Annotated in this window: 90 protein-coding genes, 4 tRNA genes, 1 rRNA gene, 5 pseudogenes and 1 riboswitch; of the genes and pseudogenes, 72 read left to right on the forward strand and 28 right to left on the reverse strand. The window is 63.7% G+C overall.

What is annotated here, in order from left to right; genetic code table 11:
* Positions 1-85 (forward strand): 5S ribosomal RNA (rrf, locus tag E3T47_RS00005); the annotation flags it as partial.
* Positions 86-204: 119 nt separating this feature from the next.
* Here the strand turns inward: rrf and E3T47_RS00010 are convergent.
* The 3 genes from E3T47_RS00010 to E3T47_RS00020 are packed head-to-tail and all read right to left on the reverse strand — an operon-like array spanning position 205 to position 2,626.
* Positions 205-804 carry a TetR/AcrR family transcriptional regulator gene (locus E3T47_RS00010; protein ID WP_134553625.1) on the reverse strand — a complete coding sequence of 200 codons (600 nt, stop codon included), beginning with the start codon at positions 802-804 and terminating at the stop codon, positions 205-207.
* Positions 805-845: 41 nt separating this feature from the next.
* Positions 846-2,165, reverse strand: a complete 1,320-nt coding sequence (gene paaK / locus E3T47_RS00015) for a phenylacetate--CoA ligase PaaK (RefSeq protein WP_134553626.1) — start codon at positions 2,163-2,165, stop codon at positions 846-848.
* A 17-nt stretch (positions 2,166-2,182) separates the two neighbouring features.
* On the reverse strand, positions 2,183-2,626 hold the full coding sequence (locus E3T47_RS00020) for a hotdog fold thioesterase (RefSeq protein ID WP_134553627.1): 444 nt from the start codon (positions 2,624-2,626) through the stop codon (positions 2,183-2,185).
* A gap of 193 nt (positions 2,627-2,819) precedes the next feature.
* Between E3T47_RS00020 and paaA the strand changes: the two genes are divergently transcribed.
* From paaA to E3T47_RS16175, 13 genes and pseudogenes are all read left to right on the forward strand, one after another.
* On the forward strand, positions 2,820-3,809 hold the full coding sequence (paaA, locus tag E3T47_RS00025) for a 1,2-phenylacetyl-CoA epoxidase subunit PaaA (protein ID WP_134553628.1): 990 nt from the start codon (positions 2,820-2,822) through the stop codon (positions 3,807-3,809).
* Positions 3,806-4,111: a 1,2-phenylacetyl-CoA epoxidase subunit PaaB gene (gene paaB, locus E3T47_RS00030; RefSeq protein WP_092106867.1), complete on the forward strand. Its 306-nt coding sequence runs from the start codon at positions 3,806-3,808 to the stop codon at positions 4,109-4,111. Before paaA ends, paaB begins: the two co-directional genes overlap by 4 nt.
* Complete coding sequence (gene paaC / locus E3T47_RS00035) at positions 4,108-4,962, forward strand: 1,2-phenylacetyl-CoA epoxidase subunit PaaC (protein ID WP_422386456.1); 855 nt, start codon at positions 4,108-4,110, stop codon at positions 4,960-4,962. The genes paaB and paaC overlap by 4 nt, the downstream gene beginning before the upstream one ends.
* Positions 4,963-4,982: 20 nt before the next feature.
* Positions 4,983-5,516 carry a 1,2-phenylacetyl-CoA epoxidase subunit PaaD gene (paaD, locus tag E3T47_RS00040; protein WP_134553699.1) on the forward strand — a complete coding sequence of 178 codons (534 nt, stop codon included), beginning with the start codon at positions 4,983-4,985 and terminating at the stop codon, positions 5,514-5,516.
* The gene (paaE, locus tag E3T47_RS00045; protein WP_134553629.1) at positions 5,516-6,661 is read left to right on the forward strand and encodes a 1,2-phenylacetyl-CoA epoxidase subunit PaaE; all 1,146 of its coding nucleotides are present in this window, start codon (positions 5,516-5,518) and stop codon (positions 6,659-6,661) included. The genes paaD and paaE overlap by 1 nt, the downstream gene beginning before the upstream one ends.
* Positions 6,662-6,696: 35 nt before the next feature.
* Positions 6,697-7,470, forward strand: coding sequence for an enoyl-CoA hydratase/isomerase family protein (locus tag E3T47_RS00050; protein ID WP_134553700.1), 774 nt, complete (start codon positions 6,697-6,699; stop codon positions 7,468-7,470).
* A 257-nt stretch (positions 7,471-7,727) separates the two neighbouring features.
* Positions 7,728-10,061 (forward strand): 5'-nucleotidase C-terminal domain-containing protein, encoded by a 2,334-nt coding sequence (locus tag E3T47_RS00055; RefSeq protein ID WP_134553630.1) that lies wholly within the window; start codon positions 7,728-7,730, stop codon positions 10,059-10,061.
* Positions 10,062-10,126: 65 nt separating this feature from the next.
* A complete protein-coding gene (locus tag E3T47_RS00060; RefSeq protein WP_134553631.1) occupies positions 10,127-10,753 on the forward strand; it encodes a hypothetical protein in 627 nt (208 codons plus the stop codon).
* A gap of 101 nt (positions 10,754-10,854) precedes the next feature.
* Positions 10,855-11,580, forward strand: coding sequence for a YcnI family copper-binding membrane protein (locus E3T47_RS00065; RefSeq protein WP_134553632.1), 726 nt, complete (start codon positions 10,855-10,857; stop codon positions 11,578-11,580).
* Between the two features lie 106 nt (positions 11,581-11,686).
* Complete coding sequence (locus E3T47_RS00070) at positions 11,687-12,301, forward strand: copper resistance CopC family protein (protein WP_166805557.1); 615 nt, start codon at positions 11,687-11,689, stop codon at positions 12,299-12,301.
* A gap of 160 nt (positions 12,302-12,461) precedes the next feature.
* On the forward strand, positions 12,462-14,483 hold the full coding sequence (gene recQ / locus E3T47_RS00075; protein WP_134553701.1) for a DNA helicase RecQ: 2,022 nt from the start codon (positions 12,462-12,464) through the stop codon (positions 14,481-14,483).
* A 186-nt stretch (positions 14,484-14,669) separates the two neighbouring features.
* Positions 14,670-16,790 carry an acyl-CoA dehydrogenase family protein gene (locus tag E3T47_RS00080; protein ID WP_134553634.1) on the forward strand — a complete coding sequence of 707 codons (2,121 nt, stop codon included), beginning with the start codon at positions 14,670-14,672 and terminating at the stop codon, positions 16,788-16,790.
* A gap of 165 nt (positions 16,791-16,955) precedes the next feature.
* A pseudogene (locus tag E3T47_RS16175) lies at positions 16,956-17,235 on the forward strand (ATP-binding cassette domain-containing protein); the annotation flags it as partial.
* A 109-nt stretch (positions 17,236-17,344) separates the two neighbouring features.
* On the opposite strand, the gene E3T47_RS00090 reads toward E3T47_RS16175, so the two are convergent.
* A complete protein-coding gene (locus tag E3T47_RS00090; protein ID WP_134553635.1) occupies positions 17,345-17,746 on the reverse strand; it encodes a TraR/DksA family transcriptional regulator in 402 nt (133 codons plus the stop codon).
* A 73-nt stretch (positions 17,747-17,819) separates the two neighbouring features.
* Between E3T47_RS00090 and pip the strand changes: the two genes are divergently transcribed.
* Together pip and E3T47_RS00100 are read left to right on the forward strand one after the other, a co-directional pair.
* Positions 17,820-18,776, forward strand: coding sequence for a prolyl aminopeptidase (gene pip / locus E3T47_RS00095; protein ID WP_134553636.1), 957 nt, complete (start codon positions 17,820-17,822; stop codon positions 18,774-18,776).
* A 50-nt stretch (positions 18,777-18,826) separates the two neighbouring features.
* On the forward strand, positions 18,827-19,780 hold the full coding sequence (locus E3T47_RS00100) for a glycosyltransferase family 2 protein (protein ID WP_134553637.1): 954 nt from the start codon (positions 18,827-18,829) through the stop codon (positions 19,778-19,780).
* Here E3T47_RS00100 and E3T47_RS00105 read toward each other — a convergent pair.
* Together E3T47_RS00105 and E3T47_RS00110 are read right to left on the reverse strand one after the other, a co-directional pair.
* The gene (locus E3T47_RS00105; protein WP_134553638.1) at positions 19,777-21,054 is read right to left on the reverse strand and encodes an oligosaccharide flippase family protein; all 1,278 of its coding nucleotides are present in this window, start codon (positions 21,052-21,054) and stop codon (positions 19,777-19,779) included. The two genes, E3T47_RS00100 and E3T47_RS00105, sit on opposite strands and share 4 nt — an antisense overlap.
* 98 nt (positions 21,055-21,152) lie before the next feature.
* Positions 21,153-22,106 carry a hypothetical protein gene (locus E3T47_RS00110; protein WP_134553639.1) on the reverse strand — a complete coding sequence of 318 codons (954 nt, stop codon included), beginning with the start codon at positions 22,104-22,106 and terminating at the stop codon, positions 21,153-21,155.
* Positions 22,107-22,337: 231 nt separating this feature from the next.
* On the opposite strand from E3T47_RS00110, the gene E3T47_RS15710 reads away from it, so the two are divergent.
* From E3T47_RS15710 to E3T47_RS00130, 5 genes are all read left to right on the forward strand, one after another.
* Positions 22,338-23,660 (forward strand): O-antigen ligase family protein, encoded by a 1,323-nt coding sequence (locus tag E3T47_RS15710; RefSeq protein WP_166805558.1) that lies wholly within the window; start codon positions 22,338-22,340, stop codon positions 23,658-23,660.
* On the forward strand, positions 23,657-24,727 hold the full coding sequence (locus E3T47_RS00115; RefSeq protein ID WP_166805559.1) for an acyltransferase family protein: 1,071 nt from the start codon (positions 23,657-23,659) through the stop codon (positions 24,725-24,727). The genes E3T47_RS15710 and E3T47_RS00115 overlap by 4 nt, the downstream gene beginning before the upstream one ends.
* Positions 24,724-25,785 carry an acyltransferase family protein gene (locus E3T47_RS00120; protein ID WP_134553641.1) on the forward strand — a complete coding sequence of 354 codons (1,062 nt, stop codon included), beginning with the start codon at positions 24,724-24,726 and terminating at the stop codon, positions 25,783-25,785. Before E3T47_RS00115 ends, E3T47_RS00120 begins: the two co-directional genes overlap by 4 nt.
* 92 nt (positions 25,786-25,877) lie before the next feature.
* A complete protein-coding gene (locus E3T47_RS00125) occupies positions 25,878-26,939 on the forward strand; it encodes a right-handed parallel beta-helix repeat-containing protein (RefSeq protein ID WP_134553642.1) in 1,062 nt (353 codons plus the stop codon).
* A 242-nt stretch (positions 26,940-27,181) separates the two neighbouring features.
* Positions 27,182-28,426: a right-handed parallel beta-helix repeat-containing protein gene (locus E3T47_RS00130; RefSeq protein WP_134553643.1), complete on the forward strand. Its 1,245-nt coding sequence runs from the start codon at positions 27,182-27,184 to the stop codon at positions 28,424-28,426.
* An 83-nt stretch (positions 28,427-28,509) separates the two neighbouring features.
* Here E3T47_RS00130 and E3T47_RS00135 read toward each other — a convergent pair whose 3' ends face one another.
* Positions 28,510-29,025, reverse strand: a complete 516-nt coding sequence (locus E3T47_RS00135; protein ID WP_134553644.1) for an FAD synthase family protein — start codon at positions 29,023-29,025, stop codon at positions 28,510-28,512.
* A 312-nt stretch (positions 29,026-29,337) separates the two neighbouring features.
* On the opposite strand from E3T47_RS00135, the gene E3T47_RS00140 reads away from it, so the two are divergent.
* Entirely contained in the window at positions 29,338-31,191 is a 1,854-nt protein-coding gene (locus E3T47_RS00140; protein ID WP_134553645.1) for a WD40 repeat domain-containing protein, read from the forward strand.
* An 89-nt stretch (positions 31,192-31,280) separates the two neighbouring features.
* On the opposite strand, the gene E3T47_RS00145 is transcribed toward E3T47_RS00140, so the two are convergent.
* Positions 31,281-32,360, reverse strand: a complete 1,080-nt coding sequence (locus tag E3T47_RS00145; protein ID WP_134553646.1) for a glycosyltransferase family 4 protein — start codon at positions 32,358-32,360, stop codon at positions 31,281-31,283.
* 222 nt (positions 32,361-32,582) lie between these two features.
* Here E3T47_RS00145 and E3T47_RS00150 point away from each other — a divergent pair, with 222 nt between their 5' ends.
* The 4 genes from E3T47_RS00150 (at position 32,583) to E3T47_RS00165 (ending at position 39,153) form a co-directional block, all read left to right on the forward strand.
* A complete protein-coding gene (locus E3T47_RS00150) occupies positions 32,583-33,296 on the forward strand; it encodes a hypothetical protein (protein ID WP_134553647.1) in 714 nt (237 codons plus the stop codon).
* A 144-nt stretch (positions 33,297-33,440) separates the two neighbouring features.
* Positions 33,441-37,028, forward strand: a complete 3,588-nt coding sequence (locus E3T47_RS00155) for a PKD domain-containing protein (RefSeq protein WP_134553648.1) — start codon at positions 33,441-33,443, stop codon at positions 37,026-37,028.
* A gap of 78 nt (positions 37,029-37,106) precedes the next feature.
* Positions 37,107-38,081 (forward strand): glycosyltransferase family 2 protein, encoded by a 975-nt coding sequence (locus E3T47_RS00160; protein ID WP_134553649.1) that lies wholly within the window; start codon positions 37,107-37,109, stop codon positions 38,079-38,081.
* Positions 38,074-39,153: a glycosyltransferase family 4 protein gene (locus tag E3T47_RS00165; RefSeq protein ID WP_134553650.1), complete on the forward strand. Its 1,080-nt coding sequence runs from the start codon at positions 38,074-38,076 to the stop codon at positions 39,151-39,153. The genes E3T47_RS00160 and E3T47_RS00165 overlap by 8 nt, the downstream gene beginning before the upstream one ends.
* Before the next feature lie 28 nt (positions 39,154-39,181).
* Here E3T47_RS00165 and E3T47_RS00170 read toward each other — a convergent pair whose 3' ends face one another.
* The 5 genes from E3T47_RS00170 to E3T47_RS00190 all read right to left on the reverse strand — a co-directional run bounded on the left by E3T47_RS00170 (position 39,182) and on the right by E3T47_RS00190 (position 45,345).
* Positions 39,182-40,180, reverse strand: coding sequence for a glycosyltransferase (locus tag E3T47_RS00170; RefSeq protein WP_134553651.1), 999 nt, complete (start codon positions 40,178-40,180; stop codon positions 39,182-39,184).
* Positions 40,180-41,646, reverse strand: a complete 1,467-nt coding sequence (locus E3T47_RS00175) for a tyrosine-protein kinase domain-containing protein (protein ID WP_134553652.1) — start codon at positions 41,644-41,646, stop codon at positions 40,180-40,182. The genes E3T47_RS00170 and E3T47_RS00175 overlap by 1 nt, the downstream gene beginning before the upstream one ends.
* Positions 41,647-41,772: 126 nt before the next feature.
* Complete coding sequence (locus E3T47_RS00180; RefSeq protein WP_134553653.1) at positions 41,773-42,546, reverse strand: CDP-alcohol phosphatidyltransferase family protein; 774 nt, start codon at positions 42,544-42,546, stop codon at positions 41,773-41,775.
* Entirely contained in the window at positions 42,543-43,796 is a 1,254-nt protein-coding gene (locus E3T47_RS00185) for a DUF1972 domain-containing protein (protein WP_134553654.1), read from the reverse strand. The genes E3T47_RS00180 and E3T47_RS00185 overlap by 4 nt, the downstream gene beginning before the upstream one ends.
* A 1-nt stretch (position 43,797) precedes the next feature.
* Entirely contained in the window at positions 43,798-45,345 is a 1,548-nt protein-coding gene (locus E3T47_RS00190) for a sugar transferase (RefSeq protein WP_134553655.1), read from the reverse strand.
* 459 nt (positions 45,346-45,804) lie between these two features.
* Here E3T47_RS00190 and E3T47_RS00195 point away from each other — a divergent pair, with 459 nt between their 5' ends.
* Both E3T47_RS00195 and E3T47_RS15715 read left to right on the forward strand, forming a co-directional pair.
* On the forward strand, positions 45,805-46,854 hold the full coding sequence (locus E3T47_RS00195) for a dipeptidase (protein ID WP_134553656.1): 1,050 nt from the start codon (positions 45,805-45,807) through the stop codon (positions 46,852-46,854).
* Between the two features lie 63 nt (positions 46,855-46,917).
* Positions 46,918-46,981, forward strand: a riboswitch (guanidine-III (ykkC-III) riboswitch).
* 30 nt (positions 46,982-47,011) lie between these two features.
* A complete protein-coding gene (locus E3T47_RS15715; protein ID WP_166805560.1) occupies positions 47,012-47,164 on the forward strand; it encodes a hypothetical protein in 153 nt (50 codons plus the stop codon).
* On the opposite strand, the gene E3T47_RS00200 is transcribed toward E3T47_RS15715, so the two are convergent.
* A complete protein-coding gene (locus tag E3T47_RS00200; protein ID WP_134553657.1) occupies positions 47,161-49,059 on the reverse strand; it encodes a Na+/H+ antiporter in 1,899 nt (632 codons plus the stop codon). The genes E3T47_RS15715 and E3T47_RS00200 overlap by 4 nt on opposite strands.
* A gap of 484 nt (positions 49,060-49,543) precedes the next feature.
* Between E3T47_RS00200 and E3T47_RS00205 the strand changes: the two genes are divergently transcribed.
* Positions 49,544-50,305: a haloacid dehalogenase type II gene (locus tag E3T47_RS00205; RefSeq protein WP_134553658.1), complete on the forward strand. Its 762-nt coding sequence runs from the start codon at positions 49,544-49,546 to the stop codon at positions 50,303-50,305.
* A gap of 24 nt (positions 50,306-50,329) precedes the next feature.
* On the opposite strand, the gene E3T47_RS00210 is transcribed toward E3T47_RS00205, so the two are convergent.
* Together E3T47_RS00210 and E3T47_RS00215 are read right to left on the reverse strand one after the other, a co-directional pair.
* Positions 50,330-51,217 (reverse strand): MBL fold metallo-hydrolase, encoded by an 888-nt coding sequence (locus tag E3T47_RS00210; protein ID WP_134553659.1) that lies wholly within the window; start codon positions 51,215-51,217, stop codon positions 50,330-50,332.
* 18 nt (positions 51,218-51,235) lie between these two features.
* Complete coding sequence (locus tag E3T47_RS00215; protein ID WP_134553660.1) at positions 51,236-51,487, reverse strand: recombinase family protein; 252 nt, start codon at positions 51,485-51,487, stop codon at positions 51,236-51,238.
* Between the two features lie 385 nt (positions 51,488-51,872).
* On the opposite strand from E3T47_RS00215, the gene E3T47_RS00220 reads away from it, so the two are divergent.
* From E3T47_RS00220 to E3T47_RS00240, 5 genes and pseudogenes are all read left to right on the forward strand, one after another.
* On the forward strand, positions 51,873-52,832 hold the full coding sequence (locus E3T47_RS00220; protein ID WP_134553661.1) for an alpha/beta hydrolase: 960 nt from the start codon (positions 51,873-51,875) through the stop codon (positions 52,830-52,832).
* Between the two features lie 232 nt (positions 52,833-53,064).
* Positions 53,065-53,688 (forward strand): Pr6Pr family membrane protein, encoded by a 624-nt coding sequence (locus E3T47_RS00225; RefSeq protein WP_198416557.1) that lies wholly within the window; start codon positions 53,065-53,067, stop codon positions 53,686-53,688.
* Between the two features lie 166 nt (positions 53,689-53,854).
* Positions 53,855-53,968 (forward strand): annotated as a pseudogene (locus E3T47_RS16690) (transposase); the annotation flags it as partial.
* 254 nt (positions 53,969-54,222) lie between these two features.
* Positions 54,223-55,275 carry a TerC family protein gene (locus E3T47_RS00230; RefSeq protein WP_134553662.1) on the forward strand — a complete coding sequence of 351 codons (1,053 nt, stop codon included), beginning with the start codon at positions 54,223-54,225 and terminating at the stop codon, positions 55,273-55,275.
* 358 nt (positions 55,276-55,633) lie between these two features.
* Positions 55,634-55,837: pseudogene (locus E3T47_RS00240) on the forward strand (hypothetical protein); the annotation flags it as partial.
* A gap of 259 nt (positions 55,838-56,096) precedes the next feature.
* On the opposite strand, the gene E3T47_RS00245 reads toward E3T47_RS00240, so the two are convergent.
* From E3T47_RS00245 to E3T47_RS00255, 3 genes are read right to left on the reverse strand one after another with little or no spacing between them, the layout of a single operon-like run.
* On the reverse strand, positions 56,097-56,999 hold the full coding sequence (locus E3T47_RS00245; protein ID WP_241981814.1) for a carbohydrate ABC transporter permease: 903 nt from the start codon (positions 56,997-56,999) through the stop codon (positions 56,097-56,099).
* Positions 57,000-57,009: 10 nt separating this feature from the next.
* Positions 57,010-57,969 (reverse strand): carbohydrate ABC transporter permease, encoded by a 960-nt coding sequence (locus E3T47_RS00250; RefSeq protein ID WP_241981815.1) that lies wholly within the window; start codon positions 57,967-57,969, stop codon positions 57,010-57,012.
* Positions 57,966-59,150 carry an ABC transporter substrate-binding protein gene (locus E3T47_RS00255; protein ID WP_241981816.1) on the reverse strand — a complete coding sequence of 395 codons (1,185 nt, stop codon included), beginning with the start codon at positions 59,148-59,150 and terminating at the stop codon, positions 57,966-57,968. Before E3T47_RS00255 ends, E3T47_RS00250 begins: the two co-directional genes overlap by 4 nt.
* Positions 59,151-59,717: 567 nt before the next feature.
* Between E3T47_RS00255 and E3T47_RS15720 the strand changes: the two genes are divergently transcribed.
* A complete protein-coding gene (locus E3T47_RS15720) occupies positions 59,718-60,032 on the forward strand; it encodes a transposase (protein ID WP_166805561.1) in 315 nt (104 codons plus the stop codon).
* Between the two features lie 131 nt (positions 60,033-60,163).
* Here E3T47_RS15720 and E3T47_RS00265 read toward each other — a convergent pair.
* Positions 60,164-61,563 (reverse strand): IS3 family transposase gene (locus tag E3T47_RS00265; RefSeq protein WP_134553704.1). Its coding sequence is split into 2 segments (ribosomal slippage): positions 60,164-61,239 and positions 61,239-61,563, totalling 1,401 coding nucleotides; the frame shifts between segments, so codons are not numbered across the junction.
* Between the two features lie 729 nt (positions 61,564-62,292).
* On the opposite strand from E3T47_RS00265, the pseudogene istA reads away from it, so the two are divergent.
* Positions 62,293-63,524, forward strand: a pseudogene (istA, locus tag E3T47_RS00270) (IS21 family transposase).
* Positions 63,524-64,306 carry an IS21-like element helper ATPase IstB gene (istB, locus tag E3T47_RS00275; protein ID WP_134553666.1) on the forward strand — a complete coding sequence of 261 codons (783 nt, stop codon included), beginning with the start codon at positions 63,524-63,526 and terminating at the stop codon, positions 64,304-64,306. The pseudogene istA and the gene istB overlap by 1 nt, the downstream one beginning before the upstream one ends.
* 668 nt (positions 64,307-64,974) lie before the next feature.
* On the opposite strand, the gene E3T47_RS00280 is transcribed toward istB, so the two are convergent.
* Positions 64,975-66,162, reverse strand: a complete 1,188-nt coding sequence (locus E3T47_RS00280) for an ROK family transcriptional regulator (protein WP_134553667.1) — start codon at positions 66,160-66,162, stop codon at positions 64,975-64,977.
* Positions 66,163-66,439: 277 nt separating this feature from the next.
* Between E3T47_RS00280 and E3T47_RS00285 the strand changes: the two genes are divergently transcribed.
* The 11 genes and pseudogenes from E3T47_RS00285 (at position 66,440) to E3T47_RS16700 (ending at position 78,099) form a co-directional block, all read left to right on the forward strand.
* Positions 66,440-67,594 (forward strand): substrate-binding domain-containing protein, encoded by a 1,155-nt coding sequence (locus E3T47_RS00285; RefSeq protein WP_134553668.1) that lies wholly within the window; start codon positions 66,440-66,442, stop codon positions 67,592-67,594.
* A gap of 91 nt (positions 67,595-67,685) precedes the next feature.
* Positions 67,686-68,570, forward strand: coding sequence for an alpha/beta fold hydrolase (locus tag E3T47_RS00290; protein ID WP_134553669.1), 885 nt, complete (start codon positions 67,686-67,688; stop codon positions 68,568-68,570).
* Between the two features lie 547 nt (positions 68,571-69,117).
* Entirely contained in the window at positions 69,118-70,275 is a 1,158-nt protein-coding gene (locus E3T47_RS00295) for a substrate-binding domain-containing protein (RefSeq protein WP_134553670.1), read from the forward strand.
* Between the two features lie 50 nt (positions 70,276-70,325).
* Positions 70,326-71,885 carry a sugar ABC transporter ATP-binding protein gene (locus E3T47_RS00300; protein ID WP_166805562.1) on the forward strand — a complete coding sequence of 520 codons (1,560 nt, stop codon included), beginning with the start codon at positions 70,326-70,328 and terminating at the stop codon, positions 71,883-71,885.
* A complete protein-coding gene (locus E3T47_RS00305; RefSeq protein WP_134553672.1) occupies positions 71,872-72,846 on the forward strand; it encodes an ABC transporter permease in 975 nt (324 codons plus the stop codon). Before E3T47_RS00300 ends, E3T47_RS00305 begins: the two co-directional genes overlap by 14 nt.
* 26 nt (positions 72,847-72,872) lie before the next feature.
* Positions 72,873-74,003 carry an agarase gene (locus E3T47_RS00310; protein WP_134553673.1) on the forward strand — a complete coding sequence of 377 codons (1,131 nt, stop codon included), beginning with the start codon at positions 72,873-72,875 and terminating at the stop codon, positions 74,001-74,003.
* A gap of 19 nt (positions 74,004-74,022) precedes the next feature.
* Positions 74,023-75,222, forward strand: coding sequence for a levoglucosan dehydrogenase (locus E3T47_RS00315; protein WP_134553674.1), 1,200 nt, complete (start codon positions 74,023-74,025; stop codon positions 75,220-75,222).
* 86 nt (positions 75,223-75,308) lie between these two features.
* The gene (locus tag E3T47_RS00320) at positions 75,309-76,460 is read left to right on the forward strand and encodes a Gfo/Idh/MocA family protein (RefSeq protein ID WP_241981817.1); all 1,152 of its coding nucleotides are present in this window, start codon (positions 75,309-75,311) and stop codon (positions 76,458-76,460) included.
* Between the two features lie 289 nt (positions 76,461-76,749).
* Complete coding sequence (locus E3T47_RS00325) at positions 76,750-77,187, forward strand: hypothetical protein (RefSeq protein ID WP_134553675.1); 438 nt, start codon at positions 76,750-76,752, stop codon at positions 77,185-77,187.
* A 223-nt stretch (positions 77,188-77,410) separates the two neighbouring features.
* Positions 77,411-77,554, forward strand: a pseudogene (locus tag E3T47_RS16695) (tyrosine-type recombinase/integrase); the annotation flags it as partial.
* A gap of 5 nt (positions 77,555-77,559) precedes the next feature.
* Positions 77,560-78,099, forward strand: coding sequence for a site-specific integrase (locus E3T47_RS16700; RefSeq protein ID WP_166805563.1), 540 nt, complete (start codon positions 77,560-77,562; stop codon positions 78,097-78,099).
* Positions 78,100-78,173: 74 nt separating this feature from the next.
* On the opposite strand, the gene E3T47_RS00340 is transcribed toward E3T47_RS16700, so the two are convergent.
* The 3 genes from E3T47_RS00340 to E3T47_RS00350 form a co-directional block, all read right to left on the reverse strand.
* Positions 78,174-78,249 (reverse strand) — tRNA-Phe (locus E3T47_RS00340).
* Positions 78,250-78,318: 69 nt separating this feature from the next.
* Positions 78,319-78,392: transfer RNA gene (locus tag E3T47_RS00345), tRNA-Asp, on the reverse strand.
* Positions 78,393-78,480: 88 nt separating this feature from the next.
* Positions 78,481-78,553, reverse strand: a tRNA-Glu gene (locus tag E3T47_RS00350).
* A 266-nt stretch (positions 78,554-78,819) separates the two neighbouring features.
* Here E3T47_RS00350 and E3T47_RS00355 point away from each other — a divergent pair.
* Both E3T47_RS00355 and E3T47_RS00360 read left to right on the forward strand, forming a co-directional pair.
* Positions 78,820-80,166 carry a M23 family metallopeptidase gene (locus E3T47_RS00355; protein WP_241981818.1) on the forward strand — a complete coding sequence of 449 codons (1,347 nt, stop codon included), beginning with the start codon at positions 78,820-78,822 and terminating at the stop codon, positions 80,164-80,166.
* Positions 80,159-81,625: a C40 family peptidase gene (locus tag E3T47_RS00360; protein ID WP_241981819.1), complete on the forward strand. Its 1,467-nt coding sequence runs from the start codon at positions 80,159-80,161 to the stop codon at positions 81,623-81,625. Before E3T47_RS00355 ends, E3T47_RS00360 begins: the two co-directional genes overlap by 8 nt.
* A 345-nt stretch (positions 81,626-81,970) precedes the next feature.
* Here E3T47_RS00360 and ppa read toward each other — a convergent pair whose 3' ends face one another.
* Positions 81,971-82,462, reverse strand: a complete 492-nt coding sequence (gene ppa / locus E3T47_RS00365; RefSeq protein WP_092106945.1) for an inorganic diphosphatase — start codon at positions 82,460-82,462, stop codon at positions 81,971-81,973.
* Between the two features lie 45 nt (positions 82,463-82,507).
* Between ppa and tilS the strand changes: the two genes are divergently transcribed.
* The 21 genes from tilS to E3T47_RS00465 all read left to right on the forward strand — a co-directional run bounded on the left by tilS (position 82,508) and on the right by E3T47_RS00465 (position 105,781).
* Complete coding sequence (gene tilS, locus E3T47_RS00370) at positions 82,508-83,488, forward strand: tRNA lysidine(34) synthetase TilS (protein WP_134553678.1); 981 nt, start codon at positions 82,508-82,510, stop codon at positions 83,486-83,488.
* 22 nt (positions 83,489-83,510) lie between these two features.
* On the forward strand, positions 83,511-84,083 hold the full coding sequence (gene hpt, locus E3T47_RS00375) for a hypoxanthine phosphoribosyltransferase (RefSeq protein ID WP_134553679.1): 573 nt from the start codon (positions 83,511-83,513) through the stop codon (positions 84,081-84,083).
* An 83-nt stretch (positions 84,084-84,166) separates the two neighbouring features.
* Positions 84,167-86,176: an ATP-dependent zinc metalloprotease FtsH gene (gene ftsH / locus E3T47_RS00380; RefSeq protein WP_134553680.1), complete on the forward strand. Its 2,010-nt coding sequence runs from the start codon at positions 84,167-84,169 to the stop codon at positions 86,174-86,176.
* A gap of 6 nt (positions 86,177-86,182) precedes the next feature.
* A complete protein-coding gene (gene folE, locus E3T47_RS00385; protein ID WP_134553681.1) occupies positions 86,183-86,752 on the forward strand; it encodes a GTP cyclohydrolase I FolE in 570 nt (189 codons plus the stop codon).
* Positions 86,749-87,606: a dihydropteroate synthase gene (gene folP, locus E3T47_RS00390; protein WP_134553682.1), complete on the forward strand. Its 858-nt coding sequence runs from the start codon at positions 86,749-86,751 to the stop codon at positions 87,604-87,606. Before folE ends, folP begins: the two co-directional genes overlap by 4 nt.
* A complete protein-coding gene (gene folB / locus E3T47_RS00395) occupies positions 87,599-87,961 on the forward strand; it encodes a dihydroneopterin aldolase (protein ID WP_134553683.1) in 363 nt (120 codons plus the stop codon). The genes folP and folB overlap by 8 nt, the downstream gene beginning before the upstream one ends.
* Positions 87,958-88,491, forward strand: coding sequence for a 2-amino-4-hydroxy-6-hydroxymethyldihydropteridine diphosphokinase (gene folK, locus E3T47_RS00400; RefSeq protein ID WP_134553684.1), 534 nt, complete (start codon positions 87,958-87,960; stop codon positions 88,489-88,491). The genes folB and folK overlap by 4 nt, the downstream gene beginning before the upstream one ends.
* Positions 88,488-88,970 (forward strand): DUF3180 domain-containing protein, encoded by a 483-nt coding sequence (locus tag E3T47_RS00405; protein WP_134553685.1) that lies wholly within the window; start codon positions 88,488-88,490, stop codon positions 88,968-88,970. Before folK ends, E3T47_RS00405 begins: the two co-directional genes overlap by 4 nt.
* Entirely contained in the window at positions 88,963-89,517 is a 555-nt protein-coding gene (locus tag E3T47_RS00410) for a PH domain-containing protein (RefSeq protein ID WP_422386457.1), read from the forward strand. The genes E3T47_RS00405 and E3T47_RS00410 overlap by 8 nt, the downstream gene beginning before the upstream one ends.
* Positions 89,514-91,160 carry a PH domain-containing protein gene (locus tag E3T47_RS00415; protein WP_134553686.1) on the forward strand — a complete coding sequence of 549 codons (1,647 nt, stop codon included), beginning with the start codon at positions 89,514-89,516 and terminating at the stop codon, positions 91,158-91,160. The genes E3T47_RS00410 and E3T47_RS00415 overlap by 4 nt, the downstream gene beginning before the upstream one ends.
* Positions 91,157-91,918: a Rossmann-like and DUF2520 domain-containing protein gene (locus E3T47_RS00420; protein WP_134553687.1), complete on the forward strand. Its 762-nt coding sequence runs from the start codon at positions 91,157-91,159 to the stop codon at positions 91,916-91,918. The genes E3T47_RS00415 and E3T47_RS00420 overlap by 4 nt, the downstream gene beginning before the upstream one ends.
* Positions 91,915-92,787, forward strand: coding sequence for a pantoate--beta-alanine ligase (panC, locus tag E3T47_RS00425; protein ID WP_134553688.1), 873 nt, complete (start codon positions 91,915-91,917; stop codon positions 92,785-92,787). The genes E3T47_RS00420 and panC overlap by 4 nt, the downstream gene beginning before the upstream one ends.
* A gap of 70 nt (positions 92,788-92,857) precedes the next feature.
* Complete coding sequence (lysS, locus tag E3T47_RS00430; protein WP_134553709.1) at positions 92,858-94,372, forward strand: lysine--tRNA ligase; 1,515 nt, start codon at positions 92,858-92,860, stop codon at positions 94,370-94,372.
* On the forward strand, positions 94,372-94,518 hold the full coding sequence (locus E3T47_RS15725) for a hypothetical protein (RefSeq protein ID WP_166805564.1): 147 nt from the start codon (positions 94,372-94,374) through the stop codon (positions 94,516-94,518). The genes lysS and E3T47_RS15725 overlap by 1 nt, the downstream gene beginning before the upstream one ends.
* A 34-nt stretch (positions 94,519-94,552) precedes the next feature.
* The gene (locus E3T47_RS00435) at positions 94,553-94,732 is read left to right on the forward strand and encodes a hypothetical protein (protein WP_134553689.1); all 180 of its coding nucleotides are present in this window, start codon (positions 94,553-94,555) and stop codon (positions 94,730-94,732) included.
* A gap of 6 nt (positions 94,733-94,738) precedes the next feature.
* Positions 94,739-96,202 carry a cardiolipin synthase gene (cls, locus tag E3T47_RS00440; RefSeq protein ID WP_134553690.1) on the forward strand — a complete coding sequence of 488 codons (1,464 nt, stop codon included), beginning with the start codon at positions 94,739-94,741 and terminating at the stop codon, positions 96,200-96,202.
* 194 nt (positions 96,203-96,396) lie between these two features.
* On the forward strand, positions 96,397-98,922 hold the full coding sequence (locus E3T47_RS00445) for an ATP-dependent Clp protease ATP-binding subunit (RefSeq protein WP_134553691.1): 2,526 nt from the start codon (positions 96,397-96,399) through the stop codon (positions 98,920-98,922).
* 105 nt (positions 98,923-99,027) lie between these two features.
* Positions 99,028-99,594, forward strand: coding sequence for an amino-acid N-acetyltransferase (locus tag E3T47_RS00450; protein ID WP_174844616.1), 567 nt, complete (start codon positions 99,028-99,030; stop codon positions 99,592-99,594).
* A gap of 173 nt (positions 99,595-99,767) precedes the next feature.
* Positions 99,768-104,498: an ExeM/NucH family extracellular endonuclease gene (locus tag E3T47_RS00455; protein ID WP_134553692.1), complete on the forward strand. Its 4,731-nt coding sequence runs from the start codon at positions 99,768-99,770 to the stop codon at positions 104,496-104,498.
* A gap of 161 nt (positions 104,499-104,659) precedes the next feature.
* Positions 104,660-105,298: a hypothetical protein gene (locus E3T47_RS00460; RefSeq protein WP_134553693.1), complete on the forward strand. Its 639-nt coding sequence runs from the start codon at positions 104,660-104,662 to the stop codon at positions 105,296-105,298.
* 75 nt (positions 105,299-105,373) lie between these two features.
* Positions 105,374-105,781 carry a dehydrogenase gene (locus E3T47_RS00465; RefSeq protein WP_241981820.1) on the forward strand — a complete coding sequence of 136 codons (408 nt, stop codon included), beginning with the start codon at positions 105,374-105,376 and terminating at the stop codon, positions 105,779-105,781.
* A gap of 54 nt (positions 105,782-105,835) precedes the next feature.
* On the opposite strand, the gene radA is transcribed toward E3T47_RS00465, so the two are convergent.
* Together radA and E3T47_RS00475 are read right to left on the reverse strand one after the other, a co-directional pair.
* Positions 105,836-107,200 carry a DNA repair protein RadA gene (gene radA / locus E3T47_RS00470; protein ID WP_134553695.1) on the reverse strand — a complete coding sequence of 455 codons (1,365 nt, stop codon included), beginning with the start codon at positions 107,198-107,200 and terminating at the stop codon, positions 105,836-105,838.
* A gap of 53 nt (positions 107,201-107,253) precedes the next feature.
* The gene (locus tag E3T47_RS00475; protein ID WP_134553696.1) at positions 107,254-108,033 is read right to left on the reverse strand and encodes an SGNH/GDSL hydrolase family protein; all 780 of its coding nucleotides are present in this window, start codon (positions 108,031-108,033) and stop codon (positions 107,254-107,256) included.
* 86 nt (positions 108,034-108,119) lie between these two features.
* Here E3T47_RS00475 and E3T47_RS00480 point away from each other — a divergent pair.
* Positions 108,120-108,209, forward strand: a tRNA-Ser gene (locus E3T47_RS00480).
* A 341-nt stretch (positions 108,210-108,550) separates the two neighbouring features.
* On the opposite strand, the gene E3T47_RS00485 is transcribed toward E3T47_RS00480, so the two are convergent.
* Positions 108,551-109,186, reverse strand: a complete 636-nt coding sequence (locus E3T47_RS00485; protein ID WP_166805565.1) for a tyrosine-type recombinase/integrase — start codon at positions 109,184-109,186, stop codon at positions 108,551-108,553.
* Positions 109,187-109,346 lie beyond the last annotated feature (160 nt).

Here is a 109,346-nt window from a genome sequence, read left to right on the forward strand (position 1 = left end):
TCACATTCCGAACCCGGAAGCTAAGACTCTCAGCGCCGATGGTACTGCAGGGGGGACCCTGTGGGAGAGTAGGACACCGCCGGACTTAACTTGAAAAACCAGAAAGGCCACCCTCCGGGTGGCCTTTCTGCGTTAACACGTGCACGCGAAAGCCGGAGAAAGGCCACACACATTGTGTGTGGCCTTTCGTCGTTAAGGGAAGGTCTAGCGGCGTCGCAGGCCGTCCAAAGCTACGGCGAGCACGTCGTCGGCGAGCTGCGCGGCATCCTCCGGACCCTCGGGCCGGTACCACTCGGCGATGGAGTTGACCATACCGAAGAGCAGGCGGGTCACGACTCGCGGGTCGATGTCGCTCCGCAGCGAGCCCTCATCGCGCGCCTCGATGACCAGGGTGGAGACGGCGCGGTCGAAGGCCCTGCGCCGGGTCAGCGCGAGACGTTCAACGTCGGTATTGCCGCGCACCCGCAAGAGGAGTGTGACGTAGGGCAAGCGTGACGTGAGCACTTGCACGGCACCGCGGAGCACGTAGGCCAGGCGGTCGATGGCACTGCCGGTCAGGGCTCCCGATTCCAACAGAACGCCCTCAAGACCGTTGAGGGCTTCGTCCAGGGCAAGCTGGAGAACTTCATCCTTCGACGTGAAATGGTGATAGATGGCCGCCTTCGAGAGGGCCAGCCGGGCCGCGAGCACTCCCATGGAGGTCGCGTCGTAGCCGAATTCATTGAACGCGGTGACGGCAATCTCGAGAATCGCCCGCTGGTCGTAGCCGGGGCGCCCGCGTTTGGGGATGTGTACGTCAGACATAGGTCTAGAGTCTCTCATGCGGGCGTACCCACGACGACCGGTCAGCGCAGGTCGTAGACGCGCTTGTGCTTGCCCGTGCTGCGCTCCAGGGAACCCGGCTCGACGACGAGCACATTGACGCTCGTTCCGATCCGGTCCTTGATGAGCGCAATGAGTATTGCCCGAGCGACCGTAGAGGCAGCTTCGTCGGCGTGCTCGTGTCGTTCGATGCGCACCGTGAGCTCGTCCATGCGCGACGGTCGGGTCAATTCGAGCACAAAGTGCGGGGACAGGTGCTCGATGCCGAGCACGATCTCCTCAATCTGTGTCGGAAACAGGTTGACCCCGCGCAAAATGATCATGTCGTCGTTGCGGCCGGTGATTTTCTCCATACGGCGCATACCGGGACGCGCGGTGCCGGGAAGAAGGCGGGTCAGGTCGCGGGTGCGGTAGCGGATTACCGGAAAAGCCTCCTTGGTGAGCGAGGTGAACACGAGCTCGCCGGTTTCGCCGTCGGGGAGCGTCACGCCGGTGTCGCCGTTGATGATCTCGGGCAGAAAGTGGTCCTCCCACAGGTGCGGGCCGTCTTTAGACTCAATGCACTCGTTACCGACGCCAGGACCCATGACCTCGCTTAGCCCGTAGATATCGAGGGCGTCGAAGTCGAGGCGGTCTTCGAGCTCGAGGCGCATCTGGTTGGTCCACGGCTCAGCGCCGAGCACGCCAGCCTTGAGGCTCGAGCGGCGCGGATCGAGGCCTACAGCGACCATGGCATCGGTGATCGTGAGCAGATAGCTTGGCGTTGACAGAATGACGTCGGGCTCAAAGTCGCTGATCATCTGCACCTGCTTATTTGTTTGGCCGCCCGACATGGGGATGGCGCAGGCGCCAAGGGCTTCGATTCCGGCGTGGGCGCCGAGACCCCCGGTGAACAGTCCGTAGCCGTAGGCGTTGTGCACCTTCATACCGGGACGCACGCCAGAGGCGCGCAGGCTGCGGGCCACCAGGCCAGACCACATGGCGAGGTCGTTCTTGGTGTAACCGACCACGGTGGGCAGTCCGGTAGTGCCCGACGAGGTGTGGATGCGTGCGACCTGGTCCATTGGCACCGCAAACATGCCGAACGGGTAGGAAACCCGCAGATCTTCCTTGGTCGTGAACGGCAGCAACGCCACGTCTTCGAGGGTGCGAATGTCGTCGGGGTGAACGCCAGCCGCATCGAATTTGCGCGTATAGAGAGGCACGTTTTCGTAGGCGTGCCGCACGGTGTGCTGCAGGCGCGTGAGCTGCAGCGCACGGATCTCGCCCTGGGACATCCGCTCTGCCGCGTCGAGCTCGTCGATTGCAGGTGCGTGCAGACGGGTCTTGGTCAGCGTTGACATGATGCCTTTCGAAAGGATTAGAGGTGGTTCCGGGTAGGGACGGGCAAATTGGTGGTGCGGCTACGACCGCGAAATTCCGCGACGGTGACATCGTTGTCGACCGCGTTTCCGGCGACACTGACGCGCACGTCGTAGATGCCACTCCGACCGCTCTTCACGCGCAGCAGTGCGGTGGCGGTCAGATTCTGGCCGCTCGTGGTCGGCTTCAGAAAAATGATGTCGGCGCCGGCCGCGAGCGTGACGTGGTGCGAATCGTTGCAGGCAATGGCAAAGGCCGTGTCGGCGAGGGCGAAGATGAAACCGCCGTGGGTCACATCGAAACCGTTGAGCATATCGTCGCGCACGACCATAGACACCACGGCGTGGCCCGGCTCGTTGCGATGCACGATCATGCCGAGAGAAGCGGATGCCCGGTCGCGCAGCATCATGGCCTGACTTCCGACGGGCAGTGCTTCCGTCATTCGGTTCTCCTCATTGAGTTGCCGTGCCGGTCGGGGTTGCCCGGCCGATAATGTGACTATATACTAACTGAACGATCGGTCGGTAATAGATTGTACGATCCGTGCACAACATCGCCGACGTGCATCACCTTAGCGCCGCCCGCTCGTGCACCATGAAGATCCGACCACCGCAGTCAACGCAGACCAGGAGCCGATGATGACAAGCACCATCACGCCCGATACGAGCGCAACCGCCGTTATCAGCGTCGAAGAGCAGCAGTTCAACGACTTGATCGAAGCGGACTCGCGCATAGAGCCGCGTGACTGGATGCCTGAGGGGTACCGCAAGTCGCTCGTACGCCAGATTTCACAGCATGCGCACTCCGAGATCATCGGCATGCAGCCGGAGTCGAACTGGATCACGCGAGCACCGAGCCTGAAGCGCAAGGCCATCCTCATAGCCAAGGTGCAGGACGAAGCCGGCCACGGCCTCTACCTCTATTCCGCCGCGCAGACGCTCGGCGCCACCCGCGACGACATGACGGATGCCCTCATCGCGGGCAAAGCCCGCTATTCGTCGATCTTCAACTACCCGACCCCGAGCTGGGCCGACATGGGCTCGATCGGCTGGCTCGTCGACGGCGCCGCCATCTGCAACCAGGTACCGCTGTGCCGGGCCTCGTATGGTCCCTACGGCCGTGCGATGGTGCGCATCTGCAAGGAAGAATCCTTCCACCAGCGCCAGGGCTTCGAGATTCTGCTGGAGCTGATGGCTGGCACCGAGGAGCAGCGCCAGATGGCTCAGGACTCAGTCAACCGTTGGTACTGGCCCGCGCTCATGATGTTCGGCCCTCCCGACGACGACTCTCCCAATTCGGCGCAGTCCATGGCATGGAAGATCAAGCGTCACTCCAACGACGAGCTGCGCCAGCGCTTCGTGAACATGCTCGTGCCGCAGGCGGCCGTGCTCGGCGTCACCCTGCCTGACCCCGACCTGCACTTCAACGAAGAAACCCAGCAGTGGGACCTCGGCGTGATCGACTGGACCGAGTTCCACGAGGTACTCGCCGGACGCGGCCCGAACAACGCCCAGCGCTTGCAACGTCGGCGCGACGCCCACGACGAGGGCGCGTGGGTACGCGAAGCCGCCGTGGCCTATGCCCGTAAACAGTCCGCACGAACCGAAGAAATGGCAGCCTCATGACCACTCCCGGCGATTCCGCAGCAGAGATCTGGCCCCTCTGGGAGGTCTTCGTGCGTTCCAACCGCGGCCTGAGCCACGTGCACGTCGGCTCCCTGCACGCCCCCGACGAGACCCTCGCCGTGCGCAATGCGCGCGATCTGTATACCCGCCGCAGTGAGGGCGTCTCGGTCTGGGTCGTTCCCGCGGCTGCCATCACCACGAGTGATCCGGACGCCAAGGGCGCCTTCTTCGAATCGCCCGCCGGCAAGAACTACCGCCACGCGAGCTACTACTCCAAAAGCGAGGGAGTGAAGCACCTGTGAGTGACGACATCGCAGCGGATGCCCCGGCCGCCGCCCACGACGATGACCACGGCCACGTCGCGGTCGACGTCACAACTCTCGACGCCGAGCTCATCGAGGGCCCGTCCGTCGCCACCGCTGACGTGGCAGAATACGCGTTGTGGCTTGGCGATGACTCGCTCATCCTGGCCCAGCAGCTCGGCGCCTGGATCTCCCGCGCACCCGAGCTCGAAGAAGACGTCGCCCTGGGCAACGTCGCCCTGGACCTGATCGGTCACGCCAGGTCACTGCTGCACTATGCCGGCACCGCGTCGGGCCGCACCGAAGACGACCTCGCCTACTGGCGCACCGAGCCTGATTTTCGTTCACTGCACATCGTCGAACAGCCCAACGGCGACTTCGCCCACACGATCGCGCGCCAGTTCGTCGTGGCCCACTACCTGTTCGAGCTGTACAGCCGACTGCGGGCATCTGCTGACGCGACCCTCGCCGCAATCGCCGCCAAGGCGGTGAAGGAGGTCGACTACCACCGCGACCACTCCACCCAGTGGGTGCTGCGCCTCGCGCAGGGCACCGACGAGTCGCGCCGCCGAATGATCACCGCGTTATCCGACCTGTGGCCGTATGTCGAAGAGATCTTTCGCGACGACCCGCTCATCGATCGCCTCGGAGGAGTCGCGGTTCGCCCGTCGAGCCTGCTCCCGGCATTCGACGCCGCCATTGCACCGGTGCTCGCCGAAGCCGAACTCGAGGTCCCGCGCGGCTTCGTCGCTTCCGGCGGCGGCCGCACCGGCAAGCACTCCGAGCACCTCGCCTTTCTGCTCGCCGAAATGCAGGTGCTCACCCGCGCCCACCCCGGAGCGTCCTGGTGACTACCGCCGACCGCGCTTCAATGCTGCATGAAGCCATCGCCCGGCCGCGCCCCGCCGACGCAGCGTCGCTCGCTGCGTGGACACTCGCCGCGCAGGTCGTCGACCCCGAGATTCCGGTGCTCACCATCGAAGACCTCGGCGTACTTCGCTCGGTGACGGTCACCAATGATGCCGTCGCGGTCACGCTCACGCCGACCTACAGCGGATGCCCCGCCATGGACGCCATGCGCGACGACGTTCTCGAGGTGCTCGCGAGCGCCGGGTACGAAAACGTGTCGGTTCGGCTCGTGCTTAGTCCGGCCTGGACCACCGACTGGATGAGCGAGATCGGCAAGAACAAGCTCCGCGAATACGGCATCGCCGCCCCTACCGGGCATGCGACCGTGCGGGGTTCCGGCCCGGCCGGCCCAATCCGCCTGACGCTGGCCGTGAAGTGCCCGCGCTGTTCCTCGCTCAACACCCGCGAGCTCGCGCACTTCGGTTCCACCTCCTGCAAGTCCCTCTTCGAATGCCGAGACTGCCTCGAGCCGTTCGACTACTTCAAGGTGCTCTAATGGCTGCAACACATCTCGATTCCACCATTCAGAGCGCCGCCACGCCGGCGCCGGTCAAGCACCGCGCACGTTTCCACACCCTCACGGTGGCCGAAGTACGCCCGCTCACCGCGGACAGCGTCGAGGTCACCTTCACCGTTCCACCCAAACTGCAGGGCGCGTTCGACTACCTGCCCGGCCAGCACCTCGCGCTGCGCGCCACGATCGACGGCCAGGAGCTGCGCCGCAGCTATTCGATCTGCCGGCCGGCGACAGCGGGTGAGATCAGCGTTGCCATCAAACGTGACCTCGGCGGCGCCTTCTCCACCTGGGCCAACAGCGAGCTGCACCCTGGCGATGAAATCGACGTGATGAGCCCGCAGGGCAGCTTCACCTCCACGCTGCGCAACCTCGACCACAAGCACGTCGTCGGCGTCGCCGCCGGCTCGGGAATCACCCCGCTGATGGCCCTTGCCCACACCGTGCTCGCCGCCTCGGCCACCTCGAGTTTCACCCTCGTCTACACCAACCGCACGGCCCTCGACGTGATGTTCCTCGACGAACTCGCCGAGCTGAAGGACCGCTACCCGGCCCGCCTCGCGCTCTACCACGTGCTGTCCCGCGAACAGCGATCCTCCTCATTGCTCTCGGGTCGAATCGACGAAGAGAAGTTTCGGCGCATGCTCGACACCATCCTGCGCCCGGTCTCGGTCGACGAATGGTTCCTTTGCGGCCCGTTCGAGCTGGTGCAGCTGTGCCGCGACACCCTCGAAAGCACCGGCGTCGAGCGCTCCCACGTGCGCTTTGAACTGTTCACGACCGGCGAGGCCTCGGCGGCGAGCGGTGATCGCGGCCGACCCGTCATCATCGGCCAGGGTGACAAAACCTTCCAGATCGAGTTCACGCTCGACGGCCAGAGCAACACGGTCACCACCCCGGTCAACGCGAAGGAGAGCATCCTCAACGCGGCCCTGAGGGTTCGCCCCGACGTGCCGTTCGCGTGTGCCGGCGGCGTCTGTGGAACCTGCCGCGCCAAACTGGTCAGCGGCGACGTAACGATGACCGAAAACTACGCTCTCGAGCCCGAAGAACTCGCCCGCGGTTACGTGCTGACCTGCCAGTCACACCCCACCACCGACACCGTCGTCGTCGACTATGACGCTTGACACCGTGGCGTATATCAGCGCAGAAAGCGGATGCCGTGATTGACCTCTCGATAAACGACGACGTCGCCCATGTGGTGCTGAACGCACCCGACAAACTCAACGCCCTGGATGAGGCCGCGATCGTTGAACTGGACTTGGCCTACCAGACCGCCGAGCGGGCCGGTGTGCGTGCGTTGGTGCTGAGCGGCGAGGGCCGGGCGTTCTGCGCCGGCCGAAATATCGCAGGCGTCGATCCGCGCACCGACGACGTACTCGGCTACCTCGGCGACCTCGTCACCCCGCTGCTGCAGCGGATGAGCCGGTTCCCGGCGCCGACCTTCGCGGCCGCCCACGGCGCCTGCCTCGGAGTGGGGCTTGGCCTGCTCATCGCCACCGATGTCGTGTACGTTGCCGACACTGCCAAGATCGGCTCGCCGTTCGCGAACCTCGGTGCAACGCTCGACTCCGGCGGGCACGCCCTGTTCGTCGAACGTCTCGGCGCGCACCGTACCCTCGACCTGATCTACAGCGGGCGCCTCATGTCGGGGGTCGAGGCGGTGGCCGGCGGCCTGTTCAGCCAGGTGTTTCCCGCCGCGGAGCTGACCGACCTGACCGTGCAGGCGGCGACACGCGCGGCATCCGGTGCAACGCAGGCTTTTCTTGCGAGCAAGGCACTCGTGCAGGCGCTGCGTGACGAACGACTCGGACTCTGGCAGAGCATGAGCGATGAGACCGCCGCCCAGGCAGCGCTGTGCGCCACGGGCGACTACCGGGAGGGCTTCGCCGCGTTCCAGGAGAAGCGCAAGCCCTCGTTCACCGGCCGCGCCTGACCCGGTTTGACGGCGTGGTCAGGCGATCGCGAGCATTCCGGCCGCAGGGAGGGCGAACGCAAGCCCGAGCGCAACGAGCCCGCTGCCGGTCGGCGTCTGGTCGATCAGAATCATGAACACGCCACGCTGGCCGGCGCGATTGTTTCGCAGACCTAGGCAATGTCGAAAGATGACCGTATGGTGTCGGCGGCTGCAGACGTTGCGGCCGACTGATGAGAGCACGTACCCGGCAATGAGTCTCAACGAGGAGCGCGATTGTGATCACAGCAGGTGCCGTATCGAACCCCGATGCATCGACCCTTCGAACGCGTCGGCGGGTGCTGGCGGCGCTGGCGGCGGTCATGGTGCTGGCCTTCGGATTCTCGGCACTCGCCGCCGCTCCGGTCAGCGCCGCCGAACCTCCGGTCACCATCGACGTGCTCACGATCAACGACTTTCACGGCCGCATCGAAGCGGATGGTTCCGCGGCGGGCGCCGCCGTGCTTGCCGGTGCCGTCAACCAGTTTCGCGACGCCGGCAACACCCTGTTCGTCTCGGCCGGCGACAACATCGGCGCCTCGACCTTCACCTCGGCTTATCAACAGGACACCCCCACGATCGACGCCCTCAATGCGACCGGACTCGACGTTTCGGCGCTCGGCGACCATGAACTCGAGCAGGGGCGCGCCAACCTCGAAGACCACGTGATTCCCGCCGCAAACTTCCCCTACCTGTCCGCCAACGTCTATGACCGGCAGACCGGGCAGCCAGCGTTCGAGCAGTACGTCGTGAAAGAGGTCGACGGAATCACCGTCGGCTTCATCGGTGCCATGACCCGCCAGCTCCCGACCCTGGTGAACCCGGCCGGCATCACCTCCCTCGAGGTGCGTGATGCCGTGGCCGAGGTGAACCGGGTTGCGGCCGACCTCCACGACGGAAGCACTGCTAATGGCGAAGCGGATGTCATCATCCTGCTCGTGCACGAGGGCGCCGCCACTGAAAAAATCGCCGCCGCCACAAACGACTCCGCCTTCGCGCGCATCGTCGCCGAGACCGACCCGTCCGTCGCGGCGATCGTCTCAGCCCACACCCACCAGCGGTACAGCCACGCGCTTCCCGTGGCCGGCCGCGCTCTACCGCGGCCCGTGATCCAGGCCATGGACGACGGCCGCTTCCTCGGGCACCTCTCATTGACAGTCGACCCGGCGAGCCACGGACTGCTCAGTATTTCTAGTGGGTTTCTGCCGCTCTTTGACGATCTGGGGGACCCGCAGTTCCCGGCCGACCCGGCGGTCACGGCTGTCGTCGCAGCGGCGGCAGCTGCTGCCGACCCGGTAGGGGCCGTCAGCGTGGGCGAAATTTTTGACTCCATCAACCCCGCTCGAAACGCTAACGGTGGTGATAACCGTGGTGGCGAATCGTCCTTGGGCAACTTCGTCGCGGATGTGCAGCTGCGCGCGACCGCTGCTGCAGGTGCCCAGATCGCGCTCATGCAGCCGGGTGGACTGGGGGCGAACCTCAGCATGCATGCCGGCGATCCGACCCGCGTCCCCGGCGACGTCAGCTATCGCGATGTGGCGGGCGTGCACCCCGTCCCCCACACTCTCGTGACCATGGATCTGACCGGCGACCAGCTGCGCCGGGTACTTGAGGAGCAGTGGCAGCCGGCGGAGGCCTCCTGGGGCTTCTTCAAACTGGGCGTGTCCAGCAGCCTCTTCTACACCTATGATCCCTTCGCGCCGGTCGGGCAGCACATCATCCGCATGACCTTCAATGGTGTCGAGATCGCGGGCAACACGGTCTATCGCGTCGTCGTGAATTCGTTCCTCGCATCGGGGGCGAACAATTTTTCCGCGCTGAACTCGGGCACCAACCGGGTCGATACGGGCAAGACTGATCGGCAGGCAATGCTGGATTACTTTGCCGGGGTGGGCCTGACCGAGGTGGGTGCGGCTAGCGGCCCGACCGGTCAACGCGCGGTGGGCGTCACTGGGGTGTCGCCGGACCTTGACGCGTATCGGCCAGGCCAACAGATCACGTTCCGGCTCTCATCGCTGCTCATGACTGATGGTGAGCGAGTCACCCCGGAGGTGACCGCGCATTTCGGCCGCGACGGGGTCGTACTCTCGCCAGCAAGCTTTTTTCCGTTCGATGACACCGTTGTGGATGGAACAGACGAAACCGGTCGCTCCAACGTGGCGTTCACCATTCCGGCCAATGCGCAGGCCGGATTGAGCGAGATCATGTTCGATGTGAGCGGTTTGGGCACGCACTTCTCGATCCCGATCGTCATCACGGAGGATGGGGGGCCAATTCTGGTCGATACGACAACCACGGCCTCCGTGCAGCGCCACGCGGTCAGCCACAAGAGAGCTGTGCGGCTGCGCGTTGAGGTGGCTGCGGCCGATGGGACCACCCCAGCGGGAGCGCTTCAGGTGTTCGACCGCGGGGAACTGGTCAAGACCAGGGCGCTCACCGCGCAGAAAGACGGCGTCGTGACCACGGGCATCACCGGGCTGAGCCGCGGCGTGCACACATTGAGCGTGCAGTTCAGCGGTAGCGGCACATTTGGAGCCTCGGAGTCCCGCACGATCCGGGTGGTCGTCTACTAGCCGTCCACGCCAGTCTTTTTGCAGGGTCGGACCGTTACTCTGGAATGAACCGGAGAGGGGGCGTCATGCATACACGCTGGGCCCGCTTTGCGCGCGGCTGGATCGTTGCGGTGTTCTCCACCTTTATTGCCGCGCTGTCGCACACGCTCGGTGGTGCCTCAGCGCCCGGCTGGCTGGCGGTCGTCGTGTCGCTCGCCTTCGCCGGCATGGTGTGCGTCGCCCTCTCGGGCCGCACCCTGTCCTTATGGCGAGGAGCGGCATCCGTTTTGATCAGCCAGTTCATCTTTCACGGGCTGTTCTCGCTCGGGGCACCGGGCGGTGCGCTTGGGGCTGAGGTCATCGCTGCGTCGGGCACCCACCAGCATGAGGCGCTACCCGCCCTCATCGACCCGATGGTTATGAATTCGGCCGCGCACGCGTCGCACGACGATACGGTCATGTGGCTCGCCCACTTCGGCGCCGCGATCGTCACGATGCTCGCGCTGCGTTTCTCGGAAAGCGCGTTCTGGAGCCTCGTCGAGAACGTTCGCCGGGGCATCCGCACCCTGCTTGCGCCCTCGCAGCTGGACTTGCCGGTGGCGGCCCCGCAGCGCATCGGGCACCAGGCGCCGGTGTTCACTCCGCGCGATCTCATTCTGGTGCTGTCGGCCATGCGGCATCGCGGGCCGCCCGACTTCGCGCTCGGCACCTGACCCACAGACCAGACCATTTTCTCCGCCGCACCGAACGAGTAGCAGAGGCTTCGCCCTGCACCGGTCGGGCATTTCGGGCATCCCACAGTTTAAGGACGATCATGAAGTTCACGACCCCCCTCATCGCCACCTCCGCTCTCGCCGCAGGAGTCTTGCTCGCCCTTGCGGCGCCGCTCGCGGCCAGCGCCCACGTCACCGTGACGCCCGACGCGACCGGCGCCGGAGCGTACACTGTGCTCACGTTCTCGACCGCGCACGGCTGCGAAGGTTCGGCGACGACGAAGATGGCCATTGACATTCCCGAGAACATCACGAGCGTCTCCCCGACCGTGAACCCGGGCTGGACCGTCGAGAAAATCGATGTCGACCTCGCCACGCCGATCGACGACGGCCACGGAAACGAGATCACTACCCGCGTCGGCCAGATCACCTATGCGGCCATGACCCCGCTTCCCGACGGCTTTCGCGACACGTTCGCGCTGGGCCTGCAGCTGCCCGCGGACGCCGAGGGTGAGACGCTCGAATTCCCGGTGCTGCAGACCTGTGAGGTGGGCGAAACCAACTGGAACGAGACCACGGTCGACGGTGAAGACGAACCGGCGCTCCCCGCTCCGTTCGTCACGGTCGCCGCCGCGACCGGCGACGCGCACGGACACAGCGACGGCGACACCGATGCCGAAACGGTCGCCACGCACGATGACGCAGCGGACGCCACGGCCGCATCCGCCGATGACGCGCTCGCCCGGGTCCTGGGAGCCGGTGGACTCGTCGTCGGTGCTGTCGGCATCGTGCTGGCCGTCGTCGCCCGCCGCAAGACGAGCGCCTAATAGTATGCGCGGCACCTCGGCACCCCGTGGCACTCCGGGGACTACGACCAGCCGGATGGCGGGTCCGGCGACCGCCAGGGCGACTGGCCCATCGGTCGGCTCATCGGTGGGCCCGACGGCTCGCCGTGCGTCCCGAGGCGCATTCGCGGTCATCGTCATTGCCGCAGCGCTGGGATGGGGCGCGGCCCCGGCATCCGCTCACAACTATGTCGTCGGCTCGTCGCCGGCCGCTGACGCGGTGGTGACCGAGCAGCCCGGCGTGTTCTCGGTCACCACCAACGACCAGTTGCTCGACCTCGGAGGTACTGGCTCGGGCAGCGCGATGGTCGTCACCGGTCCGGTCACTGCTCCGCTTTTTTACGGCGACGGCTGCGTGACCGTGTCGGGCGCCACGGTCGAGACCGAGGCGCAGCTCGGCGCGGCGGGGGAGTACACGGTGATCTGGCAGACGGTCTCGACCGACGGCCACGCAATTTCCGACGAGTTCACGTTCGACTGGCAGCCGTCCGCGGGCCAGGGCTTCGCCGATGGTGCGGCGGCCGCTCCGACCTGCGGCGCTGAAGCGGATGCCGCCACCACGGATGCTGGCACCTCGCCCCCCGCCGACTCTCGCGCCGACAGCACACTGCCGACCGTCGCCTGGATCGGCGGAACCCTGGGTGCCGTGCTCCTCGCGATAACCGTGACCCTGCTACTCCTGCGCCGCAACTCCCGTCCCTGACTCCGGTTTACCCGATCTCACGGCTCGAACTCGGCGCGCGGGGAACGTGCCAGGGGGCCCGGGTAAAGTTATCCAGGTGAGTCGGAACGCTGAACTGCCCTGGAACCCTGATGACGTCGAAGCACCGCGCGATTTTGATGGCCGGAGCGACTTTGATGGCTTGAGCGACTTCGACGCACCGAGTGATTTCGACGCACCAGACGACTTCGATGCGCCGCCGCCGCAGTCCGACCGGCAATTCGGCGACCGGCATTACGACGGGCAGTCGGGCGGGCGGCAACTGGCCTACAAGGGCGCAGCATCCGTTTCGAACCAACCAGTCGCTCGCGCCATCGCTCCGATTCGCTCTGCAACCCGCAAGTTCAAGACCGCGGCCGAAGCCCTGCACGCCGTCTTCGGCTACGACTCCTTTCGCGGCGACCAGGCCGAGATCATCGCGCAGGTCGTCGATGGAGGGGACGCCGTCGTGCTCATGCCCACCGGCGGCGGTAAAAGTCTGTGCTATCAGATTCCCGCGCTCGTCCGGGCCGGCACCGGCATCGTCGTCTCGCCGCTCATCGCCCTGATGCAAGACCAGGTCGACGCCCTCACCGCCGTCGGCGTTCGCGCCGAGTTCCTCAATTCCAGCCAGGATTTTGCTACCCGCAGCCAGGTCGAACGCGACTACCTGAACGGCGACCTCGACCTGCTCTACGTCGCCCCCGAGCGCCTCTCCAACGAGGCCACCAAGCGGTTGCTCGACCGCGGCACCATCGCCCTGTTCGCCATCGACGAGGCCCACTGCGTGTCGCAGTGGGGCCACGATTTTCGCCCGGACTACCTCGCCCTCAGCGAACTCGCCGACCGCTGGCCCGACGTGCCGCGCATCGCCCTCACCGCGACGGCGACGGATGCCACACACCAGGAGATCACGACCCGCCTGCAGATGGGTGACGCCAGGCACTTCGTGGCGAGCTTCGACCGACCCAATATCCAGTACCGCATCGTCGGCAAGGCCGAGGTACGCAAGCAGCTGCTGTCGTTCCTGAAGACAGAGCACCCTGGCGACGCCGGAATCGTCTACGCACTCAGCCGCAAAACCGTCGACCAGACCGCCGAATTTCTGCGCGCGAACGGTGTGGACGCGCTGCCGTACCACGCCGGGCTCGACGCTGGCCTGCGCGCCCGCACCCAGAGTCGGTTTCTCCGCGAGGAGGGCGTCGTCATCGTCGCCACGATCGCATTCGGCATGGGCATCGACAAACCCGACGTACGCTTCGTTGCCCACATCGACCTGCCCAAATCGGTCGAGGGCTACTACCAGGAGACCGGTCGCGCCGGCCGCGACGGTGCCCCGGCCACAGCCTGGCTCGCCTACGGGTTGCAAGACGTCGTGCAGCAGCGTCGCATGATCGACGAGTCGCCCGGTGACCTCGCACACCGGCGCAAACTCTCCGCCCACCTCGACGCCATGCTCGCCCTGTGCGAGACCGTGCACTGCCGCCGGGTCAACCTGCTGCGCTACTTCGGCCAGGCCAGCGAACCGTGCGGTAACTGCGACACCTGCCTCGAACCGCCCGAAGCCTGGGACGGTACCATCCCCGCCCAGAAACTACTCTCCACCATCGTGCGCTTGCAGCGCGAACGCAACCAGAAGTTTGGCGCCGGCCACCTCATCGATATCCTCCGCGGCAAGGAGACCCCCCGCGCCACCCAATACGGGCACACCGAACTGCGCACGTGGGGACTCGGCTCCGACCTCAGTGACCAAGCCTGGCGCGGCGTCGTGCGCCAGATGCTGGCCCAGGGCCTGCTCGCCACCTCCGGCGAATACGGCACACTCGTGCTGACGGATGCCGCGGCGGACGTTCTCGGCGGCCGCCGTGACGTGCAGTTGCGTCGTGAACCCGACCGCCCCGCCCGATCCAGCGCTGCGCGCCGCCCGAGCGCGGCGAAGGTCGCGGCCGCCGACCTCAGCACGGTCCAGGAATCCTTGTTCGAGGCGCTCCGCGCCTGGCGTTCGGCGGAGTCAAAGGAGCAGGGCGTACCCGCCTACATCGTCTTCGGAGACGCGACCCTGATCGCCGTCGCCGCAGCCGGCCCGACAACCCTCGCAGCCCTCGACGGCATCACCGGCATCGGCGCCAAGAAGCTCGAAGCCTACGGCGACGCCCTGCTCGAGGTCGTCGCCGCTTCCGCCTGACCTCAACGAAGAACGGTGTTTGTGGGGGAGCGCAGGTCTGCAGGGCCCTCAGTTGTACGTAACCTACAAAACGAATGCCGTGGGCGGCAGATATCGTTGTGGCCCCCGCACCGCGCATTTCGCGACCGCGACCACGCGGTCCTAACGTTGCGATCACCACTTTCGCGTGAACAGTTAGGATCACCCATGGTTGACACGGCCCAGCGCTCCAGCACCCGATCGATGACGATCGACTCTCGCCAGGGCGTCAGCGTCGATACCGGTCCCATCAAGTCCATCGGCGATCCTGCCGCCCCCGTGGTCAACGTCGAATTGCTCGGACGCCAACTGCTCGGAACCTGGGCTGACGTGCGCCTCGCCGCTCGCGAGGTCACCGCGCGCCCCGACATGCAACGCATCGAGGGCCTCTCGATGGCCGACCACCGCCTGCGTGTGCTCGAGCAGCTCAAGGTTCTCGCCGCCAACGGCCATGTGCTGCGCGCCTTCCCCAAACACCTCGGCGGGCACGACGACCACGGTGGAAACATCGCCGGTTTTGAAGAGCTCGTCATTGCCGACCCAAGCCTGCAGATCAAGGGCGGCGTGCAGTGGGGCTTGTTTGGCGCCGCCGTACTACACCTCGGCACCAAGACCCACCATGACAAGTACCTGCCCGGCATCATGGACCTCAGCGTTCCCGGCGCATTCGCCATGACCGAGATCGGGCACGGTTCCGACGTTGCGAGCATCGGAACCACCGCCACCTTCGACTCCGAAGCCGGTGAGTTCGTCGTCAACACCCCGTTCCGGGCGGCTTGGAAGGACTACCTCGGCAACGCCGCGAAAGACGGCATCGCCGCCGTGCTGTTCGCCCAGCTCATCACGCAGGGCGTCAATCACGGCGTGCACGCCTTCTACCTGCCCATTCGGGGCGCTGATGGCGATTTCCTGCCCGGTATCGGCGGCGAAGACGACGGCCTCAAGGGCGGACTCAACGGCATCGACAACGGCCGCCTGCACTTCACGAACGTGCGCATTCCTCGCGAAAACCTGCTCAATCGGTACGGCGACGTCGGTGAAGACGGCACCTACACGAGTCCGATCGGGAGCCCCGGCCGGCGCTTCTTCACCATGCTCGGCACCCTCGTGCAGGGTCGTGTGTCGCTTGACGGGGCCGCCACCGCGGCATCCGCTCTCGCCCTGACCATCGCGATCACCTACGGCAGTCAGCGCCGTCAGTTCACCGCCGGCAGCGACACCGACGAGGAGGTCATCCTCGACTACCAGCGGCACCAGCGCCGGTTGTTCCCGCGCCTTGCCACGACCTACGCGCAGACCTTCGCGCACGACGAGTTCCTGGTGAAATTCGACGAGGTGTTCAGCGGTAAGGCCGACACCGACGACGACCGGCAAGACCTCGAAACCCTCGCCGCCGCGCTCAAGCCGCTCTCCACCTGGCACGCGCTCGACACGCTGCAGGAGGCCCGCGAGGCCTGCGGCGGCGCTGGATTCCTCGCCGAGAACCGCCTGGTCGGCCTGCGCGCCGACCTCGACATCTTCGCTACCTTCGAGGGTGACAACAACGTGCTGTTGCAGCTCGTCGCCAAGCGACTGCTCACCGATTACAGCCGCAAATTCGCCACAGCGGATGCCGGTGCCCTCGCCCGCTACGTCGTGCAGCATGCCGCCGGTCGCGCCTACCACGGCACCGGACTGCGAACGCTCGGGCAGTCGGTGTTCGACCGCGGGTCGACCGCCCGCTCGGTCGGCGCCCTCCGCGATGCCGACGTGCAGCGCGAGCTGCTGACCGATCGGGTCGAGAGCATGATCGGCGAAGTCGCCGGCAAGCTGCGGGGCGCCACCAAACTGCCGAAGAAGCAGGCCGCCGACCTGTTCAACGCACACCAGAATGAGCTCATCGAAGCGGCCCGCGCCCACGGCGAACTGCTGCAGTGGGAGTCGTTCACCAGGGCGCTCGACGCCACGACGGATGACGGCACCAAGCAGGTCCTCACCTGGCTGCGAGACCTGTTCGGCCTCGGACTGGTCGAGAAGAACCTGGCCTGGTACCTCATCCACGGTCGTCTCTCCGCTCAGCGTGCCCAGGCCGTCACGGCCTACATCGACCGGCTCATCGCGCGTATCCGCCCGCACGCACTCGACCTCGTGAACGCGTTCGGCTACTCGCAGGACCACCTGCGGGCCACGATCGCGAGCGGCATCGAAGCCGAGCGCCAGACCGAAGCCCGCGACTACTACGCCGACCAGCGTGCGTCCGGCGTCGCGCCCGCCGCGGAAAAGCTGGTCAGGAAGCCCTCCAGGAAGTAGCTCGCGTATGTCGTACCCAGGTACCACAGGGTGGCGCACAACCATCCCCATGGTTGATGCGCCACGTAGGATTCAAACAATACCGCTGGGAATGGGGGCTTCACAGCAATTAAACGGGGCCTCAGCCACTAATGGAATGAGGCATTCGTGATCCAGGCATAGTCCCTGACCAAACACTACGGAAGCAAGACCGCGGTCGACTTCACCGTGCAGCCCGGCAAGGTGACCGGTTTTCTCGGGCCGAACAACGCGGGCAAGTCCACCACGATGCGCATGATCGTCGGACTGGATCGCCCCAGCGCCGGATCGGTCATCGTGAACGGCAAGCCGCACCACGAGCACAAGGCTCCGCTGCGTGGGCGTGCTGCTCGAGGCCAAGGCCATACACACCGGTCGCAGCGCCTACAACCACCTGCATGAACTCACCGCGGTGAGTGCCTCGCACGAAGATGCCTACATGAAACTCGCCCAGAACGAAGTGGAGTATCGCACCGGCGATACCCACATCGAAGCGGAGGTCGCTCGGCCTCGCCGGACAGCGATCGCGGCTGTCACTACCGGCCGCGGTTTTCAATCTCTCTGGCGCAGTCGATGCATAGGTCTGCCGTCAGGAGGGCAGACAGCCGGGCGGAGCCAATCGGTTTAGCGCAGCGGATGCAGGTGCCGTAACTCCCGTCAGCAATTCGGGCAAGCGCACGATCAATTGCTGCGACTTTCTCGTCGAACTCGCGGTGCACACCGACAATTCGCGACCACTCACTCGACAGGGTTGGACCTTCTGGATCGTGCTCGTCGTCGGCCGATCCGTCGCTCCGCGCCTCGCGCACGCTCGTGAGCGATTGCGCCAGCCGGTTCAGGTCCGTCCCGGTTAAGTCGCGCTGATCCCTGAGAGCTGCGTCGAACCGACGGAGCTCGGCATCCGTGAGAGAGATACTCGCCATGACCCATCGTTGCACGGCGCGATCGTTTAGTCCGGACTGGGAGCTCGTGAATTTTCTCAACCTCAGATCCGGGGAATAGGCTCAGCGCATGCGTACTTTTTACCCTGAGCTTGAACCCTATGAGACCGGCATGCTCGATGTCGGTGACGAGCAGACCATCTACTGGGAAGCTTCGGGAAATCCCGACGGCAAACCCGCGGTCTACCTGCACGGCGGCCCCGGCGGCGCGTCCAGCCCAGACCAGCGTCGAGTGTTCGACCCGGCGAAGTACCGCATCATCCTGTTCGACCAGCGTGGTTGCGGCTCAAGTACGCCACACGCGAGCGAACCCGACGTCGACCTGAGCGTTAACACCACCTGGACTCTCGTGGCCGACCTGGAGCAACTGCGTGAGCACCTCGGCATTGACCGTTGGCTGGTCTGCGGCGGATCGTGGGGCAGTACCCTCGCCCTCGCCTACGCCGAGACGCACCCCGAGAAGGTCACCGAACTCGTCGTGCGTGGCATCTTCACCCTGCGCCCGGTGGAGCTCGACTGGTTCTACGAGGGCGGCGCCGCTGCCATCTACCCCGACCTGTGGGAATCCTTCCTCGCCCCCGTTCCCGAAAATGAACGCGGCCACTTGATCGAGGCCTACGGCCGGCTGCTGCACGACCCCGACCGATACGTGCGGGAACGGGCCGGCGTGGCCTGGGCGACCTGGGAATCATCGACGATCACCCTGCTGCAGGAGCCCGACAAAATCGCGCACTTCTCCGATCCGGCCTTCGCGGTGGCGTTCGCCCGTATCGAGAACCACTTCTTCACCAACAACGGGTGGTTCACGCCAAACCAGCTCATCGACAACGCATCTCGGCTCGCCGACATTCCGGGCGTCATCGTGCAGGGCCGCTATGACATGTGCACCCCCGCCTTCACCGCGTGGGACCTGCACAAGAACTGGCCGGAAGCCGAATTCCACCTGATCCCCGACGCCGGCCACGCCTTCGACCAGCCGGGAATCCTCGACGCCATCATCGAGGCGACCGACCGCTTTGCCGGCTAGTGCGCTGAGAAATTGTCAGGTAATCCTGACAGATCTGCAATACTGACCGCATGACCGACTCCATCTTCGCCTCCCTCGCCGTCGTCGTGGTGAACTTCGGGTCGGTCGCACTGCTCGAAGAGAACCTGCAACCGCTGTCCCGATCGGCGCCGGGCCTCTCGGTCGTCGTCGTCGACAACTTCACCGACGCGGCCGAGCAGGTCAGGGTGAGCGCGCTCGCCGATCGGGAGGGCTGGCAACGTGTGCTGTCGCCGACCAACCTCGGGTTCGGCGGCGGCATGAACCTCGGCGTCGCCCTGGCCCAGCAGAGCGGGCGCACCCATTTTCTGCTGTTGAATCCGGATGCCGCCATCGCCGTCGACCAGGTCGCCCGCTTACTCGAGGTGGTCAGCCTGCATCCACTCACCCTGGTCTCGCCCCGCATCGTGCGACCCGACGGCACGGTATGGTTCGATGGCAGCGACCTGTACCTCGACGACGGTCGCGTACGCGCAACCCGCAGACGAGCGGACCACCCCGGCGTTCGCACTACCCCGTGGCTGAGCGGGGCCTGCCTGCTGGTCAGCGACGAACTCTGGTGCCGGGTCGGCGGGTTCAGCGACGATTATTTTCTGTACTGGGAAGACGTCGAGCTTTCGCACCGGGTGCTGCGGGCAGGAGGAGACGTTATGGTCTGTGCTGACGCGCAGGCGACGCACGCGCAGGGCGGCACCCAGGGCGCCGGTCAGCACAGTGCCGGCCAGGCCAAGTCCTACTCCTACTATTACTACAACGTACGCAACCGCCTGGTCTACGCGGCCCGCAACCTCGACGGCCTCGACCGGCGACGCTGGCGCCACCGCAGCGTGCAGGTTGCCTGGGAGGTCATCTCCCGCGGGGGCCGACGGCAACTGCTCACCTCGGTGCAGCCGCTCATTGCCGCGGCTCGGGGGTTGCGTGACGGCCTCGCCTACCGGCCGGTTCCCGCGGCCAGACCAACAGCGGCATCGACCCGAACGACCTAGCGCTTGCGCCGTCGGGTGAACCGTTTCGCGTACTCGCGCAGGGTCACGAAGTCCATGCGTCGCACGCCGTAGAACTTCAGCGGGTTGATGCCGAATTTGCGATAGAGGAACACCAGGTTCATGTTGCTCGAGATCAGGTTGCCGGCCAGCGTGGCCAGCGCCGCCCCCATCGCCCCGAGCAGCGGTGCCAATACGATCAGCATTGCAATGTTCACCAGGCAGGCGATCAGCAATGACACGCTGCGCAGGCCCGGGCGACCGCGCGCGCTGAGGCCGGAACCGCCGATCGAACCGGGTGTGCCGAGAACCACAGCGGCGAGCAACACCACGGCCACCGGCAGGGCCGGCCGAAAATCCTCACCGAACAGAAAAGGCAGCCACCACAGCATGGTGACACCCAAAAACAGGGCGGCCAGACCGCTCAGCAGGGTGCTGATGCGGGCGGATGACGCGAGCCGCGCGTCGACGGAATCGGCCGCATCCGCCACGAAGGTCACGTCACGCACCGCCTGGTTGATGATCAGCGGGAGCTCGCTCACACTCACCGCGACCACGTACAGCCCGAGCTGGTAGGTACCGGCGATGGGCGTCATGAGTACCTGGTCGAGCCGAGACAGCAGAATTCCCGACAGTGAACCGACCCAGATGCGCAGGCCGTAGCTCAGCAGCCCGGCCGTGCGCGCCTCCCGCGGCACGTCAAAGGCGCGCGGCTCGAGGGTGCGCATGCGCCCGATGTAGACGAACAGGCCGGTCACCGGCATCGCCGCCACGGCGATCGTCGCCACGAGCGGCGTCAGCGTGCCGGTGAGCCAGAACGGAATGAGCACAGCCAGCCGCAGTGACGAGGTGATGATGCGTTCCAGCGCGACGAGCCGCCAGCTCTGGGTAGCGGAAGCCACCCCGCGGAACACTCCGACCAGCAGATTGGGCACGATGGCCAGGCAGGCCACCAGGATGAGCTGCTGCACCGTCGCATCGCCGCCACTGAGCCAGGTGGCCGACAGGGTGACCGCGCCCATGGCGAGCAGCCCGGCGATGACGATAATCAGCATGCCCCGGTTCGAGGCGTTGCGCGCCAGGGTGGGGTTGCGGGCGATCGCCCAGGTGACCGCCTCCGGAACACCGAAGGTCGCGACGGTGACCACGAGGGCGAGTGGTGCGGTGGCAGCGGCCACCGCACCACGACCGTCGACCCCGAGGGCCTGGGCCAGGATCGGTCCAGAGAACAGCGCGACGAGCGGGGGAAAAGCGTTTCCGATCAGCGCAATCGTCATGTTGCGCGACACCGAATTGGTTGCGGGTGGCCTGGATGATGGCCGCTCATCCGGCCGCTGGGCGGATACCGGCGCGCGAGGTCGCCTAGGCGCCACCGCTATTCACCGCCGCCGGGGGCAGCGGCGGGGCCCTGCACGTTCTGCACGAGCGGAACCGTTGGCAACACGCCTGAGTCGCTGGGGTCGTCGCGCAGCATCCGCTCTCGTTCGCGCTCGCCCACGCATGCCGCGAACTGCTCGTCGTTGCCCCCCTCGGTCACGTTCTGCCGATAGAGGGTGCCGCGCTGCGAACCCGGAATCGCCGGGTACTCCGCCTGTCGCTCGCCGACCTGGCGCGCGCGAATTCCGTGCCGCACGGCCACCGCATAGACCCACAGATCGTCGGCCCGCGGGGCGACCCGCAGAAAGGCGTCTCCCTCGCCCCGCAGGGCGGCGAGCAGCGAGAGTGGGTAGTAGATGCCAGAGACACCGGTGCAGAGTGTTCGAAAACTCGCGGCGGTGCTGCGGGCGGCGACCCACCGGGCGTACGGCGCCACCCGGTCGCCGTCGAAGGTGATCGTGTGGGCGCGTTGGCCGGTGACGTCGCGCGGATGCCGCGCGGCCGCCTCGAGAAGTTCGGCCAGCCATCCGCGCGGGTACAGCACGTCGTCGTCGGCGGCCACCAGGGGCAGCGTCGGCCCGGTCAAGGCATACGGATATTGCTTCTTGTGCGGCCCGAAGTTTGGACAGGAACGAATCTCCAGGCCCCGACGCTGCAAGCGACGGAGGGCGGCCGGCGGGTGTGCGAGTGCCGCCGTATCATCGAGCCACAGGATGAGGCGTCGGGGGCGAACGCGCCCGGCCGCGATGGTCTCGAGGGCGTAGAACACCAGATCGATCCGATGGTCGAACGAGGTGAGGTTCACCACGACGGCACCCGACCCGGCCACCGAGCGACGGCTGAACCGGTTGGTCGATCGCAGGGCGGCGAGCCGCAGCCTGATCGCCGCGCGCTGCGCGAGGTCGACCGGGTCCCGGCGCAGGTCGGCTACGAGCCGATCGAATTTATACATGACCACAGGCAGCTTCCGGTCGCAGACTGAATATCCCTCACGAAATCTGTACTATACAGGCCGCACCGCCCGTGGCCGCGCCCCCCCTCTCGGGGGGATGAAAATCCCTCAGCTTGCGGGGCATTGCCCTTGTTGCTTCTGCTCAGGGCCGTCTATTGTTATGCACGATGCGGCTGCGCAACAGGAGTCGGTGCCCGAATCGTTCCTGTGCGGCCCGGTTGGTGGTGGCTAGTGTCCTTCGAGGTGCGCTCCAACAAGACCGCAGTACGCCCCGTTCCGGTGGCGCCACCGCGCACCCGCGCGGGCCGTTTTGTGCAGCAGGCGCCGCCCATCGTCAACAAATTCATCGCCGTGGTCGTTCTGGTCATCGTGGCCATGCGCCTCGATATCGGCCAGGGCATCACCGTGGGCGCGTTGGCCTGCGTGGCGCTGATTCCCGTGTGGTTCCCGGTGCTTCGCCAGTACTGGGGCGCCCGACTGCTTCTGCTCGCCGGGGTGGTCGCGATCGGCTCAGGCATCTGGCTCACGGCGCTGTCGGCTCCCACGCACGACACGAGCCTCGGCCAGGCGTTCGGCGCGATTGCCGGCCTGGTCGGGCTGCTCTCCGGCGTCGGATTCGTGCTCTGGGCGCGCACGGTTTTGCCCGACTCCCAGATCGCGATCTGGTATGGAGCTGGAATCCTGATCGGTGTTTCCCCGACGAGCGAGCTCTACGCGGAAAACCCGTGGCGATTCGGCTACTCAGTGGCCCTGACTATTCTGCTACTCGGAATCACCCTGCAGCTGCGTCGTCGCTGGCTGGAGCTGGCCGTCGCCCTGCTGCTCACCGTTGTCGCCACCGTGACGGATGCCCGATCCACGTTCGCGTTCATGCTTCTGACGGTGCTGTTGGTCGCCTGGCAAATGCGCCCCACCCGCCCCTCGCGTGGCAAATCCGCGCTGCGTGCCCTGCTGGGACTCGGCGCTCTCGCCCTGGTCGTTTTCAAGGTGATCCAAGCACTCATCCTCGACGGGGCCCTCGGTGAGGCGACCCAGCAGCGCACCCTCGCCCAGCTCCAGGAGACCGGTTCCCTCATCATGGGTGGCCGTCCCGAACTCACCGCGACGATCGCCCTTATGCAGCATCAGCCGTGGGGGTTCGGCGTGGGCATTGCGCCCAATCCCGAGGACATCCTGGCCGCCAAAACGGGTATGGCCGCGATCAACTACGACCCGAACAATGGGTACGTCGACAACTACATGTTCGGCGGGCACGTCGAGCTGCACTCGATCATCGGTGACTTCTGGGCCGGATTCGGCCTCCCCGGGCTACTACTCGCCCTGATTATCCTCGTGCTCATCGTGCGCAGTATCGGCGTTCATGTCGCGGCCAATACCGCCAGCGCCGTGCTGCTCTACCTCGGGATCAAGGCCGTCTGGTTCATGTTCTTCGGCCCCTTCTTCAGCTCCTCGGTCTTGCTCGTCCTCGTTCTCGGACTGCTCATCACCCGCAAGAAGCCGGCCACGACGGATGCTGCCCTCCTGTTCCCCGCGCCGGTTCGGCTCCGACCGTGAGCGCCACCAGGCCCGCGATCGAACGCATTGGCTGGGTGGACACCGGCCGGGGAATCGCTATCCTGCTCGTCGCCCTGTTCCACTCGGCGAATTGGCTGCTTGGCGCTGGTTTCGACATCCCGTACTGGCGCGAAATCAACGACGCTCTGTCGTCGATGCGCATGCCCCTGTTCTTCGTGTTGTCCGGGCTGTTCGCCCCCAAATGGCTGCTCAGACCGTGGCGCGACCTGTGGACGGTCAAGGTGCGCCTCTACCTCTGGGTCTTTCTGCTCTGGGAGGTCGTCGGCTCGGTCGTGTTCCTGCTTGGCCAGACCATGAAGGGCGAAGGTTTCGGCCTGCGCGAGGCGGTGCTGGGCCTTGTGGTGTCCCCGGTGCTGCCGCGGTTCGAACTCTGGTTCATCTGGGCGCTGTCGATTTTCTTTGTCGTGGCCAAGCTCAGCCGGCGGGTGAACCCACGGCTGCAACTCGTGATTGCTGGCGCAGTGTCTGTCGTGGCCCTGAGCGGGCTCGAGACGGTCAATGTGGGCTGGTCCGGCTCGCTCAAGTACTACTTCTTCTTTCTGGCCGGTATCTACCTGCGCACCTGGATCATTCGCGTCGGCGAGATCGACAACCGGCTGCTCATCGGGGCCGCCCTGCTCCTGTGGGCGGCCGTTACCGCCACCGTGACGCTGCTCGGGCTGAGAGACGTCTTCGGTCTGTATTTTCTGAACTGCCTTGTCGGTGTGGTCGGCGGCATCGCGTTCAGCCGCACCCTGCGCGGCGCGCACTGGTTCGGTACCGTCGGGCGCATCACCCTGCCGATTTACCTGGCGCACACCCCCATCGTCATCTTGATTTCCTTCGTACTTTCCCTGCCAACCTTCTTTGCAGTGGTCGCAGTGATCGCGCCCGTTTTGCCGCCTTTTCTCGCGGTCACAGCGGTGCTGCTGGCCCTCGCGCTCCACCGGTTCGCCGCACGCAGCGTGCTGCGATACGCCTATGAGCCGCCGCCGTTCGTCACCGAGTTCGACCAGCGCCGCGGTCGCTCGATTCGCCCAGCCCGACCGGGCGAGGAGGCGACATGAGAGCCGCACCGGCACTGGGGCCAGGCCGGGAGGCGTGGATCGACGTCGCAAAGGGAATCGCGATCATCCTGGTCGTGCTGTACCACGCCATCATGTACCTCGACGAGGCCGGGTTGGCCGGCGCTCTCGCCCCGCTCAACCCGTTGTTCGACACATTTCGCATGCCCCTCTTTTTCTTCATGTCGGGAATTCTGGCCGCGTCCGCTATCCGCTTGCCGTATCGGCAGTTGTTTCGTAAGCGGATGTCGCTGCTCCTGTACCTCTACATCACGTGGGTCACACTGCAGACGCTGTTTATGCTCGTCCTGCCGCCGATCAGCACGTCGGGAGCGCCGAACGCCACCTGGGCCAGCCTCGTCACGCTGTTTGTGCGCCCGAGCTCCAACCTATGGTTCATCTACGCGCTGCCGTTGTTCTTCACCGTGGCCTGGCTCATGCGCCGGTGGCCGCCGCTCCTGCAGGTCTCCCTGACCGTGGTCATTGCCGTGCTGTTCGGTGCCCAGCTGCTGCACACTGGTTCGCCATGGGACAAGATGGGCAAATACCTCGTGTTCTTCATCGCCGCGATCTATCTGGGGCCGCTGGTGCGTCGCCGCGTTCCTTTCGTGCGGTGGTGGCACGTCGTCCTGATCTGCCTCGGCTATGCCGGCCTGGTCGTCGTCACCACAAAATTGACGCTCACCAGGGTTCCGTTCGTACTGTTGGTTCTGAGCGCGCTCGCCGTCGTCGCGGGCATCACCGTCGCCGTGTTGCTAACCCGTCTGCCGGCCTTTGATTTCGTGCGTTCACTCGGCTCGCGCACCCTGCCGATTTACCTCGTGCACACGCTCCCGATGGTGGCGCTCGCGGCCATTCTCGTCGCCTTCGATGTGCGGATGCCGCCGGCTGTAGCAACCCTCCTGCCGCCGCTGCTTTGTGCCGGGGCCATCATGCTCGCCGTGGCGCTGCACCGGCAGTTTCACGCGGTTCCGGGCGTCTTCACCGTACCGGTCAAATCCTGGGTCGGCATGCCCCCGCGCGATGTGATCGCGCCGACGCGCAAGGTTAATTTGACGTAATTTCATTTTTGGGTAACACTCTAATAACTCTCGGCGACTCCCTGCGGTTGCCTCGCCCGCATACCCGAACGTGCACCACCCGAAACGACTTCATGACCGACCGTATCTCACGTTCCCATCGCCGACCATTGACCGTGACCCCGCCGCATTCCCGTGGCGCCTCTCAACACGGCCCTGCCGTGCACCGTTTCGATCCACCTCGTCCCGACCTCACCCGCCCCGATCTGCCGCATGCACATCGTCTGGGCCGTACTCGGGCCCGAGTCACGACGACCACGCGAACCCCCACGTTTGTCGCCGCAGCTACCCTCGCCGTCCTCCTTCCGCTGGCCGGTTTGGCCGCTCCGGCCCAGGCGGCAAGCGCGGGCATCGTTCGCGCTGCTACCGCGAGTGCCAGCACGACCGGAGTCCCTTCCGGTACTACCCTGAGGGTGCACAACGGCGATCTTAATATCACCCAGGCCGGTACCGTTATCAGCGGCTTGGACATTCGCGGCCTGGTCAAGATCAACGCGATCAACGTGACGATCAAGAACTCGATCATTCGCGGACGAAGCGTTAGCGCTCCCGCCGCGCTGGTCAATAACCTCGGCGGGCGCTCTGGTCTGAAGATCATCGACTCGGAGTTGTATCCGTCGATGCCGTCCCCCGATATCAATGGAATCTACGGCTACAACTTCACGCTGACCCGCGTTGATATCCACGGCGTCATTGATGGTGTTCACGTGACCGGCGGTAATGTCACGATCGCGAATTCCTGGCTGCACGGCAACCTGCACTACGCCAGTGACCCGAACCAGGGCGGAAAGCCCAGCCATGATGACTCCATCCAGATTCAAAAGGGCAGCAACATCAAGGTGTACGGAAGTACCCTGAGCGGTTCCCACAACGCCGGGGTGCAGATCACGCAGGACACCGGGGATGTCTCGAACTTCTCCTTCACGAATAACTTCGCCGACGGCGGCGCGTGCACCATCAACGTGGCCCAGAAATCGTATGGTCCGATCTACGGCACCGTCGTCACCGACAACAAGTTTGGACGCAATACCAGGGTGGCCAACTGCGCCATCATCTCGCCCAGTACGACCAAGATCAGCACGGCGCGCAACTACTACACGCCTGACAGCCAGCCCGTAACGGTGCACGCCGGCTAAACCATCCTTCACGCGCCCCCTGATTCGCACGGCGCATCTCTATCGCGCGCCGGCGCCGCGATGCCCTCGGTGCCCCCAGTCCGGGCTGGCACTTCGGGCATCCACGCGCTCCTCAAGGTATTCATAACCTTCCGTTTGACCCGCTCCTGTCGATACGGAATGCTGTACCCACTATCGGCGGCTCCCTTCAGCTGCCCCGCCCAACACGTCCCGAAACGTGTGCAGGACACGAAATCACCCCTATGAAACTCAACCCGAATATTCTCATTGGCTTACCCGCCCCCAAGAAAGCTCGTTCACCCTTCCGTCGTGCGCACGCGACGGCTGCTGCCGCTGTTGCGCTGGGACTGACCGGCACCCTTGTTGGCATCGGTCCAGCCCAGGCCGCACAACAGTTAGGGGCGGAATACGCGATCACGCCGTGGGGTGCCGAACCTGCGGCCCCCCCCGTGGCCGAATCCACCCCGGGATCGGGCCTGACCCCGGCCCAATTGCGCTGGCTCATGGCGAAGTTGTTTCCGCCGATCTCGCCGGCTCCAGATCCGATCTTTATCCCAGAGCCCCAACCGGCGCCGGTCCCGGTCCCGGTCCCGGCGCCGGCGCCGGCGCCGGTGCCCGCTCCGGTTCCATCCCCCGCTCCTGCTCCGGTACCTGCCCCACTGCCGGCGCCGGTGCTGGCCCCCGTTCCGGTGCCCACTCCGCCGTCGACCGGCGGCACACCGAACGGCAGCAACACGGGAGTGCCGGCCGGCACGGCGTTGACGGTGCACAATGGCGACCTGACAATCACCCGGGCCGGAACCGTCATTGACAGCCTCGACATTCGCGGCATGGTCAAGATCGAAGCGCCCAATGTCACGATCAGGAACTCGATCGTGCGCGGACGAGACCTCAGCGGCCCAATGGCCCTCATCGGCAATCTCGGCGGCCATGAGAACCTGCGCATCATCGACACCGAGCTGTTTCCCTCGAAGCCGTCACCCGACGTTCAAGGGATCTACGGCTACAACTTTGAGGCGACCCGTCTCAACATTCACGGTGTCATTGACGGTATTCACCTGACCGGCGGAAACGTCGCGATCATAGACTCGTGGGTGCACGACAACCTGCACTACGATCGGGACCCGAATCAGGGCGGAACGCCGAGTCATGACGATTCCATCCAGATCCAGGAAGGGTCGAACATCCTCATCGAGGGCAATCGGTTGACCGATGCATGGAACGCCTCCGTGCAGGTCACCCAGGACCGCGGTGACGTGTCGGATCTCACTATCACAAACAACATTGCCGACGGCGGCGGATGCTCGGTCAACCTCGCCGAGAAAGCGTACGGTCCCCTAAACGGCGTGGTCGTCAGCGACAACACCTTCGGCCGCAACACCCGGGTCGACGATTGTGCGGTGATTGCCCCTTCGTCAACGAAGGTGCAGATGGCGCGCAACTACTACACGCCCGATGACACCCTGGTGGTGGTGCACCCCGGGTAACCGGCTGAACAGCGAAGAGGGGCGGATTCTCGTGCACTGTACGAGAACCCGCCCCTCATTAGTTCGGCAGAAAGGCGCGGGATCTACGAAGTGCCCTCGATCGCCTGAGACTGCCAGCGGGAGGAGGCGTCCGGTCGCGTCAGCGCATCAAGCGCTCGGCGCAGCATCGTGCTCGAGGTGTTGACGGTGTACGGAAAGTAGACGACATCCACACCGACAGTGGCGAACTCGTGCTCAAGACGGGTACCTTTCGGTGTGCCGCGCCAGTCGTCGCCCTTAAAGAACACGTCGAAGCGCAGCTGGCGCCAGGTCTCCATCTTGTCTTCAACGACCTCGGCGACGGCCTCATCGACGTAGGAGATGTGCCGCACGATCTCGAGGCGTTCGAACAATGGGACCACCGGGGTGACGCCTTTCGTCAGCTCGAGCATCTCATCGGAGACGACACCGGCGATCAAGTAATCACACTGGCTCTTGGCGTGCTTGAGGATATTCAGGTGCCCCACGTGAAAAAGATCGAACCCGCCGGCGGCGTAGCCGATGCGGAGGGGGCCGGCCTCATCGGTGCCGGAATGGGAGACGGGTTGTTCTGCGGCCATCGAGTGCTCGGATTTCTCTCAAGCTGCCCCGCGAACGCGGCAGAAATCGGGTGGGAGAGGTAGGGACAGTGAGGAATCCTAACGTCTATCCGGCGATGTGACTAGGGTTTAACGCGATGCGTTCCACCTGCGAGCAGTCAAATCCCTGGCCGCGAACGCTTTTTCTGCCGCCTAACCCATCGTGGCAACTTTACTTTTGCGGGTTGGGGCAAAAAGGAAACTGAGTATAATTCTTGAACTGCGGGGGTCGTTTCGAGGCCGCCGACCAAGAGAAGATGAGGCTCTTCTATGTTCAGGCGTTTCCGTTCCCCCATGACAGCCATTGTCGCGGCGGCTGTACTGGCCGGCGCGATATTCACCGGGACGGGAGCGGCCCAGGCCGATACGTCACCCCCCAATGCTTCAACCCCCAGGACCGTGGCAGCGGATGCCTTGCCCACAGCGCAGATCAACGGCGTGGTGTGGTCGCAAAAGATCGTGGGAAACACGGTCTACGTTGGCGGTGAATTCACCAGGGCCCGCCCGGCGGGGGCATCCGCCGGCACGAGCGAAGTTTCGCGCAATAATCTCATGGCCTACAACCTGTCGACCGGGGTGATGACTTCATTCAATCCCAGCGTGAACGGTGTCGTGCGGGCGATCACCGCGTCGCCCGACGGATCGCGTATCTATGTCGGTGGTGGCTTCAGCACTGTTGGTGGAGTCGCGCGCACCCGGCTCGCGGCGTTCAGCACGGCTACCGGCGCGCTCCTGTCCGGCTGGAATCCCACGGCGAATGGCACAGTCCGGGCCTTGGGTGCGTCCGGAAGCACTGTGTATGCCGGCGGAAGCTTTACGTCGACCAGCGGGCAGAGTCGTCAAAAGGCAGCATCCTTCAGTGCTTCCACCGGTGCGGTGGGAACCTGGAAGGGAACCATTCCAGACGGTGCCGTCAATGCGCTGACGATCTCACCGAACGGCGACCGCGTCATCATCGGCGGTTCATTTACCTCCTACAACGGAGCCACGACCCCCGGCTACGGAATGGCCGCCACGAACTCGAGCACCGGTGCTGCCGTCGCGTGGAATATTGGCAAACTGATTAGGAATGCCGGCCCCAACGGGGCAATTCTCTCCCTCACCTCCGATGCCGACGGTGTCTATGGCACCGGCTACGATTTCGGGTCGGGAGCAATGTTCGAGGGTACATTCCGGGCCAGCTGGAGCAACGGCAACACTGTCTGGATCGAAGACTGCCACGGTGATACGTATTCTGCAGTACCGGTCGGCAACGTCGTGTACACCACCGCCCACGCGCACTTCTGTGGCAATATCGGAGGGTTCCCGGAGACGAACCCGCGCAGTTATCACCGCACACTGACCTTCAGCAAGGCCGCCACCTGTACTATCACCCGAAATGTAACGGGCGGCAGCTACTTCAACTTCGAAGGCCGGCCGTGCCCCACTCTGTTGGCGTTCTACCCCGACATCAACACGGGCACGTTCACCGGCCAGGGCCAGGGGCCCTGGAACGTCGCAGCCAACTCCCAATACGTTCTCTACGGGGGCGAGTTCACGATCGTGAACAACAAGCGACAACAGGGCCTCACGCGTTTTGCCGTGTCGTCCATCGCGCCCGATAGGGAAGGTCCCAAGGCTACGGGCACCAGTTTTCAGCCCACGCTCAGCACTCCGAGTGCCAACTCTGTGAAGGTCACCTGGAAGTCCAACTACGACCGTGACAACGAGCAGCTCACCTACCAGGTGTTGCGAAACGGCGTCGTCGTGCGCACGCAGACGGGGCTGTCGGTGGACTGGAGGCGGCCGACCATTAGCTGGACCGACACCGGGCGATCCGGAGGCACGTCGTACACCTATCAGGTGCGGGCCACTGATCCCTTCGGTAACACGGTGACCGGTTCGTCGGCAAGCATCAGAGCGACGGGTGCGGCGAACAAGGAAGCGCCGGCCGCAACCATCACGCCGAATGCGCCAGCGGATGCCCCCGACGCGACGGTGACCCCGGACATCTTGCCGGTGCCAGAGGTCGTGCCGGCACCGGTGCCGGACCCGGACATCCTGCCGGTGCCAGAGGTCGTGCCGGCACCGGTGCTGGAGCCGGACCCGGGCGTCAAACCGCTACCGGATGACGAACCGCTGCCGATCCCCGAGGTGCCAGCGGACTAGATCTGCCAGCGGTAGCACCGATCCGCCGTTGGCTCAAATCTGAGGGGACCGCCTGGTTGTCGGTCGGCCCCCTCAGATTTGTGCTTGTGTCACCGCTTGCTGCGCGCGATGACCTCGGCGATGAGGTTACGACGGCGGTCCTCGGAGAACAGCGGGTTGACTTGGGCCGGCTGGGGCAGGGGGGCGTGCGCTTTGAGTGCCACGGCCAGACGGACGAGCGCGGCGGTGATGTCGAGGACAGGTCGATCGGTGCGGCGCACTCCGAGGCCGCCGACGACCGGAAGGACTTCGCCCGCGCCGCCGTCCGCGAAGCCGACCGAACGCACGCCGACCCGCCAAGCTTCGATCGGCACCAGCCCAAACGGTTCCGGTGTAGACGGAAAGCAGGCCACCGCATCAATTTCCTCGGCGATGGCCGCCACCGACGCCGCTTCACCGCGGTACTCGATGCGGGGGTCGTCGTGCACGAGAGCCTGAACGGCTTGCAGGGCCTCGTCTTGGCCTGGGTAGGGTGCGCCGAAAAGGAGAAGACGCCACCCGGCACCGGACAGTGCTGACGATTGGAAGGCCGCAGCCACTTCCAGGTGCCCCTTGTGCCCATTGACCCGCCCGACGACGGCGAGCGTCAGCGGATCATGCAGGGAGCGGTCAGGTACCGCCCCGACAGCAGCGAAAACCGGGGACATAACCGTCAGGCGATCCCGGCCAACCCCATGGTTGTGCAACCAGGCGGCCGTGGCTTCACTGCACGCGCACACCGGAAAGCCTCCGGAGGCCAGCAAGGTTCGCACGAGAAGCCCGCCGACACGGCCCAGCAGCAGCTCGTGCACGGAGACGTAGAACCGGCGGCGCCTCAGTCGCAGCACGGGAATGTACGCGCTCAGGGCCAGCGTCCACAGCACCACGACGTCGGCATCGGCCACGTCGTGGCGCAGGGTCAGCGGGTGCAGCAGGTCGGTCAATTTGCTGCGCCGCAACACCACCAACGACGGGTCAACGACGACCGACACGGTGGCACCGAACTGGGCCAGCTCCGTGGCCAACGGGCCCGTGTGCGGCACCACGACGAGTACGTCGTGTCCGAGGCTCACCAGACACTCCACTTCCTGACAGAGCACCTTGGAGGCGCCGTAGGCATCATTACTGCCGTGCAGAATGGCAATTCTCATGTCTGTCGCCTCGTTGGTCGCGTGGTGATCGAACGCTGGTCGGGTGCTTTTTTTCACACTGTACAGCCTGAGGGGGATGCCCCCGGGCGGGGTTCACCTGCCCCCTAGGAATGCGGGTGAACCCGTGTATTAATGGCTGCACCGTAATAATGCCCGCATCAGTCCTCCCTAAATCATGAATCTGCCCCGATCGCAACCAGCTGAGCAACCTGGAGTTTCACCATGTCAGTGCGTCCCCCCGTCGATGACAACACCGGCCAAAAGCCGGCCGCTCGACGACGTGTGTGGTGGAGCGTCGCATCCGCTGTACTCGCCGCGGTCGTTATTGTGCTCGTCGTCGCCGGGGTCGCGGCCTCCAACAGGACCGCCTCGGAAGCGGCGGGAAGCAGCGAAAGTTTCACACCGAGCCCGCGGCCTACCGCTGCGTCAACACCCACGCCGAGCGACGTGTCCTCCACTTCTCCGACACCCACCGCACCTCCGACCGTGGCTGCTCCCTCGCCGACCGAGGCTGCCGAGGAACCGGCTCCGCCGGCCGCGCAGGCTCCGGTGCCACTCACTGAATCCGCCGCGGCTGTTCCCGGCGTGGTTTTCGGTGTCGGTGCGCTCGAAGCGGTCGACGGGGTTGCGCGCGGGCCGGGCGAGGTGGGTGGGCCGTCCTTGCGTTTCACCGTGACCGTGCGCAACGACACTCCCGACACCGTGCCCCTGACGTCGACGGTCGTCAACTTGTTTTTCGGCGCCGAGCAGAGTCCCGCCACCGAATTGACGGCTTCGGGCGGCGCGCCGTTCCCCTCATCGGTAGCGCCGGGGGCGACACAACAGGGCGTCTTCGTCTTTGCCGTACCGTCTGACCTGCGTGACCAGGTGCGCATAGCCGTGGACTACTCCGTCGGCGTGCCGATCGTGCTATTCGAGGGTGCAGCTCCGCGCTGACTTGCGCCGTTCTCCACCCCCTGCAGGCTACCTGCAGCGTGTGCCCCGGACGGGGGCATCCGATAGTGACGGATTCTCACTATACTCCGAAGAATGCGGTGGCTACCCGACGTCCCCGCACCTCGTCCCGAGTAAGGAATCTTCGTGCGACCTCTCCCTGTGTCTCGCCTGCACGTCAACCGGCCCACGGTCTTGTTGCGCGACGCGCCCCGATCTCGGGTCTCACTGTCGCTGCGTGCCGGCTGGCTCAGCCTGCTGACTATCCTGGCCATGCTCGTCGGGGTCCTGACTGCACCGCTCGCCGCCCAGGCTGACACTGCCCCAGTGGATGCTGGCACTCCCGTGACTTTCGCGGCCGACGCGCTGCCCACGGCCCAGATCAACGGCGTCGTCTGGTCCCAGGTGATCGTGGGCAACACCGTCTACGCCGGAGGCGAGTTCACCAGGGCTCGGCCGGCCGGCTCTGCCGCCGGGGTCAACGAGGTCGTGCGCAACAACCTCCTCGCTTACAACCTCACGACCGGCGTACTGGTTGCGAGCTTCAATCCTGACCTCAATGGTGCCGTTCGTTCGCTCGCGGCATCCGCTGACGGTACACGGCTCTACGCCGGCGGGTTCTTCACCACCGTCGGAGGGGTGACCCGCTACCGCCTCGCCGCGTTTGATACCGCCAATGGGTCGCTCGTGCCATCCTGGGCGCCGACGGTCAACGCCTCGGTGAAGACCCTGGTCACCTTCGGCGATACCGTCTACGTGGGCGGTGTGTTCACCTCGGCGAGCGGTATTGCCCGCAACCAGATGGCCGCGTTTGCCGTCGCCGACGGCGCCATTCGCGACTGGACCGGCAACCCGGCCGGCGGGTCGGTCAACACCATGACGATCTCGCCGGACGGCGCCAAGATTCTCATCGGTGGCTCCTTCACGTCTTATAACGGCGGTGACGCTCCCGGCTACGGCATGGCCGCGACGGACGCGGTCACCGGTGCGTCGCTGCCCTGGGCCGTGAACGCCGTGGTTCGCAACGGTGGTCTGAACGGGGCTATCACCAGCCTGAGCTCCTCGGCCGACGGCGCGTTCGGCACCGGCTATGACTACGGCAGCGGGGCGAATTTCGAGGGCACCTTCCGGGCAAACTGGAGCGATGGTTCGCTCGTTTGGCTGGAAGACTGCCACGGTGACACCTACTCCGCCGTTCCGGTGGCCAACGCCGTCTACACGACGGGTCACCCGCACTACTGCGGCAATCTCGGAAACCTCGGCGGCCCGGTCGAGACCAGTCCGCGCTCGTATCACCGCACCCTGACCTTCTCCATGGCGGCCACCAGCACGCTCACCCCGAATGCGGTCGGCAGCTACGCCAGCTTCACCGGCCGGCCGAGCCCAAGCCTGCTCACGTTCTACCCCGAGATTAACTCCGGCAAATTCACCGGCCAAGGCCAGGGCGCATGGACCATCACCGCGAACACCGATTACCTGCTCTACGGTGGTGAGTTCACCAACGTCAACAACAAGGGTCAGCAGGGCCTGGTGCGCTTCGCGAACAAGGTGATTGCCCCCAATAAGGAAGGACCGCGCGTGGCGAACGCGGCGTTCGCCGCATCCGCTTTCGTGCCGACCGTCGACTCGCTGTCGACTGGCACCGCTCGAATCGGCTGGAAAGCAGCCTTCGACCGGGACAACGAACAGCTCACCTACGAGGTGCTGCGCGACGGTGTCGCCGTGGGCACGGTGAAAGGTTTCTCGACCGACTGGTCTCGACCGGCCATGGGGTTCACCGACAGCGGACTCACGCCGGGCCAGACCTACACCTACCGCGTGCGGGTGCAGGACTCCTTCGGCAATGTCAAAACCGGCAACCCCACCAGCGTGACCGTCTCTGGTTCCGGCGAGTACAACGCCTACGCCAAAACTGTTCAGAGCGACTCACCCTCGTCGTACTGGCCGCTCGGCGAACCCACGGGTACGACAGCCTATGACTGGGCCGCCGCATCCAACGAAACCACGGGAACCGGCGTCATTCGAAACGTCGCGGGCGCGCTCGCCGTTGATTCGGGAACCGCCTCGCGGTTCAGCGGCACGTCCGCCGGAACCGCCGCCTCATCAGCCTTTGAAACCCCTCGGGGCGCCTTCACCGTCGAAGCCTGGGTGAAGACCACCACCACCCGTGGCGGAAAGATCATCGGGCTCGGAAATGCCGTGAGCGGTGCATCGACGGCCTACGACCGCCAGGTCTACATGGACAATGCCGGCCGCCTCTGGTTCGGCGTGAAGCCCGGCATCCTCCGCACGGTGAACACGACCGCGTCGTACAACAACGGCCAGTGGCACCACATCGTGGCGTCGGTCGGTGCCGCGGGCATGTCGCTGTTCGTCGACGGCGCGCTCGTGGCCCAGCGCACCGATACGACATCGGCGGCGCCGATCCAGGGCTACTGGCGCATCGGAGGCGACAATCTCAGCGGGTGGACCAGCCGGCCGGCGAGTGATTACATTGCCGCCGACATCGACGAGGTCGCCGTCTACAACACGGCTCTGAGCGCCAGCGCCATCGCTCGGCACAATTCGATCGGCCGATCGGGGCCCCCGGCCAACGTGGCACCGACGGCCGCGTTCAGCAGTGCGATCGCCTACCGCGACCTGAGCGTTGACGCCACCGGATCCACAGATTCCGACGGAACCATCACGAGTCACGTCTGGAACTTCGGCGATGACAGCACCGCGACCGGAGCCGCCGCCACACACTCCTACGCGTCCGCTGGCAGCTATCCGGTCACCCTCACTGTCACCGACAACTCGGGAGCCAGCTCGGTGACGACCCGAACGGTCGAGGCTACCGACCCGCCGGTCAGCGTGGCGCCGACGGCAGCGTTCAGTTATCAGGCCACACCGCTCGCAATAATGACGGATGCCTCCGCCTCAACCGACAGTGACGGAACCATCACCGGGTACAGCTGGGACTTCGGTGACGGGAGCAGTGGCACCGGCGTGACCGCATCACACACTTACGCAGCCGCGGGCAGCTACGAGGTGACCCTTAGGGTGACCGACAACTCCACAGCGACTGGGCAGGCCGTGCAGACGGTCGAGGTGCCGGCCGTGGATCCGAACACCCCACTGGCTGCTGACGCGTTCTCCCGCACCGTCGCGACCGGCCTGGGAGCCGCCGACACCGGCGGAGCCTGGACCACCACCGGTACGGCATCGAACTATTCGGTCAGCGGCGGTGTCGGCCGCCTTCAGGCCGCGGCCGGTGCCACCGTCAACGCCTACCTCTCGGGCGTGTCGCTGCTCGACACCGACATGCTCCTCACGACGACCCTGCAACAGGACGCGACCGGATCCGGCGCGTACACTTCGTTGATCGGCCGCCGGGTCGGTACCGACGACTACCGGGTACGCATGAAGAACCTCTCGACCGGGGTGGTGCAGCTGCAACTCATGCGCGGCGCCACGAGCCTGAAAGCGCAAAACATCGCCGGGCTGACCTACACGACCGGCAGCGCGATGCAACTCCGCCTGCAGGTCACCGGGTCTGCACCGACCACCATTCGTGCCAAAGTCTGGGCCCTCGGCGCTCCTGAACCGGTGGCGTGGCAGATTACGGCGACGGACTCCACCGCCGCGATGCAGACAGCCGGTGCCGTCGGTCTGGCCTTCTACCTGGGATCGACCGCCACCGTGACACCCGTCACCGCCACCTTTGATGACCTGATCGTGAAGCGTGCCAATTGATCCTGGCCCCACCCACGAGCCGACCTCTTTGTTCCCGCAGCAGCTGCACCGTTCACATCATTACAGAGGGGGCTGGTCATGTCACCCGTCAACCGATCCGCCAGTGACCCGCACGTTGTGATTGCCGTGCTGACCTTTCGTCGCCCGGCTGACCTTGAGGAGCTCCTGCCCGAGCTGCTCGACCAGGCCGGCATGGCGCACGCGCCGGTCGAGATCGTCGTCGTCGACAACGATCCCAACGAGGGAGCGCGTGCCCTGGTGACCGACGCGAGTTGGTTGGAAGCGGGGCAATCGGTATCGAAGCGACCGACACCCGTGCGCTACGTGCACGAACCGATCCCGGGAATCGCTTCCGCGCGAAACCGTGCACTGCAGGAAGGCCAGGGTGCCGACCTGCTCATCTTCATCGACGATGACGAACGACCCAGCAGTCATTGGCTGGTGCAGCTGCTTGACACCTACTCCACCTACCGACCCGCTGCTGTCGTCGGCCCGGTGCTCTCGCAATACGACATCGAACCCGAGCAGTGGATTCGGGCCGGCGGCTTCTTCGAGCGCCGCCGGTTCACCACCGGCACGCCCGTGTCCCTTGCCGCCACGAATAATTTGCTGCTCGACCTGGCTCAGGTTCGCCGCTTAGGGCTCAGCTTTGACGAACGATTCGGGATCTCCGGCGGGTCGGACTCGCTGTTCACCCGGCAGCTGCATCAGCGCGGCGGGCAGATGATCTGGTGCGATGAAGCCATCGTCATCGATATTGTGCCAGCGGACCGCCTCACCAGGGAATGGGTGTTGCAACGGGCGTTTCGCATGGGCAACACCTGGAGCCGAATCAACCTCGACGAAACCGAAAATGGTAAACGCGTTCTGGTGCGCATGAACCTGCAGGCGCGCGGCGCCGCACGGGTCTGTGGCGGGATCATGCGTTACCTGGCCGGGTCGCTCGTCGGACAGATGCCGTTGCGTGCCCGCGGCTTGCGCACCGCCGCGCGCGGCGCCGGAATGCTGGCCGGTTCGGTGGGGTCGGTGTACCACGAGTACAAGCGTGGCTAGCGGCCGCATTCCCACCGACAGGGCCCGGCTCTACCGCACCCTGCGCAGCGCCCACCTCGAACGAGCGCATGAGCTGCCGCCGGCGGCCATTCTGTTCCGAATTAAAAGGTATGACTTTCACGAAGAACTCACCAGGGGGCTCGTCGTAGTTCAGGCGCACCCGGTGCGCGCTGCGTGGCTGCTGGCCCGTTCCCCGGTCACGACCCTCGAGATAGGCGAACCGCTCATGCTTTCCAGCGTGTGGGCCAGTGCGCTGGCGATCGGTGCCCTGCGACTGCGGACGCTGCTCGGTGGCCGCCGATCGACCATCGTGAGCTACGCCCTGGAGAACGCCGACCCGTTCGTACGTTTACTCCGCGCCCGCCCGCGACTACGACGTGGCATCAACGGTGTCGCCGCCCGCTTCGTCTGGCAGCAGACCGACCGTATCGTCTTCGGAACGGATGCCGCCCGAGTCACCTACCGCACGGCACTGCCCGAACCCGCCCGGAATTTGGTCTCAGCCGTTATCCCGGCCCTGCCAGCCCCGTGTACCTGCGCCGCTGCTGACGACTTCGAAACGCACCGGGTGGTCTTTCTCGGGGCGTTCGTGCCGCGTAAGGGGCTGCTGAACATCCTCGCTGCGTGGACGCTCGTCACCGCGGTGCTGCCCCAGGCCCGCCTCACCATCATCGGCAAGGGCACACTGGAAAACCAGGTGCGGCAGGCCGCCGCCCTGGACCCGAGCATCGAGCTGGTCATCGATCCGCCCCGCAACGAAATTCACCGGCAGTTGCGCCGAGCCCGTGTGCTGGCCCTGCCCAGCCAGCCGACCTCCACCTGGCGCGAACAGGTCGGCTTGCCGATCGTCGAGGGCCTCGCGCACGGCTGCGCGATCGTGACCACGACCGAAACCGGGCTCGCGACCTGGCTCCAGAAGCACGGTCACGCCGTGGTCGCCCCCGGCTGCACCCCGCAGCAGCTAGCGGATGCCGTGGTGCACGCCCTGCAGGCCCCCCGCCCGTCCTTTGATGATCTGCCGTCCGTTGACGGCCGGCTTGCCGCCGACGCCTGGCTGTTCGCCGACGACTGAGTAGCGCCAATCGATCGCGCGGCTGCGGTCAGCGAGATCGCACGGCCTGCACGGCACGGCCGTAGGCTTCGACGTGGTCCGCGGCGCCGACAGCCCACCGGCGGTGCGTGAGGTCTGGTGCGGGCGCGCTACGCGTCCGCCGGGTGTGCGCAAGTGCGTCGGTCAGGACCTGGGCCGACAACGGCCCGGCATACGTGATCACCCAGTCAGGACCGACCTCGACAGCTAGCGCCATGGTGACCGTGCTCGTCGGCACCAGGACCGGACGGTCGAGCGAGAGGGCCAGCAGAACGGCGCCGGAGTTGTGCATCTCGGCGTACGGCAGCACGACCAGTTCGGCGGCACCGATGGCGTCGGCCAGCTCGGCATCGCTCGCGTGGCGCAGCACGAAGTTGATGCGGGGGTCACCGCCCGCTGCCCGCTGCAATCGCTGGGCCAACTCGCCCGAATGCGGAGCGCCCACGATGTGCAGGGAGGATGCGTCACCGTCGTCAAGGTGACGGAAGGAATCGACGAGGCCGTCGACACCCTTGTAGGCACGGATCAGCCCGAAGTAGAGCAGCCGGCCGTGCACGGGCGCCCCCGGGACGTGGTTTGAGTACCAGTCCCGGTAATCGCCGTGTGGGATGGTGCGCTTCAATGCGCCCGCCGGGACCGGGGTGAACGGGTTGAGTCGAATCCACAGAGTGGTGCGTCGGTCGAACGATTGCAGCAACTTTTGGTCGTGTCGTGGCGCGGACTCGTGGCTGCGCACGTTGTGCACCGTGCGCACTACCGCGGTACGACACATCCGAAGCCGCGCCAGAAGCAGGCGGGACAGCATCCGTTTGGCGAGTGCCCGCCCTGGGGTGCGCCCCTGCAGCAGGATCTCGGGCCAGTGCACGTGGAACACGTCATACCGTCCGGTGAGCGCTCGGCGCCAGGTGAAGCCGAGCACCTCAACGTGCGGGGCGAGCGATCGGCTCAGTTGCAGCAGGTAGGGATTCGTCGTGGCGCGACCCTCCGGAAACGACTGGAGGACCCGCACTACGACGACCGCGTCGACTCCGACGGGCGGGAACTGCGGCGGCCGGTCTCATCGAAGGTGGTGTGCGGTGCCCGGGTAGCCGTGACCCGGTTGGTCGTTTTCAGTGTGAGCGGCGCGGCACCGGTCACCGGAGCGAGCGGTCCGTAATACACCTCGGCGCGGCGTTCGCGCACCTGGTTGAGCACGATGCCCAGGATGCGGGCGTTGACCGCTTCGAGCGACTCCAGGGTGGTCGCCAGCTGTTGACGGGTGGTCGACTTGTAGCGGGCGACAACGATGGCACCATCGGTGAGGTGCGACAGGCCGAGGGCATCGGTGGCCGGAAGCAACGGCGGCGAATCAACGACGATGAAATCGTATTCCAGAAGCAGGCGTTGCATGAGGGTCTTCATAGCGTCCGAACCGAGCAGCTGCCCGGGGTTGGGTGGCACAGCGCCGGAAGGCAGCACATCGAGGCCATCCGACCAACGCACAATGGCATCGTCGGGACCGACGTCGCCGAGAAGCACAGTGGTGAGGCCCACGTCGCCTTCGAGGTCGCACAGCTCGGCGATCGACGGGCGCCGCAGGTCGGCATCGATCAGCAACACCCGTGAGGACCGTTCCGCCATGGCGAGTGCAAGGTTGATCGCGGTCGTCGATTTGCCATCGCGGGTGACCGCCGACGTGACCACGGCGCTGCGCGGGGGGTTGTCAACGTCGATGAATTCCAGGTTGGCCCGCACCCGGCGGTACGACTCGGCCAGCGCGCTGTGCGGCATGACCCGCATGACCAGGCCAGCCGGGTCCGAGCGCTTCTTGCGGCCGACCTTCCCCAGTACGGGATCCGAGGATACGCGATCCAGATCCTTCTCCGTACTCACCCGAGTATCGAACACCTCGCGGGCGAGGGCGTAGAGCACACCAAGAACGAGCCCCACCAGCAACCCGGTGAGGACGATGAGCTGCGTGTTGGGTGCAAACGGGCTGCCGGGGAGCTGGGCGGGAGAAACGGTCTTGACGGTGATCGACGGCAGGTTGTCAGGCCCCTTGGGTGCCAGGTTTTCTACAGCTCGCGCGAGCGAACCGGAGACGGCGTCGGCGAGGGTTACGGCCTGCACCGCCGATCGACTGGTGACGGTGATCTCGATGAACACCGTATTCAGGGGGGTGACCGCGGTAACCCGAGACGCGAGGGCCTGGGTGGAGATATCCAATCCGAGCTCGCTGATCACTGGCCCCAGCACCGTCGGCGTTGTGGCGAGTTGCGCGTAAGACTGCACGAGGTTTTGCGTGAACGTCGACGTTTGCAAAAGCTCGCTGGTGGTCTCACCCCGGTCGCTCGTGACGAAGACACTGTTGGTGGCTTGGTATTGGGCGGGGAGGGTGGCCGCATAGCCCCAGGCCACAGCGCCGCCGAGAAGGCCCACGATGACGATGAGCAGCCACCGTCTTGTGATGGTCCTCAAATAGTCGACTGGTTCCACAGTATTCTCCGTCCGGTTGCGCCCACACTACAATCAAGCTGATCAAAACTCACCTCTGAACTCAGCAGCGGGTATCCCCAGAAGGGGTCACAGTGGGTTCGCCGATCGAGACAAGTGCATGCCCGATTAGGGTCGCGCGACCCCGACGCGACCCAGCGCGGTCATGTCGCGAAACCATTTGCCCAGAGCGAGTGCGAGATAGGCAGTATTGGCGATGAAGAGCAGGGTGTACAGGCCGAGGAACGCCAGCGGAGCGCCGAGCAGCACGAACGCGAGACAGAGCACGCCGTAGTCCGTGGGCACGCCGAGCAGGGACCGAAACACGGTGCGGGGAGCGGTGGAAAGCGGGGCTGCGTCTGCATGCTTGGCCTTGAGCAGGTCGTTCAAAATCATCGCGAAGAAGGACACGGCGGCCACGGCCGTGAAACCGACCGGCACGAGCAGCCAGGCCGAGCTGGTGAGTGGAAAGTGCGTGAACATGGTGATGAGCACGGCCAGGTGCAGGGTCGAGATCTTGATGGAGTCCACTACGTGGTCGAGCCATTCACCCGAAGGGGAGCCGCCACCGCGCAATCGCGCGACCTGGCCGTCGGCCGAGTCGAAGGCATACCCGGTAGCGAGGAGCAACCATACGACAATCCCGAGCCACCAGCTGGGCTCAGCGATCGCGAGCAGGCCGATGGCGCAGAAAGTGAAGCCGGCGCTGATCGCCGTGACGTTGTTGGGGGTGAGGCCCAAACGATACGCGCTCGCCGCGAGGTAACGGCCTACCCGGCGGTTGACGTAGACGGAATAGGGAGGCGCCCCACGGGCCGCCGTTTTCTGCGCCGACGCCAAGCGACGTACCGTGTCGAAGTACGTTTCGGTCGAACGGAGGGCCTGGGCCGAAGTGCTTGTCATAGTGTGATCCCCCTGGACGGTGCGGTTGACGGTTGTCGGTGCATGCTGTCGGGAATGCTCCGGGTCGACACGCCCGCCCGCCCGCTGCTCTGGCGGTGGGTGCTGTAGCCGACGGCCACGCGCCGGGCGAGTTTTTCGTAGCTCGCGGCGACGCTGTCCCAGTTATAGAGTTCCTCCGCGCGTCGTTGCAGGGCAGCAGCAACCTCGGCGACGCGCTCGGGGCTCAGCTCGGCGTCTTCGAGCAGGGCGCTCAGGGACTCCGCCCGCGAAAAGTAGGCACCGTCGGTGCCAAGGACCTCACGATTGAAAATGACGTCCCAGGCGATGACCTTGGTACCGGCGCCCATGGCTCGCAACAGCGACGGGTTCGTTCCGCCGACCGAATGACCGTGGAGGTAGGTGCTGGCGTGGGTGTACAGCTGGTCGAGTTGGTCCTGGTCCCAGACACTACCGAGCATGCGAATGCGGGAATCGGATGCGGCGAGGTCACTGATGCGCGTGGTGTGGTCGGCCGCGTAAGGCGCGGAGCCGACGACGACCAGTGGCAGGCGGGCCCCGCTTGCCCGATACCCGTCGACGATGACGTCGACGTGGTTTTCTGGTTCGAACCGGGCGACGACCAGGTGGTATCCCCCGGGACGGAGTCCGAGTTCAAAGAGACGATTGGTCGGGGTGTCCTGCAGGATTCGGGTGCCGTAGGAGATCAACTCGGTCGGAATGGAGAATTCGTCCCGGTAGTAGTCGACGATGCCCTGCGCGTCGGCGATGAGGGCATCCGCTTCACGCACGGAGACTTCTTCGGCCCAGCGGTAGTAACGCCGACCGGCGCCGCCCCATTTGTCGCGCTTCCATTCGAGCCCGTCTACGTGAACGACGCTGGGAATTCCCCGCAGCCGCAGCCACGGCACGAAAGGGGCGTTGGCTGCGTTGAACACGAACGCCACATCAGCCCGACGGTGCAAGGTTGCGTGCAGCACCGATAGCCCGGTGTGACTCAGGGTCTCCAGGATCTTGTGGCGCAGTGCGGGCAGTTCGACGAGCTTCATGCCGAGGTATTCCTTCGGTACCGGCTGGGCCGTGCGCCGACAATAGACGGTGACGTCGTGGCCACGGTCAACGAGGCGCCGCCCGATCTCCTCGACGGCGGTTTCAAACCCGCCGTAGGCTGCGGGCACTCCGCGGGTACCGATCATTGCGATGCTCAGACGTCGGTGGCTGGTGGGCGCAGTGTCTTCGTTTCCCGCGGTCATGTCAATACGCCCCTACTGGTTGAATTACAGTCTTGAAGGTGCGCCAGATGATCATCAGGTCGCCAGTAAGTGACCAGTTCTCGACGTAGTAGAGGTCGAGTCGTACGCTGTCTTCCCAGCTGAGATTCGACCGTCCGTTGACCTGCCACATACCGGTCAGGCCGGGTTTGATGTATAGGCGGCGGTGCACGTGCGTCTCGTAGACCTGGACTTCTTCGGGCAGAGGTGGGCGTGGCCCGACGAGGCTCATCTCGCCCACGAAAATATTCCACAGCTGGGGCAACTCGTCGAGTGAGTACTTGCGCAGCACACGGCCGATCTTGGTGATCCGAGGGTCGTTGCGAATCTTGAACAGCACCCCGGACGCTTCGTTCTGGTCGAGAAGTCCGGCCAGATCGTCCTCTGCGGTCTGCACCATGGATCGGAATTTGATCATGCGAAAGGTTTGTCCGTTGCGGCCGCAGCGTTCCTGCCGAAACAGCACGGGGCCGGGGCTGTCCAGCTTGATGAGCACGGCAATCACCGCGAGCACGGGCAGCAGGAACAACAGGGCACAGGCCGTTGTGACGATGTCCAGGGTGCGTTTGAGGGCATGGCGCCCCCCTTCGAACCGGGGAATTTCCACGTGGATGAGCGGCAAGCCGTCAACCGGACGAAAGTGGATGCGGGGACCAGCGACATCCGTCAGCCGGCTGGAGAGAACAAGTTCGGCCGATGTCCCCTCGAGGTCCCAGCCGAGGTTGCGAATGTAAGAGCTGCCGCCGCTGGGCTGGCCAGCCACGATGACCGTATCGACACCCATGGCGGCTGCTGCCGCGGCGACATGTTCGAAATCGGACACGATCGGAACCACGCGCGCGCCGGCCGAGATCTCGTCACCGATGCCGTCTTCAAGGGCGGCCCCGACGATGTAATAGGCAGCGCCGGACTTATTGTCGATCTGGCTGACGACGTATTCCACATCGTCGCGGTTTCCGACGACGATCACCCGAGAAAGGTAGTGGCCGAACCTGCGTTGGTGCAGCAGCCATTTGCGCCACAGCCACCGTTCCAGAACCAGCGCGACAATGCCGAGGGGGAGCGCGAGAACGAAGAACAGCCGGGCGATGTCGATGTTGAAGATCAGAAAGATGATGGCGAGCATGCCGAAGGTCACAGCGCTCGCGTTGATGACCTGCTTGTACTCGCTCGCGCCAACGCCGATGACGCGGGAATCCCTGGTGTGAAAAAGTTCGAGGGTCATGAGCCAGGTCGCCACGATGAGCAGGGATACGAGCCAGTAATTGGCGCTGAACGATCCCGGTACGGCTGGGATGCCGTCAACGCCGAACCTAAACACCAGTGCGATACCGACAGCGAGAACGACAACGGCAACATCGGTCAGCCGTAGCTTGGTGCGGTACCGCCGCGCCCAGATCAGCCCCGAGGAGGGGGTGTCGACGGCGATATCGGTGTGCGCAGCCACCGACTGGTCGACGAGCCGCAGTTTCGAGGTGCGGTGGAGCGGCCCGGACTGGGCGAAAGACGCGGGCGAATCTGATTCACTCATGCGTCATTCCCTTTGCGGTTCACCGTGTGAGCGGCGCAAGATGCGGCTGGAGGGGTAGTCCTACGAGAGGATCGGCGGGTTGGAGTGGATGTCACTTTTTCATTCCCTGCAGTCGGGTTTACAGGAACAGGTGGTCGTAGTGACAAGGTGACGATGCTGGCACTTGTCGGTCGATGGAGCGGGCGTAGGAAAATGATTCTTTCTCAGCAACCTACTGGCAGAGACTACCCCGATTCAAGTCGGCAGCGCTGTAACCTCATCTGGGGTCAAAATGCCCTGTTTGGGGGAGCTTGAAGTGGCGCGTGCACCCGTCGGGCGTCCAAGTCGATCTCCTGGCCCGGTTTTGCGGGCAACAAGTCCGTGCAGGGCGCTGGAACACCGCGCGGGCGGGCGCCTAAAATGCCCGATGGTGGGGGTCTTAGGCTGGTCTGAGCGCATCGATTGCCGGGAAGAGATCACATGACCGTAAGCATTCCGAAATTTGCCGTTATCGACGGCCATAACGACCTCGCCTGGGCCTGCCGCGAGCATCGTCACTATTCCGTTGCCGGGCTGGACTCCGAACACGATTCGGGGCGCCACCACTTGCAAACGGATGTCCCCAAGCTGCGTCGCGGACACGTGCAGGGCCAATTCTGGTCGGTGTGGGTGCACACAGACCTCGAGGGCACGGATTCGGTGCAGGCCACGCTCGAGCAGATCGACTTCATTCACCGCCTTATTGCTGCCTACCCCGACGATTTCGAGTGGGCCGTGACCGCCGACGACGTCGAACGCGCCCAGCATGTTGGAAGAATTGCGTCGCTCCTGGGAGTCGAGGGCGGCAATCAAATGAACAACTCGCTCGCGGTGCTCCGCGAGTACGCGCGGTTGGGCGTGCGTTACATGACACTGACCTGGAACTCGACGACCGAGTGGGCTGACGCGGCCGTCGATGCTGCGACCCACAACGGTCTCAACGAGCGGGGCCGGGCCGTCATCGCGGAAATGAATCGCATCGGCATGATGGTCGATCTCTCGCACGTCTCGGCTGCCACGATGCAGGACGCCCTCGACGCCACGACACTTCCGCTGTTGTTCAGTCACTCCTCGTGCTTCGCCCTCAATCCGCATCCACGCAACGTGCCGGATGCGATTCTCCTGCAACTTAAAGCCAACGACGGGGTGCAGATGATTACTTTCGTTCCCGCGTTCATCTCGGCCGACTACCGACGCTGGGAAGAAAGGGGTTCGGTCGGTGACAAGCCAGTCGTCACCGTGATCCACGTGGCCGACCACGTAGAGCACGCCCGCAACGTGGCTGGCATCAATCACATCGGACTCGGCGGAGACTTCGATGGCTGCCCCGACATGCCGGTCGGCCTCGCCGACGTCTCGGAATACCCCAACCTGTTCGCCGAGCTGTCACGTCGCGGGTGGAGCGACGCCGACCTCGCGAAGCTCGGCTACCAGAACGTGCTGCGGGTGCTTCGTGCCAACGACCCGGCTTACCGCGCCTTCATCGCGTAGCCTCAGCATCCACTTTGTGGCGGCCTGCACAGGAGTTGCCCATTGCGTGTGCCTGGGGTTGGGGCTGGTCGCGGAGCGCGGCCCCGGACGACGGATCAGCACCCGGAACGCGACAAGACTGGCCGAGGAGCATCAGTCAGGTCGTGGATTCTGCTTATTGTGTCCGGGGGTTCTCGAAGCTGTCTGGCTGAAGATCGCGCTGCTGCTCGGCCTGATCGGCTGCATCGTCGGCCTCAAGCTCGTCGATGCTCCGCCCAAGGCCGCCGTCCTGGACGGAGGTTCACCGAGCGTTTCGACGAGCACACGCTAGCCGAGTAGCTCGTGAACGTAACACCAACGCCATAATTCTCGCGGCTCAGCGCTGCACATTGTGGCGTGGCCGGACTGTCGGAAATGCCTCGTTGCGTGCTGACCGACGGAGGAATCGCAGCACCCCACGTTGCCGCATACAAGGCACATTCGAAGATGCACCGGGGTGGTGCCCTCCCGCACACAATCGCTACATTCAGGTTCTGGCGGCACGGGATGCTCCCCGACGGCTTGTAAGTGTTCGCAGCCGCCCGCGCCCAAAGGGACACCGCCGGTGTCGGGCCGTGACGCTGGACGTGTGTCAGGGCGCGAGTCGAGGTCCGTGTTATCGGACGTGGAATCCAACATCGATTCCTCGACGTCGAGCATCTCCAGCACTTCGCTGATCACCTCGTGGGCGTATTCTCCGGTGCGGCGCAGTTTCAGAACCCTGGCACGCTCCGCATCGAGCATGTCCAGCCGCAATTGAACATAGCGTTTGCTGGGAGTACGGTCTGAGAACTCTGATCGTCCAAGGCGCTCCCATGCTGCCCGGTTGCGCTCCTGCGTTCGGCGTTCGAGCATGTCCAGCACCTCTGGTGGATCGTCGGACCGGGTGTTCCGGCGGAGGTTCGAGATCCCTGCGGCGGTGGCTTGATCCATCAAAGCAGCCTGGCTTAGCGCATCCGCTTTAGTATCTGGACCACGCACACCCAACGCTCGTACCAGCCAGGGCAGGCTGAGACCCTGCACGACAAGTGTTCCGGCCACCACGCTCAGGGCCGCTAGAACGAGCACGGGGCGATGCGCGACGTCTTCCGGCAGGGCGAACACTGCAGCAAGGGTAACCACGCCCCGCATGCCGGCCCAGGACACGATGGTTGGCAACTGCCACGGAGGTGCGGGGTCAGCCCGCCGAATTTTAGGTATCAGCCGTGGCAGGTAGATCGCCGGGAATACCCACACTGGGCGTAACAACAGAACTGCGATGAGTACGACAGCACAGACGCCCCAGATTCGCGCGGCGCCGAGCGAGTCGCCGGAGGCCGCTTCAATGATCGATCGTACTTGCAACCCAATCAACAGAAAGACGGAGTTCTCGAGAAGGAACTGCACGGTTGCCCAGTTGCTGCGCTGGCTCAATCGCGAGGCACCGCCCGGCATGGCGGGCGATTGGGTGCCGATCGCGAGGCCGGCCACGACGACAGCCAACACGCCCGACGCGTTGATCTCTTCTGCTGGGATATAGGCCACGAACGGTGCCGCCAAAGACATGGACGTGTTTATGGCCACGTTACGCACCCGTTTTCGAATCTGAAGCAGGAGCCACGCCGCGATTAGACCGATGACCACACCTGCACCGGCGGCCCAAGCGAGGTCCGACGCCACTTGCCAGACGGTGACGCTGCCGCCGATAGCGACGATCGCCGTGCGAAGGAGTACCAGGGCGGTCGCATCGTTGACCAGCGACTCACCCTCCAGAAGACTCACTACCCGGCGGGGGAGCCCAACTCGGCGGGCGATCGTGGTCGCTGCCACCGCGTCCGGCGGCGCCACCACGGCGCCGAGGGCGAATGCCGCAGCCAAGGGAATCTCCGGGAGCAGCCACCATACGATCAGGCCGATGGCCACCGTGCCGAAAATGACGTAGCCGACCGACAATAGACCGATGGAGCGCAGGTTTGTGCGGAACTCGACCAAGGAGGTACGAATGGCGGCCGCATACAGGAGCGGAGGAAGGATTCCCACCAGCACCAGCTCCGGATCCAACTTTACCGCCGGGATGAACGGCAGGTACGAGCCGATGACGCCGATGACCACCAGCAGGAGCGGAATGGACAGGTTCAGGCGTCTAGCGAGGGCGCTGGCCGCGCAGACGACGGCGACGAGAGTGAGGAGGCCGAGTGCAACATTCATTTTTTCTACACCAAGAGTTTCTGAGGTCGACTAGGTCGTCAACGCCTTGATAGGTTCGTCGACCGACCGCAGGATGTACTCCTAAGCACGGAAGCGCGATCAAATTCCGACCTTCGACTGGATTGCGACGCTAGGGTATTACTCCGCGAACAGCTCACCGCTGACGCAGACTTCGGCGTGATTGGAGAAGTTGATGCCTGTGTCGCGGGACGCATCCGCCGAACACGGATCTCCTGGTCGGCGACAGGAACAATCCGTGTCAGCCTGATAATGATGCTGAAGAGTTCGAAGCCTGTATTCCGAAACGTCATTGCCTTCATTCACCATAGTCTGGGTGTGAACCCACAAAAAGCAAAAACAAAATAACCGCTGGGAAGTGGACTCTTTTGAGACATCGACTCAATGTGACCTCGCGTCGGAGCTGCCCGGTCTTTTCAGGAGCGTAGGCCCTCGGCATGGTGAGCGGCGGAGTAGGCTTAGAAGCATGGACCGCGATGAATTGTCGGCGTCGGATGCTTCATCAGCGTGGGAACTAGCTGACGAAGGCGAGGTTGATGCCGCGCGGCAGTCGACCAGGGCACCAACCGTGATTGTCTTCGATGTCAATGAAACGCTGTCCGACATGTCACCGCTGAAAGCCCGGTTCGTGGATATCGGCGCGCCAGACCATCTGGCGCGTTTGTGGTTTGCGGCTCTGCTGCGCGACGGATTCGCCTTGGCCGCGGCCGGTGGCAGCGGGAAATTCGCAGAGATCGGCGAAAGCGTTCTGCGCTCGGTGCTGCGCGATGTGGCGATCACCCGCAGTACGGAAGACGCGGTGCGGCACGTCATGTCAGGCTTCACCGAATTGAATCTGCACCCAGATATCCCACAAGGGATACAGGCCCTGAAGAGCGCGGGGTTTCGCATCGCGACTCTTTCGAACGGATCCGCGGAGGTTGCCCGGACCCTGTTGGCGAGGTCTGAAATTAGTACGGACTTTGAAGCGCTGCTCACGGTTGAAGATGCCCGAGCATGGAAACCAGCTCGAGCGGCCTACGACTATGCGGCGGATGCCTGTGGCGTTAGTCCGACAGACATGCTTTTGGTCGCCGTCCACCCGTGGGATATCCACGGCGCAAACCGGGCGGGCCTGCGCACCGCGTGGCTAAACCGCACCGGCGAAGCCTACCCCAGCTACTTTTCGGCGCCGGACTACACGATCAATACCCTGATCGGGCTCGCTGCTCAGCTCACACGCGTTTAACCAGCCCCGATCTCCCCAAAAGGTTCAGAATGGCCAGAGCCTTCGGATCCGGGCGCGCAGTTCCTGTCGTGCCATTTCGGATTTGCACGGCCCGTTAAAGATCGCGAAGTCGTCGAAGCGATGCGCGCCGGGACGGGCGGCCACCGTGCGGATGGCAGTGGTTACCGCTTGTAGCTGGTCGACGGTCATTGGGAGTGGCGCTTCGTGGGGATGGTAGGCGACGCTGCGTGCGTAGTCGCGGCCCCGGCGGTTCGACATCTCGATGTGTGCTCCCATGACCCGACTCACCGGGTGGAGCTTTGAAAAGGCGAGGAGCCGGTTGACGCTGTCCTGGAAAGCGGCGATGTCGTGCACGTAGAGCCGGCCGGGGTAGACCGTATCACCGGTGAAGAGCAGCTCGGTGGTGGGGTCCCAGATCGCGATCGACGAGGCTTCGTGACCGGGGATGGCGAGGATCGCCAGCCGCCTACCGCCGAGTTCAAAGTGTGCCTCTCCCGCGGGCCAGTCGATGAGTCCGAAGAACTCGGCGACGTCGCTCGGCGCGTGCCCAACCAGGACGGTACGTGGTCGGTCTGCGAATTGCCCATCGGCGGCGATGTGGTCGCCATGGGAGTGACTGTGTGCGACCACTAGCTTGTAGTCATCGTGTGGATGCTTGGCAAGCCACTCGTCGCACAGCCGGTCGATCAGCTGCCGCAGCGGGAACGACGCAGGGTCGGCGGTCGCTCCTGTGTCGAGCAGCATCGCGCGGGCCTCGCCGAACATTAGGTAGAGGAAGGGTGCTTCGTAGTTGATGGCCATGCTCTGCCTGAGCACGATGGTGTTCTCGTCGATCCAGTGGGTCTGGATGAGCGGATCGTTGGAGCGCCGGAACGGCGGCGCCCCGTGGTTCCACGTGACGTCGAGATGCATCGGGTTCGCTGGCACGGGTCAGGACGGCTGGTCTGTGGCGCAAAATGGCTCTTGCGGCAGCCGCGGCAGCAACGTGATCAGCTCGTCGCCGTCCTCGAGGGCGTCCAGGGCGCGAGCGAAGTAAGGCCGCGATGCTTGTTGAGCGCCGGAGATTCCATGGTCGACGTAGAGGTCGTCACGCCGGACGCCGGCGGCCAGAATGTGGATTTGTTGCCGGTCGGTGGATTGTTGGCACGTCGATCCGCGCGCGTAGCCGATCAGCTTTGTCACTCTGCTCCTGGGGTGTCTCATAACTTACGGGGCGTACCGCAATTACAGCAGGAGGTTATGCGACGTAGTTATAGGACTCGCCGTTCCGTCAAGTTCCACCAGATTTCGCAAATTATGAGGAAGCGCAGGTCACGGCCGTGAGATGTCTTATATCGCTGGGGCTGTGAGCCGATTCTAGTCGTGCGGATTCAACTCGCGATCGATCCCACATCACCGAGACTTCGCGCAACTTACGGCACGATGTCTCGGCATCATTCCTGCGGTGGACAACGCGTGTACTGGGAGTGGCCGCCTGCTGAGTTGCGACGCGGAATTCTGGAAACGTGAGGACCATGCGTAGCGTTTCCGCTCTGGCCGCCGCCCTCATCGTCGGTATTGTCTGCATATGATGCAGATCACGAAGCTTGACCTCGGGTACCTGTGGGTCAAGCGCATTGTGGCGATTGTCGGAGTGATCGTCACCTCCGGCGCCGCCTTCGCAACCGGACCGATGCTGATTCACGGGCATCCGGCGTACATCGTGCTACTCGTGGCGACTCTCGTCTTGAGTGTGACTGTCGCCGTGAGGTCGTGGTCCTCACCCGTACCGCGTACACCCGTCCATCGTGGGCGCAGAGCGGTTCAGGCGATGCTGATTGCAACGAGTTCTCTGGTGATCGCGGCGGTTGTCTGGCTGGTGCCGTTGTCGGCCGGAGCTCCCGCATTGGCTGCCATGAAGTCCGACGGCACAGTCACGGTGATAGAGGACGCCACCGAAATCGTGATGACGCCAACGGGCGTCCAAACCCCCGTTGGAGTGTTTTTTCAGCCCGGCGCTCGAGTCGACGCTCGGGCTTATTCCGCGATTCTTCGACCACTGGTCGAGTCGGGGCACCTAGTGATTATTGCCAAACAACCCCTCGGAATCGCCTTTCTGTCTACCGGAGCGTTTGCGACGGCCCGGGCCGCGCATCATCCGGTCACTCGCTGGGTTGTGGGCGGTCACTCCCTCGGCGGACTTGTGGCGGCGACAGACGCTGAAACTTTTGCCGGGGCCGCTAGCGATCCGGTCGTCGGGCTGCTCCTCTTCGCCTCCTACCCAGCGACGAACATAGCCGAGGTGAACGTCGCAGTACTGTCGATCTCGGGGTCGAACGATGGCTTGTCCACCCCAGCGAAGATTGCTGCAGCGAAGCCGACACTGCCGGCCGCTGCCCGCTACCAGGTGGTGAGGGGCGGGGTTCACGCGTTCTTCGGGGACTACGGGCCTCAGGAGGGGGACGGCAACCCCACCATCAGTCACAATCAGGCTCGCGCGGAGATTGCCGCAGGGAGCGTCGCGTTTGTGAACGGGCTCGGCGGCTAGTCGATCTCGCCCGCCGTGTCTGGCGTCGGCAGCGAGCGGGTAGGAGCACACGCCGGCCGTGTTCTCGGCATCGAGAGTGTCAGATTCCATGTCGTGGGAATCTTCCACATAAAAAAGGTTGGACCCCTAGGATTTGCGCGGGTCACGGTCAGATACGGGCACCACTGATCGAAGGCGGATCATGAAATAGCTTGTAGCTGCTCTCCGACTATCTGTCGCGATACTGGGGACGGTGGCGATTCTGTCGACATTTTTCGACACGGCCACGCGGGCCACGATCAACCCGTTCAACTTCTTCGGGTTTTTCACCATGCAAAGCAACATCATTCTGGTTGTTGTGCTGCTGGTCGCCGCGGTTGTGCCCCTCTCCGGACGACGCCAGTCCCGGTCGTTGATGTTGGCGCGAGGGTGTGCGACAACCTACATAGCCATCACCGGCGTCGTGTACAACGTGCTGCTGGCTGGACTTGAAGGTGGCGTGTCCCTAGCGTGGGCCAACTCCGTGTTGCACATAATCCTGCCCCTCTATGCCGCGATTGATTGGGTGATTTTCAGCGACCGCAGTGCCCTGCCGCTCAATAAAATATGGGTCGCGCTTGTCTACCCAATCGCGTGGATCATCGTCGTCACCATTCGCGGGGCAACCGACGGCTGGGTACCCTACCCATTTCTAGATCCTGCGCAGGGCTATGGCGTCGTCGGGCTCTACGCTCTGGCCATTGCTATCGCAACTGTCGACTTCGCTGCGATTATCTATGCCATCAGTCGATTGCATCTCCTGCGCAATTTAATACCTGGGGATGGGCCCGAAACTCGTCAAGCGGAACTTGGGCTGCACCCCGTCATTCAAAGATGACAGCTCAGATAGACGATAAACACTCGTCCGGGTCGGGTCCTATGGAGTCGTGTGATTTTCCGCTGTTGAGCGTTATTGCAACGGCAGCCGCCTGCGAACCCTGACCACGACCGCCGGGGACCTCGGATTGCAGATCCCGACGCTTCGGTAGGAGTCGTTCTTCCCCGTCCTGGGCCGGCCGCACCCGAAAGTCGCGGCGATGCTCACCGATGCCGAGCCTGACCTGCTCGCGTTCGCCGGCTTACCGCGCCGCCACTGGCACTAGATCTGGTCGACCAACTAGCTGGAACGAGTCAACAAGGAGATCAAGGCCGCACCGACGTCGTTGGTGTGTAGTCCAACCCCACAGAGATAGTAGATGTGGCCTGAACATATCGACTTTGCTGCTGAAGTCTGGTTTACTACCCTGAGGAGGGGAGTAATCCTCAGAAGCTTCGTCGTCAATTCGATCCCGTCATCGGGGTTCGGCGGAGTTGGCCCGACCAGGCTGGACCAGACCTCCGAGTGAATCTACCTCGGAAGGCAGTATCCGCAATGACTGTTCCTCTATGGGCCTGGCTGACCGTTCTCGGTGTCATCATGGCCATGCTCGCCATCGACCTTATCGCCCACCGCACGGCGCACATCATCGGTGTAAAGGAAGCCGCGGGATGGTCGATCTTCTGGGTCGCGTCCGGCATCAGCTTCGGGGCAATCATTTGGTGGCTATTCGGGGCCGAATTTGGCCAGCAATACTTCGCTGGCTTCGTGATCGAGAAATCGCTCGCGGTCGACAACGTGTTCGTTTGGGCGATCATCTTCACCGCATTCGCCGTACCGCCACAGTTTCAGCACCGCGTCTTGTTTCTCGGCGTGCTCGGAGCGCTGGTCTTCCGTGGGATCTTCATCGCAACAGGCGCTGCCCTGATCGAGAACTTCAGCTGGGTGCTCTACATCTTCGGCGCGTTCCTGGTCTTGACCGGCATCCAGATGTTCCGCCACCGGAATCAAAACTTCGACCCCGAGAAGTCACGCACCTACACCTGGTTCCGCGGGCACGTGCCGATGACCGATGCCTTTTACGAACAGCGTCTGCTCATTAGGAAGGGCGGGATTCTTCTGGCGACCCCGTTGCTCGCCGTACTCGTGCTCGTCGAGGTCACCGACATCGTCTTCGCCGTCGACTCCATTCCCGCGATTTTCGCCGTGACCTCCGAACCGTTCCTCGTTTTCACCGCCAACGCGTTCGCGATCCTCGGGCTCCGGGCGATGTACTTCCTCCTCGCCGACCTGATGCACCGCTTCGTCTATCTGAAGATCGGCCTCGCCGTACTCCTAGTCTGGGTAGGGGTGAAAATGCTGCTGCTCGAAGTCTTTTACATCCCCACCACGGTATCGCTTCTCGTCATAGCCTCCATCTTGACCGTGTCGATCGTCGCCAGCCTTGCAGCTACCCGCGGTCAATCCCGGCGTTCGGTCGAGGCGACAAGCGCTGGACCGTTCCGAATGGCAACTGACGACGAACTCGCCTGCGTCGAGTCCGTATGGCGCAAACCGGGCGTCAGAACCAGCAATGAAAACGTTGCCGATCGGGGCCGACGAAAGTAAAAGCCTTTGTCACCAGTTGAATTTGCTCCTTGTCGACGACGTCCCCGACTTGAAGAGGAAGATGCACTCACACTCCGCCGACACCCTGCGCGGAAACGGACAGGGTGTTCCTTGAGGGGGGTTCGATGATCGAATTTGTCCGCATGGGAGGTTCGACCTACATCGCTCCGCCGCAACGCTTCGAGACGGATGGGCCGGTAGCTGCGCAGGCAGTCGGCGTGGCCGCTGCATCAGCGGATGACAGTGACGGCGACGACTCGCGCCAGCTTCGCGGCATTGCTAAACGCTCTCGATCAAGTGCCCGCGGTGTTTGGGATGGTGGACTGTTTTCATCTTCGTCCTGATCGGTGGGGTTTTCGTCGCACCCGCACTTAATGGGTTTGCGATCGCGATGCGCCCGGTGATCTGGAGGTCGACGAACGTGATCGTGCGTCTTCTCGGCGGAGACCCGCACAAAACCAGTGAGGAGATGACCGAGGAGGAACTGCGGGACATTGTTTCGAGCCATGGGGGGCTACCCGAAGACGAACGGCAGATCCTCGACGACGTGCTCTCCTTCCGGCTAATACACCCGAAGAACAAGACCCCCCGCCGCGAAACGCTCTCCGAGACGGGCCGGCTCACCAAACCCTTGGCTCAAGCTACGCCGAGACGGCCTAGATTCCATATCCGTGCAGCAGCAACGGTGACGGTGGATTGCCCCGCCCGCGATCCGGCGCAGCCGGGAGGATCGCTGGTTCATTTACATTCATGGTGCTCCTCCTCCCCTTACCCTGACTGACCCGGTTGACAGCGTTACGAGTCTTCGAATCGCTGGTGCTTTATTTGATGCCGCTGCGCGCGAAACCCTGCACGAAGAAGCGCTGGAACACCAGGAATAGCATCACCATGGGCACCACGTTAATGAGGGCGAACGCCATTGTTGCCCCGAAATCCGACCCGAACTGGCCCTGAAGGTAGAGCAGGCCTATAGGCAGGGTGAATAGTTCGTTCTGCTTGAGAGCAATGAGCGGCCAGGCGAAATCATTCCAGGACTGCAACAGCGTCATGAAGAACAGTACGGCGATCAGCGGCTTTGACAGCGGCAATACTATGCTCGTGAACACTCTCAGGTGGCTGGCCCCGTCGATGCGCGCCGCTTCGATCAGGTCGCGTGGGATGGAGAGAATGAATTGGCGTGCGAGGAACAACCCGAAGGCACTCGCGGCCGTGGGCAGGATGACCGCCCAGTAGCTGCCGTAGAGCCCGAGGTTCGTCACGAGCCGGAACAGCGGCACCATAATCACCTGTACGGGGATCATCAGCGTCGTCAGGGCGATGAGGAAAACGACGCTTGAACCGCGAAACTTGAGCTGCGACAGGGCGTACCCGCCCAAGAGGTTGACGAGTACCGTGAGAACTGCGACCGTGGCCGAGATCGCCAGGGAGTTGCTAAACCATGTGGCAATGGGGAACCCGGCGAGGACGCGCTGGAAGTTTTCGACGGTGAGGGCACGCGGCCAAAGACGCAGTGTGCCACCCAGCAGCTCGGAACGCGATGAGAACGCGACTACCAGCATCCAGTACAGCGGGAACAGCACAACGATACCGATGAGAATCGCCCCAACGATGCGGGTTACGAGCGCGCGTCGTGAGCCTCTCCGCGAATGTGGCAAACCTCTTCTTATCGTCTTCTGCTTGCGGGTCGTCGGCGCGGGGGCTGGCGAGAGGATGGATGTTGTCACGATTGTGTCCTTATTCGACCAGGTCCCGGCTTCGGCTGGTTCGCCACCGTACCGCAGTGAAGACAAAGGTTACGAGAAGTAGCACGACACCGATTGCGGCCGCGTAACCCTGGTCGCGAGTCACGAAACCCGTGTCATAGGCGTAGGTGACGAGCACGGATGTGGCGTTCTGCGGACCGCCGCCGGTCATTACGAACACGATATCGAAGACTTGGAAGGAGTAGATGACGTTTAAGATGAGCAGGAAAAATGACGACGGGCCAAGCAGGGGCACAGTCACGTTCCGGAATCGGGCCCAGGCGTTCGCCCCATCCAGTTCGGCCGCTTCGTAGAGTTCGGGCCCGATACCCTGAAGACCCGCCAGGTAGATGAGCATGTTGAATCCCACCCGCCACCACAACGTCACGAGAACAACGGACACGAACGCGGCGAATCCACCGGACTGCCAGTTCACGCTCGGGAGTCCGATGAACCGGATCAGGTTGTTGAGGATACCGTTGTTCTCGTTGAAGACGAGGACACCGATCAGCGCGGTGGCGACGCCCGAAATAGCCATCGGGACGATGAGAATGGAGCGGAACACGCCGCGGGCGGGAAGGACTGAGTTGAACAGCACAGCTGCGCCGAGGCCAAGACCCATCGACAGAGGCGTCACAATGAGTGTGAACAGCAGGGTGTTCGCCGTGGCTCTCCAAAAAAGCGGGTCGCTGATCAGGCGCTCGTAATTGGCGACACCCACGAATTCACCGGCCCCGAAACCGTTGGTCTTCTGAAAGCTGATCACCACGGCCCACACGAGCGGGACGAGCACAAATAGGCCAAGCAGCAGCACATTCGGGGTTAGAAACAGCCACCCCGCAAGCGCCTCGCGCACGGTTTTCTTATCACGACGCCACCGGCGCTTCGAGAGCTGAGATGGTGACGCGACGATGTCTGCGACGCGGCCCTGCTTTGCGACGACTCGTGTCACGAACCGCCCGTGGATTGGGCAATCCCGTCTGCGATCGATTTCAGGGCGTCTGCGGTGCTTGTCGAACCAGCGAAGGCCGATTCCAGGTTGTCTTGGAGGACAGTGATGATTCTCGACATGTTGGGGGAGGCCACCTGGCTTGAGTCCTCGGCGCGCACCGTAGAAGCCTGGCCGAGGAAGACGGGAGCGAGTTCGGGGCGCACGTCAAAATTGATGCCCAACTCGCTCAGATCCTTGCGGGTCGGCAAGAGTGAGGCGGTCTCGCAGAAGTCGCGCATTTGCGTATCGCCCGTGACGAAGTCAAGAAAAGCTGCGGCGAGCTCCGGGTTGGCAGTGCCCGCGGTGGCGACGAGCGCATTCCCTCCGAAGTCGCCCCCGCCGCGCTTACCACGCGGGGCGAAGGTCGCGCCCCACTCAAAGTCCAGTGTGCTTGTGGCATCCGGAATAGCGAACGCACCAGACCACACCATCGCCGAGGTCTGCGAGTACCACGTATCGCTCGCGAAAGTAGACGACTTAATGGTGTTGTTCGGCGGCACGAAGTTCTTCGTGAAGAAGCTGGACGAGAACTCGAGGGCAGCCGCTCCCGCATCCGAGTCGATCGCCGGGTCGGTGAGGTTCCTGTCCAGGAACCGGCCGTCTGCCTGAAAGAGCAGGCTCAGCCATCGGGTGACGCCATTACCCTGCCAGTTGTAGGCCATGGGGTATACATCTGCGGCTTGGGCCGCACGCAAGGTCCCCGCGACCTCAGACAGCTCATCCCACGTCCAGGCGCTCTCGAGCGAGGTAGGAACCGACGTGATCCCTGCCGATTCCAGAGCGACTTTGTTGTACAAGATCACTGACGTGTCTGTGTGGTGAGGCACTCCAAACGGCTTGTCGTTGCCCTGCACGGCCGCCCAAGCAGCATCGGTGAATCGGTCGGAAAATCCGGTCTCCAGGTACGGGCCCAAGTCCAGGAGTTGGTCACGACCGGCGTAACTGCCAAATGTGTAATACGGCACGCGAAAGATGTCCGGCGGATTTCCCGCCTGCAGTTGGGCATCGATGTTGGTAAACATCTGGCCGTAGGGAACCGAATTCAACTCGACCTTCGTTCCCGCGTTAGCCTCCTCGAACGCCGCGATGACGCGAGCGAAACTTGCCAGCTCCGCGTCTGTGCCCCAAGTAGTGAATGTCAACGTTTTTGACCCCGTGGCCGACGAGGTTGGCTGCTGCGGAGCGAAACCGCATCCGGATACCAACAGGGGCAACGTCACCGCTCCGGATCCGATCAGAAAATGGCGCCTACTGAAATTCATGCAGGATCCTCCAGCTGTGTCTGAGATGGACGAGCTTCAACACTTACAACCGCTGGAAACATTCAACAGCAAGTTCGGCAACAGTCATAGATCGACAGACGCAAGATGGCAAACCAACCGACGTGTGCCGGCCACAGCGAGTGGGCGATTCAGAACGCGTCTTCGTCATCAGGGTTAGGCGGCGTCTACGAGGTACTGCCACCGATTCTCCGGATTCAACACACGCAAATCCACCAGCTCCCGCGCAGAACGATGATCACCACCCTGATCACCCGAACGCGGATACGGCGGCCACACCCGCTCATTAACCGCCTTCGCATCCCGAAACAACGGCCGGCACGACACATCCACCCGCATCGCACGACGCCGCGGCGCAGCATTCATCGTGGCATCTTCGGCCTGTGGCTTTGCCCCGTTGAGTGGACACCTCATAGAGAGAATGTTCACATGGGAAAGACACGCCGGGAGTTCACTCCTGAGTACAAAGACGAGGCCGTGAAGCTGGTGATCAACACCGGCAGGGCGATTGTGACCGTGGCCCGCGAGCTCGGTATTAACGAGGCCTCGCTTGGCCGGTGGTTCAGCGCTTTCAAGGCCCGAAACGATGCCGGCGAAACCACCGTCACCGAGTCTGAACGGGCCGAGTTGCTCCGGCTGCGGAAAAAGAACGCGGATCTGAAACTGGATCGGTTGTTTTTAGAAAAGCGTCCACCTTCTTCGCCCAATGGTGGTCGTTATATCTCGTCAATGGAACCGAATTGACCGGCTCCATCAGTTGGGTTGAGGTCTGGGATCGGTACGCGATTGAGCTGGGAGCGTCTACCGACCTACTTGAGCCATCTCGAGGCCACGTCGACCCGGAATTTGTCAAGGTGAATGAGGCCAGCGGGAGTTTAGGCGGCTAGTTCTAGTCGGTCGGTTTCGGGGGGTTTTTCGGCTGGTTTGTTGATCCAGGCCGTCGCGGGAACGGACAGGATCTGTGGTGTCTGGGTCGTGCTGAATCGCTCAGGGAAGCGCGCGCGGGCCGCGTCCAACGTCGCTGCTCGTTCGATGGCCTTCGCCTCTGCGAGGCCGTAGTGCACGTCGGCGGGCGTGTTCAGGCCGATCCCTGAATGGCGATGCTCGTGGTTGTAGCCATCGACGAAGGAGGCCATGAACGTCTTCGCGTCGGCGAGGGAGCCGAAACGTTCGGGGAACGTCGGCGAGAATTTAAGAGTCTTGAACCATGCCTCGCTGTAGGGATTATCGTTACTCACCCGCGGCCTCGAATGCGACTTGGTGACCTCCAGATCCGACAACAACGCCGCGACGGTCTTGGACGTCATCGACGTGCCGCGGTCGGCGTGCACGACCTGCGGGACGCCATGAATGCCGAAGATTTCCTTCATCATGTCCACCGCCAGCTCACCCGATTCCGACGCGTGAACATACGCTGCGACGATGTAGGGAGAGTAAATATCGATCATCACGTAAGCATCGAAGTACTTCCCCTTGACCGGGCCGGCAAGCTTCGTAATATCCCAGCTGAGCACCTGGCCTGGTCCCGTTGCCGTCAGTTCCGGGATCGCCCGTGCCGGATGGCGTGCCAGGCGACGGCGGTCCTTAACCTGCTTGTTCTCGTTCAACACCCGATACATCGTTGAAATGGAGCACAAGTACGTCCCTGCGTCGAGGAGCTGCGCGTAGATCTGGATCGGCGGCAGGTCCACGAACACGTCCGAATTGACGACGTCGAGAATCTGCCGGCGGTCGGCATCATGGATCTTGTTCGCTGGGATCGGCGCTGGCCCGGCCACCGGGATGCGTGGTTTCCTGGTGGCGGTCGCTCGGGGTATCCCGACCAGGTCGGCCGCGACGCGAGTGGAGATTCCTCGGCTGGCCAGTTCGCGATAAGCGGTCATTACGGCAACGTGTGCGGTGTTTCGTCCCGCGAGCTCTTCGAAAGACTTTCGAGTAGCTCGTGCATTTATGACATGATCTCCAACGCCACCCCCGTCGTTTCCAAGCGCTGCTCGGTCTTACTCAGCTGGCGGCGCAACCGGGCGATTTCCGCTTGCTCCGGCGTTAACCGGCCAATCTTCTCCCCGGGTTTCTTGCCCGCGAGAACACCGACGTCACGCAGCTTGCGCCACTCCGTAATCTGCGAGGAATAGAGCCCTGCGGTGCGCAGATACGCACCGCCCTCATGGGCTTTGATGGCCACGTCATACGCGGCGAGGTACGCCAGCTTCTGTGCTGGGCTGAACGACCTTCTCGAGGTCGGACCACCAGCACGGGGTCCGGAACTACTCATAGGACTATCGTCACGCACGGCGATCACAGACGGGCTGGACATGGTGATGATTCCTGATTCTCGCCCTACGTCAAACGGCGGACTTGCTGTGAGCGACTGGCCTCACCCAACCCTGACGCGTAGGGACCCGGTGACGGCCTCGGAAGTCAACGAAGTCCTACATTGGCTTGGTCCGACCAACGTGCTGCACTGCCTGCGCGGGGCTGGGTATGCGCCCCATGACCACGTAGGCCTGACGACGCGGCGGCTCATTGACGGCTACGTTCCCTACGAACTCCCAGTTAGCAAAGCCATTCAATCCAGTCGGGACGGTCGCGTTCCAGAAATTGCCAATGATGACGCGGACCGGTTTGCGTGTGGCGCATTCTTGTATCCCGATTCAGTGATCATCGCGGCGGATGTCGACGGCTACCGTCATCTAGTCAAGGACGTCTGCCTGGACACCGTTTCAATCGTGCATGCTGGATCCGTCCTGCCCATAAGCTCGGGCGACGAGCTGCGAACACCCTTGGAGCTCTTTGAGGTTCAGACGCTCTCAAGTGCATTAGCCACTTGCTGCCGGTGAAAGTTGCAAGCGAACGAGATTGGCCACGCGGCTATCTCTCGATGCGACGCACATAGCGTTCTGGTGAAGGACTGGCGTTGTACGGCAGAACTTCCTGTCAGCGACGGTTAGAAATTGAGCCAGAATCGACGGTGAAAACTGAGCCACCCGAGCACGATTGATGGGTGATTACGGTGGAAGAGTGGGCTTTGGTTCGTCGCCTTCATTTAAATGAGGGCGTGTCGCAGCGGGAGATCGCGAAGCGGTTGGGCATCGCGCGGAACACGATCGCGAAGGCGATCAAGTCAGAGAAACCGCCCAAATATGAGGGCGTCGATCGGTCGTCGGGGTTGCGGTCTCTGGAACCGCGGATTCGGGAATTGTTGTCGCAGAACGCGCGGATGCCAGCGACGGTGTTGGCTGAGCGGTTGGCGTGGACCGGGTCGATTACTTGGTTTCGTGAAACCGTTGCGCGGTTGCGGCCGGAGTATGCGCCGGCGGATCCGGCCGACCGGTTGAACTATGCGGCCGGGGATCAAACCCAGTGCGACTTGTGGTTTCCGCCGGTGAAGATCCCGTTGGGAGCCGGCCAGACGGGCTCGCCGCCAGTGCTGGTGATGGTGTCCGGATTCTCCCGCTTCATTACGGCGGTGATGCTGCCCTCGCGAACGACGCCGGATTTGCTGGCCGGGATGTGGCAGCTGATCTCATCCCAGCTGCTGGCAGTGCCGCGACGGCTGATCTGGGACAACGAGGCCGGCATCGGCCGTGGCAACCATTTCGCCGCTGGGGTTAGCGCATTCACCGGAATGTTGGCGACCAGGATCGTGCAGCTCAAACCGTTCGATCCGGAATCCAAAGGAATCGTCGAACGCGCCAACCAGTACTTGGAGACGTCGTTCTTGCCCGGGCGCAGCTTCACCAGCCCTGACGATTTCAACCGGCAGCTAGCCGCTTGGCTCCCCACGGCCAACGCCAGGACTGTCCGCCGGTTGGGCGGCAAACCGATCGAGTTCATCGGTCAGGACCGAGCAATGATGCTGCCCGTGCCGCCGCTGGCCCCGCTGGTCGGCTTCACCGCCCGGGTGCGGCTGCCGCGGGACTACTACGTGCGTGTCGCCAGCAACGATTACTCGGTGGACCCGACCGCGATCGGCCGGCTGGTTGACGTCACCGCGACTTGTCTCAGGTGACGGTGCGGTTGGACGAGCGTATTGTGGCCTGTCATGACCGGGTCTGGTCGACCGCAAAGACCATCACCGATCCCACCCATGTGGTCCAGGCCGGTCGGTTGCGCCGATCATTTCAACATCCGCCTGCGCCGACGGACGCGGACTTGCTGCGGGATCTGGCCGACTACGACACCGCGTTCGGCGTCAACTTCGACGTCCAAGATCTGGACGAGGAGGCCGTGTAATGGGCGACACGACCAGCAGCGAGATCGAGTCTCTCGCTCGAGCGCTCAAAGCACCGCGCATTCGCGACGCCGCCACCCGACTGGCCGAGCAAGCCCGGCAGGCCGCCTGGACTCACGAGGAATACCTCGCCGCGGTCCTCTCCCGGGAAGTATCCGCGCGAGAAGCGTCCGGGGCGGAGATCCGGATCCGAGCTGCCGGGTTCCCGGCCCGGAAATCTTTGGAAGACTTCAATTTTGACCATCAGCCCGCGTTGCGCCGCGACACCATCGCCCACCTGGCGACCGGATCCTTCCTCGCCGAAGCGCAAAACGTCGTGTTGCTCGGTCCTCCCGGCACCGGAAAAACGCATCTTGCGATCGGCCTCGGGCTCAAAGCCGCCCACGCCGGCCACCGAGTGCTGTTCGCGACCGCCGTCGAATGGGTGGCCCGGCTGCAAACCGCACACCAACTCGGCCGACTCCCGCAAGAGCTCGTGAAACTGCGTCGTTACGGGCTGATCATCGTGGACGAAGTCGGCTACATCCCCTTCGAACAAGACGCCGCGAACCTGTTCTTCCAACTCGTCTCGTCCCGTTACGAACACGCCTCACTGATTTTGACGTCGAATTTGGCCTTCGCCCGCTGGGGCGACGTGTTCGGCGATCAGATCGTTGCTGCAGCCATGATCGACCGCATCGTCCACCACGCAGACGTCATCACCCTCAAAGGCGCCAGCTACCGGCTGCACAACACCGGGATCGAATCTTTACCTTCAGTCCGCGCCGAGAACGCGGCACAATAGAACACACAACAAGTGGCTCAGTTTTCACCGTCGATAGTGGCTCAATTTTCAACCGTCGTCGACACTCAGGGAAGCACCGGCCGCCTGCCGGGTCGGGGATACCTGGTCGTAATTAGATCGACTGGCCTGATCCCTGCGCGATGCAGAGACAATGCGCTCGCAGACGCTATTGACTATCTCACCGCTCATCCCCGGCAGTACGACCCGGATCGGTGCTGCCAACTCCGAGGAGATTTCTCAACGGCCTTGATCGACGGGGCGTATACATCCCGAAAGCCGCAACCGGCCATCCCAACGAGATGGGCTCGAAGAAGAACTTCTCGGGGTCGGCTCGCGAACGCCGCCTTGTACCGGCGAGGCAGGCGAACCGGCCCGCGTCCAGTAAGGCGCTCCTGCCGAGGCGCGGGGCGGAGCGGGGAGTGCGCCGGCGGTCCACTTCTGGTTGGGCTTGTCGCCTGTGTTTCGGCGCGGTCGGCACGGGGCGCTGGTCGCGTTCACTCATGTGGGACTGGTCCAGGTCGGCGCGCCGGTGGGTGATTTGCTGCTCGAATGCGTCCCGTATGTCGGTGATGCGCTGCTCGGCCGAGAACCTCGCGGCGCTGCTCCAGTGCCCTGATCCGCTCCCCTCCATCTGCCCGCGCGTGCAGGTACAGCGGGTCTGACGATGGTTACGGGGCGTTGCGCCTGGCCATTGCTTCAATCCCCGTACGGGACAGGGCGCTTTCGATAGCCATGACGGCCGCACCGATCACTCCTGCACTCTCATCTGGTCTGGAGGGAGCGATCGTCAGACGCGAAGTTGCGAGTGGCATGGAACGCGCGTAGACGACTTCCCTGACCCCAGCAATCAGGTGGTCGCCAGCGCGGGCTAGGGAACCGCCAATGAGAATGGCGGAAGGGTTGATGAGGCTGACGCAGGTGGTTAAAACTTCGCCGATGTCGCGACCGGCCTGACGCAAGGCCTGAGTGGCCAGAACGTTTCCGGATCGAGCGGCTTTGACGACATCGCGTACGGAATAAGTTGGCAGACCCGCTTTCCGAAGATTGGCAGCAATGGCGGGCCCTCCCGCAACGGCCTCCAGGCAGCCTCGATTGCCGCACGTGCAAATTATTTCCTGTCGCCCCGAAACCTGGACGTGACCGAGATCGCCCGCGATGCCCTGCGCTCCACGAATCAAACGCCCGTCACTGACTATCCCTGCACCAATCCCCGTGGAGACTTTGATCAGGATCATGTTCTCTGTCCCGGATGCCATGGTGGCCCGCTCCCCGAGCGCCAACAAGTTGACGTCGTTGTCGACGAGCACGCGCACATCGAAGACTGCCCGAATAAAATGCGGCACGTCGAAATCGTCCCAGCCGGGCATGATCGGGGGATTTTTGGGCCTCCCTGTCTCGTGCTCTACAGGGCCGGGAAGCCCGATGCCTATGGCCACGACATCCGACGGTGGTCTGCCGACCTCGTCAAGTAAGCGGTTCGCGACATCGATAAACCATCCGAGCACCCGTTCAGGCCCGAGCGCGACCTCCACGTCCTCCGTATGCTCGGCGATTACGACTGCGCTCAAGTCAACGAGAGTAACTGTTGCGTGGGACGCGCCGAACTCAGCGGCGAGCACCACTCGAGCGGCAGGATTAAGGGCCATAAGCGCAGAGGGACGCCCGCCTGTAGAGACTGCGTCCCTGATGGGAGCGACCAACTCCAATTCGATGAGTTCATCTAGTCGAAGGGCGATCGTCGACCGAGACAAGCCTGTTGCCGACGCCAACTGTGCACGGGTTTGCGGGGCACCGTCCCGGAGCAGCTGAAAGAGATCGCTGGCGCCGAAGCCTTTGGTTAGAAGCTGTGCGGACATTGCTCTCCTCAAATAAGTTCCCAAATGTGGAGCCGACATTCGATTCCTTTTTACACCTTTGGTGAAGTTTCGACTTGATTCCACCTCCGTGGCGTAGAAAAACTGCGCAAGTTATTTTTTTTTCTTGCTTTTGGCACGAGAAAAGTCTACCGTGATAGCACTAATGACGATATTCGTCAGAAGCGACGTGTTCAGTGGAACAAGGCTCGGACTTGCCCCTGGAGTTACACAAATCATTTTTCTCGATCAAGGCCGATCATGTGGAGAGAGCATTTCAATGAAGAAATCAGCAGCAAGCGTTTTGGGCATCGCGGCGATATCAGCCCTTCTTTTAACCGGGTGCAGCACCGGAGGATCGAATAGCGCCGAGCCGGCGGCAAACCCCCTGGCCGGCGTCACGGCCAAGGAACTCGTGCCAACGGGCATCGTGGGTCTCGGACCAAACGGCATCAAATCCGGCAGCCTGAGCGACGTCGTGCTTACCGACGCCGAGGTAGCTCAGGCGAAGACAAAGAAGTTCCGCGTCGGGATTGTCATGCAGACGATGAACATTGAATGGTCGACGGAACAGGTCCGCGCGATCACGGACCGCCTGAAAGAGTTGAACGCCGAAGTAATCAGCGTTGTTGACCCCAACTTCGATGTCACCAAGCAGATCTCGGGCATCGAGAACATGATCCAACTCAAGCCCGACGCAATCATCAGCATCCCCGTTGACGACACCGCCACTGCTGAGGCCTACCGGAAAATAGGCCAGGCAGGCATCAAACTCATCATGATGGACAACGTGCCAAAAGGCCTCGAGTACCCCGGCGACTATCAGGGCATGGTCTCTTCGGACAATCAGGGCAACGGAGCCGTTTGTGCGGAGGCCCTTGCGAAGTTCATCCCCCAGGGCGGAACCGTTGGAGTTCTTGATTTCGGCGTGGATTTCTTCGTCACCAAGGAACGCATGAAGGGCTTCGTTGACTGGATGACGGCCAATCGGCCCGACATTAAAATCAAGACCCAAGAGTTCCTAGACCCGTCGAAGTCGGGGCAGGACGCCGGCGACTTCCTCACAGCAAATCCCGACATCAAGGGGATGTTCACCGAGTGGGAGGTCCCCGCACTGGCGATTGACCAGGCTGTCCGCGCCCAAGGCAAGACCATGCCGATCGTAGCCGTAAACATCGCGTCCGATGTTGCCAACGAACTGGCCACGGGAGGCAACATAAAGGCGCTCGGTGCTCAGGTACCTTACGACCAGGGACTCGCGGAAGCCGACATGGCGGTCAAGGTACTACTCGGAGGCACAGTCCCAAATTGGCTTGCTTTCCCGGCGGTCCCGGTTCTTCAGTCAAACGTGCTCGACGCGTGGAAGACCGTTTATCACCAGGACCCAAGTTCACAGCTAGTCGACGCCTGCAAGGCCACCAAAGCCTGCGGCTAATCCGTAGGCAGCCCATCACATGGGTCGGTTTCAACGTAATTCGTAATTCGACGTGAACTAAGAGAACTAAACGAAAAAAGGAGAATGCACGATGGATATCATCCAGGACCACAACGGTGTCCCCGCTAAGCACGGACGAGCTCTCGTCAACGGCGTCCGACTGCACTACGTCGTCGCAGGGCAAGGCGAGCCCCTGTTCCTACTGCACGGTGTACCAAAGACCTCCTACCACTGGCGTCGCGTAATTCCTCTTCTGACGCCGTACTACACCGTCATCGCGCCGGACCTGCGCGGGCTTGGCGACTCGGAACATCCCAAGGATGGTTTCGACATGAAGAACATGGCGGAGGACATTGCCCAGTTGGCAACCCACCTTGGATACGACACGTTCAACCTTGTCGGCGAGGACTGGGGGGCATCAACTGCCTACCAGGTTGCCGCTCAGTACCCTGAGCGAGTCAAGAAGCTGGTCTACCAGGAAATGATTCTGCCCGGGTTCGGCCTCGAGGACTACTCGTTCCTGACCCGCGAGAACGTCAGCACCTACGTCTGGCTGTGGCACATCAACTTCTACAGCGTGCCGGACTTCCCCGAGTTTCTCATTACGGGCAGGGAGCGGGAGTACTTCAACTACTTCATCAAGCACGAGACTCACAACCCACAGGCAATCACGCCTGATGCGCTCGACGAATATGTACGGTGCTACTCCTCGCCGGGTGGTCTTCGCAGCATGCTCGAGATTTATCGCGCGACCCTCGATGACGCGGATCAGAACCATGAATCCGCGAAAACCAAATTGAAGATGCCTGTCCTCGCCGTCGGAAGCGAGTACTTTATCGGCGAGGACAACGAACGCCAGATGCGTGAGGTCGCCGAAGACGTGCGGGCCGTCATTCTCCCGTGGGGGCACCAGCTCGCAGAAGAGGACCCAGAGGCACTGGCTGCTGCCTACCTCGACTTCTTCGGTCGAGACTAACGCAGCAAAAAGGGGCCATGCCGCTGCGCGAGTGCGGCATGGCCCCGGAAGTGCGAAACATAGAACCCTGCCCCAAAGCGGAGTTGATGCAAGTAATGAGGTAGAAGCAGATTTCCATGAAATTCGGCTTTTCGATGATCACCTGAGGCGGTGTCACCCGCATCTCGGCTCTCCTTTAGAAGGCCCGGGGGCTCTTATCGAACCTAGGGAGATCTCGACGATCGTCTTCTGCCTGGGCACCGCTCAACTGGCGGCAGGCGGCGGGATACAGCTGCGCTGATTGAACAGTTCTCTGACCGCGTTGCACGTAATCACCTTATGGACTGGGGCCCAGGTGCCGGCAGGTGCCTGCCCTCGGGGAAGGTGTTCTCGACGTCACCGCCCTTGTTCGCGCTCCAAGCACGTCCGGCCACAGCTGGTTGATGGTGGAACTCGCCCATTACGACGGGCACCCCGAACAGCCGCAGAGATTAGCAAGCGATACCTCGCATCCCCCTAAACAAACCCACCCCAGATCCCAAGATCATCACAGGAAGCAGCAACCCCCATGATCAAGTCCCATACCAAAGCCGTGCTCTTCACCTGCGCAGTTTCCGCCCTGGCGATGCTGCTGTCGGGCTGCGCCACGAGCACGACATCCACGCCGCAGTCCGCTGCGGTTGTCATCGATGCCGCCTCCATAACGCCACAGGGCATCGTGGGCAAAGGAAAGAACGGGGAAGTGCCGGAAAACGTTGACGCGCTTAAGTTGAGCGCAGCTGACGAAGCCAAGGTCAAGGCAGGCAAGTTCACTGCTGCGATCTCGATGAACACCATGGATATCGACTGGTCGCGCCTCACCCTTCAGGGGATACAAACGACCTTTGATTCCCTGGGAATCAAGGTGATTGGGGTAACTGATGCGAAGTTCGATGTACAGCAACAGATTTCCGATCTTCAAAACCTGATCACGAAGAAGCCGGATGTCATCATCAGCATTCCGACGGACGATGTCGCAACAGCGCAGGCGTACAAACAGGTCGCGGCCGCAGGCATCAAGCTCATTTTTATTCACATGCCTGCCGCCGGATTGACCTACCCCGCCGACTACCAATCAGTGGTGGCACCCGACAACCAGGGTAACGGGGAAATCGCAGCGGCCGCCCTGTCCAAGTACATCCCGAAGGACGGTGTAGCCGGGATTGTCGATTTTGCTGTCGATTTTTACACGACAAACCAACGCACCCTGCGAGTCAAGGAGTGGTTCGCCGATAATCGGCCGGACGTGAAAGTCAAAGAGGTGGGCTTCACCGACACGAACGCTGTGGGTCCGACTACGGCCAACTTCGTCACGGCAAACCCCGATATCAAGGGCCTCTTCATTATTTGGGATTCTCCTGCCATGCAGTCGGTAGCTTCGCTGAGGAACGCAGGAGTCACCCTTCCCATCACGACGGTCGACCTCGGTACCGAGGATGGCGTGGATATGGCCAGCAACGGCTACATCAAAGCGATCGGCGCTCAGCGTCCCTATGATCAGGGCGAAGCGGAAGCTCTGGCCGCTGCCAACGCCCTCATTGGCAACTCGGCACCCGCGTGGGTTGCACTGCCATCCGTTGCAGTAACGCCCGGGAATCTCCTCGAAAGCTACAAGAGCATCTTCCGCACGGACGCGCCAAAGGAAATTGTCGACGCCTGCAAAGCTTCCGGAATCTGCGGCAAGTAGCGCCCGATGATCCACCCATGGTCGACCCCCCAAAGGCGAAAGGTTTCCTGATGAGTGCACCCAATGCACAGTCCGGCTCCGACAGCGAGGAGACGGGCACGCTCCTACAAGCGACCGGCCTGAGCAAGCTCTTCAGCGGCATCTACGCACTCAAGGATGTCGACTTCGACCTCAAAGCCGGGGAGGTACACGCCCTTCTTGGTCCTAATGGGGCAGGCAAGTCCACCCTCATTAAAATCCTTGACGGTGTGCAGCCCCAAGATGAAGGTTCTGTCGAAGTTGATGGTCGTCCTCGAACTTCGGGAGACATCGCCACTGTCTTTCAAGAACTCAGTCTGATTCCCGCGTTGACAGTTGCCCAAAATATCTTTCTCGGCAATGAGATCCATAACGCGCTTGGTCTGGTGCGAACCGGGGAGATGAATCGGATCGTAAAGGTCCTCACGGACCGACTGGGGTTAAACATTCGTCCTGAAGAGCCCGTCGAGAACCTTTCGGTGGCCTCACGCCAACTAGTCGAGATCGCCAAGGCGATCCATCGAAACGCGCGCGTCCTGGTCCTGGATGAGCCGACTTCAACACTGACAAAGGCCGACCAGCTGCTCCTATTCAAAAGCATCCGCGACATTCAAAAGGCGGGCGTTGGGATCATTTACGTCACACACCGACTGACGGAAGTATTCGAACTCGCTGACAGAGTCACGGTGATCAGGGACGGCCGGAAGGTGCTCACGGCGCAAGTTTCCGACATGGAAATGAAATCGCTTGTGAGCGTCATTACTGGAACAAAGACGGATGAGGTTGGGCCTTCTGCGCAAGACTTCGACCGATATGTGCCAGCCGACGAAGCTCAACTGACGGACGGCCCCAGGCTCCAGGTCTCCATGCTTTCTGGCGACCGCTTCTCGAATATCAGCCTGACAGTCGCCCCGGGACAGATCGTCGGCATAGCAGGACTCATCGGTACGGGACGAACTGAGCTGCTTGAGACAATTGCCGGGGTCCGGCGCAGCAGCGCGGGCGATATCCGACTTGATGGCAAGTCGGTCTCCTTCAAGAGCACAGCGCAGGCCGTGAGCGCAGGCGTCGCGTTGGTTCCGGAGGATCGGCACCAATCTGGCGTCATTCTGCAGCACTCAATCCTGCGTAATCTCGCACTCGCGCACTCCAAGGCGCTCCGTCGCGGGCCGCTCATGGACGACGGGGCGGCTCGCACCCTGGTGCGTGGACTTATCGACACGCTGCAAATTAAAGCGGTATCGATGGGAAGTCCCGTGCAGTCGCTTTCGGGTGGCAACCAACAGAAAGTCGTCTTCGCAAAATGGATGCAACCAGGCGTTCGCGTGTTGCTGCTCGACGAACCAACGCAAGGTGTTGACGTCGGTGCGCGACAGGAGATCTACAAGGTAATTCATCGCTTTGCTGAGGAAGGCGCTGCAGTTCTGGTGGTGTCGTCTGACTTTGTCGAGCTTCAGGAACTGTGTGACGAGATTTACTTCATGACGTCGACGACCATGAGCGAGCCCGAACCCGTCACCGCAGAAACGACAGATCAATACATTTACTCGGCATTAAACGAAAGGGTGATTAAGAGCCATGAACGCGATTAGCGCTAGCGCCGCCACTAAGCCGCGATTTGGCGGCAGGTCGGGCGGCGACTTCATTAGGGAATATTTCGTCTACATCGCATTAGCGGCACTAATCGTCTTCTTCGCGTTTGCGTCGCCGTATTTTATGACAACGCAAAACGTGGCCAATATTGGCCGGCAAACTGCGACGGTCTCAATCGTCGCAGTGGGTATGGCCTTTGTGATTATCAACGCCCAGATCGACTTATCCGTCGGAAGCGTCTTCGCGCTTTGCGGTATGGCATCGGCACTGGTTATGCAATACGTTGTCAACTTCTGGCTTCTCGGTGCTCTCGCCGCAGTCGCAGTAGGTGTCGTATTTGGGTTCCTCAATGGTTTGGTAACGGTGAAACTTGGAGTGCCGAGCTTCCTTGTCACTCTGGGAATGCTGGGGGTAGCTCGTGGCATCGCCCTGCTCATCACCGACACCAAACCAGTGCTGATTTCTAACCCCACGTACTTCCAGATTTTCGGAGAAAGTACTTTCCTGGGACTTCCGATCGCCGTCATTTGGACCCTCGTGATCGTGGCCATCGGTGTCGTTGTTCTCCATAAAAGCATCTTTGGACTTCGTGTTTTCGCAACGGGAGGCAACCCTCAGGCGGCCCGGTTCACGGGAGTCAACACCCAGCGCACCATCATCTCTTCGTTTGTTATCACCGGCGCTCTTGTGGGTCTCGCGTCGCTGCTCTTCACCGGCATTGCGCACGCGGCGCGACCCGACCTGGGTAGCGGTCTTGAACTGGATGTGATCGCCGCAGTGATCCTGGGCGGCGTGAGTCTGTTCGGTGGTCGCGGGACAATAATCGGCGTTCTTGCGGGTTCGCTCATCATCGGAATCATGAACAACGGCCTGGTGTTGATGGGGGTCAGCTCCTCAGTTCAGCAGATCATCAAGGGGATCATCATCATCGCCGCCGTTTCGCTGAGCAAAAAACGATAATCATGTCGGAAAGGACAGATCAGATCATGGCCACTCCAGAAAACCCAGGAACTCGTTTCTTCACCGTTGCGCAGAGCGCAACCGGATCATGGAGCTTCATTGATCCCGAGGGAAAGCCGTTCGTGTCCCTCGGTGTGAACCACATCGACGACTCGGATTTGCGATACCCCCACAATGTCGACGTGTGGAATGAAAGATATGGATCTCGGCAGAAATGGGAACAGGGCGTTGTCACCGACTTGCAGTCCTTGAACTTCAACACCATCGGTTGGACAAGCCAGTACATCAGCGGGGGGTGGGGCGAGGCGCTCGATTGGTTCGGTGACCCCGTCGATCTTGGCCACTCGCATCCGTGGCCCGATCGCGACCTACTGGAGGCGGGTATGCCCTATGTCGTGCAGCTCCGGGTGCAGGAAATCGAAGACTGGAATGGCCACCCCGCATACCGCGACGTGTACGGCGAAGACTTCGCCAAGTATGCGGACTGGCTCGCGCGGCGCATGACCTCCGATCACAAGGCCAGCTCAAACCTCATCGGATATTTCCTTGTCGACATCCCCGGGTGGATCCCCCACGCGGCGGGACGGTTCTGGCCAGGCTTCGACGGCCTGTCCCCCGAAGAGCACGACGCCAAGTTGTACGACGTGGCACGGCAGTACTACAAGACAGTCACCGAGGCCATTCGTCGCTATGACCCAAACCACCTGATTTTGGGCGACCGCTACAACGGCAACAAGGGCATCCCCGAAGTGGTCCTCCGCGCGATGACCGACTATGTTGACGTTCTTTCCGTTCAGTACTTCACCGGCAAATCCCCGGAGGAATACGCGACGATGATCGGCGATCTCCGCAACTGGCAGCAGCTCACCGGCAAACCCGTATTGATCGCCGATATCGGCAACTGGGTGCCCACCGCGATGAATCCACACCGCACCAGCGACATGGAAACGCACGAGGAGCGCGGACAGGACTATGCGAACGGTCTGGCAACGATCATGCAGGAGCCATGGATCATCGGCTGGCACTGGTGTGGCTACATCGAAAACCTGGGTCGCGGCTGGGGTGTCAAGGACCCCCAGGACAATTTCTACACCGACATGACAGTGCCTATGTGCGCAGCCAACGCCGCCGCGCAGACCACCATCGCCGACCGCTAAAACGAGACTTGGAGCACAGATGCAGAAGATCAATGTGGGGTTGATCGGCGGCGGGTTTATGGGCAAAGCTCACTCGCTCGCATATTCGGGCGTGCCGATGTTCTACTGGCCGTCGGAGTTCCTCCCGGTCAAGCACACAATGGCGGAGGCGACGCCGGAGCTCGCGGCCGACGCGGCGAACCGATTCGGGTTCCAGTACTCGACGGACGACTGGCGAACGGTGGTGGAAAACCCGGACATTGACGTCGTTGATATCGCAACTCCGAACCATCTTCACGCTGATGTCGCGATTGCGGCACTTCGGGCCGGGAAGCATGTGATTTGCGAAAAGCCGATAGCCCGCACTGTCGACGAGGCAAAGGCCATGTACGAGGCGGCGCGGGAAGCGAAGGTCACCAACATGGTGGCGTTCAACTATCGGCGTACTCCTGCCGTCGCCCTAGCAAAGCGCTACATCGACGAGGGCGCGATCGGCGACATATTGAACGTCAGGGCAACCTATCTTCAGGACTGGTCCGCAGACCCGAACGCGCCGCTGTCATGGCGCTTCCAGAAGTCGATTGCCGGCTCCGGGGCGGTGGGTGACATTCTCACGCACGTTGTCGACATCGCGCGCTATCTCGCTGGCGACATCACGTCGGTAACGGCGATGACCAAGACGTACATTCCCGAGCGACCGATCCAGTCCGCAGGAACGGACAGTCTGGGGAATTCCAAGATTGCAACCGGGCCCAAGGGGGTCGTAGACGTCGAAGACGAAGTACTGACGCTCGTGAGGTTCGCATCGGGTGCAATCGGCTCACTGGAAGCCACGCGAAACGCATGGGGACGGAACAACTTCATCACGGTGGAAGTGCATGGATCAGAAGGATCCATCTACTTCAACTACGAAAACCGCGATGAGCTTCAGGTTTGCTTCAAATCAGATCAGGACGACCGTCGAGGATTCAGAACCGTATATACGGGGCCGAATCATCCAAACGGTGCCGCACTGTGGCCGATCCCCGCGTTGGGTATTGGGTACAGCGAAACCAAAATCATTGAAGCGCACGACTTCTTCCACGCCGTGGTCAATGGCACGGAAGTGCGTCCCGACTTTGCGGATGGATACCAGGTAGCACTTATCGACGAGGCGATTTTGGAATCCGCCTCGACCGGCCTGTGGACCGATGTTCCCATTCTGGATCGTGTCACCGGCAAGTTGAGCCCTTCTGTGTGACCGAGCAACTGGCGAGTGCCGGGTGATCAATCTTCGCTCGGCGCCCGCCAGAACGGTTTTCGAAGGTCAGCAACGAGGGAGTTTAAGTGAATGAGCGCAGGAGATTGCGAGCCGGAATCATCGGCGGTGGCTTCATGGCAGAAGTGCATGCCCGGGCAATTCGAGCAAACGGGCATCATGCAAGTGGGATCAACAGCTCCACCAGAGACAGCACTTATCGTGCCGCAGATCGTCTCGGAATCAGCCAGCGATTTAAGACTGCTGAGGATCTCATCCACGCTCCGGACATCGACGTCATTCACATCTGCACCCCCAACGCCCTCCACGCTCAGCTGGCTCACGCAGCGATAGGCGCCGGGAAATCAGTCGTGTGTGAGAAACCACTCACGACAAGCCTGAGTGATGCGAAGTCCTTGGTTGCCGCGGCAGCCCGCGCATCCGTTGCGACGGCCGTACCTTTCGTCTATCGCTACTACTCGGCCGTTCGAGAGATCCGCGGTCGAATCGACGCCGGCGAAGCAGGGCAACTGCACTTGTTACACGGTTCCTACTTGCAGGACTGGCTAGCCACTAAGACGGACACCAACTGGAGGGTCGACGCTGCCCAGGGCGGCGATTCCCGGGCCTTCGCTGACATTGGAGTGCACTGGTGCGACCTCATGGAGTTTGTCACCGGTCACCGCATTACACGCCTCAGCGCAAAATTCCTGCGAGCATACGAGCAAAGAGGCGGAGACGCGCGCATTAGGGGAGTTGGCACCGAAGATGCATCGACAGTCGTTTTCGAAACTGATCGGGGTGCGGCAGGGACGGTCACAGTGAGCCAAATATCGCGAGGACGTAAGAACCGCTTGTGGTTCTCGTTCGAAGGCTCCGAGAGTTCATTTGAGTTCAACCAGGAGAATCCGGATTCGTTTTGGGTCGGCGGACTGCGTGAGAACAGAATAATCACCAGGGGGACATCTGGAATCGAGCATGAGGACGCCAGGCGCGTCTCACCTCTCCCCGCCGGACACCCCAGCGGGTATCAGGACGCCTTCAACGTGTTCATGGGAGATGCGTACCAATCGTTTGCAAACGAGGACGGAGAGAGACCGACCGGACTCCCCACCTTCGAAGACGGACTGCGTGCAGCCTACATAACGGATGCCGTAATCCGAGCTTCACAGTCCGAACAATGGGTCGCTGTGGACCCTTTTTGTGGCGTTTTGGACGACCGCCAAACAGTGGGGATGTAACGGCCCCGCCTGCCATTACCTGGCGGGGCTGATCGTGGTGATGTCAGCCATCCAACTCCTGCTCTTGCTGCACATCAGCGCGCGACACAGCCCGCGAACGCCCACCCGGTCTGGCGACGTCAACGGCTGAGTATTGTGCGCGGCTTCGCCGAATATCTGCGCAACATCGTCCCGGACACCGAGGTGCCGCCACGTGCGGCACGCAACGGCGGCTTTAGAAGCCGGGTAGCCGCCATTAGCGCCTAGTTGTCAGTGGCGGAGTAGAAATGCGGCGCAATCCGCTGCTCCCGTGCTGGCAGCAGATCATGGGGTTGGCGATGTTCGAGAGTTGACTGGCGCGGCTAACGGCGCCGTTCTGCTGGCCGCGCGCATGGGTCTGGGTCATGCGGCGGCCCGGCTGTTGCTGCACATGGCGCTGGAATGTTGGGACGACGGCGATAACCCGGGCGGCGACTACTACGCCACCCGAGAATCTTCCGCGATCGCTTTGGGCTACCTGGCTTCGAAAAACGGGTCCGAGCCAGCGGCCCACGCTGTCAAACGCGCCGTCGCGGAACTCGTCGCTCTGGGCTCGGTGGAACGTGTCCGGAGCGGCGGCCGGGGTCAGGCCGCGGAGTTCAATCTGCACGTCGATAGCGCCAAACCGGGGACTGTCCGGCGGCACGAATCGTACGTCATTTTGCTTCCGCGGCGAGGCAAGTCAGGGGGCCGATTTCTGACCCTGTAGGGGGCCGGTAGACGGCCCCTCTTAACATTATTAAAGGAGAAGCACGCGTGTCCACACGCATCATCATCGGCAACCTAGCTGTCGACCCCGAGGTTGTCTCGGCCGGGAGTTGAGCTGCTGCGGATATCTCAGACAGCGGGCCCTCTTGAAATGAGGGTTCACTGGCGTCGAAGTGTCCAAAGACCGCGGCGAGTGGGTTGATCCAACGAAGGCTCGAATCGACGTGAAGGAATGGAGCGAGCAGTGGTTTCGCGCTCAAGTGCAACTGAAGCCAACAACGCGTTCGTCATACCGGCACAGTCTCGATAAGCACGTACTTCCCCGATGGGGGCAAACTCGGTTGGGTGCGGTAGCTCACGGCGATGTGCAGGAATGGGTGATTGCCCTCGCGGTGAATCTCGCGCCTTCAACTCTCCGGCAGATTCACCTCATTTTGTCGGGGATCATAAAGTTGCCGAAGCCGTGTCCGACCCACGTGGACGGGTCATCTGGGGCACGCCCAAGTCACACGACCGGCGCTCGGTTCCCTTCCCCAATTTCCTCGAGGAATCGCTTCAGTCGCGCTGCCAGGATCGACGTGCCAATGACCTCGTTTATACGGCACTGGATGGGGGAGTCCTGCGCAACGGAAACTTTCGGAATCGGACGTTCAACCCTGCACTAGCAAGAGTCCAGATGGAGGACCCAGAATTTCTGAAGGTGACTCCTCATGATCTTCGGCACACAGCGGCGAACCTGGCGGTCTCGGTCGGAGCTAGTGTTGAGGCGGTTCAGCGCATGCTCGGACATTCATCTGCTGCGGTGACCTTGGATGTATCTGCGGACCTCTTCGATGAGGACCTGATTGCTGTTGCCACAGCCAAACCAAGGCAAAATGATGTCAATTGTGTCCAAAATGTGGCCACAGAGTGATCACGGAGCCGAAAGAAGCCCCGAAAATGGGCATAAAAAATGGCCACTCCCCAGTGTTTCCTAGGGAGTGGCGGTGGTGGCCCCGACCGGCGTCGATCCGGTGACCTTTCGATTTTCAGTCGAACGCTCTACCAACTGAGCTACAGGGCCCCAAAGCTGCGTCAAGAACGCCTCTTCTAAGGAAAATAGCCCTTCCTTTCGAAAGGGCTATTGCCTTTGCGACCCTGACCGGACTTGAACCGGCGACCTCCGCCGTGACAGGGCGGCGCGCTAACCAACTGCGCTACAGGGCCTCGATGTAAAAATGTGAATCTGTGTGCGAGGCACTTGGTAAGACTATTCTATTTTTTTTTGCTACATTTCACTCTCGTGCAGTTTTCGTAGCCCCAACGGGATTCGAACCCGTGTTAACGCCGTGAAAGGGCGCCGTCCTAGGCCGCTAAACGATGGGGCCGTGAGCCACAATGTTCATGGCTGCCGAAAAGTAAGCATACGGTCTTGTGGGGCTGAGGCCAAATCGGCGCGCGCGGCATCCGCTCGAATGATGAATATCGTGCTTCACGAGTTCGCACCGCGCCCGTAAATGGGCGGGCCAGCGACCATTTCCCGGGTTAGATTCGCCGGTAAGGCTGGGCGAGTCGCGCCCACCTTGTTACTCTGAAGAGTCTGCCTCGGCGCACGCGGCGACTGCTATAAGCCTGTTGGGAAACAATGATTCGTATGAGAACCGTGACCGGCCCCGGATTTGACACGCCCGCCCGCCGTTTGCGTGTGACCAATCGGTGGCCCAGGCACACCGCGGCACTGACTAGCATGATGGCGGCGATGACTCTGCTGGTCACCCTTGTGAGCCCGGTCGCGCCGGCCAGGGCCGTAGATTACCCGTCCTGGCAGGACCTGCAGAATGCCAAGGCGAACACCGCCTCGGCCGCTGCACAGGTGACCGCCATCGAGAATCTCATCGCCGGCCTGCAGGTGCAGGTGCAGGAGACCCAGGCCGCGGCAGAGAAGAGCGCCACCGAACTCGAGATCGCCCAGCAGGAGTTTGATGACGCCACCCGCCGCGCCGAAGATATCCAGACCCAGGCCGACACCAGCAAGGCCACGGCGGATGCCGCGACCAAGCAGGCCGGTCAGCTCGCCGCCCAGCTCTACCGCACCGGCGGTACCGATCTCAGCGTGAACCTCTTTCTCGAGGGGCAGGGTGACGGTGCAGACGCCGACTTGCTGCTGGCAAAGCTGGGCAACATGAGCAAGCTTGTCGAGCGAAGCTCCGACGTTTACGAATCGGCGCAGTCCGCCACCAATAACGCGCAATCGCTCGGCGACCAGGCCAAGATCGCCCAGACTGAACGCGAAACCCTGCGGGTTGTCGCCGAAGCCGCGCTCGCCGCAGCCCAGACCGCCGCCGAGGCAGCGGCGAACGCCCTCGCCGAGTCCGAAGCCAAGGGCATCGAGTTGGAGCAGCAGCTGCAGTTCATGCGCGACGCCCAGGCCACGACGACGGCCGGGTACGAAGCCGGCGTGGCCGAACGTGCCCGGCTCGAAGTCATCCGGATCGCCGCTGAGGCGGCGGCGGCTCGCGCGGCAGCAGCCGCGGCGGCCGCTGCCGGCGGCGGTGGCTCCGGCGGGTCGGTGAGCATGTCGGGCTGGGGCGTTCCGGCCAGTGGGCGCATCACCGGCGGTTACGGCCCCCGCTCGACCATTTGCGGCAACGGCGGCCAGTGCAGCGGGAGCTTCCACTACGCCACCGACCTCGGCACCGGTTGCGGCGCGCCCATCTACGCCGCCCACGCCGGCGTCGTCACCTGGGCCGGTGTTCTCGGCACCTACGGCAACTTCGTGAAAATCAGCCACGGCGACAACGTGTCCACCGGATACGCCCACATTCAAAACGGCGGCTACAACGTGGCCGTCGGCCAGTCGGTTGCAGCCGGGCAGCTGATTGCCAGTTCCGGCGACACCGGCGCGGCCAACGGCTGCCACCTTCACTACGAAGTCTGGATTGGTGGAAACCGCATCAATCCCGTTCCATTTATGGCCGACCGGGGAGCATCACTTGGCTAAGAGCACTACAAACGTACCGAGCTCGACCCACGCGGCACGGGTTCGCACCACGTCGAAGCGGCTGCTCTCCGCAGTGGCGATCGGCGCGGTGTCGGCGGTTACAGCATCCGTTGCCGTCGGCGGGGCTGCCTTCGCCGCTCCCGATTATCCGAGCTGGAACGACGTCGAAAAGGCCAAGCAGAACGAGTCGACGAAGCAGGCCGAGATTGCGACTCTCGGGGAACTGCTCGACGGTCTGGCGGCCGAGGCCGCAAAGACCGTGACGACCGCGCAGATCGCGGCCGAGGCCTACCGCGTGACGCAGGATGCCCTAGATGCCGCCACCACACGGGAAACTAGCCTTAACGACCAGGCCGAAACAGCCGAAGCCACCGCGGCAACGTCCAAGATGCGCGCCGGCCTCATCGCCGCGCACCTCGCCAAATCCGGCGCCAGCGGACTGTCACTCAACCTGTTCCTGAACGGCAACAGCGCTGATGACCTGCTCAGCCAGCTCGGCACGGCCAGCAAGCTCAGCGAACAATCGGAGCAGATCTACACCGAGGCCGTGCAGGACAAGAATGCGGCCGAGTCCCTGGGTGAGCAGGCCGCATCGGCGACCGAGGAACGCGAACGCCTCACCAAAGAATCCAGGACCACGTTCGAGGCAGCAACGGCGAGCTCGGTGGCAGCTGAGGCGGCCTACGACACCCAGCAACGTAGATCAAGCGAACTCTTCGAACAGCTTGCCCTACTCAAAGACACCACGGCTGAGGCCGAACGCACCTTTCACGCCGGAGAGGACGCTGCCGCCGCGGCTGTCGCGTTCGCGCAGGCGCAGGCATCCGCCGCCGCAGTAGCGGCTGCCACGGCAGCGCAGGCCGCGCGGGATGCAGCCGCCGCACCAGCCGGTTCGGGTTCGGGTTCGGGTTCCGGTTCGGGTTCGGGTTCCGGTTCCGGTTCCGGTTCGGGGGCGGTGACACCGGTCACCCCGGTGACACCGTTCACCCCGGTGACACCGGTCACACCGGTCACCCCGGTGACACCGGCGACACCGGCGACACCGGCGACACCGTCCGCACCGGTCGCCGCTCCCAACGCGAGCGTCGTCGACGCGGCGCTCGCGTTCGCCCGCAACCAGCTCGGCGACCGCTACGTCTTCGGCGGTTCCGGCCCCGATGCGTGGGACTGCTCAGGACTGACCAAAGCCGCTTACGCTGCAGCCGGCGTCTACATCGGCTCCCACTCGGCCACGAACCAGTACATCACCATGGCCCAGCAGGGAAAGCTCGTCTCCTTCGCCCAGGTTCAGGTGGGCGACCTGGTGTTCTGGGGCAGCCCCGGTAACTACTATCACGTGGCGATCTACGCGGGCAACGGCCAGATTCTTGAAGCCCCCAACCCCTCCGCCCGCGTGCGGGTGCATAGCATCTGGTCGTCTTGGGCCGTTGCCCCCTACGTCGGTCGTCCGGCCGCCTGATACGGCGTTCTGTGTCTTGTAGCTGATCCTGAGTTCGGTCATTCGGAAAGTGATCGGCTACAACTGCGGAGATTCCAACGAAACCGGTGGGGTACCGCACGGTCGATTTCGAAGTTTTCGGCAGGCAGTTTTGCAGTTCTGAACGCCACCAGCTTGCCGGGCGCGATCAGCGGCCGAGAAAAGGACCCCCGATAGCAGAGGGCTTCTGCCGCCGTGTAGCCGATGACAGAAGCCCTCTTCCAATTACCCGCCCAGGACTTCGCGGTCAGGGGGCGCAAATCGACCATCCAGGGCCCGATATGCGTCGATTTGCGACCTTTTCACAGACGCGCGAGACCTCGAGGGTTAGTGGCCCTCTTCAGCGAGCTTGGCAATGCCGTCGACGACGATCTGGTTGGCCTCGGCAGCGTCGCCCCAGCCCTCCGTCTTGACCCATTTGTTGGGTTCGAGGTCCTTATAGTGCTCGAAGAAGTGCTCGATTTCCTTGCGGGTGTACTCCGGGATGTCGAGGACGTCCTGAATGTGGTCCCAGCGTGGGTCGCCGGCCGGAACGGCGATGACCTTGGCGTCGGAACCGCCGTCATCGGTCATGTTGAACACGCCGACGGGGCGTACGGAGACGCCGACGCCTGGAAAGAGCGGGTAGTCGAGCAGTACGAGAACGTCGACGGGGTCGCCGTCGAGACCCAGAGTGTTCTCAAAGTAGCCGTAGTCGGTGGGGTACATGAAGCTCGTGTAGAGCACGCGGTCGAGATAGACCCGACCTGTTTCGTGGTCCACCTCGTACTTGTTGCGGCTCCCGCGAGGGATTTCGATGACTGCGTCATATTCGGCCATGGCTGTGTTTCTCCCTTGATCTAAGTCTGCCGATAACGTTACTGGATGGAATCCACCCGCCGCCCGCGCCTTACTCCGGCCATCGCCGATATTCGCCGGGCCGTGCGCACGCTGCTGCCGGCCGAGGGACTCGTGCTGGTCGGCCTCAGCGGCGGTGCCGATTCGCTCGCCCTCGCCGCGGCGACCGCCTTCGAGGCCGGGCGGGCGGGCATCCGTGCCGGCGCGGTCATCGTCGACCACAACCTGCAGACCGGTTCAGCGGATGTCGCGGCGCGGGCCGCAAAGACCGCTCGCAAGCTCGGCCTCGACCCGGTTCTCGTGCTGGGAGTGACCGTCCGTGACGAGGGAACGGGCCCGGAAGCCGCGGCGCGCACGAGCCGGTATGCGGCGTTCGACGCGGCCCTCGAGCAGACCGGGGCGAGCGGTGTGCTCCTCGGCCATACCCTCGACGATCAGGCGGAAACGGTGCTGCTCGGACTCGCCCGCGGCTCCGGACCGACGAGTCTGCGGGGCATGGCAGCGCGAACGGGACCGATTCTGCGACCGTTGCTGGGCATCCGTCGGGCAGCAACCCGGCAATTCTGCGCCGATGCTGGCCTTGAACCGTGGAGCGACCCGCAGAATTTCGACCCGCGCTATGCCCGGGTGCGGGTGCGCGAAACGGTGCTGCCGACGCTCGAAAGTGAGCTCGGTCCGGGCGTCGGCCTCGCGCTTGCCCGCACGGCAGAGGCGCTGCGGGAGGACTCCGATGCGCTTGACGAACTGGCGCGCACGCTATTGCGCGCCCACTGGGCTCATGATCAGGTAGCGGCGGCCGTGCTCGCGGCACAGCCGGCGGCGGTGCGACAACGAATGATTCGCTTCGGGGCTGAGGAAAGCCTTGGAGTGTGGCTGGATCGAGGACAGACCCTTGCTGTGGCGGCGCTCGTGACGGATTGGCACGGACAGGGGGCGCTCAGCCTGCCAGGTATTAGAGTTGAACGGCAGGGCGGTATTTTGATCTTCTCCGTGCCTGGACCCACTTGACACAAAGGAATGATCTCTCCGCATGGAACCTCGCGACATTGACGGCGACCTCACCGAGATCCTGATCAGCGAGGAGCAGATTCGTGCTCGCCTGGCCGAAATGTCACGTCAGATCGAGGTCGACTACGCTGGCACCGATCTGCTGCTGGTCGGCGTGCTCAAGGGAGCGGTCATGGTCATGGCCGATCTGGCGCGCGAACTGCATCTCCCGGTCACCATGGACTGGATGGCCGTCAGCTCCTACGGCAGCGGCACGCAGTCAAGCGGGGTCGTGCGCATCCTGAAGGACCTCGACACCGACCTGTCCGGCCGTAACGTGCTCATCGTCGAGGACATCATCGACTCCGGCCTGACCCTCTCGTGGCTGCTGGCAAACCTGAAAACCCGTGGTCCGGCATCCATTGAAATCTGTGCGCTGCTGCGCAAGCCGGACGCCGCGCGCGTCGACATCGACGTGAAATACGTGGGTTTCAACATTCCGAACAAGTTCGTGGTCGGCTACGGCCTCGACTATGACGAGAAGTATCGCAACCTGCGCTCGGTCGGCATTTTGGCCCCGCACGTGTATTCCACGGTCGCCGCAGCCGCGCTCTAGCTTCGACCCGCACCAGCGCGTGAGTTTTCCTTTGGGCGAACACACGGCTTTCCCTTGTAATCGAGCGCTAGCCTGAGGTCACCATGAACGCCAAGAAGCTACTCCGCGGCCCGATCCTCTATATTGTGCTCGCCGTCATCGCCGTCTGGGTGGGGTCAAGCCTCATCACTATGAGCGGATTTCGCGAGGTCAGCACACAGGAAGGTCTCGCCTACCTGGAGTCGGGCAACGTCGCCGAAGCCACCATCGTCGACGGCGAACAACGCGTCGACCTCACGCTGACCAAGGCCAGCGGCGACCTCGGAACCCAGGTGCAGTTCTACTATGTCGCCCCGCGCGGCGAGGAGATCATCACCGCGGTGACCGCAGCGAACCCGAAAGACGGCTTCACCGACGAGGTGCCGCAGCCCAACTGGGTCTTGGGCGTGCTCAGCTTTCTGCTGCCCGTATTGCTGATCGGTGCCTTTTTCTGGCTCATGATCTCGATGCAGGGCGGTGGCAGCAAGGTAATGAAGTTCGGCAAGTCCAAAGCCAAGCTCGTCTCGAAGGAAAGCCCCCAGGTCACTTTCGCCGACGTCGCCGGCGCCGATGAGGCCATCGAGGAGCTTGAAGAAATCAAGGACTTCCTCAAGGAGCCGGCAAAATTCCAGGCGGTCGGCGCCCGAATTCCCAAGGGCGTGCTGTTGTACGGCCCTCCCGGTACCGGCAAAACCCTCCTCGCCCGCGCCGTGGCCGGCGAGGCCAACGTGCCGTTCTATGCCATCAGCGGTTCCGACTTCGTCGAAATGTTCGTCGGCGTCGGCGCCAGCCGTGTTCGTGACCTGTTCAGCCAGGCCAAGGAGAATGCGCCAGCCATCATCTTCATCGACGAGATCGACGCCGTCGGCCGACACCGTGGTGCCGGCATGGGCGGTGGCCACGACGAACGTGAGCAGACCCTCAATCAGCTGCTGGTCGAGATGGACGGCTTCGACGTGAAGGCCAACGTCATTCTCATCGCCGCCACCAACCGACCGGATATTCTCGACCCCGCCCTGCTGCGCCCGGGCCGATTCGATCGGCAGATCGGCGTCGACGCACCCGACATGCTCGGTCGCAAGCGCATCCTCGAGGTGCACTCCAAGGGCAAGCCGATGGCCGAGGGTGTCAACCTCGAGGTGCTCGCCCGCAAGACGCCTGGCTTCACCGGTGCCGACCTGGCCAACGTGCTCAATGAAGCCGCGCTGCTCACCGCGCGGTCCAATGCCCAACTTATCGACAACCGCGCGCTCGACGAGGCCGTCGACCGGGTGATGGCCGGACCGCAGCGTCGCACTCGCGTCATGCGCGACAAGGAAAAGCTCATCACCGCGTACCACGAGGGTGGTCACGCCCTCGTGGCAACCGCGATGAACTTCACCGACCCGGTGACCAAGATCACCATCCTGCCGCGCGGACGGGCCCTCGGCTACACGATGGTCATGCCTCTCGAGGACCGCTACTCGGTCACGCGCAACGAACTGCTCGACCAGCTGGCCTACGCCATGGGCGGCCGCGTCGCCGAAGAGATCATTTTTCACGACCCGACCAGCGGCGCCTCCAACGACATCGAAAAAGCCACGGCGACCGCCCGCAAAATGGTCACCGAGTTCGGCATGAGCGCGGTCGTCGGCCCGCTCAAGCTGGGCCAGGGCTCGGGCGAGGTCTTCCTCGGTCGCGACATGGGTCACCAGCGTGACTACTCGGAGAGCGTCGCCGAGAGCGTCGACCGCGAAGTACGCCAGCTGCTCGAAGACGCCCACGACGAGGCCTACGAGGTGCTGATCAAGAACCGCGTCATCCTAGACAGCCTCGCATCGGCCCTGCTCGAGCACGAAACGCTCGACCAGACCGCCTTGGCCGAGATCTTCACTAATGTCGAGAAGTTGCCGCCGCGCCCGCAATGGCTGTCCAGTGACAAGCGCCCCGTCTCCGATATGCCGCCGATCGCGATGCCCGCTCCCAAGGCGCCAATCGACGGCGCCGCCGTTGACGGTGGCATCTCCAGCGGCGACGCCGCCCCTGCCAAACCGAAGCGCGCGCCGGCCCGCAACCCCCGCCCCGCGACCGCCTAGGCGCCCGTGGCAGTGGACAGGGCGCGCATCCAGGCGGCCGTCGCCGAGATTCTCGTTGCAATTGGTGAGGATCCGGAGCGGGTCGGTCTGGAGAGCACCCCGCGGCGGGTAGCGGATGCCTACGCCGAGTTCTTCGCCGGGCTCGGCCAGAATCCGCAAGAGCTTCTGCTGGACTTCGTTCCGGTCGGCAAGAGCACCGGCGAACTTGTGCTGCTGCGCGACATCGCCTTTCGCTCGATCTGTGAACATCACCTGCTGCCGTTTCTCGGAATCGCCCACGTGGCCTACCTGCCTCGGGACCGCGTCGTCGGCCTCGGCCGGTTGCCCGCCGTCGTAGAGACCATCGCCGCCCGGCCCCAGCTGCAGGAACGGCTCACCGAGGAAATCGCCGACGCCCTGCACGAAGGCCTCGACCCGCTCGGCGTGCTCGTCGTGCTCGACGCCGTGCACGGCTGCGTCGGCACCCGCGGCCCGCGGCAGAGTGCGAGCTCAACGGTGACCATGGCCTCGCGCGGAGCCTTGACCGAACCGACGGCCCGCGCCGAGATCATCGCGCTGATTGCCGCCGGCGAATGACGCTCGTCATGGGCGTGCTCAACGTCACCCCCGACTCTTTCAGCGACGGTGGCCAGTGGGCGTCAACGGATGCCGCCATCGAGCACGGACTGCTGCTGCACGCCCAGGGTGCCGACCTGATTGACGTGGGCGGTGAGTCCACCCGGCCCGGTGCCACCCGCGTGGCGCCGGAACAGGAGCAGCAACGGATCATTCCGGTGGTCACTGAACTCGCCCGGCAGGGCCTGCGGTTGAGCATCGACACGCTCAATGCCGGCACCGCCCTCGCGGCGGCGAAAGCGGGCGCGAGCGTGATCAACGACGTGTCCGGCGGGCTCGCCGACCCGGGTATGGCGGCTGTCGTCGCCGAGACCGGCCTCACCTACGTGGTCATGCACTGGCGCGCGCACGCGCAGCAGATGGACACCCTCGCCGACTACGGCGACGTGGTAACCGACGTCATCGCCGAGCTGCGCACCCGCGTCGACGCGTTGACCGTGGCCGGAGTGGCCAGGGATCGGATCGTGCTCGACCCCGGACTCGGATTCTCCAAGAGAACCGAACACAACTGGCAGCTCCTGAACCGGCTCGACGCCTTCGCCGAACTCGGTCTACCCGTCATGGTCGGGGCGTCACGCAAGCGTTTTCTCGCCGAAGTGCTGCCGGTCGGCGCACCGGTTCGGGACCGAGACCTGCCCACCGCCGTGGTCAGCGTGCTGGCTGCCCAGGCAGGTGCCTGGGCAGTGCGGGTGCACGACGTTGCGGCGACGCGCACGGCTCTGAACGTGCTGGCGAGTGTAGGGCAGTCAACGCCTCACGGCGGGCAGCACGTGCCGGGCGGCGCGGCGCGTGCGTCACACTGGACCCATGACTGATTCGATCACCCTCACCGGCCTGCGGGTGAACGCCCACCACGGCGTCTACGACTTCGAGAAGAAAAACGGCCAGGATTTTGTCATCGACGTGACCGTTTGGCTGGATCTGCTGGTCGCGGCTGCGAGCGATGACGTGACCCAGACCATCCATTATGGCGAACTAGCCGAGGAGGTCACCGACGCGGCTCGGCACAACCCGGTCGACCTGATTGAAACCGTCGCCGAACGCATCGCCCAGGTTGTGCTGGCCCACCCCCCAGCGCTGCGCGTGCAGGTCACGGTGCACAAACCGCAGGCTCCCATCTCGGTTCCGTTCACCGACGTGGCCGTTCAGATCACCCGGTCACGGTCATGACCGGGCCCGTCCATGGAGTGGTGCTGGCGCTCGGCAGCAATCTCGGCGATCGGGCGGCCACACTCGCCCGTGCCGTGCAGGACATCGCCGAACTGCCAGGAGCCGCGCACGTCGTCGTGTCGCCCCTGTATGAATCCGCGGCGGTGAAACTGGACGGCGTCGACGAGTGCGCACCGCGTTACCTCAATGCGGTGCTGACCCTCTCCTGGCGCGGCGACCCGCACGCCCTGCTCAACGCCGTCAACTTCATCGAGGCCAGGCACGGCCGGGTGCGTGCCGAACGCTGGGGTGACCGCACCCTCGACATCGACCTTATTGTGTTCGGCCAACTGACCGTCGACGACGACCGCTTGACCCTGCCACACCCCCGTGCGGCGGAGCGTGACTTCGTCCTGGCCCCGTGGCTCGACCTCGACGAGGCGGCCGTCATTCCCGGCCGTGGTCTGGTGCGTGACCTGCTCGTCGCGACCGGCACCACGGTGCGCCGGGCAGCGGATGCTCCCGCTCTGGTACCGGGAGCCGGGCGATGAAGCGCTCGCAGACGACCGGGCTGCTAGCCGTTCTGCTCATCGGTCTCGTGATCGGCTTTCTGCTCGAGATCGCCTTCGCGGCGTCCGGTGCTCCGATCGTCGTTCCGCCGGTGACCCTGCCTTTGACGCTGATCCTGCTGGCCGCAGTCGTCGTGAGTTTGGCGTGGCAGGTGCGCCAGGGCAGCCGTCGTAAGGCGCTGCGCCGCATCGATCCGTTCTGGGCCATGCGGGTGGCTGTACTGTCGAAAGCAACGTCGCTGTCGGCTTCGCTGCTGCTCGGCGCCGCCCTCGGTCTCGTGCTGTACATTCTCACCCGGTCGGTGGTGCCCGCTGTCACATCACTGTGGCTCGCGATCGGCACGGCCGTCGGCGCGGCCCTCATGCTCACGGCTGGTCTCGTGGCCGAACACTTCTGCACCCTGCCCCCCGACGATGACCGTAACGACGACGCCGATGTGTCCGGAGGTACCCGTGCCTGAATTGCCCGAAGTGAACCCGCCGGCTGCGCGGCCGCCCGTTCGGCACGATGTGGCCGAACCGGCTGCGCGGCTCGAACTGGCCGAGGCCGGGGAATGGATGCGCGTCTCCCCGAAGTACGTCCTGGTCGAGATCGTCGGCACCATCGTCAACGCCGTCGTCGTGTGCGGGGGAGCGAGCCTGCTCTGGCTGCTGCTCGATGCGACCTGGGCCTTCTGGGTCGGCCTCGCTGTGCTGGTCGTGTCGATCATTAATCTCGTATTCGAACCGCGCCGGGTGCGGTCCATCGGGTACCTGCTTCGCGAAGATGACCTGCTGTTTCGCCGCGGGATCCTTTTTCAACGCTTTGTCGCGGTCCCTTACGGGCGCATGCAGCTCATTGACATCACCCGCGGCCCGATCGCCCGGTGGCTCGGCTTGGCCGATCTCAAGTTCGTGACCGCCGCGGCCACCGCCGGGGTATCCATTCCCGGGCTCGCCGAAGCCGATGCCGAGGGCCTGCGTGACCGCCTGGTGGAACTCGCGGAGAGTCGCCGGGCTGGGCTGTGAGCGAGCCCGTCGCTTCCGCCCGGCCGGTACTTGCGGCGCCGCGCACCGACCTCACCGACGGTGAATGGCACCACCTCCACCCGGCGACACCGCTGCTGCGCGGCGGCATCTTCATGGTGGCTATCATCGGTTTCATTATCGCCAACCTGCGCGAACGACTCATCGACCTGTTCATGGGCGAAGAGAACTATCGCGGCGATCCGATCGACGCGATCTACGAGCGCGGAGCCACCGGCTGGGCCCTGCTGATCCTCGCCGTGGTGCTTCTGGTCATCATCGTCGTGTTCTACCTCTCTTGGCTCATGCACACGTTTCGGGTGACGGGCGAGATCGTCGAAGTGCGCAGCGGCGTTGTTTTTCGCAGCAACCGCAAGGCGCGCCTCGACCGGGTGCAGGGTGTCAACCTGGCCCGGCCGTTGATCCCCCGGATGTTCGGAGCCGCCCGGCTGGAAATCGCCGTCGCCGGGCAGGACGGCAACGTGCAGCTCGCCTACCTTGGTTCGAAACTAGCGGATGACCTGCGCCGCGACATCCTGCACCTCGCCTCCGGACTGCGGCAGGCCAGGCCGCCCGCCGACGTACCCGGATTGCAGGAGGCCACCGCGCCGCCCCTGATCGGCCCGGCCACCGCGCCGACCGCCCACTCGGCGCTCGGCGACTTTGCGGCCGCTCGCTACCGCGAGTTTCGCGCTCCGGAACTGGACCCCGATGCCGCCCCGCCCGAATCCATCGTGCGCATTCCGCCGGGCCGTCTGGTCGGGTCGGTCGTGCTCAGCGGCTTCACCGTCTTTCTCCTTCTGGCCGGCATCGGTCTCATCGTCAGCGTGATCGCCGGAAGCAGCGGCTGGGTGCTCGTGGCGGTGCTGCCGGGTCTCATCGGCAGCGTCGGTTACTACTTCTCCCGCATCACCAAGACACTGCGGTTCAGCATTGCGGGCACCCCAGACGGTGTGCGGGTCGGCTTCGGCCTGCTGTCCACGAGCAGCCAGACCCTGCCGCCCGGGCGCATCCACGCGATCAAGGTGTCGCAGCCCATTCTCTGGCGCCGGTTCGGCTGGTGGCGGGTCAGCATCAACACGGCCGGTCAGGCATCCGGCCGCAGCTCGACGCCCGCGACCAGCTCCACCATCCTGCCGGTCGGTACTCTCGCCGACGTCGAAAAAGTGCTTCAGCTGGCGCTGCCTGCGTTCGACACCGACACGCATCGCGCCCTGGTCGAAAACGGCCTGCTCGGCGGTCGCCGGCGCAACGCCGGTGTCGCCGATTTCTACAGCAACGCCCCCGCCCGCGCCGCCTGGCTGAGGCCCTTCTCGTGGTGGCGCACCGGCTGGGCGGTGTCGGGTCAGGTCGCCCTCATCCGTCGCGGCGTGATCTCGCGCGACCTGATTCTCGTGCCCCTCGCGCGGATGCAGGGCGTGCGCATCAGCCAGGGACCCGTTCGTCGGCGGTTGCGCCTCGCGTCGGCCGACCTGCACACGGTCTCCGGGCCGGTAGCCGCCTCCCTCAGCGTCATCGACGTTGACGAAGCACTGGTTCTTTTCGAGTGGATGTCCACGGGAGCGGTGCGCTCGGCCCTCGCCGACACCAGTCACCAGTGGAGCCGCGCGGAGACGCCGTCCCCAACCCAGGAAGCAGCGGAATGAACACGAAGCCCGGACGCCTTGGCGTCGGAATCATCGGCGCCGGACATGTCGGCCCCATTCTGGGAGCAGCCCTCGCCGGCGCTGGCCACGCGATCGTCGGCATCTCGGCGATCTCGCGGGCCAGCCGGGACCGCGCCGAAGCCATTCTGCCGCTCGTTCCGATTCTGACCGTGCCCGAGATCGTCGAACGCAGCGAACTGGTCATCATCGCGGTACCCGACGCCCAGTTGGAGAGCCTCGTGCAGGGCCTCGCCGCGACGAACACCTGGCGGCCCGGCCAGCTCGTGCTGCACACCTCTGCCCGCTACGGCACGGCTGTGCTCGCCCCGGCACAGGTCGCTGGCGCCATTCCGCTCGCCATCCACCCCGCCATGGCATTTACCGGAACCAGCCTCGACCTGGCCCGCTTGTCCGGCAGCTACTTCGCCGTGACGGCGCCCGGCCCGGTGTTGCCGATCGGGCAGGCTCTCACCGTGGAGATGGGCGGCGAACCGCTCATTATTGCCGAGGCCGACCGCGCGAGCTACGCCGAAGCCATCCAGATTGCCACCGCCTTCTCCACCTCGATCGTCGAGCAGGCGACCGGCCTGCTCGCCGGAATCGGCCTCGAGCATTCGGGCGCTATTCTTGGTCCGCTGCTGCGCTCCGCGATGGAGAACGCTCTGGCGCGCACGAGTCCCGAACGACTCGACCTGGCGGGGTTCGACGAAATCGAGCAGCGGCAGCATCCGCTTGACGACGACCGGGAGGTCGAATGAGCACCACTGAAATTCTGGGAACCATTGGCGAACTGCATGATCGCCTGGGTCAGGCCCGCGACCGCGCGGCGCTGACCGGCGGCGATAACCGTGTCGTGCTCGTGCCGACCATGGGTGCCCTGCACGCCGGACACCTCGCGCTCGTGCGGCGGGCGCACGCGCTCGGCGGCATCGTGGTGGTATCGATCTTTGTGAACCCGCTGCAGTTCGGCGCCGGCGAAGACCTCGACCGGTATCCGCGAACCCTCGCCGCCGACCTCGCCGCTCTCGAGGCCGAGAACATATCGTTCGTGTTCGCGCCGGATGCTCGAGAAATGTACCCGAGCGGCGCGAGTGACACCCGGGTTACCGCCGGCGCGGTCGGTTCCCTCTACGAGGGGGCTGCGCGCCCCGGCCACTTCGACGGCATGCTCACCGTCGTGGCGAAGTTGCTGGGCATCGTGACGCCGGACGCCGCGGTGTTCGGCCAGAAGGACGGCCAACAAGCTTTCCTCGTGCAGCGAATGGTCACCGATCTCAATGTGCCTACGGCCATCGACGTCGTCGACACCGTGCGCGAGCCGAGCGGGCTGGCCCTGTCCAGCCGCAACCGCTATCTCGACGATGCCCAGCACTCGGCGGCGCAGGCTTTGTTCGCCGGGCTCACCGCGGCTGCCGATGCGGCGTACGCCGGCCCGGCTGCCGCCCTCAGCGCGGCGCAGGCGCGCATCGACGCCCAGTCGCTGGTTAAACTGGACTATCTCGTGATCGTGCACCCGGAAACTTTTCTCGCGGTGCCGAGCGACTATCGCGGGCCGGCCCGGATGCTCGTGGCCGCGCGGGTCGGTACCACCCGACTGATCGACAACGTGTCGATCAGTCTCGGGTGAGGCGCAGCATCCGCTTTATTGTGAACAGACAGCACCAACGGAGAACCAGATGAGCCAGAACACCCCGCCAATGATTGCCCAGGCCTTGCCCGACGATGCTTTCTCCGACGCGGAGATGAACGAGCAGAAGGCCGTGCGCCTCGGCAAACGCGACCGCCTGAACGCGGCCGCCGCGAGTCCGGCCGGCGGCGCCTACCCGGTGTCGGTTCCGGTCACCCACACCATTCCAGCCGTGCGCGCCGAATTCGGCGCTCTCGAAGCGGATGCCGTCACCGGCGTCACCGTCGGCCTGGCTGGCCGCATCGTGCACCTGCGCAACACCGGCAAGCTGTGCTTCGCGAGCCTGCAGAGCGGCGACGGCACCCGTATCCAGGCCATGGTCTCGCTTGCGGCCGTCGGTGAGGATTCCCTCGCCGCCTGGAAAGACCTCGTCGACCTCGGCGATCACCTGTTCGTCACCGGTGAGGTCATCTCCAGTCGTCGTGGCGAACTGTCGGTCATGGTCTCCGATTGGCAGGTCGCCGCGAAGGCGTTGCTGCCGCTGCCCAACCTGCACTCCGAGCTCAGCGAAGAGACCCGAGTGCGCAGCCGCTACCTCGACCTGATCAGCCGCGAGCAGGCCCGCACCAACGTGTTGTCCCGTTCACGGGCCGTGGCGAGCCTGCGCAGGACCTTCACCGACCTCGAGTTCATCGAAATCGAAACGCCGATGCTGCAGGTGATGCACGGAGGGGCATCCGCCCGCCCGTTCCAGACCCACAGCAACGCCTTCGACACCGAATTGTTCCTGCGCATCGCGCCCGAACTGTTTCTGAAGCGAGCCGTGGTCGGCGGCATCGACCGGGTCTACGAGATCAACCGCAACTTTCGCAACGAGGGCGCCGACTCGACGCACTCGCCCGAGTTTGCGATGCTCGAGGCCTATGAGGCCTACGGTGACTACAACTCCATCGCCGACCTCACCCAGAAGTTGATCCAGGATGCGGCGTTCGCGATCGCCGGGTCGCACGTGGTGACCTGGGCTGACGGCACCCTGTTCGACCTCGGCGGCGACTGGGACCGCATCGGAATGTATGACAGCCTCTCGGCGGCCGCCGGCATCGTGATCACGCCGGAGACGCCGCTCGCCGAGCTCGTCGCGCTCGCCGCCCGCGAGGGTATCGAGATCGACCACCCCATCCACGGCAAGTACGTCGAAGAGCTGTGGGAGCACTTCGTCAAGGGCGACCTGGTGCGCCCGACCTTCGTCATGGACTTTCCAATCGATACGAGCCCGCTCGTGCGCGGTCACCGCTCAGTGGCCGGTGTGGTCGAGAAGTGGGACCTCTACGTTCGCGGCTTTGAACTGGCCACCGGTTACTCCGAGCTCGTGGACCCGGTCGTGCAGCGCGAACGCTTCATCGAACAGGCCAGCCTTGCCGCCGGGGGAGACCCGGAGGCCATGCGCCTCGACGAAGAATTTCTGCGCGCACTCGAGTACGGTATGCCGCCGACCGGCGGTATGGGCATGGGCATCGACCGCATGCTCATGGCGCTGACCGGCCTCGGTATTCGCGAAACGATTCTGTTTCCTTTGGTGAAGTAATGGGATACCTGCCCGACGACGTGCTGAAGCCCGATAAGGGCGGACGCAAGCCGCCGTCGATGAACCGCATCGCGCTCTGGGTGATCATCGGAGGCGTTGGCGTCTACTACCTGGGTAGCGGCATCATCGGTCTGCTCGGCAAGTAGCTGCTCTCCCAGTCTTTGCGCGTAAGCTGACCCCGTGATTGAGAACTATTGGGGTAACGCGCTTTTTTCGGTCGTACCCACCATTGCGCTTGGCCTGATGTTCTGGCTGATGCTGCGCTCGATCCTGCGCGCCGACCGCATCGAGCGCAAGGTGTACGCCCAAATCGAAGCCGAAGAACGCGCCCGGCTCGGTCTCGACAAACCCGTCACTTAAGTACGAATGTTCGGCATCGACGGCCTGACCATCACCGTTCTGCTGGCCCTGATCGTCGATTTCTCCGTTCGAGCCGTGGCCGTTATTGTGGTGCCCCGCAACCGTCGCCCAATGTCGGGCATGGCCTGGTTGCTGACCATCTTCTTTGTCCCCTACCTCGGCGTGCTGTTGTTTCTACTGATCGGCTACCGCACGCTGCCGAAGAAGCGTCGGCTGATGCAGGATGAAATCAACAAGTTCATCCTCGACAGCACCGAGGGCATGGAGCTGGTGCGCCGCGACCATCCCTGGCCGAGCTGGCTGGAATCGGTCGTCGAACTCAACCGCAATCTTGGGGCGATGCCGCTCGTCGGCGACAATACCGCGAGTCTGATCGGTGAATACCAGGTGGCCTTCGACACCCTGATCGCCGACATCGACCAGGCCCAGAAATACGTGCACGTCGAGTTCTACATCCTCTCGCTCGATCACACCACCGCGCCGTTCTTCGACGCCCTCGAGCGCGCCCAGCAGCGCGGCGTGACCGTGCGGGTGCTGCTCGACCACATTCAGTCCATGCGCAAGCCCGGCTTTCGGCGAACCAAGAAACGACTGACGGATGCCGGTATCGCGTGGGAGCTCATGCTGCCGGTGCAGCCGTTCAAAGGCAAATGGCAACGACCCGACCTGCGCAACCATCGCAAGCTCCTCATCGTCGATGGCTTCGTGGGGTTCATGGGATCGCAGAACATCATTGACCGCTCGTACAACATGAGAAGCAACATTCGGCGCGGCCTGCAGTGGAAAGACTTCATGACCCGGCTGGAAGGCCCGATCGTGTCGGGGCTCAACGCGATCTTCATCACCGACTGGTACAGCGAGACGAACGAGCTGCTCACCCGCGATGTCGAGCCGGTGCATCCGCGGCCAGTGACCGATGCCCTCGACTGTCAGGTGGTGCCGAGCGGACCCGGGTTCAAGGGCGAGAACAACCTGCGACTGTTCCTCGCGCTGCTGTACTACGCCCAGGACCGCATCATTATCACGAGCCCGTACTTCGTGCCGGACGAATCGATCATGTACGCCATCACGACCGCCGTGCAGCGGGGGTTGCACGTGGAATTATTTGTGTCGGAGATCGGTGACCAGGCCGTCGTCTATCACGCGCAGCGTTCCTACTACGAGGAACTCCTGACCGCTGGCGTGCACATCTACATGTACAAGGCGCCGTACATTCTGCACGCAAAGCACTTCACGATCGACGACGAGGTCGCCGTCGTCGGATCGAGCAACATGGACCAGCGGTCCTTCAGCCTCAACATGGAGGTGTCGCTTATGGTGCGCGGGCCGTCGTTCGTGCGCAGCCTGCGCGCCATGGAAGACGAGAATCGGTTGAACAGCCGCGAGCTCACCCTCGAAGAATGGCGCAAGCAGCCGCTGCGCTCCACCATCCTCGACAACCTCGCCCGGCTCACCTCCGCCGTGCAGTAGGGACCGGCGGGCGGATGCTGCGCGAAGGGGCCGCGCGCAGCATCCGTAACGCGATGCAAATAAAAAAACTCGGGCACGAAGGGGCCGTACGCAGCATCCTTCACGCCTACGGCGAACATACACGCGCGAGCGGCGCAGGCTGGCTATTCTCGATGTAACGGCACCAACTGCCCTGGCGCCAAGGGAGCGATCATATGTTTGAAAGATTTACCGACCGAGCTCGTCGCGTCGTCGTTTTGGCCCAGGAAGAGGCCAAGATGCTCAACCACAACTACATCGGTACCGAGCATATTCTGCTCGGGCTGATTCACGAGGGTGAAGGCGTCGCCGCGAAGGCTCTTGAGAGCCTCGGCATCTCGCTGGACGCCGTGCGCGAGCAGGTTCAGGACATCATCGGTCAGGGGCAGCAGCAGCCCACCGGCCACATCCCCTTCACGCCGCGGGCGAAGAAGGTCCTTGAGTTGAGCCTGCGCGAAGCGCTGCAGCTCGGCCACAACTACATCGGTACCGAGCACATTCTGCTCGGCCTCATTCGCGAGGGTGAGGGCGTCGCCGCCCAGGTCCTCGTGAAGCTCGGCGCCGACCTAAACCGCGTGCGCCAGCAGGTCATCCAGCTTCTCTCCGGTTATCAGGGCAAGGAGCAGGTGCAGGTCGGCGCCAACGAGCAGGCGGCCAATACGGCCGGCAGCCAGGTGCTCGACCAGTTCGGTCGCAACCTCACCCAGATGGCCCGTGACAACAAACTCGACCCGGTCATCGGGCGCGAGAAAGAAATCGAGCGGGTCATGCAGATCCTCTCGCGTCGCACCAAGAACAACCCCGTGCTGATCGGTGAGCCCGGCGTCGGCAAGACCGCCGTCGTCGAGGGGCTCGCACAGGCGATCGTCAAGGGCGATGTGCCCGAGACGCTGAAAGACAAGCAGCTCTACTCGCTCGACCTCGGGTCGCTCATCGCCGGAAGCCGCTACCGCGGTGACTTTGAAGAGCGCCTGAAGAAGGTCACGAAAGAGATCCGTACCCGCGGGGACATCATCGTCTTCATCGACGAGATCCACACCCTGGTGGGTGCCGGAGCCGCTGAGGGCGCCATCGACGCTGCGTCGATCCTCAAGCCGCTCCTCGCTCGCGGTGAGCTGCAGACCATCGGTGCGACCACCCTCGACGAATACCGCAAGCACTTCGAGAAGGATGCCGCCCTCGAGCGCCGCTTCCAGCCGATCCAAGTGAACGAGCCGTCACTGCCGCACACCATCAATATCCTCAAGGGACTGCGCGACCGCTACGAAGCGCACCACAAGGTGTCCATCACCGACGGCGCCCTCGTAGCTGCGGCGAACCTCGCCGACCGCTACGTCTCCGACCGGTTCCTGCCCGACAAGGCCATCGACCTGATCGACGAGGCCGGCGCTCGGCTGCGCCTTTCGATTCTGTCGTCGCCGCCCGAGCTGCGCGAATTCGACGAGAAGATCGCCGTGGTGCGTGCCGCGAAGGAACTCGCCATTGAAGAGCAGGACTTCGAGAAGGCCGCTGGGCTGCGCGACGAGGAGAAGAACCTCCTCGGCGAGCGTCTGCGCCTCGAGAAGAAGTGGAAGAGTGGCGACGTCAAGACCACCGCGGTCGTCGACGAAGGCCTCATCGCCGAAGTGCTTGCCCAGGCCACCGGTATTCCGGTCTTCAAGCTCACCGAAGAAGAGTCCTCCCGGCTCGTCTTCATGGAAAAGGCTCTGCACCAGCGTGTCATCGGTCAGGAAGAGGCCATCTCGGCGCTGGCCAAGACCATCCGCCGCACCCGGGCCGGTTTGAAGGACCCCAAGCGTCCTTCCGGGTCCTTCGTCTTCGCCGGTCCCACCGGGGTCGGAAAGACGGAGCTCGCCAAGGCACTCGCCGAGTTCCTGTTCGACGATGAAGCGGCCATGATCTCCCTCGACATGAGTGAGTACGGCGAGAAGCACACCGTGTCACGCCTGTTCGGTGCTCCTCCCGGGTTCGTCGGCTTCGAAGAGGGCGGCCAGCTCACCGAGAAGGTGCGCCGCAAGCCGTTCTCCGTAGTGCTGTTCGATGAGATCGAGAAGGCCCACCCCGACATCTTCAACTCCCTGCTCCAGATTCTGGAAGAGGGCCGGTTGACGGATGGCCAGGGTCGCGTCGTCGACTTCAAGAACACCGTCATCATCATGACCACCAACCTCGGCACCAAGGACATCTCGGGCGGACCGGTCGGCTTCCAGCTCGAAGGCGACAGCACCACCGGGTACGAGCGTATGGCCGGCAAGGTGAAAGACGAGCTGAAGAAGCACTTCAAGCCGGAGTTCCTCAACCGCGTGGACGAGATCATCGTGTTCCCGCAGCTGACCAAGCCCGAGCTACTTCAGATCGTCGACCTCTTCATCAAGCGTCTGGGCGCGCGTCTGCTCGACCGCGACATGACCGTCGAGGTCACCGTTTCGGCGAAGGAACACCTGATCGAGGTCGGATTCGACCCGACGCTCGGTGCTCGCCCGTTGCGCCGCGCCATCCAGCGCGAGGTGGAGGACCGCCTGTCGGAGAAAATTCTGCAGGGCGAGCTCAACGCCGGTGACCACGTGCACGTGGACTACGTCGATGGGGCATACGTCTTCACCACAACGACGCGGGTCGACCCGGTCGGTGTCGGAGTGAACACGTCCGCTGCGATCGGCACCGGTCCGGCGACGCCCGACCTCGCCATCACGAGCGACTAGCAGTTACACAGAAAGGGCCCGGCAGACTCGTCTGCCGGGCCCTTTCTGTGCCCTCACTAGACTGGTGGTTTGATCCCGAAGTATGCGAGAGAAGGGCCGCGTGGCGTGACCGCACCGCACCAGACAGCACCGGAACAGCCCGAACTGGAATATTCGGTGCGCCGGGCCCGCACCAGCGATGTGCCCGGCATCGAAGCACTCGTCGAACCGCTTGTGCAACAGCGCATTCTGCTCGGCAAGGACCGCGTCGTTTTCTATGAGGCGGTGCAGGAATTTCGGGTGGCCGTGGACTCTTCCGGCCGGCTGGTCGGCTGTGGCGCCCTGCACGTCATGTGGGAGGACCTCGGCGAAGTGCGCACTCTCGCCGTCGACGCCGAGTGGCTCGGCCGCGGCGTCGGGTACTCCATCATGAGACGCCTCGAAGCGGATGCCCGCGACCTCGGCCTGAGCAGATTGTTCTGCCTCACCTTCGAGGTGGGGTTCTTCACCCGCAACGGGTTTACCGACATGGGCACCGAAACCGTCGACCCGGCCGTCTACGCCGAGCTCGTGCGCTCGCCCGATGAGGGCGTCGCTGAGTTTCTCGACCTGGCCCGGGTGAAGCCGAACACGCTCGGCAATACCCGCATGGTGAAGCGCTTGAACTCGGAAATTTGCGCCGAATCGGCCTGATCGTGGCTTAAAGCCTTGCTCATACGAGCAAAATACACGGAGTTTACCCCCCGGACACGGGCCGTCGATAGGCTGCGATGTATTGCACCTGCCGCAGTTTGGGCCGGGGAAACTCTCGACGGCACGACCCCGGGCGCAACGAGACACGCATCGTTCCATGAATGAGGAGATCCATGTCATCCGCCGTCCGTAGCCGTACCAGGCTGGTTTTCGCCACACTTCTTGGGGTGAGCCTCGCGGCCGCTCCGCTCATTGCCGTACCCGCCAGCGCCAACACCGCCGGAACCGGGGTTGTTATCAACGAGGCCTACCTGAACGGGGGGAGCTCGGGCGCGACCTACCTGAACAAGTTCGTCGAACTCTACAACCCGACGGACGCCGCAGTCTCGCTCGACGGCACCTCCATTCAGTACCGCTCCTCGGGGGGAACGTCGAACCCGACCGGGGTCGTCGCCCTGACCGGCACGATTGCCGCTGGCGGACATTATCTCGTGCAGGGCAGCTCGAACGCGTCCAACGGGGCGACCCTGCCCACGGCAGATGCCTCCTTTGGAACTTCTTTCGCTGCCGGCTCCGGCACGATCTTCTTCGCCGACCAGTCCACCGCGCTTATGGCGCCCGCCATCGGCTCGCTCACCGGGCAGACGGAGATTCTCGACCTGATCGGCTACGGCAGCTCGAACACCTTCGAGGGAGCGGCCGCCACCGCGGCATCCGTCACCACCTCGGTGAACCGCACCGCCGGTGGTGATACACCGGCCGTCGACACCGACGTCAATGCCGCCGACTTCAGCGCGGCCGCCCCGACGCCAACGAACGCGGCCGGAGACACCGGCGCCCCGGTGGAACCCGACCCGGACCCCGACCCGACCCCGGTGCCCGACGAACTGACCGCGATTGACGCGATCCAGGGCACCACCGGCACGAGCCCGCTCGCCGGAACGGTCGTCAAGACCTCCGGTGTCGTCACCGCGGCGTACCCGACCGGCGGTTTCAACGGTTTCTACCTGCAAACCGCCGCAACCGGCGGCAATCTGGATCTCGACAGCCACACCGCCTCGCACGGCGTCTTTGCGTACTCCAGCACGTCGACCGCCGACGTGAAGATCGGCGACCACGTGCAGGTCGTCGGTACCGTCGTGGAATTCTTCGGCATGACCGAGGTCACCTTCGGCACGGTGAACGACGTAACCCATCTCCCCGCCACCGACGTAGTGTCCCCGACCCCGGTCACCGTGCCGCTGCCGGTTAGCGCGGAGCAGCGCGAAACCCTCGAGGGCATGCTGCTCGCCCCGCAGGGCGACTTCACCGTCACCAGCAACTACACGACCAACCAGTACGCCGAAATCGGCCTCGCCGCCGGAACCACGCCGCTGGTCAATCCGAGTGTCACGGCACGGCCCGGCTCGACCGAATATCAGGGCGCTCTCGCGGAGAATGCCGGCCGCGCGGTCACCCTCGACGATGGGGCCACGACCAACTACCTCGCCGCCGCCAACCAGGGCAGCCCGGTCCCGTACCTCTCGACCACCGCACCGGTGCGTATCGGCGCCGCGGTGTCGTTCTTGTCGCCGGTCATTTTCGACTTTCGCAACGACACCTGGAAGTTTCAACCGACCACGGCCCTCGTCGCGGCCAACGCCGCGACGGTGCAGCCGGTGACCTTCGCCGACACCCGCACGAGCGCACCGGAGGACGTGGGTGGGGACATCCGTTTGGCTAGTTTCAACGTTCTGAACTACTTCTCGACCACCGGTGACTCGCTCGCCGGCTGCCGCTACTACAGCGACCGGGCCGGCGTGCCGACCACGGTGAGCAGCGGATGCGCCGCCCGCGGCGCCGCCACCCAGCTCAGTTTCGAACGCCAGCAGGCCAAGATCGTCTCGGCGATCAACGCCCTCGACGCCGACGTCGTGTCGCTCGAGGAGATCGAGAACTCCGCCGCATTCGGCAAGGACCGCGACGATGCCCTCGGCAACCTGACCGCGGCCCTCAACACGGCTGCGGGCAGTGCGGTCTGGACGTTCGTGGCCTCGCCGGCCGCTCTTCCCGCCAGTGAAGACGTGATTCGCACCGCGTTCATCTACAAGCCCACCGCTGTCGAAACGGTGGGGGAGTCGGTCATTCTGACCGAATCCGTCGCGTTCAACGGGCGCGCACGTGAGCCGCTTGCGCAGGCATTCCAGCTCGTCGGAGACGATACGAGCAGCTTTCTCGCCATCGTGAACCACTTCAAGTCGAAGGGGTCCGGCACGGGGGACAACGCCGACCAGGGCGACGGGCAGGGCGCCTCCAACCCGACGCGGGTTGAGCAGGCCACCGCGCTCGTAGCCTTCGCCGACCGGGTCAAGGCCGACTCCGGTATCGACCGAGTCTTTCTCACCGGTGACTTCAATGCCTACGACCTTGAAGATCCCATTCAGGTGCTGCTTGAAGCCGGCTACATCAATCAAGGAAGTAAGAGCGGAGAGTATACCTACGCCTTCGGCGGCACGGTCGGCTCACTGGACCACGTGTTCGCCTCGCCCGAGGCCGATGCAACGGTGAACGCCGTCGACGTCTGGAACATCAACTCGGTCGAGTCGGTCGCCCTGGAGTACAGCCGGTACAACAACAACGTGACCGACTTCTACGTCGCCGACGCATACCGGTCCTCTGACCACGACCCGGTCGTGCTGGGCCTGAACCTCGAGACGCCCACCGCGGTCGAACTCAACCTACTCAACATCAACGATTTTCACGGACGCATTGACGCCAACACCGTCAAGTTCGCGGGAACCGTGGAACAGCTGCGCGCCGAGTACGGCGACGCAAACTCGCTGTTCCTCTCCGACGGCGACAACATCGGCGCCTCCCTCTTCGCGTCGGCATCCCAGAACGACCAGCCGACCATCGATGTTCTCAACGCCCTCGACCTCGCGGCCTCGGGCGTGGGCAACCACGAGTTCGACCAGGGCTTCGCTGACCTCACCGGTCGGGTGGCCGACGCGGCCAACTTCGACTACCTCGGGGCCAACGTCTACAACGCGGGCACGGAAACGCCCGCGATGCAGGAATACGCGCTCCTCGACGTGGCTGGCGTCACGGTCGGCGTGATCGGAGCCGTCACGGAAGAGACACCCACATTGGTCTCGCCCAACGGAATCGCGAACCTCAGCTTCGGTGACCCCGTTGCGGCTGTCAATCGCGTTGCCGCCCAGCTCTCCGACGGCGACCCGTTGAACGGCGAAGCGGATGTGCTGATCGCCGAGTACCACGAGGGTGCCGGAGCGGGAATCCCTGATGGCGCCACGCTCGAGCAGGAACTCGCCGCCGGTGGAGCCTTCGCGAGCATCGTAAACGACACCGCGGCCGAGGTTGACGCGATCTTCACCGGCCATACACACAAGCAGTATGCGTGGGACGCACAGGTTCCCGGCGCTGCCAACGGTGTGACCCGCCCGGTTCTGCAGACCGGAAGCTACGGAGAGAACGTCGGCCAGGTCGTGCTCAGCTACGACATAGCGTCCGGTGACACGACCACGGTGAAAAACCGCATCGTTGCCCGCTCCACCCTGCCCGACGCCGACCTCGTGGCCACCTATCCGCGCGCGGCCGACGTTCAGACCATCACGAAGACGGCGTTGGACGAGGCCGCTATCCTCGGCGACGTGCCAGTGGGGTCGGTCACTGCCGACATCACGCGGGCCTGCGTCGGTGGGGTCGCTCCCTGCTCAGAGAACCGCATGGCTCCCTCAGCCATGGGCACGCTCGTCGCGAACTCGTTGCGCGCATCCCTGGCTGATCCCGTCATTGGCGGTGCCGAGATCGGTATCGTCAACCCCGGGGGAATGCGTGCGGACCTTTCGCTCGCTCCTGACGGTGTCGTCACTTACGCCGAGGCAAACGCGGTGCTGCCGTTCCTGAACAACCTGTGGACGACGAGCCTCACCGGCGCACAGTTCAAGACCGTTCTCGAGCAACAGTGGCAGACCAACGCCGATGGCACGATTCCGAGCAGACCATTCCTCCAGCTCGGTCTCAGCGACAACGTGAACTACACGTTCGAGGCCACCCGCATCGCGGGTGAGCGCGTGACGGGCATCTGGATCGACGGCGCCCCGATCGATCCGGTCAAGTCCTACCGCATCGGATCGTTCAACTTTCTGCTCACCGGTGGCGACAACTTTCGCGAGTTCAGAAATGGCACGGACACGCGCGACTCCGGTTTGGTCGACCGGGATGCCTGGATCTCCTATATCCAGGCGAACAGCCCGCTTTCGCCGTCGTTTAAGGCCAACCAGGCCTCGATCTCCGGTGCTCCCACGACGGCCGTGAACCCGGGCGACACCGTAACCTTGACGGTCGGTAACCTGAACCTCACATCGCTCGGCGCTCCGAAGAACACCAAGCTCGCGCTGCACTGGTCGGGCGCCGACGTGGGCACGGCATCCGTTGATCCGACGGGTACGGCGTCTGTCAGCGTCACAGTGCCAGCCGATGCCGCTCCGAACAGCGTGCTTGTAATGACCGCCGTCGAATCGGGCACCATCGTGCGCCTCGCGGTGGCGGTTGCGGTGAGCGCCGAACCGGGGGATGCGCCCATCGCTGCCCCGGCGGAGGAGCTGACCAAAAAGCTCAGGAACGCGATCGACACCGACCGGAACTCCTATCGGGCCGGGGACACGGTTGTTGTCGAGGTGGGGGTTGAACACGCCGGCGAATACCTGTCGGTGTGGACCTATTCCAAGAAGGAGGCCGACAATCTGGGCGGCTGGTTGGTCGTGGGCGCCGAGGGCACCGTGAGCGTTACCCTCGCGGACGACTTCAAGCACGGCAAGTACAGCATCTCCGCGCAAAACGTGGACGGTGACGTGATTGGCTGGACAAACCTAAAGATTGATAAGGCCAAGAAGGCCTTGTAGTCGTCAAAGCACGGGCTCCGCTAAGAGGCGGGGTCTGCACGGGCCCGCTCGCACCCGGAATCTTGCCGGTTGCGGGTGGGCCCGCTCCCGTTTCTCCAGCAATTGCCCCGACACGCACCGCAGTACCGGCTTCTGCCACCGAACATCAATAGCCTTGGGGCATGTCGACGATCAAGCAACCGGTCGGCCGCCAGTCCAGCAAGGTGTACCGGCGCCGGCGTTTCGTAGTGGGGCTCGGCCTGCTTGCCGTGCTCGTCATTCTCTTTCTCATCATCGTTCAACCGGGAGTGAGCAAGGGCGACGCAGACGCCCCGAATACTCCGGCGGACGAGTCGGCCGCTCCGACGGATGCCGCCACCACCCTTCCCGAGGTGGCCACCGCCGTCGACGGTGCGCCCTGCGATCCGTCCGCCGTGCAGGTTGCGGCCATCACCGACGCTAAAAACTATGCGGCCGACGCACTGCCGCAGCTGTCGCTGAGCCTGACCAACATCGGAACTACCGACTGCGTGATCAATGCCGGTAACGCCAAGCAGGTATTCACCGTCATGAGTGGGTCGGACATGTATTGGACCTCGACCGACTGCCAGACCGATCCGATTGACGCCCAGGTGACCCTCAAGCCCGGGGCCGTCATGCCCCTCGCGACACCGATCACCTGGGATCGCACGCGCTCGGCAGTTGACACCTGTGCGGCCGAAACCCGAACCGCGGTTCCGGCCGGCGGAGCGTCATACTACCTGCACGTGACCGTGGACGGCATCGAAGCGGCCGACCCGGCGCTGATGATTCTGAACTAGGTCCGCGGCATCCGTTCGCTCGTGGCGTGCGCTGTCAGCTGGGTCTCAAGCCGCCCGGCCTGATTGAATGAACGGGTGACCGATACGACTGCCAACACACGTTCCGAGGCGCTCGCCGCCGCCCTGGCGGCGCAAGACGTCGTCGCCGTCGCCTATGCGCTGCGCAACGACTACATGATCGTGCCGCAACTCGTTGTGAACGGCGAGGGGGCGCAGGTGCGGGTTTTCGGCCGCGAAGGCTCTGACAAACGAATGCTGCTGCTCTTCTCCGCGGCGGAGAATTATGTTCGCGTGGTGCCCGACGACACCAACCCGCAGGTGATGGTCTGCGACGGCCAGTGGCTGCGAGAGTTTCTCACGGTGCATGCTGCGACCCTGGAGATGGTGTTCTTCGACATTGCCGGGCCGAATGTTATGCAGGCGGCTCCGGCCGACCTGTTAAAAGCCTTGAGCCCGGAGCTCGGCCAGGAAGACGTCAAATAGCGGCATGTTTCGTAGCGCGCTACCGCCCGTCACGGTTTAGCAAAGCGGCCGGTGCTACTTCCATGCCCGATCGAGTTCGGTGTCGCGCGGCGTGCGGCTGGTGCCGAGGGCCAGGGCGACCGCCGCGTGGATTGACCCGCAGGCGGCGTCGATCTGGGTGGTGAACCCCAGGCGCATCGCCTCGTTCATCCGCTGCTTTGACATGAGCGCCCCGCGCACCTCACCGGCCAGGCTGATCTCGCCGAACGCGACCACGTTGTGTGCCACGGCGAGACCGGTGAACGCCGAGGCGATGGCCAGGGCAATGGCAAGGTCGGCAGCCGGTTCGGTGAGACGGATGCCGCCGACCGTCGAAACGTAGACGTCTTTGGTGGAGAGCTTCATGCCCGCGCGCTCCTGCAGGACCGCGAGCAGCATGGCGACGCGGGCGGAGTCCACGCCGCTCGTGACCCGGCGGGGGTTCGGAGCCTGGGTGTCGGTGACGAGCGCCTGCACCTCGACCGGCATCGCCCGGCGGCCCTCCAGCGCTACGGTCACGCAGGTGCCGTCGACCGGCTCGGTGGCCCGGCTGAGGAACAGTCCGCTCGGATCGGGGACCTCGGCGATACCGTCCCCGGTCATCTCGAAGCAGCCGACCTCGTCGGTGGGCCCGAACCGGTTTTTGAGCGCCCGAATGAATCGCAGCGAGGTCTGCCGGTCGCCCTCGAACTGGCAGACCACGTCGACCAGGTGTTCGAGCACCCGCGGGCCAGCAATCGAGCCGTCTTTGGTGACGTGGCCGACGAGCAGCACCGGCAGGTTGCGATCTTTGGCGACGCGAATGAGAGTGGATGCCACCTCCCGCACCTGACTTGGCATGCCCGGCGAGCCGTCGGAGAGCGCGCTCGACACGGTCTGCACCGAGTCGATAATGATGAGGTCGGGCTTGACCGCGTCGATCTGCCCAAGGATGACCCCGAGGTCCGTTTCGGCGGCAATATAGAGTTCGGGTTCGAGTGCGTTGGTGCGTTCGGCGCGCAGCCGCACCTGGCTCACCGATTCTTCGGCGCTGACATAGAGCACGCGGCTCTTCGCGGCGGCCGCTTTGGACGCGACCTCGAGCAGCAGCGTGGACTTACCGACTCCGGGCTCTCCGCTGAGCAGAATCACTGAGCCAGGCACGATGCCGCCGCCGAGTACCCGGTCGAACTCGTTGATGCCGGTCGGCCAGTGGGCGGCGGCATCCGTTTCCACGTGGGTGATGGGGCGGGCGATACCATCGCCGACGAGGGTGATGGCCTTGAGCTTACGGGTGATGCCGCCGGTCTGGCCGGCATCGACGACGGTTCCCCATTGCTGGCATTCACCGCAGCGGCCCGCCCATTTGAGGGTCGTCCAGCCGCACTCCGAGCAGCGGAAGGAGGAGACGGATTTTGCCATGTTTCGAGCCTAGCCGGGACCACCGACAGACGGCCGTGCGCGCGATGCCGCCTCTAGTCGGCGTCGGTCGAGGTCTGACCGACCGCCGAGAGACGGTTCGCGACTGCGGCACTCATTGCCGGCAGAAATGCCTCGGACCAGGACCGGTAGCCGCGGTCGTTGGGGTGGAACAGATCTTTGGCGACGTGGGTGAGGATGCTGCGAAAGCCTGCCCGCTTAGTCGTCGCGTGTAGCGGAACCACGGTCAGGTGGCGCTCGGCGGCGACCCGGCGAATGATCTCGTTGGCCACCTCCACCTTGACCTCGTTGTGCGGCAGGTGAAAGCAGGGCAGGTCGGCGACGAGGGCGTGCGGCGGCAGCACGGCGAACACGGAGCGGATGCCAGTTTCGAACGCCGTCGGGTTCCACTGGGCGATATCGTTGGCTCCGATCGCGACCGTGACGACGTCGGGCTCGAGCCTGTCGAAGCGCGGAAGCTGGTCGCGCACGGCCAAAGCAACGGTGGCGCCGGACACGCTGAGATTCACAACGCGAACCGTTTGTCCGGTCACCAGCCGGACGTGGTCGGCGAGGACGCCGACGTAGCTCTTGTTCGGGCTGGAAGCACCGATGCCCTGGGCGGCGCTGTCGCCGATCGCGACATAGAGCAACTCGCCGGTTTGCTTGGCGTGGGCGCGCCACCAAGCCGAGTGCACCGGCAGAGTCTCGTTGAGAATGGCTTTCTGCTGCTCCAGGTCGCGCCGCCACCAGGCCGTGCCCAGCGTGATGACAGCCGCGACAAGGGCGGCTCCGGTGGCGATGGCAGAGCGGATGTGTGGGGTCGGTGAGGTCACCCGCTGAGGCTACCCCGCAGCATCCGTGTGTCTGCTGCACGTTTGCCGATTCGCGTCGAACCCCAGTCTCTACTAAGCTCATCGGCGGTACCGTGTCCGAGCGGCCGAAGGTGCGACTCTCGAAAAGTCGTGTGGGGGAGACTCCACCGTGGGTTCAAATCCCACCGGTACCGCCACGAAAAACCCCCTACATTCCAGTGTTCAACTGGGGAGGAGGGGGTTCTTCTTTGCCCGGAGGGGCGTTTTGGCAACATTTTGGCAACACTTCAAAAAGTTTTGGTCACAGAAAACCCGCCATGACCTGATCACACGGAGGTTCCGAGCGAGTTCAGTCCGTGCCGATCGCGCCCGATGAACGCTCGAGAATGCGGCTTCTCACGGCATCCAGGATCGGCACAGCGGTCGTTCTCCGCGTTGCGGGTGGCTGGTCAAAAACTAGGCTGGAGTTGGCTTGCTCATCGTCGTGGAACGAATGCGCGCTTCATCGAGTGCGTTCCCAACGCGATCCAGGTCACCGTCAAAGCGGTCGGCATATGTATCCAGTGTCATCGCTGCGAAGGAATGCCCGAGCATCCCCCTGCACGGCTTTCACATTAGCCCCAGCCGAAATTGCCAGACTCGCCGCAGTGTGCCGAAGGTCATGAGGGGTAATCAACGGAAAATTGGGATCGTCGACCTGGCACTTCTTGAGCGCCGCCATCCACCACCCCCGGCGGCTATCCGGTGGTCGAACGAACGCGATGCTGGTGCCGGTGCCGAAGACGAGGCTGCTTGCAGCTTTGCCGACGCATAAATCCTTCAGCGGGGTCGAGAGAAATCCCGGAAAGGGGACACTCCTTGATTGATGCGATTTTGGTGTGCCGAGCACGAAGGCCCCACCGACACCCACGGCTTTTTGGTGCACATTTACGCGGCGACGGGAAAAATCGAGGTTTTTGACCCGCAGCGCGGTCGTCTCGCCCCACCGCAGAACGGTGTACGCGAGAAATTCGACCATAGTGCTGTTCCGCGCACATTGACCGGCCAACAGTGCGACCTGTTGGTGGGATAGGTAGATGTGTTCCTCACCGACTTTGCGAGGGAGTTTCACGCCGCGCGCGGCGTTGGATAAAACTCGGCGGTCTCGGACGGCGACGTCGAGGATCGATGCCAAAACTCCGCAAGCGCGCAACACGGATGTGGGGCGCATGCCACGTGTCAGCGACGGTTGAAATGTAGTCCAGAATCGACGGTTTAAAACTAGGCCACCCAAGCACGATAGATGGGTGATCACAGTGGAAGATTGGGCTTTGGTTCGTCGCCTTCACTTGAGC

The organism is Cryobacterium ruanii (assembly GCF_004404055.1).
Lineage (GTDB): Bacteria > Actinomycetota > Actinomycetes > Actinomycetales > Microbacteriaceae > Cryobacterium > Cryobacterium ruanii.

Bases quoted from the DNA above. Each gene is read 5' to 3' on its own strand.
- E3T47_RS00060 (WP_134553631.1), top strand. From the start codon at position 10,127: ATGCATACACGCTGGGCCCGCTTTGCGCGCGGCTGGATCGTTGCGGTG.
- E3T47_RS16700 (WP_166805563.1), top strand. From the start codon at position 77,560: ATGGGTGATTGCCCTCGCGGTGAATCTCGCGCCTTCAACTCTCCGGCA.
- E3T47_RS00125 (WP_134553642.1), top strand. From the start codon at position 25,878: ATGACCGACCGTATCTCACGTTCCCATCGCCGACCATTGACCGTGACC.
- E3T47_RS00355 (WP_241981818.1), top strand. From the start codon at position 78,820: ATGAGAACCGTGACCGGCCCCGGATTTGACACGCCCGCCCGCCGTTTG.
- E3T47_RS15720 (WP_166805561.1), top strand. From the start codon at position 59,718: ATGGGAAAGACACGCCGGGAGTTCACTCCTGAGTACAAAGACGAGGCC.
- paaD (WP_134553699.1), top strand. From the start codon at position 4,983: ATGCTGCATGAAGCCATCGCCCGGCCGCGCCCCGCCGACGCAGCGTCG.
- E3T47_RS00405 (WP_134553685.1), top strand. From the start codon at position 88,488: ATGAAGCGCTCGCAGACGACCGGGCTGCTAGCCGTTCTGCTCATCGGT.
- E3T47_RS00185 (WP_134553654.1), bottom strand. From the start codon at position 43,796: ATGACCGCGGGAAACGAAGACACTGCGCCCACCAGCCACCGACGTCTG.
- E3T47_RS00205 (WP_134553658.1), top strand. From the start codon at position 49,544: ATGGACCGCGATGAATTGTCGGCGTCGGATGCTTCATCAGCGTGGGAA.
- paaE (WP_134553629.1), top strand. From the start codon at position 5,516: ATGGCTGCAACACATCTCGATTCCACCATTCAGAGCGCCGCCACGCCG.
- E3T47_RS00140 (WP_134553645.1), top strand. From the start codon at position 29,338: ATGACAGCCATTGTCGCGGCGGCTGTACTGGCCGGCGCGATATTCACC.
- E3T47_RS00460 (WP_134553693.1), top strand. From the start codon at position 104,660: ATGTCGACGATCAAGCAACCGGTCGGCCGCCAGTCCAGCAAGGTGTAC.
- radA (WP_134553695.1), bottom strand. From the start codon at position 107,200: ATGGCAAAATCCGTCTCCTCCTTCCGCTGCTCGGAGTGCGGCTGGACG.
- E3T47_RS00160 (WP_134553649.1), top strand. From the start codon at position 37,107: ATGTCACCCGTCAACCGATCCGCCAGTGACCCGCACGTTGTGATTGCC.
- E3T47_RS15725 (WP_166805564.1), top strand. From the start codon at position 94,372: ATGGGATACCTGCCCGACGACGTGCTGAAGCCCGATAAGGGCGGACGC.
- E3T47_RS00300 (WP_166805562.1), top strand. From the start codon at position 70,326: ATGAGTGCACCCAATGCACAGTCCGGCTCCGACAGCGAGGAGACGGGC.
- tilS (WP_134553678.1), top strand. From the start codon at position 82,508: ATGGAATCCACCCGCCGCCCGCGCCTTACTCCGGCCATCGCCGATATT.
- pip (WP_134553636.1), top strand. From the start codon at position 17,820: ATGCGTACTTTTTACCCTGAGCTTGAACCCTATGAGACCGGCATGCTC.
- E3T47_RS00135 (WP_134553644.1), bottom strand. From the start codon at position 29,025: ATGGCCGCAGAACAACCCGTCTCCCATTCCGGCACCGATGAGGCCGGC.
- E3T47_RS00180 (WP_134553653.1), bottom strand. From the start codon at position 42,546: ATGACAAGCACTTCGGCCCAGGCCCTCCGTTCGACCGAAACGTACTTC.
- E3T47_RS00445 (WP_134553691.1), top strand. From the start codon at position 96,397: ATGTTTGAAAGATTTACCGACCGAGCTCGTCGCGTCGTCGTTTTGGCC.
- hpt (WP_134553679.1), top strand. From the start codon at position 83,511: ATGGAACCTCGCGACATTGACGGCGACCTCACCGAGATCCTGATCAGC.
- folK (WP_134553684.1), top strand. From the start codon at position 87,958: ATGACCGGGCCCGTCCATGGAGTGGTGCTGGCGCTCGGCAGCAATCTC.
- E3T47_RS00420 (WP_134553687.1), top strand. From the start codon at position 91,157: ATGAACACGAAGCCCGGACGCCTTGGCGTCGGAATCATCGGCGCCGGA.
- E3T47_RS00310 (WP_134553673.1), top strand. From the start codon at position 72,873: ATGGCCACTCCAGAAAACCCAGGAACTCGTTTCTTCACCGTTGCGCAG.
- E3T47_RS00220 (WP_134553661.1), top strand. From the start codon at position 51,873: ATGATGCAGATCACGAAGCTTGACCTCGGGTACCTGTGGGTCAAGCGC.
- E3T47_RS00290 (WP_134553669.1), top strand. From the start codon at position 67,686: ATGGATATCATCCAGGACCACAACGGTGTCCCCGCTAAGCACGGACGA.
- E3T47_RS00285 (WP_134553668.1), top strand. From the start codon at position 66,440: ATGAAGAAATCAGCAGCAAGCGTTTTGGGCATCGCGGCGATATCAGCC.
- E3T47_RS00130 (WP_134553643.1), top strand. From the start codon at position 27,182: ATGAAACTCAACCCGAATATTCTCATTGGCTTACCCGCCCCCAAGAAA.
- E3T47_RS00120 (WP_134553641.1), top strand. From the start codon at position 24,724: ATGAGAGCCGCACCGGCACTGGGGCCAGGCCGGGAGGCGTGGATCGAC.
- ftsH (WP_134553680.1), top strand. From the start codon at position 84,167: ATGAACGCCAAGAAGCTACTCCGCGGCCCGATCCTCTATATTGTGCTC.
- E3T47_RS00305 (WP_134553672.1), top strand. From the start codon at position 71,872: ATGAACGCGATTAGCGCTAGCGCCGCCACTAAGCCGCGATTTGGCGGC.
- lysS (WP_134553709.1), top strand. From the start codon at position 92,858: ATGATTGCCCAGGCCTTGCCCGACGATGCTTTCTCCGACGCGGAGATG.
- E3T47_RS00195 (WP_134553656.1), top strand. From the start codon at position 45,805: ATGACCGTAAGCATTCCGAAATTTGCCGTTATCGACGGCCATAACGAC.
- E3T47_RS00020 (WP_134553627.1), bottom strand. From the start codon at position 2,626: ATGACGGAAGCACTGCCCGTCGGAAGTCAGGCCATGATGCTGCGCGAC.
- E3T47_RS00065 (WP_134553632.1), top strand. From the start codon at position 10,855: ATGAAGTTCACGACCCCCCTCATCGCCACCTCCGCTCTCGCCGCAGGA.
- E3T47_RS00280 (WP_134553667.1), bottom strand. From the start codon at position 66,162: ATGTCCGCACAGCTTCTAACCAAAGGCTTCGGCGCCAGCGATCTCTTT.
- E3T47_RS00110 (WP_134553639.1), bottom strand. From the start codon at position 22,106: ATGTATAAATTCGATCGGCTCGTAGCCGACCTGCGCCGGGACCCGGTC.
- E3T47_RS00230 (WP_134553662.1), top strand. From the start codon at position 54,223: ATGACTGTTCCTCTATGGGCCTGGCTGACCGTTCTCGGTGTCATCATG.
- E3T47_RS00105 (WP_134553638.1), bottom strand. From the start codon at position 21,054: ATGACGATTGCGCTGATCGGAAACGCTTTTCCCCCGCTCGTCGCGCTG.
- folB (WP_134553683.1), top strand. From the start codon at position 87,599: ATGACTGATTCGATCACCCTCACCGGCCTGCGGGTGAACGCCCACCAC.
- E3T47_RS00080 (WP_134553634.1), top strand. From the start codon at position 14,670: ATGGTTGACACGGCCCAGCGCTCCAGCACCCGATCGATGACGATCGAC.
- cls (WP_134553690.1), top strand. From the start codon at position 94,739: ATGTTCGGCATCGACGGCCTGACCATCACCGTTCTGCTGGCCCTGATC.
- folP (WP_134553682.1), top strand. From the start codon at position 86,749: ATGACGCTCGTCATGGGCGTGCTCAACGTCACCCCCGACTCTTTCAGC.
- ppa (WP_092106945.1), bottom strand. From the start codon at position 82,462: ATGGCCGAATATGACGCAGTCATCGAAATCCCTCGCGGGAGCCGCAAC.
- E3T47_RS00010 (WP_134553625.1), bottom strand. From the start codon at position 804: ATGTCTGACGTACACATCCCCAAACGCGGGCGCCCCGGCTACGACCAG.
- istB (WP_134553666.1), top strand. From the start codon at position 63,524: ATGGGCGACACGACCAGCAGCGAGATCGAGTCTCTCGCTCGAGCGCTC.
- E3T47_RS00190 (WP_134553655.1), bottom strand. From the start codon at position 45,345: ATGAGTGAATCAGATTCGCCCGCGTCTTTCGCCCAGTCCGGGCCGCTC.
- paaB (WP_092106867.1), top strand. From the start codon at position 3,806: ATGACCACTCCCGGCGATTCCGCAGCAGAGATCTGGCCCCTCTGGGAG.
- panC (WP_134553688.1), top strand. From the start codon at position 91,915: ATGAGCACCACTGAAATTCTGGGAACCATTGGCGAACTGCATGATCGC.
- E3T47_RS00100 (WP_134553637.1), top strand. From the start codon at position 18,827: ATGACCGACTCCATCTTCGCCTCCCTCGCCGTCGTCGTGGTGAACTTC.
- paaK (WP_134553626.1), bottom strand. From the start codon at position 2,165: ATGTCAACGCTGACCAAGACCCGTCTGCACGCACCTGCAATCGACGAG.
- E3T47_RS00150 (WP_134553647.1), top strand. From the start codon at position 32,583: ATGTCAGTGCGTCCCCCCGTCGATGACAACACCGGCCAAAAGCCGGCC.
- E3T47_RS00315 (WP_134553674.1), top strand. From the start codon at position 74,023: ATGCAGAAGATCAATGTGGGGTTGATCGGCGGCGGGTTTATGGGCAAA.
- E3T47_RS00145 (WP_134553646.1), bottom strand. From the start codon at position 32,360: ATGAGAATTGCCATTCTGCACGGCAGTAATGATGCCTACGGCGCCTCC.
- paaA (WP_134553628.1), top strand. From the start codon at position 2,820: ATGATGACAAGCACCATCACGCCCGATACGAGCGCAACCGCCGTTATC.
- E3T47_RS00455 (WP_134553692.1), top strand. From the start codon at position 99,768: ATGTCATCCGCCGTCCGTAGCCGTACCAGGCTGGTTTTCGCCACACTT.
- E3T47_RS00210 (WP_134553659.1), bottom strand. From the start codon at position 51,217: ATGCATCTCGACGTCACGTGGAACCACGGGGCGCCGCCGTTCCGGCGC.
- E3T47_RS00200 (WP_134553657.1), bottom strand. From the start codon at position 49,059: ATGAATGTTGCACTCGGCCTCCTCACTCTCGTCGCCGTCGTCTGCGCG.
- E3T47_RS00295 (WP_134553670.1), top strand. From the start codon at position 69,118: ATGATCAAGTCCCATACCAAAGCCGTGCTCTTCACCTGCGCAGTTTCC.